Source organism: Kribbella sp. NBC_00382, from assembly GCF_036067295.1.
Taxonomy (GTDB): Bacteria; Actinomycetota; Actinomycetes; order Propionibacteriales; family Kribbellaceae; genus Kribbella.
The window spans coordinates 1,127,266-1,240,318 of record NZ_CP107954.1; the positions used below are offsets into that span (position 1 = coordinate 1,127,266).

The window sequence follows — 113,053 nt, forward strand, 5'->3', positions numbered from 1 at the left end:
GACGCGCCTCGGCAGGACCAGCAGTACTGGGTCGAGAAACTGCTGAAGGACCGGCCCACCTGGAAGCTCGACGCCGACACGCTCACCCTCACCCGCGGCGCCACCACTGTGGTGCTGCAGGATCGCAAGGTCGTCCAACCCGACAAGACGCTCGACGGGACCACTTGGAAGCTCGAAACGGTCGTCGACGGCGATACCGAGTGGCACATGGTGGGAGCGGAGAAGGCTCACCTGACGATCAGCGGTGAGCGCATCACCGGCTCGACCGGCTGCAACGACTTCGAGGGTCCGGTCGCCCGGAGCGCCGGCAAGCTCACCATCGGGGAGCTCGCCGTCACTCTGGTGGGCTGTACCGGTGACGTGGCCAAGCTCGAGCAAAGCGTCATCGCCGCGCTGCACGGGGACCTGACCTACAAGATCGAGGCCGACCGCCTGCAGCTTCGCACCGCAGGCGGCAAGGGCCTCGATCTCATCGCCGGCTGAGCCGTACGTCGAACGCCTTCATCGCCGGTTAAGGCGTACGTCGAAGGCCTGCACCTGGTTCTGCGCTGTCTCGAAGGAGACGAGCAGCCGCCCATCCGAGGCCAGCTTCGCTCTTTGCGCTCCGGTCAACGGGATGGACAGGTGCTTCACGCCACTCGTCAACTGCTGGCTGGTCTGCTTCACCACATGGCCGCTCATGTCTGGCGACCAGGGCGGATAGCCGCCGTCGGTGACAGCGCACGGCGTCAGGCCGTAGTCGGGCGCTGGGTCGGCGGCCGGTGAGCAGCTCGTTGTGTAGACGGGGATCGCGCCGATCAGTCCTGTCCACAGGAACAGCCTTGCCGTCCCTGGGGACTTGGCGAACGTGTAGACGTCCACCGAGTTGCGGCCGAGTTCGGCGTACAGGAGCTTGAGGTTGTCGGTCGGGACACGGCCGGAGATCGGTACGCCGGTACGCGCCGACTGGGCGATCGTCTGCGGCGACAGTGCCCCGTCGAGGTTGGGGTTGGACACGTTGGGCGGCGCCGGGGTCGTCGGGCGATCGGCTGGCGGGGTGTAGCCGGTCAGGGTCGCCTGACCCCAGCGGTATGGGTCGGACTGGACCGAGCCGAGTGCTGACCAGCCGGTGCGGGTGCTCATGTCGATGTGCCGCAGGGTCGTCGTACCGGCTGCTGAGGTGTCGTCGTTGTCGTACGGCGTGACGTTGAGCCCGAGTCTGGCCGGGTCGACGGCGGCCGGGAGGGCGGCTAGCGGGATCTTGACCTCGACGTCGTACCCGCCACCGGCGTACGCGTGCGGGGTGGTCGTCTCGTTGCTGCCGACCCACTTGGCCGTCGTCGCGACCTGGACGCCGGGCGCGTTGCCGATGCTGAGCGGGCCGGACGAGTAGCCCTGATGGTTGTCGGCGTCGCGCTCCCAGCACGGGCCGTTGGCGTTGCTGGGGTCGTTGGTGAACGGGAAGATGCCCAGTTTGAAGGTGTTGGCGGTGTCCTTGAGCACCTGGGACGCGTTGCCGCGGGGGTCGAGCAGGATCTCCACCGAGTCGGCCTGCCAGTGGCCGACGCACTCCTGCGGGGTCACCGCGTAGGACTGGTACTCGTCGCGGACGTGAACGAAGAAGTAGAGCGCGTCGTCGGACCAGGTGACCTGCGCGGTACTGCCGGCGCCGCAGTCGTTGGCGTCCGAGCAGGCGCCCTGCCAGACCCGGCCGATGTCGAGGGTCGGCCCGGCGTACTCACCAGGCGATGCGGTGCCGTCGACAACCGGTGCGGTCGCAGCCTGCGGGATGGCTGTCTTGGGGACGAGCGACAGCGTCAGCGTCTCGCTGCTCGAGTCGGTGACGATCGGAATCTGTACGTTCTGCGTTGCGGGCAAGGTCGTGTCGGTGTTGGTGAGCTGGAAGGTCACCGTGGTCTCCGCGCCGGCTGCGAGCGCTGTGTAGGACTTGGTCGTCGCGTCGGCGGTGAAGTTCGCCGGCAGAGTCAGCGCGACCGAGCCGCTCTGGGGCTGGCTCGACCAGTTGTGGACGACGACCGGCAGCGCGATCGTGCTGCCGACCGGCATCGACTGGACCGCCGCCGACCTCCCGAGTCTGGTGGCCTGGGGAGCGGTCTGGGCCAGCCATTGGTCGTACTCCTGCCAGTTCCCCCAGCGCTGGAAGCGGCCTTCGACCGGCGGCACGATCCGGACGACGTTGTCGGTGTAGCCGGTCTTCGCGCCGCTGGTGAAGAGGGCGGAGATCTTGAAGTTCTGGTTGACCGTCGCCGTGGTGCTGGGAGTGACGGTGAAGGTCAGGTCCTTGCTGCCGTGGATCTTGCCGGTTTGCTGCGGCGCGCTGACTGTCCAGCCCGTTGGGACCGTCAGTGCCGCTTGGCCCTTGGGTAGCGAGCCTTTGAGATGGAGGGTCGCCTGGAAGGGGTCGCCGGCCACGTTGAGGAATCGGGAGAACGTCAGGTACTCGAGCGTGCCCTTGGGCAGACCGCCCGGATCCTGTTTGGTCGCGCCGAAGAGGATGGCGTCGTCCTGACCGGCCGCGGGACTGCTGTTCGGCTGGAACGGTACGAACGACTGCGTCATCCCGAAGCGGGGGCAGGCCGGGACGGAGGTGCCCTTGTACATCACGCGACTCTGGGTGGGGTACGCCGCGCGGCCCTCGTCGGCTACCTGCTGCCAGCTTTTCGGCGTACCGGCGGGCTGGCCTTGGAGATTGCCGGCCGGCCATTTGTACGGGGAGTCGTAGCCGGTCCAGACGCCCGCGACCGGGTCCAGGCCGGTGGGGACGAAGCCGGTGGTGCAGTTGGCGGCCGTGGTGGTTCCGCCGGTGCCCGCGGTACTGCCGCCCGAGAAGACCTTCTTGACCTGCCAGGTGCTCAGGGCGTTCGGGCCTTTGAGCTGCTCAGGGAACTTGGTGGGGTCGGCCGCCGCGAGGACGCCTTCCCAGATCAGCCGGCCCGCCTGCTGGTGGTTGCCGTGGCCGGCTTGCAGGGTCGGGGTGAAGCCGATGTAGATCTCCGGCTGTGTCGTCCGGATCACCCGGGTGACGCGGCGCAGGGTCTCCTGCTCGTCCCAGAAATACTGGGTCAGCGGGGCGCTCTGGTTGTAGAAGAAGTCGACCCGGTCGAGGTTGAAGATGTCGACCGTGCCGGAGCGGTAGTGCGCGACGCGGTCCTCGTTCTCGCGGCGCAGGCCGAGGTCGGGGCCGAGCTCGTTGCCTGCGGAGTTCCCGCCGCCCTCGCCGCGGGTGACCATGATGATCCCGCACTTGGTGCCGTAGCGCTGATGCCAGACGCCGCACGGACCGATGATGCTCGTGTCGTCATCGGGATGGGCCCACTCCCCCATCACGTCGATCTTGGTCGCCTTGTCGGCGACGTAGGTGGCTTTGGTGGTGTCCTGCGCTTGTGCCTGAGTTTGGGCTCCGGTGGTGAGGAGCAGGACGGCGGCGAGCAGGGCGAGCGTGCGCTTCATGTGCGATCTCCTCGGGCGGTGGAGGCACTGGCACTTCTCGTCCTACCTGGCTATTTACTCTTCAAGCAAGACCTGGCGAGTCGCGTCTGCAACGTTGGCAGCAACTTGCATCGCCGTGACCGGACCACCGTTGGATGCGAGGTTGGCGGCAGCGGCGTGCAGATAGGCGCCTGCGGCAGCGGCATCGAGGGGGCTGAGCCCTCCGGCGAGGAGGGCGCCGGTGAGACCTGCCAGTACGTCGCCCGCGCCCGCGGTGGCGAGCCAGGCGCCGGCGTTGGTGTTGACCCTCGTCTGCCCATCGGGGGCAACCATCACGGTGGTCGAGCCCTTGAGCAGGACCGTCACATCGAACCGTTCGGCGGCCTGGCGGGCGTGCTTGAGGCGCTCGGCCTCGACCTGGTGGCGCTCGACGCCGAGCAGGCGAGCCAGTTCGCCGGCGTGCGGGGTGATGAGGACGTTCGTACGGTCGCCTGAGTCGTCGAGCGCCTTCAGTCCGTCTGCGTCGAGCAGGACGGGTTCCTCGGCGTCGAGGAGTTCGCGGATCTTGTCGATGTCGAGTTCGTCGCCTAGGCCGGAGCCAATCGCCCAGGCTTGGACCCGGCCTTCGCCGGCCACCACTTCCGGGTGTTGGGCGCGTACTGCCGCGGCGACGGTGTCGGGGCCGACGTATCGGAGCATGCCGATCGGGCCTGCGAGGGCGCCGGAGGTGGCGATGACCGCGGCGCCCGGGTACTGGGTGGAGCCCGCCATCAGGCCGAGAACGCCGCGCGAGTACTTGTCGGATTCGGCGGTCGGGGTCGGGTACAGGGCTCGGACGTCCGGGTCCTGGAGGGATTCGACCGCTGCGGGTGGCAGGTCGAGGCCGATCTCGACGAGGTGGACCGGGCCGCAAGCGGTGGCGGCGGGGTCGATCAGGTGGCAGATCTTGTGGGTGCCGAAGGTGACGGTGAGTGCTGCTTTGACGTGCTCTTCGGGAATCTCGCCGGTGTCGACGTCGACGCCCGACGGCATGTCGACGGCGATGATCGGGACTTGGTGCTCCTCGGCGACCTTCACCGCCGCCAGCGCTTCGGGTTTGAGCCCCGGTCTGCCACCGATCCCGACGATGCCATCGACAACCACGTCAGCCACGGCAATCGCCCGAGCCGCCGCTTCGCCCCCATCCGCCACCCGGCCGCCGGCTGCGAGCAGCGCGGCCAGCCCCTCGCGGTGGTACTTGTCCGACAGGAGTACTGCGCTGACTTTTGCGCCTCGACGGGCGAGGTGCGTACCGGCGTACAGGGCGTCTCCGCCGTTGTCGCCGCTGCCGATCAGGAGGACGATGCGGGCGCCGTAGGTGAACCCGATGAAGTTGCTGATGGCAACGGCAAGCCCCGTCGCGGCGCGCTGCATCAGCGTGCCGTCGGGGAGCTTCGCCATCAGCTCGGCCTCGGCGGCGCGGACCTGGTCGACAGTGTGGGCGCGGCGCATCTCAGCCCTCCAGGACAACGACCGCCGACGCGATGCCGGCGTCATGGCTCAGCGACAGATGCAGACTCTGTACGCCGAGCCGCGCGGCCTGCTCGGCGACCGTACCGGTGATCTCCAGCCACGGCCGGCCGGTCTCGTCGGTCCAGACCTCGGCGTCGTGCCACTGCATCCCGGCCGGCGCGCCGAGCGCCTTGGCGAGCGCCTCCTTGGCCGCGAACCGGGCCGCGAGCGAGGCCGGCGGCTTCTTCGCCTCCGCCTCGGTGAAGACGCGATCACGCAACATCGGGGTCCGTTCGAGCGTTTTCATGAACCGCTCGACGTCGACCACATCGATGCCCACGCCGACGATCATGGCGTCCCTGGTGTGACAACTGCCACACCCACAGTCTCGTTGCCGCACATGCCGGTCAGCGTATCCCCGCCAGGTGTGGGAAGAATGGGCCCCATGCTGCAGCCGTCGCGGGAGGTGACCCCGTACACCGAGCTGGACCGCACCGCCTGGTCCCAGCTGGCCGAGACGACCGAGTCGCCGCTGACGGTCGAGGAGGTCGAGCGGCTGCGCGGTCTCGGTGACGAGATCGACATCGACGAGGTCCGCGAGGTCTACCTGCCGCTGTCCCGGATCCTGTCACTCTACGTACGGCACGCCCGGGCGCTGCATACCGACACCGAGGCGTTCCTCGGCAAACCGGCCGCCACCCGGACGCCGTTCGTGATCGGCATCGGCGGCTCCGTTGCCGTCGGCAAGTCCACCACCGCCCGGCTGCTCCGCGAACTGCTCGCCCGCTGGCCCGAGCACCCCCGCGTCGCGCTCGTCACCACCGATGGCTTCCTCTGGCCGAACTCTGAGCTCGAGCGCCGCGGCCTGATGCTGCGCAAGGGCTTCCCCGAGTCGTACGACCGCAAGTCGCTGCTGCGCTTCGTCGTCGAGGTGAAGTCCGGCATGGACAACGTCGAGGCGCCGGTCTACTCCCACCTGCACTACGACCGGATGCAAGGCGTCCGCACCACCGTCGAGCAGCCCGACATCCTGCTGCTGGAAGGCCTCAACGTCCTCCAGCCCGCGCCCCGGCATGCGGACGGCAAGAGCGGTCTCGCGGTCAGCGACTTCTTCGACTTCTCCGTGTACGTCGACGCTGCCGCGGACGACATCCGGTCCTGGTACGTCCATCGGTTCCTGAAGCTGTGGGAGACGGCCTTCCGCAACCCCGAGTCGTACTTCGTCCGGTACGGCGAACTCAGCCGCGCCGAGGCGATCGCCAAGGCCGAGTCGCTGTGGGACGGCATCAACGGGCCCAACCTCCGCGAAAACATCCTGCCGACCCGGTCGCGAGCAACGTTGGTACTCCGGAAGGGTGCCGACCACGCAGTCCGCTGGGTCCGCCTCCGCAAACTCTGAGGTACTGAATCCCCCACGCGCCCGCCGTGCTCGCTCCTCCGTCGCTCTCACTCTGGGCGCTCCCGCCCACCCGTGGTCAACGCTCCTGCGTCGCGTGATTGCGACCACTGGAGTTGCCAGCGCATGTACCCGGCAACCGCGGTGGAGCCGCCCCACGCGGCCTCGCTTGCCCGCTCCTACGTCGCAGGCAGCTTCGCCCGCTCCCGCCCACCCCAGGTTGGCGCTCCTCCGTCGCGCGATGCGACCACTGGAGTGATCAGCGTGTGCACTCCACGGACCGTGGTGGGCCTGCAAGCAGGTCGGTCCTCAGCGCTCCGCCTGTGGCGCGGGCATCGGTTGATGTGTGCGGGAGGACAGGAAGTAGTCGCTGATCGACCGTCCACAGCCGACCGGCTGAGCGTGGCGCCTGCCAAGAATCAGCAGTACTTCCTGTCCTCCCGCACGCCATGTGGTTGATCTACAACCGTTTTGGCTGGTTGCTGGGTTGGGTACGGAGATCTCATGGAGTCTGCCGAGCCCCGTACCGATGACGATCCCTACAACATCTCGACGCGGGCAGCGCGGAGCACCGGAACGTTGGTCGTGCCCGTGTCGGTCGACGAGATGGTCCATGTGGTTGAGGACCTGTCCCAGATGCTCGACCAGCCGCGCCTGGTGAGCTTGTCCGCGACCGGTGCGGAGTTCAAGCGGGGGATGAGCGGCCGGACGTTCGGACTGCGGATCACGCTCACCTTCAGCCCTCTGGATGCCGGCCAGACGCAGGTCCGGGCCGCCTGCCGGCCGAAGCTCCCAACCACCTTGTGGGATTGGGGCCAAGGAGCAACCGACCTCACAGTTGTGCTGGCGGTAATCGACCAGCTGACCTCATCGGACCGACCTGGCCCGGAAGCACGGTGACCGCCCGCCTCCCGAGTTGCTGCTTAGCTTCAGCGGAGTCGCCGCAGACGCCTCAGCCGGCAACTCCACACAATCCGTTGGGCGAACTGCCCGGCTACTCCGGCGGTCGCACCGACGCACAGCTGGGCCGGAGCTGTGGAAGCTCCGGCCCAGCTGTTACAGGTGTTTCTGGAGTTACTCGCCGACCAGTTGGTCGTAGTGCGTGGTGAACGGTGCGGTGGTGACGCCGTTGAAGACGGCCGGGATCTTCCCGTACGCCGTCGACGCGGTGGCCGCGCCGTTGAACTTGCTGAAGGCGTACTGGTACGCCGAGTCGGTGTCGTGGTCGATGCCGACGATCAGCGAGCCGCCGCGGACGCCGCAGCCGTGAGCGGTCAGTGCCTCGTACGCCGCGAAGCCCGTCTTCCGGACCTGCTTGAGCACCGGCTTGGTGCTGGCGGCAACCGGGATGTGCACGGTGTAGAGCGCACCGGCGGTCGTCGTCATCAGGAGCGTGTCGTACGCCGGGGTCTCGCTGACCACGGTCAGTGCCTTGAACGACGCGAAGCCGGCGAAGTTGCCGAGCGACTTCACCGCGGTACCGACCTGCGAGTACCGGTAGAGCTTGCCGTTGGCGTTCAGTCCGTAGATGAACGAGTGCCGGGGCGCGGTGATGCTGTAGTTCGAGGTCGCGAGGGTCTTGAAGCTCCCCCAGCCACCACCGACCTTCGAGATTTTCGGCGTCACGACGCCGGTGTCCTCGTTGATGTAGGTCGTGTGCCGGTACAGGTTGCCGGCCTGAACGAAGACGCCGTAGTAGTACAACTGCGTAGCCGACGCGTTCTGCGCCAGGTACCAGCTACCAGACGCCTTGGCCCCGAAGAACTTGAAGTCTAGGAGCGGCTTGCTCTTCGGCGGCTTGGCCGCTACGACATCCACCACGCCCACCGTGCCTGCCGCGGTCACCCAGCCGACCGTGCTGAGACAGGGATCGCCCGCCGCCGCCGCAACTGCCGTACCCGAAACCGCGGTGGCAGCAAACAGACCGGTACCAGCCAACGCGACTGCAAGGCGCTGCAACTTCATCAACGAGTCCCCCTCAGGACAAAGTGTCCGGCGTCATTCGCCGGTGAGGTTGTCTTGGTACCAGGTGAAGGGGGCGTGGTTGAGGCCGTCCAGTACTGCGGGGACCTTGCCGTAGGAGGTGATCACGGTTGACTTGCCGGTGGCGTGGGCGAAGGCGTACTGGAAGCCGGTGTTGGTGTCGTGGTCTACGCCGATGACTAGGGTGCCGCCGCGGTTGCCGCAGGCCTGGACTGCCAGGGACTCGTACGCCGACCAGCCGGAGGCGCGGACGACCTTGACGACGGGTTTCGCGGAGGCCGTGATCGGGATCCGGATCGTGTAGAGCGCGCCGGCCTTGGTGGTCATCAGCAGGGTGTCGTAGGTCGCCGTCTCGCTGATCACGGCGAGCGTCTTGAACGACGCGAAGCCGCCGAAGTTGCCGAGCGCCTTGTAGGTGTAGACGGCGCCGTTCTTGGCGTACCGGTACAGCTTGCCGTTGGTGTTCAGGCCGTACAGGTACGAGTGCGCGGGCTTCGCGGCGTTGTAGTTCGACGTCGCGATGGCCTTGAAGCTGCCCCAGCCGGAACCGATCTTGACCGTGGTGGTCCGCGGGTTCTCGGCCTGGGTGGCGGGGAGGACGGTCGTGTGCCGGTACAGGTTGTCGCCTTGCAGGAACACGCCATAGGCGAAGTACTGCGTCCCTGAGGCGTTGGCCGCCGCGTACCAGGTCGCCGTATAGCGCGCCGCCAGGTTGAACGGCTCGAAGTTCGTCACCCGCGGCGGCTTGGCCGGGGTGACGTCGACCGTTCCCGTGACGTTGGTGGCCTCGGGGAAGACCAGCGACTGGACGCATTCGGCCTCGGCGGCTACCGACTTCTTCGAGTTCTCCGCCGACTGCTTGGCGTTGGCGGCCCGCTGGGCCCACGACGGCGTCGGGTCGTTCTGAGTGGTGGCGAGAGCCGGTCCGGAGGCGGCGGTGGCGGCGAGCATTCCGGCGCCGGCCACGGCGACTGCGAGGCGCTGCAGCTTCATTGAGGTCTTCCTCTCCAGGAAAAGCAGATCTGTCCCGGACACCCCCGAGATCGAACCGACGGTAACCTCGCCACCGCCCGACACGCGCGACTGTTGCATCTTCGTGCAATGGATTGCGGCCGGTTCGCGCGGCGGCCGCAACCGGGCCGTTACCTGGAGTAGCCACGCAGAGTCGGCAGGACGGCGGCAGCCACCAGTACGGCGGTGAGCGCGAAGGCCAGCGGATAGCCCGTACCTGACACCACGAACCCGAAGACGATGGCGCCGACGCCCCAGCCGCCGTCGTAGGCGAGGTTCCACAAGGCGCTCACCTGGCCGTAGCGGGTCTTGGGTGAGCGGTCGTACATGATCGCCAAGGTGAGGTTCTGGGCGGCGCCGAAGCCGGTCCCGAACAGCGCCGCGCCGGTGATGACAGCCGCGGGGTTGCCGACGAAGACGAGCAAGCCAGCGCCTAGCGCGGCGAAGGTGATTGCCGGCAGCAACAGCTTGACCGGGCCGACGCGGTCGCCGATCCGGCCGGCAAGCCAGCGGGCGCCGGGGGCGGCGATCGCCTGGATCAGCAAGGCGATCGCGACCACGAGGTGGTTGCCCGATGCCAGCGGCAGGAAGGTCACACTGATGCCTGCGGCAACAGTCACGGCGGCGAACACGAATGTCGGCATCAACAGCCCGCTCCCCCGCAACCCGCCCAGCACCTTCACATGCTGCTCTTCTCCGCCGGTACTACGTCCCGCCACGCCCGGCACCATCGCCAGCCCCGCCAGCCCCGCCAGCGACGCCACCGCGGCGAGTACGAACAACGCGTCGTACCCGATCACGTTGGTGAGGTAGACCCCCAACGGCAGCCCGATCACCGCGGGCAGCCCGACGACGACGCCGTAGACCCCCAGCGCCTCGCCTCGCCGGTGAGCCGGGGCCACGTCCGCGACTAGTGCGACCGCACCGACGACCATGATCGCCAGCCCGGCGCCGCGAACCACGCAGACGGCCAGCACCAGCGGGAGCGACGAGGTGAAGACCAGGGCGAGCGATGGCGCCCCCAGCAGCACGAGCCCCAGCGCGAGCGTTCCGCGGTACCCGAAGCGCCTCAGCATCCGCGGTACCAGCAGCTCCACAGCCACGGCCGCCAGCATCATCGCCCCGGTCGACAGGCCTGCACCGATTCCGCCGGCCCCGCTCGCTGCCAGGTAGAGCGGCACCACCGAGGTCAGCAGGTACATGCTCAGCCCCGACCCGAACACCATCACCAGCAGGCGCGCGAAGGCCGGCGTCACCAGCGATCCCGTCGCTGCGCCGACGATCGCCGGCTTCGTCGGCGGTAGCGGTTCGGTGGTGGGGAGCTCGCAAGTGGTCATGGATTCACCGTAGGAGCGGATCGGTCTGGTCTACAGATCCAGTTCTTACAGCGCAGGGAGGACCAATTGTCAGAGGTGGTCGTGGATCAGGGCGGAGAGGCGGTTCAGAGCCGCGTCGATCTGGGCGGGGGTCACCGAACTGCAGGAGAGGCGGAGGGCGTTGAGCGGGGCATCGCCGTCGTAGAAGTGGCTCATCGGCGTGAAGAGGACGCCGTACTCGTGGGCAGACTTCTCCAGCAGGGCGTCGGTAACCGGGAAGGGGACCGTCACGACGATGAAGAAGCCGCCCGACGGGACTGTCCAGGTGACCTCGCCGGAGGGGAAGCGAGCGGCCAGGCCGTCGGTGATGGCGCGGAGGTTGGCGGCGTAGATGTCGCGCTCGCGGAGGGTGGCGGTGATCAGGCTGCAGTCGTTCTGCAGGAGCTTGCCGCCGATCACAGCTTGCGCGACGGCTGAGGTGTTGACGGTGAGCATGCTCTTGATCTTGGAGAGTTCGTCGGCGAGCAGGCCGACCGTTCCGTCGGGAGCGGCGACCGTCTGGTCCGCGACCACGTAGCCAACGCGGGCGCCGGGCAGCGCGGTCTTGGCGAAGGAGCCGAGGTAGACCACCCGCCGGTCGGTGTCCAACGCCTTCAGGGTCGGCACTCGGTCGACGCCGGCGGCGGGGAACAGGCCGTAGGGGTTGTCTTCGAGTAGCAGGAGGTCTTCCTGGGCTGCGATCTCGAGCAGTTGTTGCCTCGTCTCCAGATCCAGGCTGAGGCCGGAGGGGTTGGCGAAGTCGGGCATCACGTAGCAGGCGCGTGGGCGGAGGCCGTCGGCTCGCGCTCGCTTGACGACGGCAACCAGGTCCTCGAGGTCGACTCCGCCGTTGCCACCGGCAACGGGGAGGACGGGGAGGTCGACGAGGCGGGCGGCGCCGGTGATTCCTACGTACGCCGGGGAGATGGCGAGCAGGACGTCGGCGGGGGTCGCGCGGAGGGCGCGGAGTACGAGGACCATCGCTTCCTGGCAGCCGACCGTCACGACGATCGCGTCCGGGTCGACGGTGATGCCCTCGTCGGCGGCGAGGTTGCGGGCGACCAGCGGGTGGATGATGCCCTTCGTACGGCCGTACTGGAAGATCGCCCGCCGCACGCCGGCCTCGTCGTAGCCGAGTTCGTCGCGCAGGTAGCCGGCGAAGGTGTCGAGGTAGGAGTGCAGGTCCTCGAGCGCGTAGAACTCCTCGTACGGGCGGCCCGCGGCGAGGGAGATCGCGTCGGGGTAGTGGTTGGCGATCTCGTTGAGGAAGTTCATCGAGTTCAGCGCGCGGTCGGTGAGCGAGCCGTGCAGGTCGGTGACATCCAGATCGGCCATCAGGCCCTCCCGGTGGTGAGTCGCGCGGCGGCGGCGACGTTCGCGCAACCGGCCAGCAGCATCGCGTCGGCCAGTTCTTTGCGCAGCAGGTCGAGCGCTTCTCCGCAGGCGTCGATGGCGAGGGCCCAGAGCAACGGTCGGCCGACCAGTACTCCGGAAGCGCCGAGCGCGAGTGCCCGTAGTACGTCGGTACCGCCCCGGATCCCGCTGTCCAGCAGCACGTCGCATTCCTTGCCTACAGCATCCACAATGGGCGGCAATGCGTTGATCGAGGCAACAGCACCGTCTAGTTGCCGACCGCCATGATTCGACACAACGATGCCGTCAGCCCCTATCTGCACTGCACGCACTGCGTCGCGTGGGTCGAGAATCCCCTTCAAAAGCAGGGGAAGTCTGGTCCGTGACCGCAGCCACTCGAGGTCCCGCCAGGACACCGCAGGCTCGAAGGCGGAGGCTGTATGAGCCGCAACAGCCGACAACCCCGGTACGCCGACGTGTGCCTCACTCCGCGCACCGACCAGGTTGGCCGCGACCACATCGCTCGGCAAGGCGAAGGCATTCCGCACATCCCTTAGCCGACGACCCATCACCGGCACATCCACCGTCACCATCAACGCGCCACACCCGGCTGCCTCGGCTCGGTCGACCAGCGACTCCACCACAGCCCGATCCCTCAACCAGTACAACTGAAACCAAGACGGCGCCGACTCCGCGATGTCCTCCAGTGGATAGCTGCTCAACGTACTGATCACATACGGAATCCCCGCCGCAGCAGCCGCCCGAGCCAGCAACAACTCCCCCTCCGGATGCACCAACCGCTGATAAGCCATCGGCGCCACCACCACAGGCATCCCAACCGCCCCACCCACCAACTTGCAGCTGAGATCCGCCTCAGCCACTCCACTGAGCACCCGGGGAGTCACCGTCACCGATTCCAAAGCCGACCGATTCAGCCGAAGAGTCGTCTCACTCCCACTTCCCCCGCTGACAAACTCCCTCACCGCGGCAGGCAGCACTTCGGCCGCGAGCCCCTCGAAGTCGTCGAGGCACAGCGCGGCCGCCCGCAAAGGTGCTTGTAGCTCAGGCATCTTCGAAGGTTTTGCGCAGCCAGGTGGCTGAGTCGGTGAGGGCTTGGCGGGCTGTGTCCAGGACGCCGGACATGGTGTAGAAGCCGTGGGTCATGCCGTCGTAGCGGGTTAGTTCGGTGGGGACGCCTGCGGCGTAGAGCTTTTCGGCGTAGTACTCGCCTTCGTCTCGTAGCGGGTCGAACTCGGCGGTGATGACTAGGGCCGGGGGTAGGCCGGCGTGGGATGGGGCCAGGAGGGGTGAGGCCAAGGGGTTTGTGCCGTCGGACTCGTTGGTGAGGTAGTGCTTCCAGTACCAGTTGACCGACGTGCGATTGAAGAGGTACGGGTCGTCGCCGGCGCGCATGGAAGCCGTGTCCGAGCCGTACAAGGTATTCGGGTAGATCAGGAGTTGGGCGGCCAGCGATGGGCCGGAATCCCTTGCCAGCAAGGTGGTTGCAGCGGCAAGGTTGCCGCCGGCACTGTCGCCGCCGACGGCGAGGCGGGCTACGTCGACACCGAGTTCAACAGCGTGGGCGGCGATCCATTGGGTCGCCCGGTGACAGTCGTGAACCGCGGCAGGGAAAGGATTCTCGGGCGCGAGGCGATACCCGACAGTGATGACTTGGCAAGGCACCAGGTTGGCCAGCTGTCGGCACACGCCGTCAGCGGTCTCGATGCTGCCGAGTGTCCACCCGCCGCCGAAGAAGTACACGAGCGTCGGCAACGGGCCCTCGCCAGCAGGACGGTAGATCCGCAACGTCAGGCCGGACTCCTCCATCACCAGATCCCGGACAGAGTGCACCGGCTCGAGACCACCACCACCCGCCTGGATGGAGGCGAGGTCGGCGGCACGCGCCTCGGCCAGCGTCTGCGTGTAGAGCTGCGGCACGTTGTCCGCTTCCCGCTTCGCGCGCATCTCCTCGACCTGAGGATCCAATGGCATGACAGTACCTCTCACGTAAGCGTTACGGGGATGGCCGCGAACCCACGCAGGAACTGGTGCGGGTTCCGGACCGGCGGCCGCGCGGACCGCAACGAGGGGAACCGTTCCAGCAGCCGGGGGAACGCGATCTGCGCCTCCATCCGGGCCAGCGAAGCGCCGAGACAGTAGTGCGGACCGGCGCCGAAGCTCAACGGCTTGAGGTTGGGCCGGTCGACGTCGAACAGATCCGGTTCCGGGAAGCGCTGCGAGTCCCGGTTGGCCGCACCGAGCATCACCAGCACGACCTCCTTGGGCGGCAGGACCGTACCGGCCAGCGAGGCGGCTTCCTCGGACCAGCGGGCGACGAACTGTACCGGCGCCTCGTACCGCAGTACCTCCTCGACGAAGGCCGCGGACCTTGCGGCCGGCCGCAACTCGGGGCGGTCGAGCAGCAACCACATGCCGTTGCCGATCAGGTGGATCGTCGTCACGAAGCTGGCGTTGAAGAGCACCAGCAGGTTGCAGATCAGGTCGTAGTCCGACACCTTGTGCAGGCCGGCGTCGATCGCCTCGACCAGTTGACTGATCAAGTCGTCAGTGGGCGCCTTGCGGCGCTCGGCGATGAGCGTCCGGTAGTAGTCGGACAGCTCGCGGGTCGCCTGATCGGCAGCCGCCAGAACCTCGTCGGTCTTACCGACCACGTCCAGGAAGTCGTTGATCCGCTCGACTCTCGGCCGGAACCAGGCCAGGTCGTCCTGCGGTATGCCGAGCAGCGCGGCGACCACACCGCTCGGCAACGGGTAGGCGAACTCCGTCATGAAGTCCGCCTCCCCGTCATGGTCGAACCGCTCGGCCAGCCGATCCATCAGACCGTCGACCAACTGGCCGACCGCCGGTTCCAGCTCGGCCACCCGGCGTGGTGTGAACACCTGGTGGAACAGGCGTCTGGCCTGCTGATGCCGGGCGCCGTTGCTGTACATCATCGAGTTGTTGAGCACCGCCAGGACCGGATGCTCCCGCCAGCCCACGCCGCCGAGCTCATCGCTGAACTCGTCGTCGGCGACCCGGAACCGCGGGTCCCGCAACAGCTGGTCGGCTGCTTGGTAGCCGGTGACCACCGCCGCATATCCGCCGCCGCCTTCCAGGAGGGAGACGGGACCGAGCTTGTGGAGTTCTGCGTAGTACCGGTACGGATCGTCCAGACCGGCTTCGCTGAAGAGTCCCTCGAGCACTTGATCGGCGGCGGTGGTCATCAGCAACTCACCGGACCAGCTGCAGCGGGATCGAGTCGGCCATCGCCTGGTAACCCACGTCGTTCATGTGGATGTGGTCGCCACCGTCGTACGCGGCCAGCAGCTTCTCGGGCGCGCTGGGGTCGCGGACGGCCTTGTCGAAGTCGATCACGCCGTCGAACTCGTGCTGGTTGCGCAGCCACTTGTTCACCGCGACCCGGGTGGTCTCCTTCTCCGGCGTCCAGCCGCCGGGCGTGGTGAACCCGCTGAACGGCGTGATGGTCGCGCCGATGCTGGTGATGCCCTTCTCGTGCAGCTGGCTGTTGATCTGCTGGAGCGCGGCGATGATCTGGTCCGAACTGGCACCGTTCATCCAGATGTCGTTCACGCCGAGCAGGGTGATGACGGTCCGGACGTCGGTCTGCGCGTAGACGTCCTCGTTCAGCCGGGCCAGCGCGTTCAGGCCGAGCTGCTGGATCCCGCTCGGAGCGCCGAAGATCGGGCCGTCGCTGTCCTCCAGCAGTCGGTTGCCGGCCTCGCCGACGTTCAGTACGCCGGGAGCATCGTGACGACGGTCGGCGACCAGCCGTTCGGCCAGCTGGTCGGGCCAGCGGTTGTTGGCGTTCGCCGTGCTGAGGTTGCCGTCCGAGATCGAGTCACCGAGCACGACGATCGAGCCGTCGGACTTCTCGGTCTTCACGTCCACCCCGGACAGGAACGTCCAGCAGCAGGCCCGGGTGGTGATGTACGGCGTACCGTCGGCCGCGTTCGTCAGGTCGCCGGGGCCGAAGTAGTTCTCCTGGTTCGTCGCAGCGTGCCAGGAGGTCGGGCCGGTGGCGGTCGGGTAGTAGACGCTGATCACCAGGGTGGCCAGGTCCGGCACCTTCAGGTTGACCGGGTCGCTGAGCAGCTCGGCGCCCTTGTTCATCACCGCGGTCGGCGAGCCGCCGTTGAAGGTCAGCGTGCGCTTGGACGCGACGTCGATGTCGGAGCCGATCGGCGTCGCGGTGTTGCCCTTCGCGACGGTCGCGGCACCGATGGTGATCGGCCGGTCGCCGTAGATGTTGGTGAAGCGGATCCGGACCTTGTCGCCCCCCACGGACGGCCGGACCACGTAGCGGGCGCTCTGGTTGTTGAGACCGGTGTTGGTGAAGCCGGCGCTCTCCGGCTTCACGATCCCGGTCGACCAGCTGCCCACCCACTCGGCCCGGTCGTGCCCACCGGACGTCTGGGCCACAGTCTGGGCCGACGATCCGGTGAAGACGAGAGCCGAGCCGGCGAGTGAAACGGCGGCCGCTAGAGCGGCCGATCTGACGGTACTGGGAATGCGCATGGAACAACCCCCCAATGGGTTGGCGCGCGACGGGTGGGAAATACCCTGCGCGAGTGGCGGTGACGGCAACTTAGTTCCGGATCGCTGACACGTCAACGGGCTCCTTGAATTGCTCGCTTGAATTCACCCGAAAGCTGGCCGCCGGCAATTTCTGGACGTACAGTCGCCCCGGATACCGAAAGGGTGGGGCGCCATGTCGGTCGATTTCGCGCTGGACAGAAACCTGGAGCAGTCCGGCTCCTATGTGGTGGCCGCGCTCCGGCTCTTCGCGCGGTACGGCGAGGCCGAGGCGATCGTCGCGGGCGGCCGCCGGCTGACGTTCGCGGAGCTGCGTACGCAGGTGCTCGACCTGGCCGCGACGCTGCAGGACCGCGGCGTCGGCCCGGGCACTGGCGTGCTCGTACTGGCCGGCAACACGATCGAGTTGCCCGCGCTCCAGCTCGCCCTGCACCTGGTCGGCGCCCGGACGATGTGGATCGCCCCGATCGCGGGCCGCCGGGAGATCGAGGCGTTCGCGCGGCTGTCCGAGGCTGACGTCTTCGTCTACGACGCCCGCACCAAGGCGGTACTGGGCGAGCGGCTGGCCGTCAGCCTCGCAGTACCGGTGCACTGCCTCGGCGCAGGCGGGTTAGGGCCAGACCTACTCACCAAGCCGGCGACCCAGTTCCAGCCGGAGTACGGCGATCTGACGCCCGCCACCTGCCTGCAGACGAGCGGGACCACCGGGGAGCCCAAGCTGGTGCACCACCGGCAGGCGTTCTACGAGCAGATCCTGACGCTGGCCGCCGACTACCTGGCCGCCGGGCTGCCCGTACTGCGGCACCTGTCGCACTCCCCGATGGCGTTCGCGAGCGGCCAGATCACCAGCTTCTTCAACCTGTTCATGGGCGGCGTGCTCTTCCTCGAGGACGACTGGGACGCAGGCCGCGCGCTCGCCACGATCGAGCGCGAGCAGATCAACTCGACGTACGTCTCACCGCCGCTGCTCTACCAACTGCTCGACCATCCGGACCTGCCTACGACCGACGTGAGCAGCCTGTTCATGCTCAACGTGGGAGCCGGCCCGGCCGCCCCCTCACGCTTGCGGCAGGCCATCAAGAGCTTCGGGCCGGTACTGCGGATCGTGTACGGCCTGAGCGAGGTCATCGTGGTGACGGCCCAGCCGGGGCTCACCGAGGACCCGGAGCATCCCGAGCGACTGCGGTCGAGCGGTACGCCGTACGGGGACGTGCAGGTGGAGGTCCGCGACGCTGCGGGCAACCGTGTAGCCCCAGGCCAGACGGGCGAGATCTACGCGACCAGCAGGCTCCGCTTCGCGGGGTACTGGGGGCGGCCGGACCTGACCGAGCAGGCCATCGTCGACGACTGGGTGCGGACCGGTGACCTGGGCTATCTCGACGCCGACGGGTACCTGTACGTCGTCGACCGCGTGCAGGACACCATCGTCACCGGGTCGAGCAACTGGAACGTGTACTGCCGCCCGATCGAGGACCTGCTCCAGTCGCATCCCGGGGTCCGCGCGGCGGCAGTGATCGGCGTACCGGACGAGGCGTTCGGGGAGGTGCCGCACGCGTACGTAGTCCGGTACGACGGGGCTGTGGTGACCGCTGCCGAGCTGCAGAAGCTGGTGCGCGACGAGTTCAACGAGATGTGGACGCCGCGAGAGATCGACTTCCTGGCCGAGCTGCCGCTGACCTCGGCGCACAAGGTCGACAAGGTGGCTCTGCGCGCCCAAGCCGCAAGTAGCCGAGGATGAGGCCGTCCCCGAAGACCTCGCTCGTCGCCCTGTTCACGGCCGACATCCTCTCCGCGCTCGGCACCCGGGTGTCCGCCGTCGCGATCCCGTGGCTGGTCCTGCTGAGCACCGGCAGCGCATCCAAGATGGGCGTGATCGCCGCCGCCGAGATGCTCCCCTACGCCCTGACCGGCGTGCTCGCGGCGCCGTTCGCCGACCGCTTCGGGCACCGCCGGACCTCGGTCGTCACCGACGTCGGCAGCGCGCTGGCGATGGTCGCAGTGATCCTGAGCCCCGGCTCGTCGTTCCTGCACCTCGCACTGCTGGTCGCCGCCGGCGGCGCGCTGCGCGGGATTGGCGACCGGGTCAAGCACGTGATGCTGCGGCCGCTGGCCGAGCAGTGCGGCGTCGGGATGCTCCGGGTCGCCTCGCTCTACGAAGGCCTCAGCCGGGGCGCCACGCTGGTCGGCGCCCCGCTGGGTGGTCTCCTGATCGCCCTGCTGGGCACCTACGGCGCACTCTGGGCCGACGCGATCTCCTTCGCCCTCTGCGGCCTCCTGGTGGCCACCCTGGTCGTGCTGCCCGTCGAAGAGTCGGCCGAGGCCGAGGCGCCCGTGAAGGAGCCGTACTGGACCGCTCTGCGGGGTGGCTTCAGCTTCCTGCGGGGTGACCAGGTGCTGATCGGGATGATGGTGATGACGTTCGCGATCAACGTCTTCAGCCAGGCCAGCGGCTCCGTCTTCACCCCGCTGTGGGTCGAGGAGGTGGTCGGGTCGCCGGTCGTGCTGGGCCTGCTGTTCGGCGGCTTCGCGGGCGGGGCGCTGCTCGGCAACGTGATCTTCACCGTCTACGCCGACCGGATCCCGCAGTACCGGGCGTTCCTGATCGGCGCCCTGGTCGGCGGCGCTCCCAGGCTGCTGACGATGGGACTGTCGGACCAGGTCTGGCTGGTCGTCTCGGTCAGCTTCCTGACCGGGATCGCGAACGCCTCGCTGAACCCGGTCATCGGCGCCACCCTCTACACCCGGGTACCACCGGCCCTGCAGACCCGGGTGTTCGGCCTGATGGGCGCACTCACCTTCGCCGGTATCCCCGTCGGCAGCCTGCTGGGCGGCTGGAGCGTGGCGTGGCTGGGCCTCCGCCCGGCGCTGCTCACGGCCGGTGGGCTCTTCCTGCTCGCCACCCTGATCCCTGTGATCCAGATGTACCGCCGGCCGTTGTCCATCCCGAAGTACGGCTCCCCTGCCCAACCCAAGACCGAGGAGGCCGCTTGATCGAGTCCGAGGACCCCTACTGTCTCCGTCCGGGCGAGAGCGCCGAGCTGCTCGCCGGGCACCCCTGGCGCCGCTTCGTCGTCCTGGGTGACAGCGTCGCCGAAGGCCTGTGCGAGCCGCTGGAGGGCTACAGCGACCTGCAGTGGGCCGACCGGCTGGCTGCAGAGCTGAGGGCCACAGCACCCGGCCTGGAGTACCTCAACCTAGGCGTGAGCGGCCTCCGGGCGCACGAGATCCAGGCGACCCAGCTGGCTCCTGCCCTGGCCTTCCGTCCGGACCTGGCCCTGGTGGTCGGCGGCGGCAACGACGCCTTCAGTGCCCGGTACGACGCCGCGCGGGTCGACGCCGCGCTGGAGGCGATGGTCACCGCGCTGCAGGAAGCCGGCGCGGAGGTGATCACGCTGGGCATGTTCGACGTGTCCGCGAGCCCGGCCATCGCCGACTGGCTGCGCCCGGGGCTGCACGAGCGGATGCGGCGGCTGTCCGAGCGGACCCGGCTCCTGGCCGAGCGGCTGGGCACCGTCCATGTCGAGCTGACCAACCACCCGCTGTCGACCGATCCGGGGCTTTACAGCGGCGACGGGCGGCACGGCAATGCGCGCAGCGACGCGGTCGCCACCGCAGTGACCCTGCGCATTCTTCAGAAGCATCTAGAAATGCACGTAAAATGACAATGCGGCAGCACGAATTGGCATTCTCAATTCGGCTCGGCCGAATTGCGGGCGGATCATGATCCGAAAACAACACTGTGAATCGCCGGGCCGGTGTCAAGGAAACCCGGAGACGGCCACCAAACCTTGGGAGGAGCACCGATGAACGACTCGCTCGGCCTGCTCGAGTTCTTCGCGATGAGCGACCTGGTCACGCCGATGGCGCTGCGCACCGCGGCCACCCTCCGGATCGCCGACCACCTCGCCGACGGTCCGCGCGACCTCAAGGACCTGGCGGTCGCGGCGGGCTGCGACGCCGATGCCCTGGGCCGGGTACTGCGCTACCTCGCTGCCCGTGGCGTCTTCGTCGCCCTCGACGACGACCGGTTCGAGCTGGGCGGGACGGCGCGCTGGCTGCTGGACGACGACCCGAGCGCGGCCCGCCGCTGGCTCGACCAGGACGGCTACGGCGCCACGATGGACCGGGCCCACCTCGACCTGCTCGGCATCGTCCAGCGCGGTGGACCGCTCCAGGCGGCCAACAAGACCAGCCTGGACGCGACGGCCGCCGCGTCGTACGACTCGCTGATGGCGGCCAACACCCGCAACGAGGCGCCGCTGCTGGTCCGGGCGATCGACTGGACCCGGTTCGAGCACGTGGTCGACGTCGGCGGTGGTACCGGGGTCCAGCTGGCCGCGATCCTGACCGCCTTCCCGCACCTGCGGGGCACGCTCGTCGAGCTTCCCGCCAGCCTCGAAGCCGCCGAGCGGTTGCTGGCCGACGCCGGGCTGAACGAACGCTGTGGCGTCGTCGCCGGCAACCTGTTCGAGCTGGAGCTGCCCGAGGCTGACGCCTTCCTGCTGCGGATGCTGGTGCACTCGTTCGAGGACGAGCAGGCCGTCGAGGCGCTGACCCGGTGCCGTCGCGCGCTCCGGCCGGGCGGCGCGATCTTCGTCGCGGAGGCGGCCGACACCCACCAGAAGGGGTTCACCACCCAGGACCTGATCGTCCTCGTGCTCGGCCATGGCCGGGAGCGCACGCTGGCGCAGTACGACGAACTCGCGAGCGCCGCGGGCCTGCGCCGGGTCGCGATCCACACCCCACCAGCCGGACCACGCGCCCTCGAGTACACCGCCTGAGATGGTCATCCGGCGCCCAGCAGTAGGGCGCCGGTGACGTGGACATTGCGCTTCAGGTTCAGGACCTCGCCCTCGCCCTGGCTGCCGATCCGCACGTAGCAGCCCGAGCCGCGCCGCCCGAAGGTGTACGGCCCGATCGAGAACGGCACCTCGGCCCGCTCGTGCTCACCGCTGGCCAGGTGGACGAAGTCCATCTCCATCCGGTCCGGCCGCGAGTAGTCCTGCACCAGATGCAGCCCGTCAGCCGCCCCACGCTCGATCAGCCCCTGCCACTCCTCAGCAGTCGCCTCGCGTCCGACCACCACTCCGGAGCCACCGAACTCATCGGTTGGCTTCAGCACAAGCTGCTCCCGCTCAGCGAGCACCGACGGCACCAGCGCCGGCGTGAGCAACCGCGTCCGCGGCAGGTGTGCCCGTACCAGCGCAGCATCGGCCTCCGGGAGGGAGTCGGCGTCCGCCCACAGCCACGCGAAGACGAGCTTGTTGCTGATCAGCCAGGAGGCCGCGGACGTGAACAGCTGCGCCGTACCGGCCTGAAGCGCACCCTTGATCGCCTGGAGCCCAACGGTCGGCGGCATCTCCGAGCAGACGAACAGCCGCAGGATCGTCTCGACCCGCCGGCCGCGCCCGACCAAGCAACCGTCAGCGTCGAGCGTCAGCCAGTCCACCGGCTGCACATCCATGTCGTAGCCGTTCTCCCGGCCACGCTCCACGAACGGCTGCAGCAACGCGACCAGCTTCTCCGGATCGTGCGACTCCGGGTACTCGCCATCCGTCCGGAACACCATCGTCAGCCGGGCCCCGTCGGGCAGATCGAGCGCCGAGCGGATCGCGGCGTACCGGCCGTCGACCGCGGACACCGGCGCCTCCACCGGTAGCAGCTCGGACACTCCAGAAGTACGGAAGAGCTCCAGGAAGCGCGTCGACACCTTCTCGGAGTCCCAGACGCTGCCGACATCGCTGCCCACGTTGAACTCGACGAACTTCGGCACCCCGTCGGTCAGCAGGATGTCCGGCCGCCCGGACACCGCCAGGTGATCACCGAGCGGCTCGGAGTCGTCCAGGAACTCGACCCGCCCCGCAGGGATCCCCAGCAACTCGCGCAGCTCACCCGCGGTACCGGCCCGGCGACGGCAGCACTCCAGCAGGAGCTGCAGCATCCGATCGCTCAACGTGTACAGCTCTTCCAGCCAGGGCTTGCTCATCAGCACCGGCCGCAACGGCTTCCACGTCTCGTTGTACGTCGCGATCTCGTCGAACACCGTCTGCCAGCCATCGGACCCAGCCGCCAGTACCGCCGCCCGCACCTCGTCGGACAAGTTGCCCCAAGCATCGAACCCAGGACGCCCCGCCCAGTCGAAATCGCTCACGTCGTCACCAGCAGCGGACCGGTCACATGGATGGCGCGCTTGAGGTTGAGCACCTCGCCGTGCTCGTGCGACCCGACCCGCAGGAAGCACCCGTAGGCCTTCCGACCGAACGTGTACGGCCCGACGGAGTACGGCACCTCGACCTGCAGTTCCTCGCCGGTCTCGATGTTCGTGAGGTCCATCGTCAACCGGTCCGGCCGCACGTAGTCCTGCAACAAGAACCCACCTCGGGTCAGAGCGTCCTCGAGCCCTTCCTTCCACACCCCCGGATCGGTCTCGTGCCCGACCAGTACGCCGGCGCCGCCGTACTCGTCAGCCGGCTTCAGCACCAGCGCCGCCTGCTGAGCAACGGCATCCTCAACCATCGTTGCCGTGAGCAGCCGGCTCCACGGCACGTGCTGCCGGACGAGCTCCTGGTCCGCGGGATCGAGCAGCTCGATGTCGTCCCACAGGTAGGTCAGCATGATCTTGTTCGCCAGCAGCCATCCCGCCGACGTCGTGAACAGCTTGGTCTTGCCCGAGTCGACAGCGGCCTGCAGCGCCGTCGTACCAGGGTCGTCCGGCATGTCCGTGCACACGAACAGGCGGAACACGGCCTCGACCTTGCGGCCCTGGGTGGCCAGGTCGCCGTCCTCATCGGTCTCCAGCCAGATCAGCGGCGACACGTCACCGTCGATCCCCAGCGCCGCCCCGCGCTCGACGTACGGGTCGAGCGAGCGGACGATCGCCTCGAGGTTGTCGCTGCCCGGGTACACGCCCTCGGTGCGCAGTACGGTCGTCAACCGGTCGCCCGGCTTGAGCCCGAGCAGGTCGATGATCGCCCGGTACCGGCCGTCGACCGGCAACGGCGGCTCTTGAACCCCGACCGGACCGTCGGCCCCCTCGAGGGTGGTCAGCCCGTGGTCGGAGAACGAGGTCAGGAACCGCTTCGACACCCGCTCGGTGTCCCAGACGCAACCGGCCTCGCTGCCGATGTTGAACTCGACGAACTTCGGCACCCCGTCGCTGATCAGGATGTCGGGCCGGCCGGACTGGATCAGGTGCTCGCCGAGCTCCTCCTCGTCGTCCAGGTAGCCGATCAGGCCGTCCGGCGTCCCGAGCAGCTTGCGCAGCTCCCCCGCCGTCTTCGCGCGCCGCATCCCGGTCTCCAGCAGCAGCTGGAGCAGGCGGTCCATCACCTCGCCGAGGGCGTCGTACGTGGCCTGGTGGATCATCACCGGCCGCAGCGGACGCCAGGACTTATTGAAGGTCAGGACACCGTTGAAGACCTTCTTCCAGTCCTCCGCCCCGGCCGCGAGCACCTTGTCCTTGGTTGCCTGTGGCAACTCTTCCCAGTAGTCGAAGGAAGTCGCCCGCCAGTCGAAGTCCATCAGTGCCCCTCCAGATTCACGAGCAGTAGGCCGCCGGTGAGCGCGCCTTGGGTCAGGTTGACGACGCCACCCGCACCGGGCGGCGAGAAGCGGGTGAAGCCACCGGCCGGCACCCGGTCGAACTGGTACGTCGAGACGCAGTACGAGACGTCCGCCTCGACCACCTCGCCCGACTCCGGCTTGAGGAACTGCATGGTCAGCGGATCCGCCTCGATCAGCTCCTGGATCAGATGCGGCCCCTCGGCCCCGTCGACGGCGGCCTGCCAGTCCTCCGGCGAGGTCAGCGGACCGATGAACACCCCGTGGCCGCCGTAGTCGTCGGTCGGCTTGAACACCAGCCGCTCGCGGTCGTCCAGCGTGCGTTGCCGCAGCTCGGGCCGGTACAGCCAGGTCCGCGGGATGTGTGCGCGGACGATCTCGGCATCTTCTTCCGGCAGTTCGCCGAGGTCGTCCCACAGCCAGGCGAAGATCGTCTTGTTGCTCAGCAACCAGACCGCGGACGGCAGGAACATCCGGAACGTGCCCGCCGCGTTCGCCGCCCTGAGAGCAGCCATCCCCGCGGTTCCCTCGTCGTACGTCGGCACGAACATCCGCCACACGGCATCGAGGATCCTGTCCCCCGCCAGCAGCCGGCCGTCCGCGTCCTGCTTGATCCACTCGAGCGGATAGACGATCAGGTCCACGCCCAACTCACGACCGCGATCGGCGAACGGCCGCAGCCGATTGATCATGTACTCCGCGTCGTCCGCGCGCGGGTAGCCACCACCGGCGGCGTAGACCATCCCGGTCGTCTTGCCCGGCCCGACATCCGCGCGGATCGCGTCGAACCGCCCGTCGATCGCCGACGACGGCGCTGCGGCACCCATCGCGGTGAACACCGGCTCGTCGCGATAGACCTCCATCCACCGCTTGATCACGCCGTCGGCGTCCAGTACCCCGCCCAGCGCGCTCTCGACGTTGCACTCGACCATCCGCGGCACCCCGCGCTCCAGCAGCAGGTCGGAGCGGATCGCATTGATCAGCCGCCCGGTCAACGGCTCACTGTCGTCCAGCAACTGGATCCGGTCCTCCGAAACCCCCAGTACCTTGCGCAGCTCACCCGCCGTCCGCGCCCGCCGCCGGCACGCGTCCAGCACCAGCTGCGACACCCGCTGCGTGATCCGGTTCATCTCGGCGAACCCGGCATGGGTCGCGACCGGCGAGCGGAGCGGGATCCAGTTCTGGTTCTGCAGCGCGACGTCGTCGTAGACCTGCTGCCAGTACTTGTGGCCGTAGGCAAGGAACTTCTCGCGGACGTGCTCCGGCAGCACCGGCCAGAGCTCGGCGGCCGATGGTCGATTGGTCACTTCGCATTCCTCCCCAGTACGCCGCGGATGGCCGCGACCAAGTCGTCTCGTCCTGGCTGGACAGCCCGGTCCAGCGCCAGCGCGAACGGCAGTACAGCCCCATCGGGCCGGGTCACCCGCCGCGGCGGAGCGTCCAGTTCGAAGCGCTCAGCCGCGACCGCCAGTACTTCCGCCCCGAACCCGCTCGTCCGGTTGGAGTCGTCGATGACCACCAGCCGCCGGGTCCGGGCAACCGATGCGGCCAGCCCCTCGACATCCAGCGGATAGACAGTGCGCGGATCGAACACTTCGATCGACGCCTCCCCCGCCAGCTCGTCGGCCACCGCGATCGCATCCTGCACAAGGTGGCCCAAGGCAACGACCGTGACGTCGGACCCCGCCCGTGCGACCCGCCCGACACCGAGCGGTACCGGCGCCAGAGTCGAGAAGTCGACATCGTCGCGGAACCCCAGCGCTCCGGACGGCGCGAACACGACCACCGGGTCGTCATCCCGGATTGCGGACAGCAACAACCCGTACGCGTCCGCCGGAGTCGCCGGTACAACCGTCTTCACCCCGACATGAGCGAACAAGCTGTAGGGATGATCGGAGTGCTGACCGGCCCACCCGGTTCGCGAGCCTGACCCTGGTACGACGTACGTCACCGGCACCTTGCACTGCCCACCGGACATCAGCGACAGCTTGTGCGCCTGGTTCGCGATCTGCTCGAAGACGAGGAAGAGCAGCGACGGGATCTGGAACTCGATCACCGGCCGCATCCCCGCCAGCGCCGCCCCGGTCGCGAAATTGGTGAAGGCCTGCTCCGACAACGGAGTGTCGAGCACCCGTTCCGGACCGAACCGGCCGAACAAGCCGGCGGTCAGGTTCGAGGCCGCGACCCGGACGTCCTCACCGAGCACGAACACGCGCTCATCGGCCTCGAGTTCGTCGCCCAACGCACGGTTGAGAGCCTTCAGGTAGGACAGTTTGGGCATCAGCTGAACACCTCCGGCGATGCGTAGAGATACTGCAGAGCCGCATCCGGGTCGGGGTGAGCGCTGCCGAGCGCGATTCCGGCCGCCGCGTCGAGCAGCGCCTCGATCTCGGTATCGACGGCCGCCCGGTCGTCCAAGGACAGGCGGGCGCCCTGGATCTCCACCGGATCCCGCGACCACCCGGCAGCGAGTTCCTCATTGGACCGATAGTTGAGCCGCGCCCGATGCTCGAACGTATGGTGCGCATCGAACCGGTACGTCGTGCACTCGAGGAAGGTCGGTCCCTTGCCGGCCCGCGCCCGCTCGACGGCAGCTGTCGTTGCCGCCAGCACCTTCTCCGGATCCTGCCCGTCGATCGTGAAGGCGGGCATGCCGAACGCCTTCGCCCGGCCGGTGATGCTGCCCGCGACCGCGGAGTCCACCGGCATCGTGGTGGCATAGCCGTTGTTCTCGCAGACGAACAGCACCGGTACGTTCCACAGCGCCGCCAGGTTGAATGCCTCTAGCAACATTCCCTCGTTGACCGCGCCGTCACCGAAGAAGGTGGCCGCCACCGTCGACTTGCCCAGCCTGCGTTGCGCCCAGGCCGCGCCGGTGGCGATCGACCCGGCCGCACCCACGATGGCGTTCGCCCCCAGGATGCCGAGGCTGAAGTCAGCCGCGTGCATCGAGCCGCCGCGGCCCTTGTTGAGCCCCGACTCCCGGCCCATCAGCTCGGCGAACATCCGGGCCGGGTTCACCCCCTTCGCCAGCACGTGCCCGTGCCCGCGATGCGTGCTGGTGATCAGGTCGTCCGCACGCAACGCGGCGCACACCCCGGCCGCGATCGCCTCCTGACCGACGTACGGGTGAATGCCGCCGACGATCTCGCCGGACCGGACGAACTCGATCGCGCGCTCCTCGAAGCGGCGGATCAGCCGCACGGTCCGGTAGAGATCGATGGAGGTCATTGAGTCAGCCCTTGATCGCGGCCAGGATGGCGTCCCAGAGGCGGGCGCGGGCGGCGAGCGCGGTGTTGATGGTGTCGGCGCAGGCGTCCCACTTCTCCTGGTCGTCGCCGCACAGGTCGGCGACCATCTGCATCGCCATCGGGGTGTGGAACTCACCGTCCACCTCGATGTGCCGCTCCAGGTAGTCGACGAAGGTGTTGAGCTTCTTCGACCGTTCGTTCACCGCGACCACCTGGGTGAACATGTCCGGGATCAGGTCCTCCCGGCCGAACGCGAACGCGGCCGCCTGGCAGTGCACCGGCGCGCTCTCGATGATGGTCCAGGTGGTACCGGCGAAGTCGATCGACGCCTGCGGTACGCCGGCCGCCGCGAGCGACTCGACCACCGGGGCGCCGTCGCGGAGCAGCGCGATCAGCTTGTCGATCGAGCTGGTGTCCGCGCCGGCCTCGTGCATGCCGTCGACGTACAGCTCGAAGTGGCTGATGAAGGCCGGCCGGCCGTCGTCGCCGCCCAGCTCGTCGCTCTCCTCGACCATCACGATGTCGTTGATCAGCCGGCGGCTGCTGCGGTGCTCGGTCGGGATCCACGGCACCGTGACGCAGGTGAGCTCGCGCTGCAGCGACTTCAGCAGCGACATGAAGTCCCAGACGGCGAAGACGTGGTGCTCCATGAAGGTGACCAGCGACTCGTGCGTGTCCAGGTTGGCGTAGAGCGGGTGCTGGACGACCTTGTCGCGGGCCTCGGAGACGGCCTTCTCCAGCTGCTCGATGCCGGGGTGGGTCTGACCCCAGTCGTAACGTGACATGTCCTTCTCCTTGGTTTAGCGGTCGGCCCAGAGCGTCGGGCAGAAGTCCGGGTCGGCGTAGTCGGGCTTGCCGTCCGGGGTCCGGCGGACCAGCGCGTCGTGGTTGTACGCCGCGAGGGTGCCGTCGGAGAGCGGGAACTCCCGGTAGGAGTTGCCGCCGTCCTGCAGGTGCAGCGAGATCGCCCGGCGCGGGCGGTCGCTGACGTTCGCACCGCTGCCGTGGTACGTCCGGCAGTGGTGGAAGTTCATGTGGCCGCGCGGAATGGTGATCGGCAGCTTGGCCACCTCGACCCCGTTGTACTGCGCGTTGTCGATCAGCATCTGGTCGAGCTGGGACTTGTCCCGGTCGGCGAAGTGGCGCACGACGGTGTCGTCGCTGCCGATCTCCTTCCACCGGTGGCTGCCGTCGACCATCGTGATCGTGCCCATCTCGGGCGGGCAGTCGTGGAACGGGATGAACGCGGTCAGCATCCGGTCCGAGGACGACGACGACCAGTAGTGCTTGTCGAAGTGCCAGGGCACGATGTTCGACGGCTCACCCTTGATCGGCGGCTTGTAGATCAGGGTGGACTGGAAGATCCGGATCTCGTCGACCTGCGCGAGCCTGGCCGCGACCGCGCCGATCAACGGTTTGGTCAGGATCTTCGCCAGCCCGTCATGCTCGTAGTGCACGTAGTCGTTGTGCCGCTGGACGTCACCCTTGGACGGATCCCAGTACGCGAGCTTCGGCGGCGCGACGGGGAGATTGCGGTCGCGTTCGCCGGCGTAGTACCGCTCGCTGGAGTCGACCAGCTCGTCGGTCTCGTCGTCGGTGAGCAGCTTCTTGGACAGGTACCAGCCGTGTTCCTGGTAGAAGGCCACATCCTCGTCGGATGGGAGCAGGTCGATCTCTTCTGCTGACAAGGTGAACTCGAGCGACCGGGGCGGTGGGGTGGGCGAGGAATTCAACACAGTCATACCTCGACCCCCTGCAGCTCGCGCTCCTTCGCTTCGTACAGCGCCTTGATGTTGCCGCTGCCGAACGTCATCGCGCCGCGCCGCTCGATGATCTCCAGGAACAAGGTCCGCCGGACGTGCATCGACTCGGTGAAGATCTGCAGCAGCTGACCCCAGTGGTCCTTGTCCACCAGGATGCCGAGCTCTTCCAGTTCCGCGATCGGCGTCTCGACCTCACCGACCCGCTCCGGCAGCGCCTTGTAGTACGCCGACGGCGAGGCGAGGAAGTTGACCCCGCGCTCCTTCAGCGTGCCGACCGCCTCGACGATGTCGCTGGTCCGCAAGGCGATGTGCTGCACACCGGCACCCGCGTGCCAGGTGAGGAAGTCGTTGATCTGCCCCGGCCGGCGGTTCGGGTCGGGCTCGATCAGCGTGAACGTCACGTGCTTCGACGGGCTCTGGACGACGGTCGACTCCATCCCCTGACCGGCCACCTCGATGTACTCGTCGAAGATCGGCAGGAAGCCGAAGACGTTCTCGTAGAACTCGACGGTCGGCTTCAGCTGGCCCGACGGCACACAGATCGCCAGGTGGTCGATCTCGCTGAACAGCTTCTCGTCCGGGCCCTTCGACGGCTCGGTGATCGTGAACGCGCCCGGCAGGAACTCCCGCCGCGGACCGTGCCGCTCGACCAGCCGGTGGATCACGTCGCCGAAGCCGGCCACCTCCGCGATCACCACGGTGGTCTCGTGCTCGTCGGAGTACGTCACCGGCTCTTTGACGGAAGCGGCGCCACGGCCGAGCAGCTCGGTGTAGGCGACCGAGGCGTTGTCCACCTCGATGCCCACCACGGCGACACCGTCACCGTGCCGCTGGACGTACTCGGCGGCGGGGTGGTCGGCGGCCAGCCCCGAGGTCAACACGATCTGTACGGCGCTCTCCCGCAGCAGCAGCGAGCGCTGGTCGGTCAACCCGGTCTCCGGGCCGCCCTGGCCGTGCACCTGCAAGCCGAACGCGTGCGTCAGGTAGAACGCCGCCTGCTTGGCGTCGCCCACGTACATCTCCACGTGGTCGATCCCGTAGATCTCCATCACAGTCCTCTCACCCTGTCTTCCCCTCTCACTTCTTTTGTGCTCGGAGGTCCGAACAGCAGGCTGACGTTCTGGCCGCCGAACCCGAACGAGTTCGACAGCGCGTACTCCGGACGCGCCTCGCGCGGCTCCTTGCGCACGTGATCCAGCGGACAGGCCGGATCGGGGTCGTCGAGGTTGTACGTCGGTGGCACCAGCCCGGTGCTGACCGCCATCGCACTGGCGGCCGCCTCGACGACTCCGGACGTGCCGAGCATGTGCCCGGTGAGCGCCTTGGTGGAGCTCACCGCTGGACCGGATCCCTTGAAAGCAAGGCCGATCGCCGTCGATTCGGCGACGTCACCGAGCTTCGTGCTGGTGCCGTGTGCGTTGACGTAGCCGACCTGCTCCGGGCTGATGTTGCCGCTGGCAAACGCCAGTCGCATGCACGCGGCTGCTCCTTGACCGTCGGGGCGCGGCGCTGTCGGGTGGTGGGCATCGGCGTTGACGCCGTAGCCCGCGACATCGGCGTACCCTCGCGCGCCGCGCCTGTCGGCGTGCTCGGCACTCTCGAGGACGAGCAGCGCAGCGCCTTCCGACAGTACGAACCCGTTCCTGCGCAGGTCGAACGGGCGACTGGCCTCAGTCGGGTCGTCCCAACCGCGGGCCAGTGCGCGGGCGTTGGCGAACGTCTCGGCGAACGTCGGGAACAGCGGCGCCTCGCTGGCCCCGCAGATCACCACATCCAGCTCACCGCTGCGGATCAACCGGACTCCGTCCGCGATCGCCTGCGCGCCGGAGGCACACGCCGTACCGACTGAAGAGGTGTAGCCGCGGATGCCGAACCGGATCGCCACCCGGGCGGCAGGCATGTTCGGCAGGATCCCGGTGAGCAGGTACGGACTGACCGCCGCGCGTCCACGCTCGGCCCTGGCCAGTACCTGCTTCTCCAGCGTCGCCATCCCGCCGACGCCGCCGATGATCACGCCGATCCGCTCAGCTGCAACGTTCTCGCCGACCACGAGCCCCGCATCGGCCAACGCCTCCTCGGCGGTCAGCTGCGCAAGGATGACCGTCCGGTCCATCACCTTGCCGTCGGGACCGCTCGCGATCGTCCCGGCGTCGAACTCCGGCAGAAACCCCGCCAGCTCCACCGAGTTCGCCACCGGGTGATCCACCGGCGGCCGGCTGATCCCCGACCGCCCATGCAACAAGGCCCCGAACACGTCGTCGACGCCCCGCCCAACCGGCGTCATCAGCCCCATGCCGGTGATCGTCACGGCGGTCATCGGCCGGCCCCCACAACACTCTGCTCCGCTAGGCGTTCGGTGCGAAGGGCAACCTTGCGGACCTTGCCGGTCACCGTCACCGGTACCTCGTCCTCGCCCACCACGTGGATCCGGCGGATCGTGCCGGCCACCTCTTCACCCACCGCGGCGAGGATCCGCTCGTCCCGTTCCCTGATCGGATCGGCATCGGCCGGGACCTCGAGCAGTACGTCGGTGAGGAACTGGCCGTTCTCCTGGACGATGATCACCGTGCAGTCCTGCACCTCGGGTAGCGCAGCGAGGATGCGCTCCTCGGACATCGAGGTGTAGAGCTGCGGGCCCTCGAAGCCCGCGACCGCATCAGGCACCCGGTCGAGGTGGAAGTAGTGGCCGGCCTCGTCGCGATAGACCAGATCACCCGTCAGGAACCAGCCGTTGAGCCGGAACTTGTAGGTGTTGACCGAGTCGTTCCAGTACCCCGGCGAGACCGTCGGCGACCGGAACCCGAGCAGCCCGACCTTGCCCGGCGGCAGCTCCTCACCGGCCGCGTCGAGCACCGTCGCCGAGGCAAACTGATAGGGCTTGCCGATGCAGCGGCCGTAGTGGTCGGAGTCGACCGTGTGGGTGATGTGGAACCCGTTGTGCCCCATCTCGCTCGACCCGAGACCGTCGACGAAGTGCGAGCCGCGGACCGTCACCCGCCCTTCCCGGGTCACCGTCTCACGGGTGCCGACGGCAACCAGTTTGCGGATGTGCGGCTCATGCGCGCAGTCTCCGGTGTTGAACCACATCCGCACCGAGTCGAGATCATGTGCGCCCAGGTCCTCCCGAGCCAGCCCGGCCCAGGTGACAGCGAATCCGTACACCCCGCGCGGCTTCCAGCGCTCGATCTGCGCCAGCACCGTCGACGCGTCCTGGGTCGACAGCAGCAGCATCTCGGCCCGGTTGCCGAGCACCTGGTTGACCATCAGGATCGTCGCGGTGTGCGGGATCGGCAGCGCGTTGAGGATGCGATCGGTCCCCTGCGACTGCGGCATCGTGAGCAGGTGCTTCAACGCGGCGTACAAGGTCTTGTGGGTATGCAGCACAGCCTTCGGCACTCCGGTCGTACCGGACGTGTGGGTGATCACGATCGGGTCGTCCTGGTGATGCCGGTACTGCGCCGGCGCCAGCGCCGGATCCCCGGTACCCAGGTCGCGCGGAGCCCCCAGGATCGGTGCCTCCTGCAACAACCCGCTGTGCGCCTCGTCCACCAGCACCCCGGTCACCCGCAAGCGCCGGATGTACTCCTCCGCGATCGACGGCGCCATCTTCCCGTTCAGCAACGCGGGAATCGCCCCGATCCGGGTCAGCGCGAGGAAGCTCAGCACGATGTCGGCGGCCTCGGTCGCCCAGATCGCCACCACGTCCCGTCGCCCGATCCCCCGCTCGTGCAACCACGCAGTACGCACCTGGACGCGCTCGTCGAGCTCACCGAGCGTCAGCGGATGCTCAGCCGGGAAGTCGTCGACAGCCGTGTCGAACGTCAGCCCCGGCCCATTCAGGTCGGCGCCGTGCGCGATCACGGTCGCCAGCACATTGCCCGCACCGATCGCCGGATCGGCTGCCAGTTGAGCTCTCAGACTCTTCATGAAGGTTCTCCCCCACTCACCAACAGGGCGACGGCGGTGTCGCCCTGACTTGCCTGTTCCACGAGCACGACCAGCACCTGGTCCGCGTCCCCGTCCGCGATCAGCAGCGCGGCCTGGTCGAAGCCGGCCTGCCGCGGATCACCCGGCGGATTGAGGCAGACGACCGGCCCGTGCAGTCCCCAGCGCGCGGCGACGTACCCGGCCACGCTGTTCGGGACCGACTGGAAGAAGTACAACGGCCCGACTCGCTTGCCATCGGCAACGAGTGACCGGACCTGCTCGGCCGACTCCCGGTCACCGGTTCGGCTGACCAGCACGATGCCGACCTTTTCCCCTTGTTTTGCAGCCACTTCGCCGTACAAAGACTGCAGGCAACGATCGGCGACGACGGCCACCAACGGGCTGAACGTCGACCCGATGAAGCCCGGCAACGCCGGCGGACCTGCCAGCGCGTCGTCACCCGGCTGCGGCCAGTGACTGTCCGTAACCACGCGGAGTTCGGGAATCTCGACCAGATCGCTCATCCAGCACGCACCAGCAAGGCCGTGTTGGCGCCCCCGAAGGCAGCATTCAGCGTCAGCCCGTACTGCGCTGTCGCAGGCCGCGGCGCATCGAGGATCAGGTCCAGCGGGCACATCGGATCGACCTCGGTGAACCCCGCATTGACCGGAAGCTTCCCCGCGCGCAACGCCAGTACCGTCATCACAAGCTCAAGCAGACCCGAAGCCTCCAGCGCGTGCCCATGCACCGACTTCGTCGAGCTGACCGGTACGTCCGTCGGAAACACCGACCGGATCGCGGCCGCCTCGGACGCGTCGCTGAAGATCGTCCCGGTGGCGTTCGCGTTGATGTAGCCGACAACGTCGGAAGGCAACTCCGCCTTGCGCAACGCAGCCTCGATCGCCGCCGCCAGTCCTTGCCCGTCCGGCGCGGGCTGGCAAGGGTGGTGCGCATCGCCGGCTCGTCCCCAGCCCGCGATCTCGGCCTGGCCATCTCCTCGTTGCAGGACGACCGCGACGACGGCGTCGCCGAGCAGGAGTCCTCTGCGATCGAGGCTGAACGGCCGGACCGTACTGTCGTCCGTCAACGCCCGGCCCGCGTCGAACAGGGCGAACTGGTCCGGCTCGACCAGATAGCCCGCCGCCACGACGATCCGCTCCGCATAGCCGTAGCGGATCAGCGCGGCCGCGTCGGCGACCGCAGTACTGGCTGAGACGCAGGCGCTGGTGTAGATCTTCGCGGCTCTGGTCGCCAGCCCGCGGACGCCGGAGCGACCGTGTACTGCGAGGAACAACGGCGTCGTCGCCCGCTGCGCCGGAGTCAACCCCGCGTCGGCGCAGGCGTCGATGACCGCGTCGAGCAGTTCTTCCTCCAGCGACCGGACGTCGACGGCCGTGGCCGCACGGGTCGCCCGGCGGTTCGAGGTGTCGAACCGCCGTACCTCACCGAAAGCTGACGCACCGGGAAGGGCCGCGGCCAGTTGCGCCTCGGCACCACGGCCGAGCGCGCTCAGGACGGAGAAGCCCGTGATGGAGACCTGGTCAGACATGACTCTTCAGCGCTTCCGCCAGCACGGTGACGGCGTCGTCGATCGTCCTGATCCGGTCCAGCTGGTCGTCGTCCAGCTCCAGGTCGTAGCGCTGCTCGACCTGGTGCACGAGCCAGGCCAGCTCCATCGAATCGATCCGTTCCCGGACCTCGCCAGGTTGGCGATCACCCAGCGCAGCCAGCCAGTCGACGATCTCGGCCCTACCGGGCGGGGGCTGAGCTGCAGGTTGGACCGAAGGCTGGGGAATGCTGCTCATCAGACCTGCTGCGCTACCCGGCCGGCCACCGCGGTGGTGAACTCGCCGACGGTCATCAGGGCCAGCTCCTCGGACTCGTCGTCGGAGAACCGGACGCCGAACTTGTCCTCGACCCGGACCGACAGGTCGGCCAGCGCGAGCGACTCCAGGTCGACACCGGCCGGGCCGAGCGTCGTCTCGTCGTCGATTCCCTCGACGTCGTAGTTCATGTCCTGCAGCTGCGCGATGACGAACTCGCGAACCTCTTCCCTCATCGGGATACCTTCTTCCTGTGATTCAGCGTCCGGGCACCGATCTGGCCCCCGTGCACGTCTGGCTGAAACCCGTCGAGCGCGACCAGCGATCCGCCGCTCACGCCCTGCTCCTCGACCTCGCCGGCACCCTGCTCACCAGCAGCAGCACCGGCACCGGCACCGGTATCGGCACCCCGGTACTGCGGCACGACGCCGCCGGTGCTCCCCACGTCGACCCGCTCGCGGTGAGCATCAGCCACAGCCAGCGCCTCGTCGCCGTCACCGCCGGACTGTCGGGCCCAGTCGGCATAGACCTCGAAGACCGCTACCCCCGACCCGTCAGCGCCCTCGCCCGCCGCTGGTTCACCCCGGCCGAGCTCGCCTGGATGCGGGTCCAGCCCGAAGAACTCGAGGCATTCCTGCACCTCTGGACTGCGAAGGAAGCGATAGGCAAGGCTCTCGGCACCGGCCTCCGGAGTGGTGGCTTGCGCCGCCCCATCCCACTTCCCGCGCCCGGTGAGGGCGGGGGTGGCCCGCTGGTTGGTGGGCTTGTTGCTTCCGCGGAGCACCTCGTCCTGGCGCACGTTCCGGTGGCGGCCGACGCGGTGGTTGCTGTTGTCGTGCCGGTCGGTACTCCGGCCATCGAGGTTCTTGAGCATCACGGCGCCGCTTTGCGGAGTACCGCGGTGTCGCGGACCAGCTTCCCGGTGGTTGTCCGGGGCAACTGAGCGAGGACCCGGACACTGCGGGGACGCTTGTACGACGCCAGCAGCTGGGCGAGATCGGCCTCGATCCGCGCCACGTCGCGTTGCTCGTTGAGCTGCACGTACGCCGTGATCGAACCGTCGTGGACAACGACGGCGGCCTCGATGCCGCGCAGCGTGTTCAGCGTGTACTCGACCTCGGTCAGGTCGACCTTCAGCCCACCGACCGACACCTGCGAATCCAGCCGCCCCTTGATCGAGACCAGGCCGGTCTCCGGGTCGATCACACCCGCATCCTTGGTGCGCAACCAGCCGTCGGCCCAGCGACTCGGATCCGACAACCCCAGGTACGGCGACTCCGGCCGACGGACGTGCAACTCCCCATCGACCGCCCGTACCTCGATCCCCGGTGCGGGCAGGATCGCCGGCCGATGCGCGCCGAACAGATCGGTGCCGATGACCCCGACCTCGGTCATCCCGTACATGTTGCCGAGCGGCACCCCGTACTTGTCCTCGAAAGCACCTGAGATCGCCTTCGGCACCAGCTCGCCACCGGTCGTCATCCGCTTGAACTGCGGCAACCGCGGCGGCTCGTTGACCGAGGCAAGCAACCCGATGTGGAACGGCACGCCGAGCACCGTCGCCGGACTCTTCCCGCTCGCGATCGCGGCGACGATGGCGTCGCCGGTCAGCCGCGCGGGCGGGACCAGTTCGACACCGGCGTGCAGGCAATACATCAGCCCGCCCACCAGACCGAGCACATGGACCATCGACGGCAGCAGGATCACCCGCTCACCCCGCAACGGAACACCGTCGATCCGGGTGTACCGGTGCACCTCTTCGATCAGGTCCTCGGCGGTCCGGCCGATCACCTTCGACGGCCCGGTCGAGCCCGAACTGAGCTGGACCACGGCGTGCGCGGTGTTGGCCGGGTGACCCGAATAGCTGGCCACGGCGGTCTCGACGTCGACGAACGTGCGCAAGCCGGCCGGGACCGCTCCGTCAGGCGACACCACCACCTGCGGGACCAGCCGCTCGACCGCCCGGCGGACCTCGTAGTCGGTCAGCCGGTGATCCAGCAGGATCGCCTGCCCACCGAGCCGCCAGACCGCCAGCAAATGCGTCACAAACGCCATTGACGGGGGTAACCGCAATGCGGCCGCCCCACCCGGGCGCAAACCCGATTCCGCCAATTCGGACTGCCGTTCCAGCACCAGCCGGCGCAGCATTCCACGATCAATTGGGGTAGGGAGTCTGAAACAGATGTCACTGGCCTCACCGGCCAGCAGCACCTCATCGACCCACTGGGCGCCCATAGTGGTTCCGGGCACCACGACAGTACCGTCCATGGTCATCCGAGCTCCGAGGTTGCCTTGAACACAAAGGATTCAGAGCACCAGAGCCCCCACCAAGGCTTGGCGATGACGTGACGATACGACAAGATCACGCACTCGGTCTACGGACCGAAAGTGACGGTTAGGATACCCTCGGCAACGTGTTCCAGATCGCTTTTCTTTCCGCCCCGAATGAGCGATGCTGCTCCGTTTTGCGAGCCCCGAAACTCAAACACTCCAACAGCAAGCAAACCGGACGAGGAGCATCGACCGGTTAGCTTTCACGTTCAATAACTCCCCTGCGAAGGGTTCCCCCCGGAGAATTCAAACTGTTGTTTTCCGTACTGTTCCAGAACGGCGGCAACCAAAATATTTCAGATTTTCCGCTGCCACTCCTCGGTCAGCTCGACCTCGCGGTAGCCGAGCCGCTCGTTGACCGCGTTCATCGCGGTGTTCTGCTCGGCGTTCCAGGTGTGCATCACGACCGGCGCGGTGTGCGTGCGCTGCAGTTCGAGATGGTTGCGGACCTTCAGCGCCAGCCCGAGCCGGTGCCCGCGATGGGCCGGCGCCACCAAGGTGCCCGACTGGAAGGCGTTGGCGGCGTCGTTGGCGGAGATGGTGAGCTCGGTCTGCCCGGCGAGCGTTCCGTCCGGCGCGATCGCGACGGTGACCCAGAAGCGGCGGCCCTGGGCCCGCGCCTGGCTCTCCCGGAACCGGATCCGGGCCGCGTCGTACACCTCGGCCTCGACCTCCAGCTCACCCATCGGCGCCTCGTCCAGGAAGGTGCCCTCGAGCTCGGCATACGCGTCGACCAGGTCGTCAGGGCAACGGTCCTGCCAGGTGACGAGGCGATAGTCACGATGGTGATCGGCCACCTCGGCCGCCAGTTCGTCCAGGAAGTTCTGCTCGAGCGGAAGGCGAAGGATCCGGTGCCGATCAGCGATCCCCACGGTCATACCGTGCGCCCGGACGAAGGCCTGGCCTGGCGTCTCGGTACCGAGCGGAGTGTGCACCATGGCATGCACGACCGTCCGCCCATGATGCGCGAGCCGCTCCTCGGCAACCTTCGCCAACGCAGTCCCGTACCCCTGGCGGCGATGATCCGGTACGACACCGAGGTCGACGGAGGCGAGGTTGATGTTGTCCTTCTGCGGCAGATCGATCTGCAGGAACCCGGCGACCTGACCACCCTCGTCCCGGGCGACCCAGAGCTCGCGATCGAAGTACGGCGATTCCAGAGTCACCGCCACCCGCATCTCCTCCAGCGACCACGGGACAGCAAACTCCCGGCCGGCCGTCGTCGCCTCCGCCATAGCGGCATGCCACGCGTCAAAGGCGGCCGGGTCGTGTGGGTCGATGCGCTCAGTAATCACCCTCCCGAGAGTAGGGAGCACTGGATCACCGAGCGAACGGTTTTACGCAGACGCGCTGAGCAGCCCGAGGGCGACGGCTACGCGGCCGCCTGCCTGGGAGAGGGCCCGGCGGGCCTCTGGGATCGGCGAGCCGGTCAGGAGGTGGACCAGGGCCGGTTTGAGCTCGCCATCGGCTTCGGCGAGCGCGGCGGCGCAGGCTTCGGGGTCGGCGCCGGTCGCTTCGCCGAGGATGCGGAGCATGCGGCCGCGGAGCTTCTGGTTGGTGGCGACCATGTCGACCATCAGGTTGGACCAGGTGCGGCCGAGTTTGATCATCAGCGTGGTCGAGAAGCTGTTCAGGATCAGCTTCTGGGCGGTACCGGCCTTCAGGCGGGTGGAGCCGGCGATGACCTCGGGGCCGGTGTCGGCGGCGATCACGATGTCGGCCAGCGGGGCCAGCGGAGCCGAGGGGTTCGACGTCACCAGGGCTGTGGTCGCGCCGACCGCTCGGGCGGCTTTCAGAGCGCCGGCGACGTACGGCGTACTGCCGGAGGCCGCGAGTCCGATGACGATGTCCCGGCCGGTGACCGAGGCAGCCTCGGCCGCTCCACCCTCCTCGGAGTCCTCGACGTTCTCGACCGCACGCAGCAGCGCCTCCATGCCACCGGCGTGGTGGGCCACCACCAGGTCGTCGGGGACGTGGAACGTGGGCAGGAGCTCGGCGGCGTCGAGGACCGCGAGTCGCCCGGACGTACCGGCGCCGAAGTAGTGCACTCGGCCGCCGTTGCGGACGGCCTCAACGGCAGCGTCCACTGCCCGCGCCAGCTCAGGGATCACCGCGGCGACTGCGCCGGCCACCCGGGCGTCCTCCGCGTTGACCATCCGGAGAATCTCGGTGGTGCCCACCGCATCGATCGCGAGCGTCCTGGGGTTGCGCTGCTCCGTGGGTGTGATCACAGAATCGATGTTAGTTTTCTACTGAAGGATTTTCAATTCTGTTGATCATTGACAGACGTCTTCAGGCGGTGACCGCGGACCGCAGTAGCCGTCTCCTCGAGCGCCTTGCGGGCGTCCGGCAGTACCGACTGTGCCACGCCGATGAACAAACAGTCGATCACCATCAGCTGGACGATCCGGCTGGACATCGCGCCGGAGCGATAAGTCGTCTCGCGCGCGGCCGTGGTGAGGACAAGATCGGCGGTCCGGGCCAGCGGCGACCGGGGAAAGTTGGTCACCGCGACCGTGGTGGCGCCGTGCTTGGCGGCCTCCTCGAGCGCCTCGACCACCTCGGCGGTCGTCCCGGTGTGGGAGATGCCGATTGCGACGTCTCCCTCACCGAGAAGCGCGGCGCTGGTCAGCGCGACGTGCACGTCCGACCAGGCGAACGCGACCCGGCGGATCCGGTGCAGCTTCTGCTGCAGGTCGAGCGCGACGAACGCGCTCGCGCCGGTCCCGTACAGGTCGACCCGCGGCGCCTTGGCGACCGCGGCGACGACCTTGCCCAGCGACTCGATGTCGAGCTGCTGCGCGGTCTCCCGGACCGCCTTCTCGTCCGCGAAGGCGACCTTGCCGACGACGTCCGCGAGCGAGTCACCGGGCTCGATGTCGCCGCCGACCTCGGGCCGGATGTTCTCCGTGGCCGACTGAGCCGCCAACTGCAGGCGGAGCTGCGGATAGCCGGGGACGCCGATCTGCTTGCAGAACCGGATGACCGTGGTCTCCGAGGTGGAGGCCACCTCGGCCAGTTCGGAGATCGTCATCGCCGCCACCCCGCCCGGGTCCGCGAGGACCGCGTTCGCCACCCGCTGCTCGGCCGGCGCCAGCGCGGGCATCACCGCGCGGACCCGGACCAGCAGCGGCCCCGTGGGTTCTGGAGAGGTAACTGAAGTCATGACGCCACCGTACGGCGATTAAGCACCGAGCGGGGTCACCGACGCGAAAGTCTCCAACCAGTTGCGACAAATGATTCAGGCGTTCGTTCACCGTCGAAAAGCACCGTGTGCCCCGAGGAGATCTTCACGCCGTCCACATAGACGCCCCGGCCCTGGTACAGCGGATCGGAGGTATAGCGCCAGCGCAGCGTCTGGTCGCCCGCGCCGAGGTCGGCGGTCACCTGGTGCCAGTGCCGGTCTCCCGAGCCGCTGATCGAGCCGTCGGTGTCGATGACGGTCCCCCGATCACGCACGGTGAAAGGCACCTTGGTCCAGGTCGTACCGTCGGCAGAGCTCTCCAGATACAGCAGATCCGAGTCCTCGGTGTCCACGAACAGGTCGAACGACACCTTCGCCCCGGCGGCCGGTACGGCGACCTTGGCCGCGAGCGTCGTCGTACTGGCGTCTGTCGTCCCGGAGAACCAGGCGTCCTTGCCATGCTGCGGCCCGACCCCCAGCGACAACGCCAGCCCCTGTACTACGGCCCTGCGGGCTGGGTTGTTACTCCCCCAGTTGCGACTCGGGTGCACCCGGTTGGTCAACAGGATCGCGAACGACCGCGAATCGAAGTCGATCACGATCGACGTCCCGGTGTAGCCGGTGTGCCCCGCCGTCCGCGGCCCCGACAGCCCGCCCATGTACCAGCGCTGGTTCAACTCGAAGCCGAGCCCGTGGTCGTTGCCCGGGAAGCCCTGGTTGAAGTTGGTGATCATCGCGGTGACCGAGTCCGTCTTCAGGATCCGCGCGCCGCGATAGCTACCGCCGTTGAGGAAGGTCTGCGCCAGCACGGCCAGATCGTCCGCGGTGGAGAAGACACCGGCATGCCCGGCGACGCCGTTGAGCGACCAGGCGTTCTCGTCGTGCACCGAACCCCAGACCATCCCGCGCGGCGGGGCCGTCTGGTACTCCGTGGCGGCGATCCGCGGCTTCTTCTTCTCGTCCGGGTTGTAGCCCGTATCGCGCATCTGCAGCGGCTTGGTGATGCCGTCCGCGACGAGCTTGTCGAGAGTCTTGCCGGTCACCCGGTGTGCGACCTCGCCGAGCGAGATCAGGTTCAGATCGCTGTAGAGGTAGGTGCCGCCGGGCGGGTTGACCAGCTTGGCGGTGAGCGCCTCGTTCAGCCGCAGCTCCGGCGTCGGCTGGTCCTTCCACAACGGCAGGAACGCGGGCAGCCCGGTCGTGTGGGTGAGCGCCTGCCGGACGGTGATCGCGGCCTTGCCGTTCTCCGCGAACTCCGGCACGTACGTCGCGATCGGGGTGTCCAGGCCGATCTTGCCCTTCTCGACCTGCTGCATCACGACGATCGAGGTGAACAGCTTGGAGACCGACGCCATGTCGAAGATGGTGTCGGTGCGCATCGGGATCTGCTGGTCGGCGGGCAGCTCGGTACCACTGCCGTCGGAGTACTTGAGTGCCATCCCGGTGGCGGTGCGGGTGACGACCTTGCCGTCGTGGCCGAGCAGCGTGACGGCACCGGCGTACAGGGGCTTGGTCGTGCCGGACGGTTGGGTCCAGCCGGCCACCTGGGCGAGCGCGGCGTCGATCGGCGCGGGATCGAGACCGGCCTTGGCGGGAGTCGAGTCGCGCAGCAGCGTCGACTTCGGCGCGTACCCGTCGTACGGGTGGTCGAAACGTCCGGACTTGTTGCCTGAAGCAACTGCAGGGCTGGCCATGGTGAGCATCAAGACAGACACTACCGCGATCGGCTTGACCAGTTTCACCGGTGATCCCCCTTGTAGAGCAGGTACTTCGCGCGGCGGGCGGTCCAGGCGTCGGTCTCGCTCTGCCAGGCGGCGATGACCGCCTCGGCGGTGGCTCCGCCGTCGACCATCGTGCGGTAGCGGTCCGAGCCGGTGAGCAGATCGATCCAGCGGCCGGGCGGGTTGTCACCAGTACGCCAGGCGAAGCCCGGGTACAGCTTCTTGGCCTCGACGATCATGTGCGTCGCCGCCACGATCGCCTCGACCCGGTCCGGATCGGTGATCTGGATCTGCACGCCGCCGCAGAGCACGTTGGCGTTCTTGGAGATGAACGGCGTGAAGTAGGCCTCGCGGAAGTCGATACCGGGGATGTTCTTGGCCTGCAGCGCCTGCGCCCACTTGTAGTCGATGTACGGCGCACCGATCAGCTCGAACGGCCGGGTGGTACCGCGCCCCTCGGACATGTTGGTCGCCTCGAACAGGCACGCGCCCGGGTAGAGCAACGCGGTGTCCGGGGTCGGCATGTTCGGGCTCGGCATCACCCAGGTCAGCCCGGTGTCGGCGTACAGCTGGTCGCGCTTCCAGCCCTTCACCTCGATCACCTGCAGCTCCTTGAGCCGCGCGCCGTTCGTGTCCAGCGGCAGGTACTCGGCGTTGAAGAGCCGGGCCAGCTCGCCGACCGTCATCCCGTGCTGCTGGATGATCTCCCGCTTGCCGACGCCCGACGTGAAGCCAGGCTTCAGCATCGGGCCACGCGCCGAGCCGCCGGTCGGGTTCGGCCGGTCCAGTACGACGAACTTCGCGCCGGTCTGGACGGCCGCGAGCATCGCCTCGTACATCGTCCAGATGTAGGTGTAGAACCGGGCCCCGACGTCCTGGATGTCGAAGACGACGGTCTCGACGCCGGCCTTGGTGTAGAGCGTGGCGAGTTTGGCCGCGGCCGCGCCGTACGCGTCGTAGACCATGATCCCGGTCCGCGGATCGACGTGATCACCCTCGGAACCGCCGGCCTGCGCGCTGCCGCGGAAGCCGTGCTCGGGGCCGAAGACGGCGACCACGTTGACCTTGCCGGACGCGTGCATGGTGTCGACGATGTGGTTGAGGTCGTCGAGGATGCCGGTCGGGTTGCTGATCACCCCGACCTTCTGCCCGGCCAAGGCCTTCCAGTTGTCCTTTGCCAGCGCTTGGGCTCCGGTCGTGACGCCCTTCTTCTTGGCAGGTTCCGCTGCGGCGGCTCCCTGGATGTCGATCAGCGGGGCGGCGGCGAGTGCTCCCGCACCGGCGAGCAGGCTGCGGCGCTTCATCGGTTCTCCTTTGGAAGTACGAGTCACCAGGACAGTCCGTGGCCGAACTTGTAGAGCGGGGTGGTGGGGTCGCCTGCGACGGGGATGTCGACCGGGAGCTTGCCGGTCGGGGCGATCTCGCCGTACAGGACCTTGGTCAGCGACTCCATCGAGACGGCCGCGTAGCCGTAGGTGGCCAGGTACGTCGGCGCCGCGGTGAAGTACGCGATGTCGTAGGGGTCGCGGACCGCCACGACGATCACCGTCTTGCCGGTGGCGAGCAGGTCATTGACGAGCTTCTGCTGCTTGGCCAGCTTGTCGGTGACCTTGGTGTCCCAGGCCTTCTGGGTGAGGACCACGGTGACGTCGTTGGCCTGCGCCTTGGTGACCGCGTCGGCGATGGCGGCGTCGGTCGGGGCCGCACCGGTCTGGGCAACGGTGGTGGTCGCACCTCGGGTGGTGAGGCTGTTGGCCAGCGCCTGGGTGGTGGTGACGCCCCAGCCGGTGACGAGGATCTTGCGCGGGTCCTTGGTCAACGGGAGCGTCTTGGTGTCGTTCTTCACCAGCGTGACGGACTTGTCGACGATCTTCTGGGCGGTCGCGAGGCTGGCCGGAGTACCGACCTTCGTTGCAATCTTCGCCGGGTCGACGAACGGCTGGAACAGGACGCCGTTCTTGAGCTTCATCAGCAGGACGCGCAGCACGCTCTCGTTGACCTGGCGCTCGCTGATCCGGCCCGACTTCACGGCGTCGACGACGGCCTTGAACTGGACGTCGGGGGCCGGCGGCAGGAGCAGCTGGTCGGCGCCGGCCTCGATCGCCCGGACGGCCACCTCGGCGTCGCCGTACTTGGCCCGTACCGCTGCCATCTCGAGCGCGTCGGTGATGACGAGACCCTTGAAGCCGAGCTCGTTACGCAGTACGCCGGTGAGGATCGGCTTGCTCAGCGTCGCGGGGTCGCCGGACGGGTCCAGGGACGGTACGACGATGTGCGCGGTCATGATCGAGTCGATGCCGGCCTTGATCGCGGCCTTGAAGGACGGCGCGTCGATCGTGTTCCACTGCTCGCGGGTGTGGTTGATCGTCGGCAGCGCGGTGTGGCTGTCGTCGACGGTGTCACCGTGGCCCGGGAAGTGCTTCGCGGTCGCCATGATGCCGGCGTCCTCTTGGTAGCCCTTGACCTGCGCGACCGTCATGTCCGAGACGAGCTTCGGGTCGCTCGAGAAGGAGCGGACGCCGATCACCGGGTTGAGCGCGTTGACGTTGACGTCGGCGACCGGGGCGTAGTCCTGACGGATGCCCATCGCCTTGAGTTCGCGTCCGGTGATACCGGCTGCTGTCCTGGCGTCCGCGGTGTTGCGGGTCGCACCGTGCGCCATGTTGCCGCCGAACTGGGTGGCGGGCGGGCCGATGCGGACGACGACGCCCTGCTCCTGGTCGGTGGCGATCGTCAGCGGGAGGCGCAGCCCGGTCTTGAGAGCCGCGGCCTGGAGCTGGTTGGAGTACGTCGCCAGCTGGGTCGGGCTGGTCACGTTGTCGCGGGCGTTGAAGTAGATCCAGCCACCCGGCTTGTACTTCGCCACCACCTCGGCAGGCGTCGCCACGCCGTACAGGGCTGTGTTGCGCGCATCCGGCTTGCTCGCGTCCGGCCCGTAGGCGAACAACACGAACATCTGCCCGATCTTGTCTTCCAGCGTCATCCCCTGCAGCGCCTTGGTGGCCACCTGGAGATTGCTGAGCGGCTCAGGCGGTGGAGCACTCACAGCACTGGCGGGCACCAGTGACCCGATGGTCACAACGGCGAGGCTGGCAACAGCGAAACGGCGCAAGGCGGACATAACCGACCCCTCAGGTAATTGAATTACAACCGTGCCCCCGCACGCGAAAGTTACCCACACGCCAAGCCAGGGTCAAGGGGAAACGTGTCCTCATCCAACACGCCCCGCACCCACCCGACAACCAACCGCACCGTTCAAGCGTTTGGTCCACCGCTGAAACAGTGTTCTTTGAGGTAGTGCGCCGTTTCAATACTTCTCCGGCAGCCCGACCACCCGCTCGGCCGACGGCCAGGAGCGCAGTACGTCGAGCAGCACCCCTGCCGGTACGGTCTCGATCGCCTCGGCGTGGGCGGCCGAGACGACATCGGCGATCCGGACCGGCGCGCCCGACGCCGACGAGCGGACCGCCGCCTCGACCATCGCGACACTGATCACGTTGGCGTGCACCTCCGTCTGCGGCGTACTGGAGGTACGCAACGCGTGCACGAACTCAGCCAGGGACCCGGCGATCTCTTCCGGCCCCGTGCCGATCTCGGCCGGCACGGCAGGCCCCGAGGCGTACTCGGCCACCGGTGCGGAGTCGCCGTCCCAGATCGCCGTGCCGTTCGCGGAACTCGCCCGCCAGCGACCGTTCCACGAGGTCTCCAGCCCCGGCGCGCACCAGCTTCCGGTGAAGACGAATCTGGCTCCCCCGTCGAAGCTGAAGACCGCGTCGGCAGCCGCGTGCCCGCTGAACCAGCTCCAGTCCGGGTTGTAGGAGTCGCAGTACACCGACAGCGGCTCGGACCCGATCAGCTTGCGGGCCAGGTCGAACTGATGGATCGCCATGTCGACCAGCAGCGGCTCGGCCATCTGCTCCCGGAAGCCGCCGAACCGTGGCGCCTTGAAGAACTCGCACGACAACGACCCGACCGGGCCGAGCCCGGCCAACTGCCGCCCGAAGGCCTCGCCGGTCCGGAAGTACCGGCGGGACTGCGAGACCATCAGCAACCTGCCGCTCGCCTCGGCGGCCGCGACCATCGTCAGGCATTCGCGGACCGACTCAGCCAGCGGCTTCTCGCACAGCACCGGCAGACCTCGCAGCAAGGCATCCACGCTGACCGCCGGATGGGCCGCCGGGACGGTCACGTCGATCACCGCCTCGGCGCCCGTCCGCTCGGCCAGCTCGGCGACCGACGCCGCCACCGGGACATCGGCGTACCCGTGCTCGTCGGCCGCCGCCCGGGCCAGCGCGACGTCGAGGTCGACCAGCCCGGCCAGGACGACGTCCGGGTTCTGTCCGATATTGCGCAGCCAGGCGCGACCCATGCCGCCGGCGCCGACCTGAAGGAGCCGCAGGGGTTCAGGCATCGGCACGCTCCTCATCGGACTCAGCCTCGATCGGCCCGGCGTACCCGTGGCCGTTGAAGAAGTCCCCGGTCTCGTACCGCAGCAGCGTCGGCAGCGCCCGCTCCGGCAGGTCGGTCCTGGCCCACTCGACCCCGTTGGCGATCACCTTGCGGACATCCTTGTGGTGGTACACCGGGTAGTCCTGGTCGCCGGGCGAGAAGAAGAAGATCTTGCCGTGGCCGCGGCGGAAGGTGCAGCCGGAACGGAACACCTCGCCACCGCTGAACGTGGACACGAAGACCAGCTCGTCCGGCACCGGGATGTCGAAGAACTCGCCGTACATCTCCTGCTGCTCGATCACGATCGGATGCGGCACGCCGCGGGCGATCGGGTGCGTCGGGTTGACCGTCCAGACCAGCTCGCGATCCCGCTCACTGCGCCAGCGCAGGGTGCAGGTGGTGCCCATCAGCTTGCCGAAGATCTTCGACCAGTGCGCGGAGTGCAGAACGAGCAGGCCCATCCCCGACAGGACGTGCTGGTACACCCGGTCGACCACCTTGTCGTCGACCTCACCGTGCGCGGCATGGCCCCACCAGACCAGTACGTCGGTGCCGGCCAGTACCTCCTCGGTCAGCCCGTGCTCGGGTTCGTCGAGGGTCGTCGTAGCGACCTCGACGGCGTCACCGAGATTCTCGGCGATGCCTTCCGCGATCGTGGTGTGCATGCCGTCGGGGTAGATCTCGGCGACGTGCGGCTCGACCTGCTCGTGCCGGTTCTCGCCCCAGACGAGTACGCGAAGCGTCATGTCAGTAGTCCTTGGTCGATGGGTCGGGTCATTTGACGGCGCCACCGATGGCGCCGGCGGCGATGTACTTCTGAGCGACGACCAGCAGCACGATCGCCGGGATCGCGGACAGTACGGCGGTCGCCATCACCGCGTTCCAGTTCTGTACCTGGGTACCCAGGTACTGGTAGATCCCGAGCGTGACCGGCCGCACGCGACCCTTGGTGGTCAGCGTGAGGGCGAAGAGGAAGTCGCTCCAGGAGAAGAGGAAGGTGAACAGTCCCGCGGTGATGAGGGAGTTCCTGCTGATCGGCAACACGATCGCGACGAACGCCCGGAAAAGCCCGGCTCCGTCCACCCGGGCCGCCTCCACCAGCGACGGCGGCAGCGAGAGCATGAACGAGCGCAGGATCAGGATCGCGAACGGGATCCCGCTGCTGCAGTTGGCCACGATCAGGCCGGGGATCGAGTTCAGCAGCCCGAGCCGCTCGTAGGCCGTGTAGAGCGCGTTGGCGATCACGATCCCCGGGATCATCTGGGAGACCAGGATCGCCAGCAGCCCGATCCCCACCCAGCGGGACCGGAACTGCGACAACGCATACGCACAGGGCGCCGAGATCAGCAGGCAAAGCACCACGGTGCCGCCCGCGATGAGCACGCTGGTGACCAGGTTGCGCCCCTGCTCGCTGAGCGCCCGCCGGTAGCCCTCGAAGGTCGGGTTCAGCGGCAGGAAGCCGGCCGTCAGGGTGTTGCCGGACGGCTGGAGCGAAGCGTTCACCATCCAGTAGACGGGGAACAGCATCATGGCCAGGATCAGTACGCCGATCGCGGTGTAGATCGCGCGACGAACAGCCGAGTCGGACATCGTCGTACCCCTCCTATTCGTCGACGGCACGGCGGGTGCCGCGCAGGTAGACGACCGCGAACAGCAGCGAGATCGCGATCAGGATGTTGCTCAGGGCCGCACCCTCGCCGAACTTGAAGTCGACGAACGACCGCTGGTACGACTGGGTCGCCAGCGTCTGGGTGGCATTGGCCGGCCCACCGCCGGTCAGGCCGAGGATGATGTCCAGCACCTTGATCGTGTAGACGACGCCGAGCACCAGCAGCACGCTGGCCACCGCTCGCAGGTTCGGCCAGGTGATGTAGCGGAACCCGCGCCAGCCGGTGGCGCCGTCCAGCTGTCCGGCCTCGTACAACTCCTGCGGGATGTCCGCGAGACCGGAGTACAGCAGGGTCACGTTGAACGGGATGCCGATCCAGATGTTCACCCCGATCACCGCGATCAGCGCCACCGACGGCGAGTTCAGCCACGGCACCGGATCGTTGATCAGGCCGAGCCCGGTCAGCGTGCGGTTCAGGATGCCGCTGTCCTGTTCGAGGATCGACCGCCAGGTCGCGCTGGAGACGATCAGCGGCAGCAGCCACGGCAGCAGGAGCAGCGACCGCAACAGATTGCTGAGCGGGAACCGGCGGCGGAAGAACAGCGCCAGCGCCAGACCGGCGGCGAACTGGAAGGCGATCGAGCCGATGGTGAACAACGCGGTGTTCACCATCGCCTGCGAGAAGAGCTGGTCGGTCACCACCGTCGTGTAGTTCCGCAGTCCGACCCAGGGCGCCTGCCCGGTGAAGAAGGTCCGCAGGGTGTAGTCCTGCAGGCTCATCATCAGGTTCTTCAGCACCGGGTACCCGAACAGCGCGAGCATCGCCAGCGCGGCAGGCGCCACGAAGAGGACCTTGGTCAGGTCCTCACCGCGACGGCGGCGTCCCCGGGAGCTCACCCGCCGGAGGCCTTGCTGAAAGCGTCCTGCGCCGTGGCCTTGCCGGTCAGCGCCAGCGCGATCGCCTGATAGATCACCTTGGCGGCGTCGGGCCACTTCTCACCGAGCTTGCCGGTCCGGGCCCGGGCGGTCTTGACCTGCTCGGCGAACGCCTTCATCGAGGGCACCTCCTTGGCGTACTGGTCGAGCAGCGCGGTCTTGGTCGGCAGGGTGAAGCGGGCCTTGGCCCAGGCCATCTCGTTCTCGTCGGAGTTGAGGCACTTCACGAAGTCGGCGGCCTTCTGCTGCTTGGCCTGGTCCTTGTTCAGCGGGACCGTCCAGGCCTCACCACCCAGCGGTGCGACCGGCGTCTGGTCCGGCTTGTTCAGCGGGAACGTGACCACGTCCCACTTGATGTTGGGGGTCTTCGCCAGCGCCGGGATCTGCCACGGGCCGTTCACCATCATCGCGGCCTTGCCGGCCGCGAACTGGTCCTTCGCGTCGCCCTGGGTCCAGTTGATCACGCTCTTCGACGCCGAGCCCGACTGCACCAGATCCACCCACAGCTGCAGCGCTTCCGCGACCTGCGGACTCTTCAGGTCCGTCTCGTCGCCACCGTTGGTCCACATCGCCGGCAGGAACTGCCACGAGCCTTCGTAGGTCGCGTTGGCGTTGAAGGCGATGCCGTACCGGCCGGGCTTGGTGAGCTTCTTGGCCGCGGCCTTCAGCTCGTCCCAGGTCTTCGGCGGCTGGACGCCGGCCTCCTGCAGCATCTGCGTGTTGTAGAACAACGCGATCGTGTTCGTCACCGGCGCCAGTCCGTAGAGCTTGCCCTGGTACGACGTCGCGTCGTTCATGCCCTGGATGACCCCGTCCCCGTTCAGGCCCATGTCGTTCAAGGGCGCGAGCGCGCCGGTCGCGGCGATCTGCTGGACGTCGGGGTTGTCCAGCATCAATACGTCGGGCAGCGTCTTCGACGAGGCCTGCTGCAGCACCTTCGCGATCAAGGTGTCACCAGGCACCGTCTCGCGCTGAATCGTGATGCCGAGCTTGCCCGCGCAGGAGTCGAGCCCCTTCTGCACGGCCGCCTTGTCCGGGTCGTTGTTGTAGTAGTCCAGCACCGAGAGGCTGCTGACGCTGCCGCCGGACGAGGACGGCGAACTGTTCCCGCTGTCGCCGCAGCCGGCGATGACGAGCGACAGAGCCGTCGTACCCGCCAGGGCCGCGGCGATCCGCTGCGTGATCATGACATTGCACTCCTTGGATGAGTCGGCGACAGCCACCGTCCCGGCGCTGGTCAAGCGCTTAACCCTGATCACGAAAGACCGGATCTTTGAAGGCGGGCGTCTCAGTTGTGGGATGGCTGGCAAAGCGGTTAACTAGCCGCGTAGTCAGGGACTATGTTCCCTACGTCACACCACTGTCAAGGGCCTGGGGCGGTCCTCGTGACAGGCTGGGCGGCAGACGAGAGCGGGGTGGAAACGGCCGATGGTGACCATGCGGGACGTGGCGAAGCGGGCGGGCGTGTCCATCGCCACCGTCTCCTTCGTGCTCAACGACACCAAGCCGGTGACGCCGGCGACCCGGGAGCGGATCGAGCTCGCGATGACGGAGCTGGGCTTCCGCCGCAACGTGGTCGCCCGCGCGCTGGCCAGCCGGCGTACCCGGATCATCGCGATGGCCTATCCGGCGCTGGACCACCGGTTCGGGTTCTCGGCGGCGGAGTTCTTCACCAGTGCGGCCGAAGTGGCGCGCAAGCAGGACTACCACCTGGTGCTCTGGCCGGTCGGGAACGACGGCGGCGAGCTCACCGAACTGGTCGGGCAGGCACTGGTCGACGGAGTCGTGCTGATGGAGGTCCAGCTCGAGGATCCACGGATCGCGGTGCTCCAGCGAACCAAGACACCGTTCGCGCTGATCGGCCGGACCACCGCCCTGGAAGGCCTGATCCACGTCGACATCGACTTCGACACCACGATCGAGGACGCGGTCGGCTACCTGCACGGCCTGGGGCACCGCCGGCTGGTACTGGTCTCCGGCGATCTGGCCGACCCGAGATTCCACACCTACGGACCGTACGTGCGATCCGAGGCCGCCTATCGCCGGGTCACGGCCGGGTACGGCATCGAGACCATCGTGCTGGAGTGCTCCGACTCGACCCGGACCGGCCGGGAGGCCGCGACCCGCCTGCTACGCGATCACCCGGAGACGACGGCCGTCCTGGTACTGAACGAGTACTCCGCCCTCGGGGTGATGTCCGGCCTGAACCGCCTCGGCCGCCGCATCCCGGACGAGATCTCGGTGCTCTCGCTGATGGCCCCCGACACGGCAGCCCTGTCGAACCCCGAGCTGACCATCATGCGCACCCCCGGCCCCGAACTCGGCCGCCTCGGCACCGAGGCCCTGATCCGCCAACTCGAGGGCGCCACCCCACTCCCCCCACCCCACCTCATCCCCGCCAAGCTGCACCTCGGCGAATCCACCGCGCCACCTCCGAAGGAGGCGAGCTAGGGCTCCTCCGTCACTTGAGCTTGAACTCGGGGATCTTGACGGTTTTGAGTGGTCGGCCGGAGGCGTTGTAGGCGGTGACGGTCGCGGCCCTGCGAGACTTGGGGTCGCCGTTGGCCCACCAGAGGGCGTACCAGCCGTTGGCGACGGTGAGGTCGTGGGTGGCTCCGTTGACTGCCTTGAAGTGGATGCGGGTGATCGCTGGATCGACCCGGCCGAAGTTGGTGTAGGTCCAGCCTGTGCAGTTCGACTTGCAGCCGATCTGGCCGCTGCCCTCGTACACGCCGACTCCCGACAGCGACATCAGGGGTTCGTTCTGTGCTGTGCGAATGCTCGGTGTGGAGGACTTCATCAGGGGCATGGCCTGGCCGGACAGCGGCAGGTCGCAGCTGGCGGCGCTGCGGCCGGTCGGCGATACGGCCAGCATTCTCAGCACCCGGCCGAGATCCGTAGCGCCCTGCTCCGTCGACACGACTCGCCACTTCGTCAGGTCGTGCCACAGCAGGACCGAGCAGCTGAGCAACTGACCGTCGGCGGTCCGCGGAGCCGGATCCGCCTTCACCTTCGCCAGCGCCGCGGCCGTCGGTTTCGAGTCGCCCGGGACGACGCACCCAGGGCCGAACATGTTCTTCTTCCCGGGCACCCGGCTCATCAGTCCCATCGTGGCGCGGTAGACGCTGGGATGAAACGTCGCCAGCGGCTGCACGCCGTACCGGATGGTGCAGCGGCGCTCTGCCTCTGCCCGAGTGATCTTCCCCAAAGCAGCCTCACCCTGCGGCACTCCGGGCATCGGGGTGAACAAGGCCGCTCCCGCTCCCGCGGCCGCCGGCTCGCGCTGAGCAGCGCCGATGTCCGGTACGAGTGCAGCGCCGACCGCGATGACCGCCACTCCGGCGGCCAGGCCGCTGGCGGAGGCGATTCTGCGCCGGCGACGGCCGCGACGGCCGCGCTGCAGCAAGCCGGTCACGTCGACCGGGGCCAGTGGATCTCCGTTCGCCAGGCGGTCAAGCTCGGCGCCGATCTCCGGGTCGTTCTGCATGTCCGTCTCCTTCACGAGAGCCGCCCGACCGAGCGGGTCCGGTTGATGGTGTGACGGAGGGTTTCGAGTGCGCGGGCGGCCTGGCTCTTCACCGTGCCCTGCGAGCAGTTGAGGATCTCGGCGGTCTGCTCGATCGAGAGATCCTCGTAGTACCGCAGCACGATGCAGGCCCGTTGGCGCGGCGCGAGCTGGAGCAGAGCCGACAGGACCTCGTCGCGCTCGGCGTAGGCGTCGGCCGTGTCGTCATTGCGCCCTCGCTCGGGTGGATTGTCGGTCGACACTTCCCGGCGCCAGGGGCGCCGACCGATGTCCAGGGCCGAGTTGATGACGGTCCGGCGGGCGTAAGCGAGGGGATTCCCGCTCCGATCCACCTTGGACCAGGCCAGGTACAGCCTGTACAACGCGTCCTGGACCACGTCATCGGCCCGATGCCAGTCCCCGCAAACCAGGTAAGCGGTCCGCCGCAACGCCGCACTGGACGCCTCGACGAACTCCACATAGTCCCGATCCCGATCAGGCATCGTGCCCTCCACTCTCCTCTGTCCCCCTTAGTACGGACTCGGACGGAGGTGGAGTTGCATCACTCGCCTGATTGGACGAACCCCCGCCGAGTCGATCGTTCGGCGGGGGTTCGGACGATGCTGGTGTCAGAGCTTGAGGGAGGTCTCGACGATGCCGGCGAGGTCGTGGGCTACCTCTTGGGCGGTGGCGGAGGACTCGGCTTCGACCATGACCCGGACGAGGGGTTCTGTGCCGGAAGGGCGCAGGAGGACTCGGCCGGTGTCGCCCAGGCGGGCGGTGGCTGCTGCTACGGCTGCCTGTACGTCGGTGTCGGTGCCGGCGCGGGTCTTGTCGACGTTCGGGACGTTGACGAGGACCTGCGGCAGGCGGGTCATCACCGCGGCCAGGTCGGCCAGGCTCTTGCCGGTCTGGGCGATCCGGGCGAGCAGCATGACGGCGGTCAGGGTGCCGTCGCCGGTGGTCGCGTGGTCGGACAGGATCACGTGGCCGGACTGTTCGCCGCCGAGCTTGTGCCCGCCGGCCTTCATCGCTTCCAGCACGTACCGGTCGCCGACCTTGGTCTGCTCGACCGCGATCCGCTCCCGGACCATCGCCTGGACGAACCCGAGGTTGCTCATCACGGTCGCCACGACGGTGTCGTTGGACAGCCGGCCCGAGTCGCGCATCGCCAGCGCGAGCACGGCCAGGATCTGGTCGCCGTCGACGAGTTCGCCGGCCGCGTCCACGGCCAGGCAGCGGTCGGCGTCGCCGTCGAGCGCGATGCCGAGGTCGGCGCCGTGCCCGATCACCTCACGGCGCAGACCCTCCATGTGGGTCGAACCGCAGTTGAGGTTGATGTTCAGTCCGTCGGGCGCGGCGGCGTACGTGATGACCTCTGCACCCAACCGGCGCAGGGCCTCCGGGGCGGTCAGCGAGGCCGCGCCGTTGGCGCAGTCGATGACCACCTTGACGCCGTCGAAGCGGTTGGGGGCCGAGCGAACGAGATGCGAGACATACGTCTCGAAGCCCTGTCCGTCGTCGAGCACCCGGCCGACAGCGGCACCCGTCGGGCGCTGCCACTCTTCGCCGGTACGGACCTCGATCGCGTCCTCGATGACGTCGTCGAGCTTGATCCCGCCCCGGGCCAGGAACTTGATCCCGTTGTCGGGCATCGGGTTGTGGCTGGCCGACAGCATGACTCCGAGGTCGGAGCCGGTCGAGCCGGTCAGATAGGCGACGGCCGGGGTCGGCAGCACGCCGAGCCGGACGACATCGACGCCGGCGGAGGCCAGACCGGCCACCACGGCTGCTTCCAGAAACTCGCCACTGGCCCGAGGATCCCGCCCCACAACGGCGCGTGGCCGGTGCCCTTCGAAGGCACCGGCCTCGCCGAGTACGTGAGCTGCCGCGACCGAGAGGTCGAGCGCCAGCTCCGCGGTGAGATCCACGTTCGCCAGGCCACGGACTCCGTCCGTGCCGAACAAACGCGACATCAGGTGATCAGCGCTTGCTGTACTGCGGAGCCTTACGGGCCTTCTTGAGGCCGGCCTTCTTCCGCTCCTTGATCCGCGCGTCACGGGAGAGCAGACCGGCCTTCTTCAGACCCGGACGGTTCGCCTCCTCGTCGGCCGCGTTCAGGCAGCGGGCGATGCCCAACTGCAGCGCACCGGCCTGGCCGGTGATGCCGCCGCCGTTGATCCGGGCGATGACGTCGTAGGAGCCCTCGAGGCCGGCGACCACGAACGGCTCGTTCACGTGCTGCTGGTGAACCTTGTTCGGGAAGTAGACGTCGATCGGCTTGCCGTTGACGGTGATGTTGCCGGAGCCCGGGATCAGCCGGACGCGCGCAACAGCTTCCTTGCGGCGGCCGGTGGCACCGGCCGGGTTGATCACCGCGACGCGACCGGACTCGGCGCGCTGCTCCGGGCTCGGGTTCGTCTCGGAGGTGTAGGCAACCGGGCCCTCGGTGTCGATGGGGACCTCGGTGTCGAGTTCTTCGGTCTCGGTGGTGATGTCGCTCACGCTGTGAATCCTCGTTTACCTGGCTCGGCGATCGCTACTACTGAGCGATCTGGGTGATCTCGAACGGCTTCGGCTGCTGAGCCGTGTGCGGGTGCTCCGGACCGGCGTAGACCTTCAGCTTGCCCAGCAGCTGACGGCTCAGACGGTTCTTCGGGAGCATGCCCCAGACAGCCTTCTCGACGGCCTTGCGAGGGTCCTTCTCGAGGATCTCGCCGACCGGCGTGGCCGTCAGACCACCCGGGTGACCCGAGTGGCGGTATGCCAGCTTGTCGGTCCGCTTGTTGCCCGACAGGGCGATCTTCGACGCGTTGACGACGACGACGAAGTCGCCACCGTCGACGTGCGGAGCGAACGTCGGCTTGTGCTTGCCACGCAGCAGGGTGGCGATCTGGACGGCGAGCCGACCGAGCACGACGTCGGTGGCGTCGATCACATGCCACTCACGGGTGACGTCAGCAGGTTTCGGGCTGTACGTGCGCACGGTCGTTGACCTTCGTTTCTCAGAGGTTGACAAAACTAGAACTGGTACGTCGGCGAGCGGCCCGCAATCACACCGGCGAGGACCAGGAACGCACAACAGCAGCCCAGAATACCGGCGCGGACGCCTCGGGGTCAAAGCGAGCCTGAGCCGGTCGGGGACCCCGGCTTGGAACCAACCCGGGACCGCACTAGTTTAGCGGTGAAGATTGCAGTCCGAATCGCGTCCCGCCGGCTGACATAACCCTCACTCACCAGGCGATGACGCCAGCTTCCGAAGAGGGCATCGTGACCGAACAGTCGCTCACCGTCCGGGACAACCGGACCGGCAAGGACTACGACCTTGCCATCACCGATGGCACCATCCGTGCCGCCGATCTCAAGCAGATCAGCGCAACCGACGGAGACGGTGGCCTGGCCACCTACGACCCCGGCTTCGTCAACACCGCCTCGACCCGCTCGTCCGTCACCTTCATCGACGGCGACAAAGGCATCCTCGAGTACCGCGGCTACCCGATCGAACAGCTCGCCGAGCAGTCGAACTACCTGGAGGTCGCGTACCTGCTGGTGAACGGTGCGCTGCCGGACAAGACGCAGTACGAGGCCTGGGTGCACGACGTGACGTATCACACGTTCGTGCACGAGAACCTGAAGACCTTCATGCAGGGCTTCCGGTACGACGCGCACCCGATGGGCATGCTGCTCGCCTCGGTGGGCGCGCTGTCCACGTTCTACCCGGAGTCGCGCGACATCTTCAACGAGGAGTCGCGGGCGCTGCAGATCCGCCGGCTGATCGCCAAGATGCCGACGCTGGGCGCGTTCTCCTTCCGGCACGCCCAGGGCAAGCCGTACGTCTACCCCGACAACGAGCTGAGCTACGCGGCCAACTTCTTGTCGATGCTGTTCAAGATGAGCGAGCCCAAGTACGCCGCCGACGACCGGCTGGTGCGCGCGCTGGAGATCCTGTTCATCCTGCACGCCGACCACGAGCAGAACGCCTCCACCAACGCGGTCCGGGCGATCGGCTCCACCCAGGTCGACCCGTACTCCGCGGTCACCGGCGGCATCGCGGCGCTCTACGGCCCGCTGCACGGCGGCGCCAACGAGGCGGTGCTGAAGATGCTGCGCCGGATCGGCTCGGTCGACAACGTGCCGTCGTTCATCGAGGGCGTGAAGGCCGGCGAAGAGCGGCTGATGGGCTTCGGCCACCGGGTCTACAAGAACTACGACCCGCGCGCCAAGATCATCAAGAAGGCCGCCGACGACGTGTTCGAGGTGACGGGCATCAACCCGCTGCTGAAGATCGCCGTCGAGCTGGAGAAGATCGCACTGGAGGACGAGTACTTCGTCTCCCGCAAGCTCTACCCGAACGTGGACTTCTACTCGGGCCTGATCTACGAGGCCCTGCAGTTCCCGCCGGAGATGTTCACCGTGCTGTTCGCCATCCCGCGTACCTCGGGCTGGCTGGCCCAGTGGTCGGAGTCGCTCACCGACACCGACCAGAAGATCGCCCGGCCGAAGCAGATCTACACCGGCGCCCGCGGCGTCCAGTACGTCCCGATGGGCGACCGCTGACCTGTTGAGCCGCCGCAAGTGGCCCCTCGACCTTCAAGTCGTGGGGCCATTTGTCGTCTCGAAGACCCTGCTGGTCCGGGCAAACTCAACACGGATCAGTTGGTCAAGCAGAGCTACGCTGGCGTAATCCCTAGAGATTCACGCAATTCGCTGTCGCGAAGTATTGGAACAAGTTCTGGCTGGAACGAGAAGAGTGAAAGCGCACTCGGCTCATGCGCCTGATGGAGCATTGCAGTGGCAACGTCGGCAAACGGCTGCTCGCGAATTAGATCAACGCAGAGGCGCATGCCGACCAGGTCAGCACGCCATTTATCATTCTGCCAGTTCTTGATCGCCATCGAGACAACCCCGAGCGCATGGCGACGCCCACGGGAGAGAACGGCTCTATTCAACTCGAAAACTTCTATAGTGCTCTCGCCACGCTTAGTCAGCGCGATATACTCTCCGGCAGCCAGCGCAAGATGGAGATGTTGACCTGGATCATCGATCACCGGATTCAACAGCAGCGGATCACCGTTCGCAGATATGGGGAACTGGTCACGCTTCATGTGACTGTTGCAGATTGAACAGGCCCAGAGATGATTGTTCCAGTCGTAGGTGCGCAATGGCGTGACACCCATGGGTTCGAAATGATCGATGTCTGCGCCCTCATTGTCCCCGCAGTACATGCACCGCCCTCTACCAGGCGCCATCTCAGCTAACGCCAACTTCAATGGCGGCCTAACGCGATTTCGCACCGTCGTATGCTTCCACAACGCCCTCGCCTTCAAGAGTTGCTTATCCGCGGCTGAGATTTCGGCGGTCAACTTGGCAAGATAATCTATCGTGTCGCCTGGGAGCGGGGTCCGCTGCAAGCGGATCACTGATGCGCCCTCGACTGACCCAGCAGACGAGCAGCGATCTCATCCGTCCGCGCAACAGGGGAGCTAATAAGACGACGGGAGAGGACCTCATACCGCTCTCGCTCCAGGGGATCGGCCTCCCCTCGAAGAACCCGCAACTCTAGCGCAACCAATTCCGAGCGATCCTGTTCGGCTCGATCCGAGTACAGGGTTTCCATACCGAACAATTCGGACAGTATCGCATCGTCTCCACTGCCATACACGACACGGTCGTAGACATCCGTAGAAACCACGCTCGGCGGACGATCCTCATCAACGCCAGGCAGGCTGATCAGACCGCCCGGGTCCGCAGACTGACATATATAGGGACTATGAGTAGTTACAATGAATTGTATAGCAGGAAAATGCTCGGTCAGCCATCCGCCGATTCTCTTTTGCCACGACACATGCAAGTGTGCATCTATCTCATCAATGATTACAACGCCGGGGTAATTCACCGTCGGGCGTCCGCTGGTGATATGCACTCCTAAAACACCATACGCGTCATACATCTGCTTAAGTATGTCGACCACCAAAGCAGCAACAGTCCGATAACCATCGCTCATCTCGCTGAGTGGATATCGGTGGCTGCCACTTGCAACCCATAGACCTTCAGAGTCGACAGACTGGACTTGGGCGCCATCGGGCAAAAGGCCGTCACCAAGGACCGCGAGAGCAGCAGACTTGAGCAAAGCAGCTCCCGGGCGATCCTCAAAATCGCGAAGGTGTTGCTCGATCAGCCAAGAAACCCCCTCTGCAAGCGAGGCATCTTCATGGAAGAGGCTGGCCAGTCTGGCGGTGGCTGGCCGCAGCATCAGTCGTTGAACGTCGTTCGAGCCACCGGCGAGACGTCGAAACGGTCCGTATCCAGCACAGAACCAACCAACGGGATTGTCGGCCCAGGGTCCACGTGCCCCCTTACTTCCGCTGGTCGGTGCCAACGACGGCTGGTCTGCCGCTCTACCGCCAGGACCGGGCTCGTTCGCTACCATCCACCGTAGGCCCGTCGAGAAGCGCTGGACCGGTCGCCTCCCCGTGCCCACGAAGCCGTCGATCGTTCCGTGAGTAAGGCGAACGGTGGAGCTGGCAAAGGGCTGGTCACGCGAGATCCAGGAACTGAAGTCGGTGACGAGACTACGAGCTGTCGCCGGACCAGCAACTGCGAGCGCGATCGCTCGTAGCAGAGTTGTCTTACCTGAGCCGTTTCGTCCCGCTAAGACGGTCCACCCAGGGTACGTCCCGTCCGGACGCACAAAACTGAGATCGACGCGGCGCTCCCCATGGAACGACTTGACGTCTTCCACTCGGATTCTGTCCAAGTACACCCTTGACCGCCATCCTCAGGCAACGAGCATCCGACAGTAAACCTTAGCCTCGGCAAGGTCTGGTGAGATGTATTGAAGGTATATCTCAGGTCAACCGGTCGGATGCGCCCCCAGATTGGAGGGCCCCGAGTTTTCTGTGTTAAGGAGCGGACAATGCAGCTGGCGATGCTGCAACGTTCCGAAATCTGGGTTGGGAACGGCCCCGATCCGGCTTGTCTGCCAGGGATCGGGGCCGTTTCTGCGCTTCTGGGAACTACGACGCACCCCGCGCCGCCGCCGGTTCCCGCAGTACTGCGACAAGTTCGTCCAGCCGGCCACGAGCGCGCGCCATCGCCACGTGGTCGACGTAGTCGCGCGATTCGACGATCTCGCCGTCGCGGACCCGTAGTACGAAGATGCAGGGCACCTTGAAGCTCTCACCCGTCGCGATCACCGTCCCGGCGTAGTCGAACTCGGCGACGATCACCTCCGGGTCCTGGGTCTGGTGGACCCGGATCGCGTCCGGCGTGAACCGCACCGCCTCCCCCACCCGCGGGCCGCGGCCGCTGAAGTGCTCGCGGAGCGCATCGCGCGTGAGCAACGGCGGCTCCCCGTACGGCGACATCGGGTGGCGGACGTCGGTCTGTTCGGCGTACAGGGCGGGCAGCGCGTCGAAGTCGCGATCGGCGACGCCGTGGACCAGGCGCAGGAAGACCTCTTCAGGAGTCATCTGGGTGTCCTCACAAAGGATTAAACGGAGTGGCAACTCCGAATATAGGGAGTAGCGACTCCGGTTACAACCCCAGGACGTTTCGGAGCGTCTCCTAGGCTGTCGCCCAGACCCACAGCGAGGAGCACGATGAGGCCATTGCGCGCGGATGCCCGGGACAACCGGGAGCGGATCCTGATCGCCGCCGAGGACGTCTTCGGCCGGTCGCCGAACGCCTCGACCGACGAGGTCGCCAAGCTCGCCGACGTGGGGATCGCCACAGTCTTCCGGCACTTCCCGACCAAGGTCGAACTACTGGAAGCGGTACTGACGCAACGGCTGGAGCGGCTGCGCGACCGCGCCCTCGAACTCGCCGGCGAAGACGACGCGGGCGCCGCGTTCTTCGGCTTCTTCAGCCAGGTGGTCGCCGAATCGGCATCGAAGCTGGCCATCTCGGAGGCACTCAGCGCTGCGGGGACCGTCGCCGGCGACGAGGCGAAGCAAGCCGGCCGAGGGATGCGCGACGCCTTCGGGACGCTGCTCGATCGGGCTCAGCAGGCAGGCGCCGTACGCCGAGATGCCGCCTTCCCCGAGGTCTACGCCCTACTGGTCGGCGCCTCCCGTGGTGCGACCGCGACCGGCCTCGAACCAGCAGCCCGCGACCGCATGCTCGACCTCCTGTACGACGGCCTGCGGGCCGGTGCCAAGCGGTGAAGCGTTGGCGATCGTGGACCCGCCGCCGTCGCGTACTCATCAGCCTCGCGCTGGCGTTCGTACTGCTCATCCCCTTGCCACTAAGCGCATTGGCGATCTCCCTGCGGATCGCCTACACCGGCGACGCCACGGCCCAGACGCGCGGCCGCGATGCCATCTGGCTCGGGCACGCCTGGGTCGACGGCCGCAAGACCGCCGCTGACATCACCGCCCTCGCGCAACAACTACAGGGCACCGGAATCCGCGACCTCTACGTCCACACCGGCCCCCTCGAACACGACGGATCGTTGCCATTGGCAAAGGTTTCTCCCAGGGCCCGGTGGTTCACCGACGCGATCCACCAGGCGATGCCGAAGCTCCGCGTCCAGGCCTGGCTCGGCGACGTCCTGCAGCCGGAGAAGAACCCCGGAATGGACCTCGACGACGCCGCCGTCCGCACCCGCGTGACCGAGACCTCCGAGCAGGTTCTCGCCCAGGGCTTCGATGGCATCCACTTCGACATGGAGCCCGTCCGCTCTGGCTCGCAAGGCTTCCTGAAGCTGCTCGACCAGGTGCACGCGATGACGTCGGCCCGCAAGGTACCGCTCTCGGTCGCCGCCGCGCAGCTCAACCCGGCGCCCGGGCTCAACGGCGTACTGGTCGGCGTCAGCGGCCAGAGCAAGTGGTGGACGAAGAAGTACTTCGGCGCCGTCGCGAGCCGGGTCGAGCAGATCGCGGTGATGTCCTACGACACCTGGACCCCGCTGGAATCCCTGTACGGCGGTTACGTCGCCCGGCAGACCGAGATGGCCCTGGAGGTCACCCCGGCCCACGTCGACCTGCTGATGGGCCTGCCTTTCTACTGGGAGGACAACTTCTCCCACCGAGGCTCCGCGGAGACGGTCCAAGCCGCCATCCGCGGCGCCCAACTAGGCCTCGGCTCTACCCACAAAGAGAACTTCGGCCTGGCCCTGTACGTCGACTTCGCCGCCACCCCCGACCACTGGGCCACCTACCGCGACATGTGGTGCGGCACGGACTAGCGAGCCCGTTGGACCCGCGCCTCGTCCCACACCGGTTCGGGCGCCTCGTACACGTTGCCGTCGCTGCCGAAGACCAGGTAGCGGTCGAAGCCGCGGGAGAACCAGCGGTCGTGGGTGACCGCCAGAACCGTTCCGTCGAAGGAATCCAGGCCCTCTTCGAGCGCTTCCGCGGACTCGACGTCGAGGTTGTCGGTCGGCTCGTCGAGCAGCAGCAAGGTCGCGCCGGACAGCTCCAGCAAGAGGATCTGGAACCGCGCCTGCTGACCACCCGACAACGAGTCGAAGCTCTGCTCGGCCGCGTGCGCCAGCTCGTACCGATCCAGCTTCCGCGAGGCGAGCTCCCGGCCCATCCCGTCACGGTGCTCGTCACCGCGATGCAGGATCTCCAGCAGCGTCCGGCCGGCCAGCTCGGGGTGTTCGTGCGTCTGCGCGAACCAGCCCGGCCGCACGCGCGCGCCCAGCTTGGCGCTGCCGGTGTGCGCGACCGACGGGATGATCATCTCGCCGACCGGCTGGTGCTCGATGTCGGGATCGGAGCCGCCGTTCGCGAGCAGCCGCAGGAAGTGTGACTTGCCCGAGCCGTTCGAGCCGAGGACGGCCACGCGTTCGCCGTACCAGACCTCGAGATCGAACGGCTTCATCAGCCCGGTCAGCTCCAGGCCCTCGCAGACGACGGCCCGCTTGCCGGTACGTCCGCCAGTGAGCCGCATGCTGACCTTCTGCTCGCGCGGGATCGCCTGCGGCGGGCCCGCCTCCTCGAACTTGGCCAGCCGGGTCTGCGCCGCCTTGTAGCGCGACGCGAGCCCGTCGTTGTAGGCCGCCTTCGTCTTGTACATCAGCACGAGTGCCTTGAGTTTGGCGTGCTCCTCGTCCCAGCGGCGGCGCAGCTCCTCCAGCCGCTCGAACCGGTGCTTGCGCGCCTCGTGGTACGTCTGGAAGCCACCGCCGTGTGTCCAGATACTGTTGCCTGCGGCACCCAATTCGACGGTGACGATCCGGGTCGCGGTGTTGGCCAGCAGCTCGCGGTCGTGGCTGATGTAGAGCACGGTCTTCTGAGTCGCCTTGAGCTGCTCCTCGAGCCAGCGCTTGGCCGGTACGTCGAGGTAGTTGTCCGGCTCGTCGAGCATCAGCACCTCGTCCGGCCCGCGCAGCAGCGCCTCGAGCACCAGCCGCTTCTGCTCGCCACCGGACAGCGTCTTCACCTCACGCCAGCGGCAGCTGTCGAACGGGATGCCGAGCGCGCTCATCGTGCAGACGTCCCAGAGCACCTCGGCGTCGTACCCGCCGACCTCGCCCCAGTCGGAGACCGCCTGGGCGTAGCGCAGCTGGGTCTTCTCGTCGTCGGCCTCCATCATCGCCAGCTCGGCCTGGTCGAGCTTGGCGGCGGCCGTCCGGATCCGCTCCGGCGCGACGCCGAGCAGCAGGTCGCGGACGGTCGTCTCGTCGCGTACCGAGCCGACGAACTGCCGCATCACGCCCAACCCACCGGACCGCGCGACGCTACCGCTGTGCGCCTTCAGGTCGCCCGCGATGATCTTGGTCAGCGTCGTCTTGCCCGACCCGTTGGCCCCGACCAGGGCGACCTTGGCCCCGTCCCCGACCCGGAACGTGATGTCGTCCAGCAACACCCGCCCGTCCGGCAACTCGAACCCGATCCCCGCAACCTCGACGTGACCCATACCCCCAGTCTGACGGCCCGCCCCAGCCGCCCGCGACCGGTTATCGTCTTCCCTGACCGAACAGGGAGAGCGATGAACGACAACCCGGCCGGCCACGAGGCCTTCCAGGCCGAGATGCGCCGGCTGCTGGCCGATCTCAAGGGCGCCGCCCCCGAGGTGATCGAGGCGGAGACCAGGCGGCTGCAGGCGATGGCCGAGCAGATCCAGGACGTCCGCGGCCGCGAGCGTGCCCGCTTCCGTGCCGGTTCCCTGCCCCGCCTGCTGGCCGGGCCGCCACCGGCAGCCAGCGAGCAGTTCCGTCAGGCACAGATCCTCTTCGCGCGGGCGATCGACGGCGACGGACCGGCCCATGCCCGGATCCCGCGACTCGAGCAGGCGATCGACCAGATCGGTGAGCTCGCCGCCCAGGCACCGGCCCGCGAGGCCGGCGCGATCCGCCGGCTCACCAGCCCGCTGATCCGGTTGATCGACCAGCTGGAGAGTTCCGCCGGATGAGCGCCGGACGGCTGATTCCCCGTGACAGCCCCGAGCACGCCTGGGTGAGCAGCATCGTCCGATCGGTGGAGAAGCTGACCGGGCGGCCGTCGCGCTGGAACGGCGACCTGTACGAAGAAACGCGACCGGAGGCGGCCGGCAGTGCCCTGGACGGCGGCGGGATGACCATCAACCCCACCAAGGTGCTTGCCCCGGCCGGCAAGGCCTACGGCGCAGGCCGGCAGCTCGACGAGGACGAGCTGGCCGAGGCACGAGACGCGGTGCTCACCGTGGTCCACGAAGCCAAGCACCTGAGCAATCCGCTCGGGGACGAGAACGCTCCCGGTGCCACCCCGGTCCACTCCGCCGACACCGTGGCGCTGGACGAAGGACTGACGGAGAACTGGGCGCACGAGAACGTCGACGACGTGATCCAGGACATCGGCATGGATCAGTACCAGCCGGAGCTTCTGAACACCGAGTCGATCGACTCGTACCCGGCCTACACGTCCGCGACCGACGAGCTGGTCCGCGGCACAGCGGACGTCACCGGCCTGTCCCAGAGCCAAGTGGTCGATGTACTGGAGCAGGCCGACCGGACCCAGCGCTGGGCGGCCCTGGCCGATCTGGTGATCGACGAGCGGCTGGCCGACGTGCTGCCGGAAGAGGACCGCGAGGCCGTCAGAACCCAACTGGTGCAGACGATGCGGCCACATCTCGGTGACGTGGTCGCGACTGAGGAGAGCGAGGTTCTCACCGATCTGGAGAAACGCATCGGCGGGCACCGGAACGCCGAGGACGCCGTGACGGGCTTGAGCACGACTACTGCTGGGCTTGAGGAGCAGTACCGGAACGCGGGCGCCCAGCCTCAGCAGTCCGCCGAGGTGGATCATCTGCGGAAGTTCTTGGGTGGAGCGCCGCCGCAGGCCGGCAGTTATCGGGGTGCTCAAGGCGATGGCGCAGTACCGGACAACGTGCGGGCATTGCGCGGGCGGCCTGAGCAGGGGCAGTCACCAGCCCGTTAGGTGGTCCAGGTAGATGCCGCCGGACGGGCGGACCGTGCCTGTCATGAAGAGTTTGAGCGGGGCCGCGAAGAGGCCGTAGCTGCGGGTGCCGGTGAAGAAGCCGGCCGAGGAGCAGCCGTCGTAGCCGACCCAGACCTCGCGGATACCGGTCGTGGTGTCGAAGCGCAGCACGATCGCTTCCTTCGGGCGGGCCGTCTCGGGCGTGCACTTGAAGACGGGCAGGCTCGGGTTGCGTTCCGGCAGGACCTTGATCGCGTCGACCACCTGCTGCGCGGTGGCCGCGCCGAAGTGGGCCGAGCCCAGCAGCATCTGAGCGCCGACGAGGCGGTAGCGGCAGGCCTGGAGCCCTAGAACCACGGTGGTGTCGAGGTCCAGCCCGGTCCCGGACGGCACTGCCTCGTGCGTGGGGGCCGCGAGGATCGCATGCTGTTCAGGACAAGCAGCAGCAGTCCCCTCGGTCGGAGCTTCCGGTGCGGCGGCCTTCGAGCCGCTGTCGGCCGCAGAACCAGCGCTGTCGGCGCTGGTAGAGACCGGTGACGGACCTCCGACGATCCCCCACACTCCCCCGATCGCCACGACGACCACTACCGCCGCGGCGGCCATCGTGAGCCGTTGCCGTCGCTGGTGGACCCGCCTGCGGGCCTCTTTCGCAAAGCCGGCGCTACGCAGGCCTTGCACGGTGTGGGCCTTGCTCTGGAAGGCGTCCGCGAGCTGCGGGCCGAGTTCGTGCTCATCCGGCTCAGGCATCCTCGGCTCCTTCCTTGCTCAGTGTGTCCTTCAGTACCGCTAGTGCTCGGTGGACGTGCGACCTGGCCGTGGCTTCCGCGCAGTGCAGTAGGTCCGCGATTTCGGCGTACGAGAGCTCCTCGTAGAAGCGGAGTACCACCGCGGCGCGCTGCTTGTCGGGCAAGGTCGAGCACAGCGCCCAGACGGCCTCTGCCTCGGCTCTGGAGCCTGCACCGTCAGGAGCGGCCGCAGCGGTCCTGGTGGGCTCCTCGACGGGGGCCTCCCGGCGGCGGAAGCGGCGCCACCAGGAGATGTGCGCGTTGACCACCATCCGCTTCACGTAGGCCTCGGGGTCGTCCGCCCGACTGACCCGGGCCCAGCGCGCACACGCCGTCGTCAGGGCGTCCTGAACCGCGTCCTCGGCCAGTGTCTTGTCACCGGTCAGGACGTACGCGAACCGCAGCAGCGCGTCCGCCTTCTCGGTCACCCAAAGTTCGAAGTCGATCGCACTGGATGGTGCCTCTGCTGTCGCCAAGGCTGCCTCCATACCCTCAGGACGGCGCTGGATCCTCGTTCGTTGCAGTCACCCGCAGCACTCTGAAGCTCTTCGCGCTGGCGATCCGCTCGCAGGGGTAGCCCTGCTCGGTCAGCCAGCGCTGCAGCGAGTCCGCACCGAGGTTCTTGCCGACGACGAACCATCCCACGCCACCGGGGGCAAGGCGGGCCAGCCAGTGCAGCAGCATCTTGTGCAGCTCGGGCTTGCCGATGTGGATCGCCGGGTTGGACCAGATCTGGTCGAACCGCACGTCCTCCGGTACGTCCTCCACCAGTGCCGGGTGGACCCGGTTGCTGACTCCAGCGGCCTTGGCGTTCTCGGCAGTGAGCTCCAGTGCCCGGGTATTCACGTCCACTGCCCAGACCTGCGCCTTGGGGTCCTCCACCGCCAGGGCACACGCGATGGGGCCGTAGCCGGTGCCCAGGTCCAGGTAGGTGCCGCCGGTGGTCGGTACAGGCGCCTCTCGCAGCAGGATGGAGGTACCGAGGTCGAGGCGGTCACGGGAGAAGACACCGCTCGACGTGGTGAAGGTGTACTCACGTCCCCAGATGCGGGCGCTGACAGTACGGCGTACGTCGGCTGAGGTGGGCTCTGCCGTGAAAAAGTGGTCAGCCACGCGTGTGCACCTCTCCCCTGACGTTGCGAGCCTCCACGGCCCGCGCTGCCAGCTGGTCGTCTTCTGGGTACCGCACTTCCTCCAGGGTGAGCCCATGGGCGGGCAGTACGGTCACTGCCGAGTCCCGGACCCGCGCTGCCAGCACGTTGGCCGGCCAGTCCAGGTCACGGCGTCCGTCGCCCACTGGGACAACTGACCCCACCAGGGCCCGCACCATCGAGTGGCAGAAGGCATCCGCGATCACTGTGGCCTCGACCAGGCCCGGCGCAGTACGACGCCAGCTGAACTCCTGCAGGGCACGGACGGTACTAGCCCCCTCCCGCCGCTTACAGAAGGCAGCGAAGTCGTGCTCGCCGAGGAGCCGGGCAGACGCCTCGTTCATCCGGTCCACGTCGAGCGGCTGGAGAACCCGCAGTACGTGGTTCCTGGTCAGCGGATCGCGGGCAGTGTTGTCGTCGCAGATCCGGTAGACGTACCGGCGCCACAGAGCCGAGAACCGGGCGTCGAACCCCTCAGGAGCCTCACTGCCGGCAGTCACCCACACGTCATCAGGCAGTACGCCGTTGAGCCGGTGGATCAGGTTCCGCGCGACCAGCCCCTCGGGCAGCCAGACATGGACGACCTGGCCTCTGGCATGGACGCCGGTGTCGGTCCGGCCGGCGCATGTCACCGATGGGAGCTCCGGCTGCCTCAGCACCGTGGCCAGCGCCTGCTCAAGCACCCCTTGTACGGTCCTGAGGCCCTCCTGACGGGCCCAGCCGTGGAATTCGGTGCCGTCATACCTAAGATCGATCCGCCAACGCACAGGGCAATCTAACGCAGCAGCGCCCCTCCACCCGAAACGGATGAAGGGGCGCTGCTGACGAACTGCTGAGGAGTTACTTGTCCTCGGCGGTCTCTCCGGCCTTGGTGAAGCCGGCGGCCTGAGCGGCCTCCTCGGTCTTGAACCAGACCTCGGCGACCGTCTGGTCGTACCACGGCGAGTCGGTGCCGTGGTACTTCATCGAGTCCTCGTTGCCCTTGATGTCGTAGCCCTCGGGAGCGGCGCCGCCGTCCAGCGGAGCCGCGGAGCCCTCGTACTTGCCCGCGACGACGTCCTGGACCTTCACGTCCTCGGCCGGGGTGTCCTCGACCTTGGCCTCGTCCTTGGCAGCCGCCTTCTTCGCGGTCGCCTTCTTGGCCGGAGCGGACTTCTTCGCCGCGGCCTTGGCCTTCGGCGAGTCGGCCAGCGCCTCGACCAGCTCGATCTTCACCATGGGGGCGTTGTCGCCCTTGCGGGGGCCGAGCTTGATGATCCGGGTGTAGCCGCCCGGACGGTCCGCGTAGCGCTCGCCGATCTCGGTGAACAGCACGTGCACGACGGACTTGTCGCGGATCCGCTTCATCACCTGACGACGCGAGTGCTGGTCACCGCGCTTGGCCTTGGTGATCATCGACTCGGCCAGCGGCTGCAGGCGCTTGGCCTTGGTGGCCGTGGTGGTGATCGCGCCGTGCTCGAACAGCGAGGTGGCCAGGTTGCTGAGGATCAGCTTCTGGTGCGCCGCGCTGCCGCCGAGGCGGGAGCCCTTGGTAGGGGTAGGCATCTGTCTTTACTCCAGAAATCTCAGGCCCGGGTACGGGCCTTGGGATGGGCCTTGCTAGCTCAGTACTGCTCGGTCTCGGCGAAGCTCTCGTCCTCGTCCTCAGCGTCGTCGCCGTACGCCTCAGCGGCGGCGCGCAGGTCGAAGCCGGGGGGCGAGTCCTTCAGCGACAGGCCCATCTCGGCCAGCTTCAGCTTGACCTCGTCGATCGACTTGGAGCCGAAGTTGCGGATGTCCAGCAGGTCCTGCTCGCTGCGCGAAATCAGTTCACCCACGGTGTGGATGCCCTCGCGCTTGAGGCAGTTGTACGACCGGACGGTCAGCTGCAGGTCCTCGACCGGCAGGGCCAGGTCGGCCGCCATCTGCTCGTCGACCGGCGACGGGCCGATGTCGATGCCCTCGGCCTCGACGTTCAGCTCACGGGCCAGGCCGAACAGCTCGACCAGCGTCTTACCGGCCGACGCGACGGCGTCGCGGGGCAGCATCGACGGCTTGGTCTCGACGTCCACGACGAGACGGTCGAAGTCGGTGCGCTGCTCGACACGGGTCGCCTCGACCTTGTACGTGACCTTGAGGACCGGGGAGTAGATCGAGTCGACCGGCATCCGGCCGATCTCGGCGTCCGCGGACTTGTTCTGGATCGCGGACACGTAGCCGCGGCCCCGCTCGACGACCAGCTCCATCTCGAGCCGGCCCTTCTCGTTCAGGGTGGCGATCTTCAGGTCCGGGTTGTGCACCTCGACACCGGCCGGCGGCGCGATGTCGGCGGCGGTCACGTCACCGGGGCCCTGCTTGCGCAGGTACATGGTGACGGGCTCGTCGTGCTCGGAGGAGACGACCAGGTCCTTGAGGTTCAGGATCAGCTGGGTGGCGTCTTCCTTCACCCCGGCGACGGTGGAGAACTCGTGCAGTACCCCGTCGACCTTGATGCTGGTGACGGCCGCGCCCGGGATGGACGACAGCAGGGTACGGCGGATGGAGTTGCCGAGGGTGTAGCCGAAGCCCGGCTCGAGCGGCTCGATCACGAACCGCGAGCGGTGCTCGTCGACGACCTCTTCGGCCAGGGTGGGACGCTGCGCAATAAGCACTGTGTGTTCTTCCTTCTAGATTTCCGCGACGACCACTATTTGAGGTCGCGAACCGAAGAACCGAAGACCCGCGCCGCCGGCGGCTGGAGAGCCACCGGCGGCGACGGAATCAGTTCTTCGAGTAGAGCTCGACGATCAGGTGCTCGGCGACCTGGGTGTCGATCTGCGCCCGGGTGGGCAGCTGGTGCACCAGGATCCGCAGCCGCTCGGGCAGCGCATCCAGCCAGGCCGGAACCACTCGCTCGGAGTGGGTCTCCCTGGCGATGATGAACGGGGTCATCTCGACCGACTTCGGCCGGACGTCGATCACGTCGTGCGCCGAAACGCGGTACGACGGGATGTTCACCTTGATGCCGTTCACGGTGAAGTGACCGTGTACGACGAGCTGACGGGCCTGACGACGGGTCCGGGCCAGGCCGGCGCGGTACACGACGTTGTCGAGACGCGACTCGAGGATGATCAGCAGGTTGTCACCGGTCTTACCAGGACGCCGCGAGGCCTCCTTGTAGTACAGGCTGAACTGCTTCTCGAGCACGCCGTAGGCGTAACGAGCCTTCTGCTTCTCACGAAGCTGGAGCAGGTACTCGCTCTCCTTGGGACGGCCGCGGCCGTGCATACCCGGGGGGTACGGACGACGCTCGAACGCCTTGTCGCCACCGACGAGGTCGACCCCGAGACGGCGCGACTTCTTGGTCATGGGTCCGGTGTAACGGGCCATTGTTAGCTACCTGCCTCTCTCTGGGATCAGACCCGGCGCCGCTTGGGAGGGCGGCAGCCGTTGTGTGCGGTCGGGGTGACGTCCTGGATGGTGCCGACCTCGAGGCCGACAGCACCGAGCGAACGGATCGCGGTCTCACGGCCGGAGCCGGGACCCTTGACGAAGACGTCGATCTTGCGCATGCCGTGCTCCATCGCGCGCCGGCCGGCAGCCTCGGCTGCCATCTGCGCGGCGAACGGGGTCGACTTGCGCGAGCCCTTGAAGCCGACGGTGCCCGCGGAGGCCCACGAGATGACCGCGCCGGTCGGGTCGGTGATCGTCACAATCGTGTTGTTGAACGTGCTCTTGATGTGCGCGTGGCCGGCGGCCACGTTCTTCTTCTCCTTGCGGCGCACCTTCTTCGCGCCGGCCGCCGTGCGGCTCTTGGGAGGCATAGGTCAGATACTCCTGGGGTGGTCGCGGAAAACGTCTACAGGCATCCGGGTCACTTCTTCTTCTTGCCGGCGATCGCCTTGCGACGACCCTTACGGCTGCGGGCGTTGGTCCGCGTGCGCTGACCACGCACCGGCAGGCCGCTGCGGTGCCGGCGACCCTGGTACGACCCGATCTCGATCTTGCGGCGGATGTCCGCGGTCACCTCACGACGGAGGTCACCTTCGATCTTGTAGTTGCCTTCGATCCAGTCCCGGAGCTTGACCAGTTCCTCGTCGCCCAGTTCGTGGACGCGCTTGTCACCGGAGATGCCGGTGGCTTCGAGCGTCTTCAGGGCGCGAGTACGACCTACACCGAAGATGTAGGTGAGAGCGACCTCGATGCGCTTGTCGCGCGGCAGGTCAACTCCTACGAGGCGTGCCATGTGGCGGTGTTCCTTTCGTCGGCAGAGGTGTGGTGGCGCGCTGCGTCCTTGCCCGCCTCGGTGAGTTTTTTGTCACCGGCAAGGCCCCGGCCTCTGTTCCGGGGGCAGCGCCCAGCTTGTTCCTGTGCTGGGCGAGCATGCGCGCTGTGGTGCGAAAGTGCCGTGTCCTGCTCGAGTAAGGCTGAAATCAGCCTTGCCGCTGCTTGTGCCGCGGGTTCTCGCAGATCACCATGACCCGGCCGTGACGGCGGATCACCTTGCACTTGTCGCAGATCTTCTTGACGCTCGGATTGACCTTCATCGAGCTTCTTTCTTCGACAGGTGGTGTGGTGGTTACTTGTACCGATAGACGATGCGACCCCGGGTGAGGTCGTACGGCGACAGCTCCACGACTACCCGGTCCTCGGGGAGGATCCGGATGTAGTGCTGCCTCATCTTGCCGCTGATGTGCGCGAGCACCTTGTGCCCGTTGGACAGCTCAACACGGAACATCGCGTTCGGCAGGGCCTCGACGATGGTGCCCTCGAGTTCGATTACTCCCTCTTTTTTGGGCATGTCCTCGCACTTCTGTAGACGACAACTGAATTGGGTACTACCGACCCGTACCGCCGTGGGCAGCACGAGAAGAGGCCACGAAGGGCCAAGGAAAGAGTTTACGCCACCCACCCACGAAAAACCCAATCGGGCCTCAGGACCGCCTAGCAGGGGCGGGAGGCCTCGATCTCGGTCAGGTGGTCCGCACCCCACTGATCGAGGGGCATCAACGCCACATTGAGCGATTCACCGAGCGTAGTAAGAGAGTACTCGACCTTCGGCGGAACCTGGTGGAACACCTCGCGATGGACGATGTTGCGGCTCTCCAGCTCCCGCAACTGCTGGATCAGCATCTTCTCGGTCACCCCGGCCACGTCCTTGCGCAGCTCCCCGAACCGCCGCGGCCCGTGGTGCAGCGCCCACAGGATGCGCGGCTTCCACTTCCCGCCGATCACGTCCGCCGCGGCGTCCAGCCCGCAGGTGTACGGCATCACCGCGGCCATCGTCCCATCCTTACCTTTTGGTGAGTACCTGACTATTTAGTAGGTACTTGTCGACTTTATAGCTTGGCGGCAAGCCTGGACCACATGAAGACTCCTGTCACCGTCCTCGGTCTCGGCGCGATGGGCACCGCCCTCGCCCGGACCTTCCTGGCCGCCGGCCACCCGACCACCGTCTGGAACCGCACCCCCGGCCGCTCCCCCGAGCTCGACGACCTGGGCGTCGCCCGGGCGAGGACAGCCGGCGACGCGATCACGTCGAGCCCGCTGGTTGTCGTCTGCCTGCTCGACGACGCGTCCGTCCGCAGTACCGTCGAGCCGGTCGCTCCCGAGTTGGCCCGGCGGACACTGGTCAACCTCACCAACGGCACACCCGAGCAGGCCCGTCGTACTGCCGACTGGGCGGCGCAGCAAGGCGCGCAGTACCCGGACGGCGGCATCATGGCCGTCCCCGCGATGATCGGCGGACCTGCCTCGTTCATCCTCTACAGCGGTTCGGTCGAGACGTTCGAACAGCATCGGGACGATCTCGCAGTATTGGGCAGGCCGACGTACGCAGGCAGTGACCCGGGGCTGGCCGCGTTGCAGGATCTGGCGTTGCTCAGTGCGATGTACGGAATGTTCGGCGGGGTCGCGCACGCACTCGCGATGGTCTCCAGCGAGAAGCTCTCACCGACCGCGTTCACCGACGTCCTGCTGGTCCCCTGGCTCACCGCCATGCTTGGCTCGGTCACCAGGATGGCCAAGGATCTCGAGTACGGCGCAGCCCCGGGCCAGGCCGGTTCCAACCTCGCCATGCAGGCCGGGGCGTTCGGCAACTTCATCGACGCGTCCGAGGCGCAGGGGGTCGATCCCCTGTTGTTGCGGCCGATCCGCAGCTTGCTCGATCGAGCCATCGTGGAGGGCCACGGCGATGAAGGCCTGGCAGTACTGGTGCGGCTACTCGCCAAGAACTAGAGGGATCCGGTGGTCAGCCACTGCTCGCCGGCTTGCCACACGTGCTCCGGCATCAGGTCGATGAGGTCGCAGGCTGCGTCGAGTTGCGCTAGCGCAGTACCGGTATCGCGGTAGGCGGGCAGGATGGCGACGAAGCGGCGGCCCTCGCAGCTGAAGCCGAAGGGCGGAACCTGGGCCAGCACCTCGGCCGCACGAGGATGCAGCGCCTCGGCGGCCAGATCCTCACGACCGTTGAACAGCTGGTACGAACCAGGCAGACCGTCGATCCGGAGCTTGATCGGCAGCAGGCTGGCCGCCGCGACCGGAGCGAGCTGGGCCGGCAGCACCTGCAACGGAGGCAGCGGCCGGTCGACGGCGAGGTCGAGAAAGTCGAACCCCAGTTGGCGCCGGCCGACCTTGTGCCGGAAGCGACCGGTCAGCAGCTCACGACCGCGATGCCGGCCGGCCGTGACGTCGAAGGCCTCGGCCGCGGGATCAGTACTGAACGGCGGGAACGGCCAGCGCTCAAGCAGTCTCGGGTCCGCCACGTCGACCTGCCAGCCCAGCTGCTCGGCCGCGTCCGCCCAAGTCCGCCGCAGCTTGCTGTCGGCCAGCCGCATCGCGAGCGTGAAGATCACCAGGACGAGGAACCAGGCCAGTACCAGCCAGCCGACCCAGCGTGGTTCGAGCAGCAGGCCGGCGATCGCCAGCGGGACCGCGATCGCGAACCAGAGTACGAAAACCAGCGCCGACCCCTGCCGCAGTTGCCACACCCAGTCCGGCCGCAGCCGGGAACGCCGGGTGTGCCTGCTGACCGGGGCCGCCGTCAACGTCGCTTTCCGAGCTGGCCGAGAACGATGAACGCCCACGGGATCAACAGCCAGACCGGCCAGAAGTTCGGCCAGTGCCCACCGTTGCCGATCCCGATCACGAACCAGATCACCACGTTCAGCAAGACGATGCCGCCGAAGCCGCCGCCCAGGGCGACCAGCGAGTTGCCCTGCTTGCCCTTGCGCTGCCGCTCCGGGAAGTCGCCGGGAGCCGGCGCGGGCGTCGCGTTCTGCACCACAGCAGGGGTCTGGTACGTCCGTACCGGCGGCAGATCACGGACCAGCGGTTCCAGCTCGCCGTACGTCTGCACGGCGTACAGCTGGTCGAGCCGCGAGCTGAACTCGGGCTGGTCCAGCCGGCCGTCGGCGAAGGCGTCCCGCAACCGGCCGGCGATCTTGTCGCGGTCGGCCTCGGTGAACCGCTGGTGTGGCTGGTACTGACTGGGCATGCCTCAAGTGTGCCTCAGCTCGGGAGCGCACGGCGTCCCCCGGCCGGTGGATGCCGGAGTCAACCGACGAGTGGATCGGCAGCGTCAGTCGGCGAGGGGGCCGAACGTGACGCCGAGCTCCTTGAGCTTGGCTTCGCCGCCGTCGAGGGCGGTCAGTACCCACGGCCCCTGCGGGGTCAGCGTGAAGGTGTGCTCGGTGTGCGCGGCGGCCAGGCTGTCGTCCGTGACGACCGTCCAGTCGTCCTCGAGCGTGTGGTTCTCCTGCTTGCCCAGCGTGAGCATCGGCTCGACCGCGAGCGCCAGGCCCTCGACCAGCTTGGGGCCCTTGCCGGCCTTGCCGTAGTTCGGCACGTTCGGCGGCTGGTGCATCGCCGTCCCGATCCCGTGCCCGACGAAGTCCTCGACGATCCCGTACTCCGAGTTGGCACGCACGTGGCTCTCGACAGCCGCCGAGATGTCGGTCAGCCGCCCACCGAGCTTGGCGGCGGCGAATCCACGCCACATCGACTCTTCGCAGATCCGGGCCAGCTCGAGCAGCTCCGGAGCGGTCTCGCCGACGCCGACCGTGATGGCCGCGTCGCCATGCCAGCCGTTGACGATCGCACCGCAGTCGATCGAGATGAGATCGCCGTCGGCCAGTACCCGGTCGCCCGGGATGCCGTGCACGATCTCGTCGTTCACCGACGCGCAGATCGAGCCGGTGAAGCCGTGGTAGCCCTTGAACGAAGGCGTCGCACCCGCCGAGCGGATGGCGTCCTCGGCGATCGCATCGAGCTCACCGGTGGTGATACCGGGCTTGACCTCGCCGCGGAGCAGTTCCAGCGTGCGGCCGACGACCAGGCCGGCCGCACGCATGGAGATGATCTGTTCGCGGGTCTTGATCTCGATCCCGCGGTCTTTGAAGATCACTGACTGCTCTTAACCTTCCAGCGTTTTCAGGGCGGTGAGCACACGCTCACTGACCTCGTCGATCTCACCGACACCGTCCACCTCGACCAGCAGACCGCGCTGGGCGTAGACCCGCAGCAGCGGCTTGGTCTCGGCGGTGTAGACCTCCTGGCGATGCCGGATGACATCCTCGGAGTCGTCGGTACGGCCGTCCACCTTGGCCCGGCGGAGCATCCGGTCGACCAGTACGTCGATGTCCGCGACCAGCGCGACCACCGCGTTCAGTTCGTGGCCGTGCTCGGCCAGGATGTCGTCCAGCGTGCCGACCTGCGGCAACGTCCGCGGGTACCCGTCGAGCAGGAAGCCCTCACCCGCGTCCGCCTCCGACAACCGGTCGCGCACCATTGCGTTGGTGACCTCGTCGGGGACGTAGTTGCCCGCGTCCATGTACCGCTTCGCCTCGAGACCCAGCGGGGTCTCGTCCTTCACGTTCGCGCGGAAGATGTCGCCGGTGGATACGGCCGGGATCCCGAGCCGGTCCGCAAGCACCTTTGCCTGCGTACCCTTACCCGCTCCGGGCGGACCCATCAGCAACATTCTCATCAGCGCAGGAACCCTTCGTAATTACGTTGCTGCAGCTGCGACTCGATCTGCTTCACCGTGTCCAGTCCGACGCCGACCATGATCAGGATCGAGGTACCGCCGAACGGGAAGTTCTGACTGGCGTTGAGCAGGACGAGGGCGACCAGCGGAATCATCGAGATGATCGCCAGGTAGATCGCGCCGGGCAACGTGATGCGGGACAGAACGTAGGAGAGGTACTCCTCGGTCGGCCGGCCCGCCCGGATCCCGGGGATGAAGCCGCCGTACTTCTTCATGTTGTCTGCAACTTCCTTCGGATTGAAGGTAATCGAGACGTAGAAGTACGTGAAGAAGATGATCAGGGCGACATACGTCACCATGTAGATCGGGTGATCACCCTTGACCAGGTTGCCCTGGATCCACTGGGCCCACGGTTTGTCCTGTCGGAACTGACTGACCAGGACCGGGAGATACAGCAGGCTCGAGGCGAAGATGACCGGGATGACGCCGGCCTGGTTCACCTTCAGCGGGATGTAGGTCGAGGTGCCGCCGAACATCTTCCGGCCGACCATCCGCTTGGCGTACTGCACCGGGATCCGGCGCTGCGCCTGCTCGATGAAGATGACCGCGGCCATGATCACCAGGCCGATCAGGATCACCACGACGAAGGTCGGGATGCCCTTGGCCTTGCGGATGCTCCACAGCTGAGTCGGGAAGGTGGCGACGATCTGGGTGAAGATCAGGATCGACATGCCGTTGCCGACACCGCGGTCCGTGATCAGCTCACCGAGCCACATCACCACGCCGGTACCGGCGGTCATCGTCAGCACCATCACGACGACCGGGAACCAGCCGTCCTTGTAGAGCAGGGGCTCACTGCAACCCTGGAACAGCCGGCCGGGGGTCCGGGCGAGCGCGACGAACGCGGTCGCCTGCAGGATCGCCAGGCCGACGGTCAGGAAGCGGGTGTACTGGGTGATCTTGGTCTGGCCCGCCTGGCCTTCCTTCTTCAGCGACTCCAGCCGCGGGATGACCACGGTGAGCAGCTGCAGAATGATGCTGGCGGTGATGTACGGCATGATGCCGAGCGCGAAGATCGCGAGCTGCAGCAGTGCCCCGCCGGAGAACAGGTTGATCAGGTTGTACAGGTTCGCGTTCGAGCCGTTTTTGCTGACGTCGATGCAGGTACGCAGCGACTGGACGTTGACGCCAGGCGCCGGCACGACGGAGCCGATCCGGAAGATCACGACGATGAAGAGCACGAACAAGATCTTCCGGCGCAGGTCCGGAGTCTTGAACGCGTTGGCAAAGGCGCCTAACACCCTGTCCTCCCACATGTTTTCCTTGCCCCGGGCAGGGCAGGGCACTAGCAAAGCAGCTGGGCAAGAGACGAACCAGGGCCCGTCCGAACTCCAGCGCACAATATACAAGCGCTGGCTCGCACGAGCCCTGGGTACTCACACCTCGGTAGTGGTTCCTCCGGCCGCCGTGATCTTCTCCTTGGCGGACTTCGAGAACTTGTGCACCGAAACTTGCAGAGCAACCGTGAGCTCGCCGTCGCCCAGCACCTTCACCGGGAGACTGTCACGGACCGCGCCCTTGGCGACCAGGTCGGCTACGCCGATCTCGCCACCTTCGGGAAACAGCTGTCCGAGCTTGTCCAGGTTAACGACCTGGAACTCCACTCGGTTCCTGCTCTTGAAGCCCTTCAGCTTCGGGAGCCGCATGTGCAACGGCATCTGGCCACCCTCGAAGTTCTCGGGGATGTTGTTACGGGCCTTGCTGCCCTTGGTACCGCGGCCGGCCGTCTTGCCCTTGGAACCCTCACCACGACCAACGCGGGTCTTGGCGGTCTTGGCTCCGGGCGCCGGACGCAGGTGATGAACCTTGAGCGCCATGTCAGTCAACCTCTTCGACGGTGATGAGGTGGCGAACCGCGCGGACCATCCCGCGAACCTCAGGCCGGTCTTCGTGGACGGCGGTGTCGCCGATCCGCTTGACGCCCAGGGTGCGCAGCGTGTCCCGCTGGTTCTGCTTGCCACCGATGCCGGAACGGGTCTGGGTCACCTTCAAGCGTGCCATCAGGAGATCCCCTCCGCCCGCGCCTTCAGCAGCGCCGCCGGGGCGACGTGCTCGACCGGCATGCCACGGCGCGCGGCCACGGCTTCCGGCGTCTCCAGGGACTGCAGCGCCGCAACGGTGGCGTGAACCACGTTGATGGCGTTGGAGGACCCCAGCGACTTGCTCAGGATGTCGTGGATCCCGGCGCACTCCAGTACTGCGCGCGCCGAACCACCCGCGATCACACCGGTACCGGGAGCGGCCGGACGCAGCAGCACTACGCCTGCGGCCTTCTCGCCCTGGACCGGGTGCGGGATGGTGCCCTGGATCCTCGGCACCTTGAAGAACGACTTCTTGGCCTCCTCGACACCCTTGGCGATCGCCGCGGGCACCTCCTTGGCCTTTCCGTAACCCACACCGACGGTGCCTTCACCGTCGCCGACGACCACGAGGGCGGTGAAGCTGAAGCGACGACCACCCTTCACGACCTTGGCGACACGGTTGATGGCTACCACGCGCTCGATGTAGGCGGTCTTGTCAGCTGCCGCACCACGACCACCGTCGCGGTTACGGCGCTCACCACCGGCGCCGCCTCCGCGACGCTGCTGGCCTCCGCTCATTTCGAACTACCTTCTTCCCTTTGTGTCGCCATGTCAGAAGCCGAGCCCGCCCTCACGGGCGGCGTCGGCCAGGGCCGCGATCCGGCCGTGGTACTTGTTCCCGGCGCGGTCGAAGACGACCTCGTCGATGCCAGCGGCCTTGGCGCGGTCGGCGATCAAACCGCCCACGGTCTTGGCCTTGTCCGTCTTGTTCGCCTCCGCACCGCGCAGGTCGGCCTCCATCGTGGAGGCCGAGACCAGCGTGACGCCGGCGACGTCGTCGATGACCTGAGCGAACAGGTGCTTCGACGACTTGCTGACCACCAGGCGCGGCCGGTCGGCCGTGCCGTTGACCTTCTTGCGGACGCGGATCTGGCGACGCAGCCGGGAAGAGGTCTTCTTGGCGGAGTGCTTGTTGTGACGCAATCCGATCGCCATTACTTACCAGCCTTTCCGACCTTGCGGCGCACCTGCTCGCCCGCGTACCGCACACCCTTGCCCTTGTAGGGCTCGGGCTTGCGCAGCTTGCGGATGTTGGCGGCTACTTCGCCGACCGACTGCTTGTCGATTCCCTGCACCGAGAACTTGGTCGGCGCCTCGACCACGAAGGTGATGCCCTCAGGGGCGTCGACCGTGATGGTGTGGCTGTAGCCGAGCGAGAACTCCAGCTGGGTCGGTCCCTTGGCCAGGACGCGGTACCCGACGCCGACGATCTCGAGCTTCTTCTCGTAGCCGTCCGTCACGCCGGTCACCAGGTTGGCGAGCAGCGTGCGGGACAGGCCGTGCAGTTCCTTGCTCTTGCGCTGGTCGTCCGGACGCTTGACGGCGAGCGTGCCGTCCTCGTCGCGGTCGACCACGATGGGCTCCGCAACAACGTGCGAGAGCTGACCCTTGGGGCCCTTCACAGTGACCGTCTGGCCGTCGATCGTGACGTCGACGCCGGACGGGACCGTGATCGGGAGCTTACCGATGCGAGACATGAGAGTGGTCCTCCTTCCGGTTCTTCGTCACCAGACGTAGGCGAGGACTTCCCCGCCAACGCCCTTGTTCTTGGCCTGCCGGTCGGTCAGGAGTCCCTGCGACGTCGAGATGATCGCGACGCCGAGGCCACCGAGCACCTTGGGCAGATTGGTCGACTTCGCGTACACCCGCAGGCCGGGCTTGCTGATCCGGCGAACGCCAGCGATCGAGCGCTCCCGGCTCGGGCCGAACTTCAGATCAACAACGAGCGTCTTGCCGACGGTGCCCTCTTTGGGCTCCTCCACCTGGTAGGAGGAGATGTAACCCTCCTGCTGGAGGATGTCGGCGATGCCCTGCTTGATCTTGCTGTACGGCATCTGGGTCGACTCGTGATACGCCTGATTGGCGTTGCGCAGACGAGTGAGCATGTCTGCGATCGGGTCGGTCATCGTCATGGCCTGGGGCCTCTTTCCCGCCGTGGTTTCGCCTCATGGCGACCTACGGTGACTAGATTTTGAATAGAAAGAACAGTGCTGGCAGTGCGGATGGTCACCAGCTGGACTTGGTGACACCGGGCAGCTCGCCCCGGTGCGCCATCTCGCGCAGGCAGATCCGGCACAGGCCGAACTTGCGGAAGACGGCCTTGGGCCGGCCGCAGCGCTGGCAGCGCGTGTAACCACGCACCGCGAACTTCGGCGTACGGGCCTGCTTGACCTTGAGTGCTGTCTTCGCCACGTCAGTTCTCCTTGAACGGGAAGCCGAGCTGCCGCAGCAGCGCGCGCCCCTCGTCGTCGTTCTTGGCGGTGGTCACCACGGTGATGTCCATTCCGCGAACCCGGTCGATCTTGTCCTGGTTGATCTCGTGGAACATCACCTGCTCGGTCAGACCGAAGGTGTAGTTGCCGTTGCCGTCGAACTGCTTGGGCGACAAGCCGCGGAAGTCGCGGATACGCGGCAGTGCGAGCGAGAGCAACCGGTCCAGGAACTCCCACATCCGGTCGCCGCGCAGCGTGACGTGCGCGCCGATCGGCATGCCCTCACGCAGCTTGAACTGCGCGATCGACTTGCGGGCCTTGGTCACCGACGGCTTCTGGCCGGTGATCGCGGCCAGGTCCTTGATCGCGCCGTCGATCAGCTTCGAGTCGCGAGCCGCCTCGCCGACACCCATGTTCACCACGATCTTGGTGAGCCCGGGCACCTGCATGACGTTCTCGAAGCTGAACTCCTCGTTCAGCTTCGCGACGATCTCTTCGCGGTACTTGGTCTTCAGCCGGGGCAACGTCTTCGCCTCGGGAGCTGCGGTGGTCATCAGATCTCCTCGCCGGTACGCCGCGAGATTCGAACGCTCCGGAAACCGGTGTACGTCGAGCCGTCGGGGCGCCGCTTCTGCACCTCGACGCGGTTGTAACCGACGCGGGTGGTCACCTTCTGCTTCTTGCCATCCTTCTCGACCTCGACCAGAAGCATCACGTTGGAGACGTGGATCGGGGCTTCCTGGGTGACGATGCCACCCGTGGTGCCGCCGCGCTGGGCCTGCTGCACCTTGGTGTGCTTCTTGACCCGGTTCACGCCTTCGACGATGACCTTTTCGGCCTCGGGCAGGACCGAGATGATCTTGCCCTCGAGGCCCTTGGACTTGCCGGCGATCACGCGGACGAGATCACCCTTCTTGACGTGCAGCGACCGCTGCACCTTCTGCTGGGGCTTACCTGACATCTCAGAGCACCTCCGGAGCAAGCGAGATGATCTTCATGAACTTCTTCTCGCGCAGCTCCCGGCCGACCGGCCCGAAGATGCGGGTGCCACGCGGTTCGCCGTCGGCCTTGAGGATCACGGCGGCGTTCTCGTCGAACCGGATGTAGGAGCCGTCCGGACGCCGGCGCTCCTTCACGGTGCGCACGATGACAGCCTTGACGACGTCGCCCTTCTTGACGCCGCCACCCGGGATCGCATCCTTGACGGTGGCGACGATCGTGTCACCGACACCGGCGTAGCGCCGACCGGAGCCACCGAGAACGCGGATGCACAAGATCTCCTTGGCACCCGTGTTGTCGGCGACCTTCAGTCGCGACTCCTGCTGGATCATCTGTTGATCTCCTGGTTGTCTCGCTGGTTCTCACGCTCGGTGAGCCTTGCGGAACGAATAATTTCGATTGGGTACTGCGAGGCGTTGCTGGTCACTTCGCCTTTTCGAGGATCTCCACGATGCGCCAGCGCTTGGTCGCCGACAGCGGCCGGGTCTCCATCAGGAGAACCCGGTCGCCGATCCCGGCGGCGTTCTGCTCATCGTGGGCCTTGAGCTTGCTGGTACGACGGATGACCTTGCCGTACAGCTTGTGCTTGACCCGGTCCTCGACCTCGACGGTGACGGTTTTATCCATCTTGTCGCTCAGCACCAGACCAACCCTGGTCTTGCGGGCGCTGCGCTTCGTGTCGGGGGTCGTGCTCACGGTCTCGTCCTTCGCTGCGTTCTCGGTCATGCCTTGCTCCCAGCCTTCTCGCTGTCGTCCGCGGTCTCTTCACTCTCGACCTCGGCGGCTGCCTCGGCCACGGGTGCGTCGACCTGCTCGGTGATACCGAGCGCACGCTCGGTCAGCACCGTGTAGATGCGGGCGATGTCCTTACGGACGGCCTTCAGCCGGCCGTGGGACTCCAGCTGACCCGTGGCAGCCTGGAAGCGGAGGTTGAACAGCTCCTCCTTGGCTTCACCGAGCTTCGTCAGAAGCTCGTCCTTCCCGAGGTTCCGCAGTTCGGCGGCAGTCAGGATAGCCATCAGTTCTCACCTGACTCTCGGCTGATGAAGCGGCACTTCATCGGCAACTTGTGAATCGCGCGGCGCATGGCCTCGCGAGCGACGTCCTCGTCGACACCGGACAGTTCGAACAGAACCCGTCCGGTCTTGACGTTCGCGATCCACCACTCGGGCGAACCCTTACCGGAACCCATCCGGGTCTCGGCCGGCTTCTTGGTCAGCGGGCGGTCCGGGTAGATGTTGATCCAGACCTTTCCGCCACGCTTGATGTGCCGGGTCATCGCGATACGAGCGGACTCGATCTGCCGGTTGGTGACGTAGTGGTTCTCCAGAGCCTGGATACCGAAGTCACCGAACGCCAGCGTGGTGCCGCCCTTGGCAGCGCCGGAGCGCTTCGGGTGGTGCTGCTTGCGGTGCTTGACCTTGCGGGGGATGAGCACGGTTCAGCTCTCCGTTCCGGTCGTCTCGGCCGGCTTCTCCGCAGCCGGAGCTGCATCGGCCTTCGGAGCCTCGTTGCGGGGGGCGCCACCGTCACGACGGCCACCACGGTCGCCACCACGGCCACCACGATCACCGCGGTCGCCACCGCCACCGTCACGGCGGGCCGGACGGCCACGCTGCTGGGTCGCGGCGCGAGCGGCAGCCTGGGCCTCGCGCTCGGCGCGGGTGCCGGCCAGGTCGCCCTTGTAGATCCAGACCTTCACGCCGATCCGGCCGAAGGTCGTACGGGCCTCGTAGAAGCCGTAGTCGATGTCAGCGCGCAGGGTGTGCAGCGGCACACGGCCTTCGCGGTAGAACTCCGACCGCGACATCTCAGCGCCACCCAGACGACCGGAGCACTGGATCCGGATGCCCAGGGCGCCGCCACGCATGGTGGTCTGCATCGCCTTGCGCATCGCGCGGCGGAACGCCACGCGGCCGGACAGCTGCTCGGCCACACCCTGGGCGACGAGCTGGGCGTCGACCTCGGCGTTCTTGACCTCGAGGATGTTCAGCTGCACCTGCTTGCCGGTGAGCTCCTCGAGGCTGCCCCGGATCCGGTCCGCCTCGGCGCCGCGGCGACCGATCACGATGCCCGGACGCGCGGTGTGGATGTCGACCCGAACCCGGTCACGGGTGCGCTCGATCTCCACGCGGGAGATGCCGGCGCGCTCCATGCCCTTGCTCAGCAGGCGACGGATCTTGACGTCCTCGCCCACGTAGTCCTTGTAGAGCTTGTCGGCGTACCAACGGCTCTTGTGGTCCGTGCTGATGCCGAGTCGGAACCCGTGCGGGTTAACCTTCTGGCCCACTATCGGGTCTCCTTCTTCTCAGCCTTTTTGGCGGTCGCCTTCTTGGCCGGCGCCTTCTTGGCAGTGGCCTTCTTGGCCGGCGCCTTCGTGGCGTCGTCAGTCTTGGCGTCGGCCTTCTTGGCCTCGGCCTTCTTGACCGGCGGCGCGACCTCGACCTTCGGGCCGACCACGATGGTGATGTGGCTGGTCCGCTTGTCGATCCGGGTGGCCCGGCCCTGTGCACGCGGGCGGTGACGCTTCAGCGTCGGTCCCTCGTCCACGAAGGCCTTCACCACGACCAGGTCGGTCCGGCTCAGGTGCTCGGTGCCCTCGGCGTTCGCCGCGGCGCTGTCGACGACCTTGTACACGGTCGCGGCAGCGGCCTGCGGGGCGAACTTCAGAGTGGCGAGTGCATCGTCGATGCCCATGCCGCGCACCAGGTCGACCACGCGGCGCGCCTTCATAGGCGTCACGCGGACGAAGCGCGCGACCGCGAAGGCCCCGGGCTCCTCGCCCAGCAGGCTCTCGCGACGGGCACTGACGGCCCTACGCTCTTGAACGCTCATGATGTTCGAATCTCTCCGTAGGTTGCTTGCGCGTAGTCACTGACCGAGGTCAGCGACGCCGTGCCTTGCGGTCGTCCTTCTCGTGACCCTTGAACGTCCGGGTCGGTGCGAACTCGCCGAGCTTGTGCCCGACCATCGCGTCGGTGACGAACACCGGGACGTGCTTGCGGCCGTCGTGCACCGCCAGCGTGTGGCCGATCATGTCCGGAATGATCATGGATCGGCGCGACCAGGTCTTGATCACGTTCTTGGTGCCCTTTTCGTTCTGCACCTCCACCTTCTTGAGCAGGTGGTGGTCGACGAACGGGCCCTTCTTCAGGCTGCGTGGCATTCTGTCCGGCTCCTATCAGCGCTTCTTGCCGGCCTTGCGGCGCCGGACGATCATGCGGTCGCTTTCCTTGCGGCCGCGGGTGCGGCCCTCAGGCTGGCCCCAAGGTGACACCGGGTGACGTCCACCGGACGTCTTACCCTCACCACCACCGTGCGGGTGGTCCACCGGGTTCATGGCGACACCGCGGACGGTCGGGCGCTTGCCCTTCCAGCGCATCCGGCCGGCCTTGCCCCAGTTGATGTTCGACTGCTCGCCGTTGCCGACCTCACCGAGGGTGGCGCGGCAGCGCACGTCGACCATCCGGACCTCGCCGGACGGCATCCGCAGGGTGGCCATCCGGCCCTCCTTGGCGACCAGCTGAACGCTGGCGCCGGCGGAACGGGCCATCTTGGCGCCGCCACCGGGCCGAAGCTCGACGGCGTGAATCGTGGAACCGACCGGGATGTTGCGCAGCGGCAGGTTGTTGCCGACCTTGATGTCCGCGGCGGGACCGTTCTCGATGATCGTGCCCTGCTCCAGCTTGGCCGGGGCGAGGATGTAGCGCTTCTCGCCGTCGACGTAGTGCAGCAGTGCGATCCGCGCGGTGCGGTTCGGGTCGTACTCGATCTCGGCAACCTTCGCCGGGACGCCGTCCTTGTCGTACCGCTTGAAGTCGATCAGGCGGTACGCCCGCTTGTGACCGCCACCGTGGTGCCGGGTGGTGATCTTGCCGGAGCTGTTCCGGCCGCCCTTCTTGGGCAGCGGACGCAGCAGCGACTTCTCGGGGGTCGAACGGGTGAGCTCGACGAAGTCGGCCACGCTCGAGCCACGACGGCCCGGCGTTGTCGGCTTGTATTTGCGGATACCCATTACGACTGGCCTCCGAAGATGTCGATGCGGTCGTCGCCGGCAAGGCTGACGATCGCTCGCTTGGTGTCGGGACGCTTGCCCCAGCCCGTACGGGTACGGCGGCGCTTGCCCTTGCGGTTGATCGTGTTGACGCTGGTCACGCGGACCTTGAACACCTTCTGGACCGCGAGCTTGATCTCGGTCTTGTTGGCGTCCGTAGCGACCTCGAACGTGTACTTCTGCTCGTCCAGCAGGCCGTAGCTCTTCTCGCTCACGACCGGCCGGAGCAGCACGTCCCGCGGGTCCTTGTTGACTCCGTGGCTCATGCTTCTACCTCCTGCTCGGCTTCGGTCGACGTCGCGACAGCCTTGACGGACTTGCCCTTCGGCGTACCGGCGACGAAGGTCTCCAGCGACTTGCTGGTGAAGATGATCGCGTCGTTGCACAGCACGTCGTACGCGTTCAGCTGGTCGGCCGCGATCAGGTGCACGGTCGGCACGTTGCGCAGGCTCAGCAGCGAGACGTCGTCATCGCGCTCGACGACCACGAGCACCTTGAGGAACTCGGTCACCTCGGCGAGGACGGCCTTCGCGGCCTTCGTCGAGGGCACGTCGCCGTCGACGAACTGGTCGACCACGTGCACGCGGCCTTCACGGGCCCGGTCGGAGAGCGCTCCGCGCAGGGCGGCGGCGATCATCTTCTTCGGGGTCCGCTGGCTGTAGTCACGCGGCGTGGGGCCGTGGACGACGCCACCACCGGTGAACTGCGGCGCGCGGGTCGAGCCCTGACGGGCGCGGCCGGTGCCCTTCTGGCGGTACGGCTTGGCGCCACCACCGGACACCTCCCCACGGCGCTTGACCTTGTGGGTGCCCTGACGGGCGGCGGCCAGCTGGGCCACGACGACCTGGTGGATCAACGGAATGTTGACCTGGACGTCGAACAGCTCGGCGGGGAGCTCCGCGGAGCCCTTCTTGCTGACCTTGTCGCCCTTCACGACGACGACGTCAACGGTGCTCATTTGGTAGCTCCCTTCGCGGCGTTGCGGATCAGCACAAGGCCGCCCTTGGGACCGGGGACAGCGCCCTTGACCAGGATCAGGCCGCGCTCGGCATCGATCGCGTGGACCGTGATGTTCTGCGTGGTGACCTGCTCGTGACCCATCCGGCCCGACATCTTCATTCCCTTGAAGACGCGGCCGGGGGTCGCGCAGCCGCCGATGGATCCCGGCGAACGGTGCTTCTTGTGCACACCGTGGGTGGCGCGGAGGCCGTGGAAGCCGTGCCGCTTCATCACACCGGCGAAGCCCTTGCCCTTGCTGGTGGCGGACACGTCGACGATCTCGCCGGCGGCGAACGCCTCGGCCTTGATCTCCTGGCCGAGCGTGTACTCGCTGGCGTCAGCGGTGCGCAGCTCGAGCAGGTGGCGGCGAGGAGTCACGCCGGCCTTCTCGAAGTGGCCGCGCATCGGCGAGGTCACCTTGCGGGGGTCGATGTCGCCGAACGCGATCTGCACGCCGTCGTAGCCGTGGCTGGCCGAGGTACGAACCTCGGTCACCACGCACGGGCCGGCCTGGATCACGGTGACGGGGACGACTCGGTTGTTCTCGTCCCAGGTCTGGGTCATGCCGAGCTTGGTGCCCAGCAGACCTCGCGTGTTCTTGGTTTTGCTCATTGGCTGTTCGCGTCCCTCAGAGCTTGATCTCGATGTCGACACCGGCCGGCAGGTCGAGACGCATCAGCGAGTCGACGGTCTTCGGCGTGGGGTCGATGATGTCGATGAGCCGCTTGTGGGTGCGCATCTCGAAGTGCTCGCGGCTGTCCTTGTACTTGTGCGGCGAGCGGATGACGCAGAACACGTTCTTTTCCGTCGGCAACGGCACCGGGCCAGCAACCTTCGCACCAGTACGCGTCACCGTGTCGACGATCTTGCGCGCCGAACTGTCGATGACCTCGTGGTCGTAGGCCTTCAGCCGGATGCGGATCTTTTGTCCCGCCATCGCTTCGCTACGTCCTTCTCTTCGTCTTCGTCTTTGTCGCTCCGACCCCCGCGGTCGGGTGTGTCGCGGACGCGGCACGCGCGTCACCACACACTTTCGACCCTGGGATGGAGATCGGGGCCCGGTCTCGGACCGGAACCTCGGCATGGTCTCCGGTCCGGCGCACCAGCCAGAAAACCTCTCTGGGGCGCGCCCCGGCAACCTCGCCTGAGCAACCTGAATATTGTGCCAGAGATCGGCATCGGAATGCCAATCGAGGTGGCTCCAGGCTCGAGCTGTGCTGCTGATCACGGGACCGTTCCGGAGTCACCGACCCCGACTTGCCCCGATCTCGCACAGCTCTCGCCTAAAGCAGAGGTCCGCGAGGGCTCGAACTGCGAGCCCTCGCGGACCTCATGAAATCACTTGAGGATCTTGGTGACCCGGCCGGCGCCGACGGTGCGGCCACCTTCACGGATCGCGAACTTCAGGCCCTCTTCCATGGCGATCGGCTGGATCAGCTCGACCGACATGTCGGTGTTGTCGCCCGGCATGACCATCTCGGTGCCCTCGGGCAGCGTGACGACGCCGGTGACGTCCGTGGTGCGGAAGTAGAACTGGGGCCGGTAGTTCTGGAAGAACGGCGTGTGACGGCCGCCCTCCTCCTTCGACAGGATGTAGACCGACGCGTCGAAGTTGGTGTGCGGGGTCGTGGTGCCCGGCTTGATGACGACCATGCCGCGCTCCACGTCTTCGCGCTTGGTGCCACGAAGCAGCAGACCGACGTTCTCGCCGGCTTCACCGGTGTCGAGCAGCTTGCGGAACATCTCGATGCCGGTGACCGTGGTGGTCTGCTTCTCGGCACGGATGCCGATCAGGTCGACGGTCTCGTTGACCTTGACCACGCCACGCTCGATCCGGCCGGTGATGACGGTGCCGCGACCCGTGATGGTGAAGACATCCTCCACCGGCATCAGGAACGGCTTGTCGATCTCGCGAACCGGCTGCGGGATGTAGGCGTCGACCGCATCCATCAGCTTCAGGATCGACTCACCCCACTTCTCGTCACCCTGCAGGGCCGGGTGGGCGGCAACGTGCACGACCGGCGCGTTGTCACCGTCGAACTCCTGCTCGGAGAGCAGCTCGCGAACCTCGAGCTCGACGAGCTCCAGGATCTCCTCGTCGTCGACCATGTCGCACTTGTTCAGCGCGACGACCATCGCCGGCACGCCGACCTGACGGGCGAGCAGCACGTGCTCACGCGTCTGGGGCATCGGGCCGTCGGTGGCCGCGACGACCAGGATCGCACCGTCCATCTGGGCCGCACCGGTGATCATGTTCTTGATGTAGTCCGCGTGCCCGGGGCAGTCGACGTGGGCGTAGTGCCGGGCTTCGGTCTGGTACTCGACGTGCGCGATGGAGATGGTGATACCGCGCTGACGCTCTTCCGGCGCCTTGTCGATCTGATCGAAGGCCGACGCCTCGTTGAGGGTCGGGTACTTGTCGTGCAGCACCTTGGTGATCGCCGCGGTAAGAGTGGTCTTACCGTGGTCGATGTGACCGATGGTGCCGATGTTGACGTGCGGCTTAGTCCGCTCGAACTTCGCCTTAGCCACTGGGGCCCTCCTGGAAAATGTTGACTTACGCCGTACGCCGACGCGCTGTGGGTTGGTTGGTCCGGGGCGAGATTACTCGCCGCGGGCCTTCTTGATGATCTCTTCCGCCACGTTCTTCGGAACCTCGGCGTAGGAATCGAACTGCATCGAGTACGACGCGCGGCCCTGGGTCTTCGACCGCAGGTCCCCGACATACCCGAACATCTCGGACAACGGCACCGAGGCCTTGATGGCCCGGCTGCCACCGGGGCCTTCGTCCATGGACTGGATCTGGCCGCGGCGTGAGTTGAGGTCGCCGATCACTTCACCCATGTAGTCCTCGGGCGTGATGACCTCGACCGCGAACATCGGCTCGAGAATGACCGGCTGGGCGCGGCGGGCCGCGTCCTTGAAGGCCATCGAACCGGCGATCTTGAAGGCCAGCTCGGACGAGTCGACGTCGTGGTAGGCGCCGTCGGTCAGGGTGACCTTGACGTCCACCATCGGGTAGCCGGCCAGGACGCCGAACTCCATGGCTTCCTGGGCGCCCTCGTCCACCGACGGGATGTACTCCCGGGGGATACGGCCACCGGTGACGGCGTTGACGAACTCGTAACCGCCCTCGCCACCCGCCTCGACCGCGGTCGGCTCGATGCTGATGATCACACGCGCGAACTGACCCGAACCACCGGTCTGCTTCTTGTGCGTGTAGTCGACCTTCTCGACCTTCTTCTTGATGGTCTCGCGGTAGGCGACCTGGGGCTTGCCGACGTTGGCCTCGACGCGGAACTCGCGCTTCATCCGGTCGACCAGCACCTCGAGGTGCAGCTCGCCCATACCGGCGATGATCGTCTGGCCTGTGTCCTCGTCGGTCCGGACCTGGAAGGTCGGGTCCTCGTCGGCCAGGCGCTGGATCGCGACGCCGAGCTTCTCCTGGTCTGCCTTCGACTTCGGCTCGATGGCGACCGAGATGACCGGCGCCGGGAACGTCATCGACTCGAGCAGGACCGGCTTGGCCGGGTCGCACAGCGTCTCACCGGTGGTGGTGTCCTTCAGACCCATCACGGCGACGATGTGGCCGGCGCCGACCGACGCGATCTCCTCACGCTTGTTCGCGTGCATGCGGTAGATCTTGCCGATCCGCTCCTTGCGGCCCTTGGTCGGGTTCAGCACCTGGGTGCCGGTCTCGAGCTTGCCCGAGTAGACCCGGATGAAGGTCAGCTTGCCCAGGTGCGGGTCGGCCGCGATCTTGAAGGCCAGCGCCGAGAAGGGCTCGCTGTCGTCCGGCTTGCGCAGCACGACCTCGCTGCCGTCCTTGATGTCGTGACCCTCGATGTCGGGGACGTCGAGCGGGCTCGGCAGGAAGGCGTTGATCGCGTCGAGCAGGGGCTGGACGCCCTTGTTCTTGAACGCGGTACCGGTCAGCACGGGGGTCAGCTTGGAGGCGATCGTGGCGCGGCGAATGCCGGCCATGACCTGCTCCTGGGTGGGCTCTTCGCCCTCCAGGTACATCTCCATGATCTCGTCGTCGGCCTCGGCCAGCGTCTCGATCAGCTTGTCGTGCCACTCCGCGGCGAGCTCGGTGTGGGTCGCCGGGATCTCCTCGACGGTGTAGTCCTCACCCATCGTGGTCTCGCCACGCCAGGTCAGCGCGCGCATGCCGACCAGGTCGACGACGCCGATGAAGTCGGACTCGGAGCCGATCGGCAGCTGCAGCACCAGCGGCACCGCGGCCAGCCGGTCGACGATCATGTCGACGCAGCGCATGAACTCGGCGCCGGTGCGGTCCAGCTTGTTGACGAAGCAGATCCGCGGTACGCCGTACCGGTCCGCCTGGCGCCACACGGTCTCGGACTGCGGCTCGACACCGGCGACACCGTCGAACACCGCGACGGCGCCGTCGAGGACGCGCAGCGAGCGCTCCACCTCGACGGTGAAGTCGACGTGCCCGGGGGTGTCGATGATGTTGATGGTGTGGTCTTTCCAGGTGCAGGTCGTCGCGGCGGACGTGATGGTGATGCCGCGCTCCTGCTCCTGCTCCATCCAGTCCATCGTGGCGGCGCCGTCGTGGACCTCACCGATCTTGTACGTGATACCGGTGTAGAACAGGATCCGCTCGGTCGTCGTCGTCTTGCCGGCGTCGATGTGGGCCATGATGCCGATGTTGCGCACCATGCTCAGGTCGGTGGTGATTTGTACGGCCACCTCGGTGGTCTACCTCTCGCTTCTGTCTAGCTTCAAAAGAGTGAACGCTCAGGGCCCGGAGCGGGCCCCGGGTCACCAGCGGTAGTGGGCGAAAGCCTTGTTGGCGTCGGCCATCTTGTGCGTGTCCTCGCGGCGCTTGACCGCGGCACCCAGACCGTTCGACGCGTCCAGGATCTCGTTCATCAGGCGCTCGGACATCGTCTTCTCGCGGCGGGCCCGGGAGTACGACGTGAGCCAGCGCAGGGCGAGCGTGGTCGAGCGACCGGGCTTGACCTCGATCGGCACCTGGTAGGTGGCTCCACCGACTCGGCGGCTCTTCACCTCGATGCTGGGCTTCACGTTGTCCAGGGCGCGCTTGAGCGTGATGACCGGGTCGGTGCCCGTCTTCGTCCGCGTGCCCTCGAGGGCCGTGTAGACGATGCTCTGCGCGATCTGCTTCTTGCCGTCCACCAGGATCTTCGAGATCAACTGGGTGACGAGCGGCGAACTGTAGACCGGGTCGATGATGACCGGCCGCTTGGGTGCGGGACCCTTGCGGGGCATTAGCTCTTCTCCTTCTTCGCGCCGTACCGGCTGCGAGCCTGCTTCCGGTTCTTCACACCCTGGGTGTCGAGCGAACCGCGGATGATCTTGTACCGGACACCCGGGAGGTCCTTCACACGACCACCACGCACGAGCACGATCGAGTGCTCCTGCAGGTTGTGGCCGACGCCGGGAATGTAGGCGGTGACCTCGATGCCGCTGGTGAGGCGAACACGAGCGACCTTGCGAAGCGCCGAGTTCGGCTTCTTCGGTGTGGTCGTGTAGACGCGCGTGCACACACCACGACGCTGAGGGGAACCCTTCAGGGCCGGCGTCTTGTTCTTGGACACCTTGTCCTGGCGGCCCTTGCGGACCAACTGCTGGATGGTGGGCACCGCGTAGGTCTCTTTCTGTCGTCCGGTCGGTTGCTGCGCACCTGACCCCCGCGGTCGGGTGTGTCGCGAGGGCACGGACACGCCGGAGTCATAAACTTTCTGACTGTCGGCAGAAGTCCCGTGCCACGCGCTGACCCGAAAAGTACGAGGGGCACGCATGACGGCCCAGGATGACCCGGGCACGATCGTTAAGACTAGCGGCTGCCTCAAGCACGGTCAAAACAGATCACCGCGCTGTGCAGAGGCGCAGCCGCACTGCCAGTCTACCGGATCCCTGACGGCACTCTCGCCGCGGTAGGACCGGGCCATTCGGTTTCCTTATGTCTGATCGGCGTAAACATCGGCCGGAGCCGGTTCCGGGGCGCGGAGATTGCGGCATAGTCACGCCCGTCGGGTGTAACGACCTGATAACGGGGATCTGTCGCAACCACCGCTGTCGCCTGGAGAAGAGCACGTGGAACACGGTCCCGCCCCCTCGAACCGTCCCCGCCTCACCGCGGACGAGCAGCCGCCGCCAGGTCCGCCCGCCCCACGGACCATGTCGCCGGTGGCCCGCCGGGCGGCCATAGGTGCCGTCGCAGGCACCCTGGCCGCCGGCGGGTTGGCTGCGGAGATCGTCAGCCGCCCGGACACCCTCCGGAACCGCGTCCTGGCTTCGGCCCGCGCTGAGGACCCGACCGGTACTACGGTCGCCGCCCGCGCCCGGGTCGCCCAGCAGCCCAGCCTTGCCAGCGACGGCGAGGACCGCGACTCCAGCTTCGTTGCAGGTAAGGGCTCCAAGGCCACCGGGCAGACCGGCAAGCCCACCGAGTACGCCGGCTACGCGGCCGCCGCCAAGGCCGGTCGCGCCTCCCCCGGGCTGCTGACCAGTAAGAGTGGTCCGCTGACCGATGCGCAGGCCAAGCGGCATTTGCTCAATCGCGTGACGTTCGGGCCGCGGCCTGCCGACGTACAGAGTCTTGAACGGCTCGGGATCGACAAGTGGCTGGCGGCTCAGTTGTCGCCGACGGCCAAGGATGCGGCCGGCGACAAGGTCTGGCGTGCTGTTCCGTTGGCAGGTGCGGATCCGGCGACTGTCCGGCGGTCGATTCCTGAGTATTCGTGGGAAGCGATGTTCCATACGGGGATCGCGACGCTCGGGCGGCAGGTCTTCGGGAGCAGGCAGCTGTACGAGGTCGTGGTGGATGTCTTCGCCAACCACCTGCACGTCGCGACGCCGTCGGACCGGGGCTGGGACGTCGCGCCGCAGTACGCGGTGTCGGTGATCCGGCGACATGCCTTTGGGCGGTACAGCGATATGTTGCACGCCGCTATGCGGCATCCGGCGATGCTGCGGTTCCTCGACAACGACGCCTCGACGCGCGACAGCGTCAACGAGAACCTCGGTCGTGAGCTGCTGGAGCTGCACACGGTTGGAGTGTCGTCCGGCTATACAGAGAAGGATGTGCGCGCCAGTGCTTATGTACTGAGCGGTCGCGGCGCTACCAAGGACGGCGTCTTCGAGTACGTCGCTGACAAGCACAAGACCGGCCGGGTGAAGGTTCTCGGCTGGTCTGCGGCCAACAGCTCGGGCAAGGGCGGTCTGGCCGCCGGCGATCGCTACCTCGACTACCTGGCCAAGCACCCGGCAACTGCGAAGACGATCGCGCGCAAACTCGTTGTACGGTTCGTAGGCGACTCTCCCCCGGCCGAGCTGGTCGACCGGCTGGCGCAGATCTACCTGCGCAACAACACGGCCATCCTGCCGATGCTGACCGCACTGTTCCGCAGCAGCGAGTTCTGGAACTCCCTTGGCAGCAAGACGAAGCGGCCACTGGAAGACGTCGTGAGCAGCGCGCGAGCACTCGACCTGCCGTTCGGACCGGCCACGCCCAAGGGCCTGGAGGCCGTCTACTGGGAGCTCAACAACCTCGGCCATGCACCGCTGGCCTGGCCCTCCCCCAACGGCTACCCCGACGTTGCCCCGGCCTGGGCGTCTGCCGGCCAGATGCTCGAGCGCTGGTCGATGCACCGCGCGATGACGTACGGCTGGTGGGAGGGGATGAAGCAGGCGAAGCTGCCGGCCGCCCTGCAACCTCGTAAGGGCGATACCTACCGGCAGTGGTTCGACCGGCTGGGTGAGCGCCTCCTCGGGCAGCAGCTCGACACCAGGCAGCGCGCGGCGCTGTCGACGTTTGTCGGCGCCAAGGCCACCTCCCGGGTCGACCGGGGACGGATGGAGTGGCAGGCAGGGCACGTCGTCGCCCTGGTCCTCGACTCCCCACAGTTCCTTGCTCGGTGAAGGAGTACTGACGCATGAGAGAGACATTCGCCTCACTGCACCCCGACTGCCCGGACTGGCGTCGGCTGGGTCCGACGCCGGCTGATGCCGCTCTGCGGGCCAGCGCTGCGGCAGTAGCGGCCGATGCGGAGGACAGAGAGTCGCAGTGGAGCAAGGGGTTCACCCGGCGCCGGTTGCTGGCGGGGGGTCTGGGAGTAGGCGTCGCTGCGATGACTACTCAGCTGGTGACTACCCGGGTTTCCTGGGCCGAGCCTGGTGCTGCGACGGGTGGCACGTTGATCGTGGTGTTCCTGCGCGGTGGCATGGACGGGCTGTCGGTGCTGGTACCGGCTGATGATCCGGAGCTGCTCAAGGCTCGCCCGTCCATCGCAGTACGGGCCGCTTCGCTGCTCAACGTGCAGCGTGGGTTCGGCATGCACCCGGCGCTTGCTCCCCTGCTCCCGATGATGACGACGGGGTGGCTGGCCGCGGTACCGGCTGTCTCTACTCCGGATCTGACTCGCAGCCACTTCCAGGCGCAGGACTGTCTGGAGCGTGGTGGGGCCGCTAGATCCTCCGTACAGTCCGGTTGGCTCGACAGAGTCCTACAGGAGCTAGGGCCCGGTACTACGTTCCGCGGGCTGGGGATCGGCACTCGGATGAGCCGGTCGCTGCTGGGAGACTCCAACCCGATCATGCTCAGCTCGCTGAAGGACTTCACAGTCAAGGGCATCGACGGGGTCGCACCGCAGACGCTGGCGGCGCTGAAGACGCTCTACACCGGGATTGACCATCCGCTGAGTGTGCAAGGGCTTGATGCCTTGAAGGCTTCGGGTCAGGCGCAGACCTACGCCAAGCAGCAGGAGAAGCCGGCGAAGGAGCGGGGCTATCCGGATGGCGAGTTCGGAGCGGCCTTGGCGACGCTGGCGCAGTTGATCAAGGCCAAGGCCGGAGTACGGGTGGCCACGGTCGACCTGGGTGGCTGGGACATGCACACGGATCTCGGCACGGTCGACGGCGGCGACATGACCAACTCGCTGAAGACGGTCGCGACCGCGCTGGCTGCCTTTGTCGCTGAGCTCGGGCCCGACCTGGACAATACGACGGTGGTCACCATGAGCGAGTTCGGCCGGCGGGTCGGGCAGAACGCCAACAGCGGTACGGATCATGGGCACGGTGGGGTGGCGCTGGTTCTCGGTGGTGGCGTCAAGGGCGGGGTGCATGGGAAGTGGGAGGGGTTGGCGCCCGGCGTACTGGATCAGGGTGATGTGCCGGGCACCAATGACTACCGCGATGTGCTCTCGGAGGTCGTGATGCGACGGCTGGGGCTCAGTGAGGCTCAGGCCGGCAAGGTCTTCCCAGGCTGGAAGCCGTCGCCGCTCGGCATCATGGCCTGAACACTTCGAGCGCACTGCGTCCGGTGGGTCGCAGTGCGCTCGAACTACTTCAGGCTGCTTTTCAGCTGATGAAGCGGACTTCGGTGATCAGGCCGTCCTGTACTTGGTACAGCGCGACGGTCGGGGTCTGGCCGATGATCGTCTGCTCGACCACCCAGTCGCCGACCAGCATCCGCTGAATCAGTTCACGCTTGCACTCGCCCGCCTCGAACTGCGGCCGGTAGTGCTCACGCAGGGAACGCCGTCCGCGCATGACCGGTCCGTCGGCGAACTGGAGCAGCGCCGTCGGCGAGTACAGCGCCAGGAACGCCTCCAGGTCGTGCGCCTCGAACGCCGCATGCTCCCGCGCCACCACCCGCGAAGCAGCAGTCTCCGCAGGCACCGGAGTCGGAGCCGAGCTCGGCGTCGGGGCCGGAGCGGGGGTCGCGGACGGGCTCGGGGTGGTGATGGTCGCCTGCGTGGTGATGGTGGTCTCCGATGCTCTCTGCTGGCTGGCGGGCACAGCAGGCTGCTCGGCCACACCGACCGACGAACGGGGTGCCGCGGTCCGCGCGGCCGGCGCGGTTGCGGTGGTTGGGGTCTTCGTGGGTTGGGGAGCCGGGATCGTGGCGCTGGGGATCGGGAGTTGGCTGGGTGCGGTGGGGTCTTCGCCCAGGTGGGCGATGGCCCAGTCGAGGGCCTTGGTCACCGCGGCGCGGGACTCTTCGCTGTGGTCGAGCATGTCGAAGCCGTGTTGCCCTTTCGGTACGTCGATGATGTCCAGCGCGGCGCCACCGGCGGAGACGAACTCCGCCACCGGTCGGGCAAGCTCTTCGCGCTCGCGCCCGACCCGGGTCAGCAGCACCGGCAGGTCTTTGTGTTTGCCGATCACTTCGGCGGCGGAAACCAGTTCGTCGACACCGGGCGGCGTGGCGAGCAAGGGATAGGTCAGAGCGACGGCGTGGAGCCAGTCGGGGCGGCTGTCCAGCCACTCCCCCGCCAGCAGTCCGGCGCCGGAGAAGAACCACAGCACGACGCGCTCCGGGTCCACCTGCGGATCGGCCCGCAGGACGCCGACAGCGGCCTCTACGTCGTCCGCGGCGGTCGCCAGCTGGTCGAGTCCGTGGATCAGGCTGTGGTTGGCCAGGACGGCCACCTGGCCGCGCTGCGCGATGGCCGTGGCATATCCCTGGTACACCGGCCAGTCCCGCGGCGACACCTCGAGATGCGCGGGTCCGGGACCACCGTGGACCAACAGGATCGCGCCGGTGCGAGCGGTCCCGGCAGGCCGGTAGAAGTCGAGCTCGCCGACCCGGTCGACCCGGTGCTCCGCACCCTGCGCGACGTCCAGCACAAACGGTTGCAGGTACGCCGGGAGGTCCGTCATACGCGTCATCTTCGCGCATCCCGCCGACACAGGCACGCCGACCCCTCGCAACACTCCGCAGCCAGTTGACCACCCTCGGCGTGTCGCCCGGCCGGCCCGCTCCACAACCCCTGCGGGCACAACGATCTGGCCCCGTTTCCCCTTGTTGCTAAGGGCAACGAGAGCGCCGAACGAGGTGGAAACGCCGCGAGGGCGGCACCCCCGGAATGGGAGTGCCGCCCTCGGCAGGTACTACGGACTTCAGTTCTGGTACGAGCCCAGGTCGAAGTCGTCGAGCGGGACCGACTGCCCGGCGGACGGGCCGAAGTCGTAGTCGTACGACTCGTAGCCGACCATCGAGTACATCGCGGCCTTCGCCTCCTCGGTGGGCTCCACCCGGATGTTGCGGTAACGGTCCATGCCGGTACCCGCCGGGATCAGCTTTCCGATGATGACGTTCTCCTTCAGACCGACCAGCGAGTCGGACTTGCCGTGGATCGCGGCCTCGGTCAGGACCCGGGTCGTCTCCTGGAAGGAGGCGGCCGACAGCCACGACTCGGTCGCGAGCGACGCCTTGGTGATACCCATCAGCACGGGACGACCGGAGGCCGGCGTACCGCCCTCGGCCACGACCCGACGGTTCTCGGCCTCGAACATCAGCCGGTCCGCCAGCTCACCCGGCAGCAGGTTCGCCTCGCCGGACTCGATCACCGTGACCCGGCGCAGCATCTGCCGGACGATGATCTCGATGTGCTTGTCGTGAATGGCCACACCCTGCGACCGGTACACCTCCTGGACCTCGTCCACCAGGTGCTCCTGCGCCTTGCGGATACCCAGGATGCGCAGAACTTCCTGCGGGTCCGGGGTGCCCTGCGTCAGCTGCTGGCCGACCTCGACGTGCTGACCGTCCTCGATCAGCAGGCGAGCCCGCTTCGACACCGGGTAGGCGACCTCCTCGGAACCGTCGTCCGGGGTGAGCACCAGCTTCCGGGTCTTGTCGGTGTCCTCGATCGCGATCCGGCCGGCAGCTTCACCGATCGGCGCCTTGCCCTTGGGCTGACGGGCCTCGAAGAGCTCGACAACACGCGGCAGACCGTGGGTGATGTCATCACCCGCGACACCACCGGTGTGGAAGGTACGCATGGTCAGCTGCGTACCCGGCTCACCGATGGACTGCGCCGCGATGATGCCGACGGCCTCACCGATGTCGACCGGCTTGCCGGTCGCCAGCGAACGGCCGTAGCACTTCGCGCAGGTACCGGTCTTGGCGTCACAGGTCAGCACGGAGCGGACCTTGACCGTCTCGACCCCAGCTGCCACCAGAGCGGCGATGGACACGTCGCCCAGGTCGCTGCCGGCGCTCAGTACCAGGTTGCCCTTGGCGTCGAACGTGTCCGTCGCCAACGTACGGGCGTACGCGCTCGTCTCGACGTTCTCGGCGTGGACGACCTTGCCGTCCGGCCCCGCCTCGCCGATCTGCTTGGGCAGACCGCGCTCGGTGCCACAGTCCTCCTCGCGGATGATGACGTCCTGCGACACGTCCACCAGACGACGGGTGAGGTACCCGGAGTCGGCGGTCCGCAGCGCGGTGTCGGCAAGACCCTTACGAGCACCGTGGGTGGCGATGAAGTACTCGACCACCGACAGGCCCTCGCGGAAGTTGGACTTGATCGGCCGGGCGATGATCTCGCCCTTCGGGTTGGCCACCAGACCACGCATACCGGCGATCTGCCGGATCTGCATCATGTTGCCTCGCGCACCGGAGTGCACCATCATCCAGATCGGGTTGGCCTTGGCGAAGTTCTCCTCCATGGCCTTACCGACCTCGGCGTTGGCGCCGGTCCAGATCTCGATCAGTTCCTGCCGCCGCTCGGACGAGGTGATCAGACCCCGCTCGAACTGCTTCTGGACCTTCTCGGCCTGGGCCTCGTAGCGAGCCATGATCTCCGGCTTGCTCGGCGGCGTGCTGAAGTCGTCGATCGACACCGTGACACCGGAGCGGGTGGCCCAGCGGAAACCGAGGTCCTTCAGCGCGTCCAGGCAGTTCGCCACCTGGACCTTGGAGTACCGCTCGGCCAGATCGTTGACGATCGAGCCCAGCTGCTTCTTGCCGACCTCGGTGTCCACGAAGGTGTAGTCGCTCGGCAGCGCCTCGTTGAACAGGGCGCGACCCAGCGTGGTCTCCAGCGAGAACCCACCGTTCGGACGCTCGGTCGAGTCGGCCGGCGCGCCGGCCTGGTCGAGCCGGAGCGTGATCTTGGCCTGCAGCGACAGCTCCTTGCGGTCGAAGGCCATCAGGGCCTCCGCCATCGAGCTGAACGCCCGGCCCTCGCCGAGTTCGCCTTCCTTCAGCATGGTCAGGAAGTAGATGCCGATGATCATGTCCTGGGTCGGCATCGTGACCGGACGGCCGTCAGCAGGCTTCAGGATGTTGTTCGTCGACAGCATCAGGATCCGGGCCTCGGCCTGCGCCTCGGCCGACAGCGGCAGGTGCACCGCCATCTGGTCACCGTCGAAGTCCGCGTTGAACGCGGAGCAGACGAGCGGGTGGATCTGGATCGCCTTGCCCTCGATCAGCTGCGGCTCGAACGCCTGGATCCCCAGTCGGTGCAGGGTAGGCGCGCGGTTCAGCAGTACCGGGTGCTCGGTGATGACCTCTTCCAGCACGTCCCAGACCTGGGCGCGCTGACGCTCGACCATCCGCTTGGCGGACTTGATGTTCTGCGCGTGGTTGAGGTCGACCAGCCGCTTCATCACGAACGGCTTGAACAGCTCCAGCGCCATCGCCTTCGGCAGACCGCACTGGTGCAGCTTCAGCTGCGGGCCGACGACGATGACCGAACGGCCGGAGTAGTCGACTCGCTTGCCCAGCAGGTTCTGACGGAAACGACCCTGCTTGCCCTTGAGCATGTCGGACAGCGACTTCAGCGGCCGGTTGCCCGGGCCGGTGACCGGACGTCCACGACGGCCGTTGTCGAACAGTGCGTCGACGGCCTCCTGGAGCATCCGCTTCTCGTTGTTGACGATGATCTCGGGAGCACCGAGGTCAAGCAGTCGCTTGAGCCGGTTGTTCCGGTTGATCACCCGGCGGTACAGGTCGTTCAGGTCGGAGGTGGCGAACCGGCCACCGTCGAGCTGAACCATCGGCCGCAGGTCCGGCGGGATCACCGGGACGCAGTCGAGCACCATGCCCATCGGGCTGTTGTTGGTGGCCAGGAACGCGGTGACGACCTTGAGCCGCTTCAGGGCGCGGGTCTTGCGCTGGCCCTTGCCGGTCTTGATCGTCTCGCGCAGGCTGTCCGCCTCGGCCTTGAGGTCGAAGGTCTCCAGGCGCCGCTGAATCGCGGCCGCGCCCATCGCACCCTCGAAGTACTTGCCGAACCGCTCCTTCATGGCGCGGTACAGGATCTCGTCGCCCTCCAGGTCCTGGACCTTGAGGTTCTTGAACCTGCTCCACACCTCGTCGAGGCGGTCGATCTCGCGCTGCGCACGGTCGCGCAGCTGCTTGACCTCACGCTCGGCGCCTTCCTTCACCTTGCGGCGAACGTCGGCCTTCGCGCCCTCGGCCTCGAGCTGGGCGAGGTCCTCCTCGAGCTTCTTCATCCGGGTCTCGATGTCGTTGTCGCGCCGGCCCTCGAGCTGCTTGCGCTCGACATCGGTCCGGCCCTCCAACGACGAGAGGTCGCGGTGCCGCGCCTCGTCGTCGACGTCGGTGATCATGTACGCCGCGAAGTAGATGACCTTCTCGAGGTCCTTCGGGGCGAGGTCGAGCAGGTAGCCGAGTCGCGACGGGACACCCTTGAAGTACCAGATGTGGGTGACCGGCGCGGCCAGCTCGATGTGGCCCATCCGTTCGCGGCGCACCTTGGAACGGGTGACCTCTACGCCACACCGCTCACAGATGATGCCCTTGAAGCGGACACGCTTGTACTTACCGCAGTAGCACTCCCAGTCCCGGGTGGGACCGAAGATCTTCTCGCAGAACAGACCGTCACGCTCAGGCTTGAGCGTCCGGTAGTTGATCGTCTCGGGCTTCTTGACCTCGCCGTGCGACCACTGGCGGATCTCATCCGCGGTCGCCAGGCCGATCCGAAGCTCGTCGAAGAAGTTCACGTCGAGCACGATGTGTTATCTCCCGATTGTAAAAATGGTCTGAGTGAGTTGACTGTTGATCGAAAGCGGCAACCCGCTCAGACCTCCTCGACGCTGTTCGGCTCACGCCGGGACAGGTCGATTCCCAGTTCCTCCGCCGCGCGGAAGACATCCTCTTCGCTGTCGCGCATCTCGACCCGGCTTCCGTCGGACGAGAGCACCTCAACGTTCAGACAAAGGGACTGCATTTCCTTGACGAGAACCTTGAACGACTCCGGGATACCCGGCTCCGGGATGTTCTCGCCCTTGACGATCGCTTCGTACACCTTGACGCGACCGACCACGTCGTCGGACTTGATCGTGAGCAGCTCCTGCAGCGCGAAGGCGGCACCGTAGGCCTCGAGGGCCCACACCTCCATCTCGCCGAACCGCTGACCACCGAACTGCGCCTTACCACCCAGCGGCTGCTGCGTGATCATCGAGTACGGACCGGTCGAGCGGGCGTGGATCTTGTCGTCCACCAGGTGGTGCAGCTTCAGCATGTACATGTAGCCGACGCCGACCGGCTGCGGGAAAGGCTCACCCGAGCGGCCGTCGAACAGGTTGGCCTTGCCGGTGCTGTTGACCATCCGGTCGCCGTCGCGGTTGGGCAGGGTCGAGCCGAGCAGGCCGGTGACCTCTTCCTCACGCGCGCCGTCGAAGACGGGGGTGGCGACGTTCGTGAACGGCTCGGCTTCGCCGGCGCCGATCTTGATCAGTCGCTGGGCCCACTCTTCGGGGCTGTCCGGGTCGACCTTCCAGCCACGGCTGGCAACCCAGCCGAGGTGGGTCTCGAGCACCTGACCGACGTTCATCCGGCCGGGCACGCCCAGCGGGTTCAGGATGATGTCGACCTGGGTGCCGTCCTCCATGAACGGCATGTCCTCGACCGGCAGGATCTTCGAGATGACGCCCTTGTTGCCGTGGCGTCCGGCGAGCTTGTCGCCGACGGAGATCTTGCGCTTCTGCGCGACGTACACGCGGACCAGCTGGTTCACGCCCGGCGGCAGCTCGTCGCCGTTGTCGCGGTCGAAGACGCGGACCCCGATGACGGTTCCGTTCTCACCGTGCGGCACCTTCAGCGAGGTGTCGCGCACCTCGCGCGCCTTCTCACCGAAGATCGCCCGGAGCAGCCGCTCCTCCGGGGTCAGCTCGGTCTCACCCTTGGGCGTGACCTTGCCGACCAGGATGTCACCGGTGGTGACCTCCGCGCCGATCCGGATGATGCCCCGCTCGTCCAGGTCCGCCAGCATCTCGTCGCTGACGTTCGGGATGTCGCGGGTGATCTCCTCCGGGCCGAGCTTGGTGTCGCGGGCGTCGACCTCGTGCTCCTCGATGTGGATCGAGGTCAGCAGGTCCTGCTGCACGACGCGCTGCGACAGGATGATCGCGTCTTCGTAGTTGTGACCCTCCCACGGCATGAACGCCACGAGCAGGTTCCGGCCGAGAGCCATCTCGCCCTCGTCGGTGCACGGACCGTCGGCCAGCGGCGAACCGATCTCGACCCGCTGCCCGGCGTCGACCAGCGGGCGCTGGTTGATGCAGGTGCCCTGGTTCGAGCGGCGGAACTTCTGCAGCCGGTACGTCTGGTACGTGCCGTCGTCGGCGGCGACCTCGATCAGATCGGCCGAGACCTCCTTGATGACGCCGGCCTTCTCCGACACCAGCACATCGCCGGCGTCGACCGCTCCACGGAACTCCATGCCGGTACCGACCAGGGGGGCGTCCGCGGTGATCAGCGGAACGGCCTGGCGCTGCATGTTGGAGCCCATCAGGGCGCGGTTGGCGTCGTCGTGCTCGAGGAACGGGATCATCGCCGTCGCGACCGACACCATCTGGCGCGGCGAGACGTCCATGTAGTCCACGTCGTCGACCAGCACGAGCTCGACCTCACCGTGGCGCCGGCGAACCAGCACCCGGTCCTCGGCGAACACGTCGTCGTCGGTCAGTGCCGCGTTGGCCTGAGCGATGACGAACCGGTCCTCCTCGTCCGCGGTCAGGTAGTCGACCTGGTCGGTGACCCGGCCGTCGACGACCTTGCGGTACGGCGTCTCGACGAAGCCGAACGGGTTCACCCGGCCGTACGTCGCGAGCGAGCCGATCAGACCGATGTTCGGGCCTTCCGGGGTCTCGATCGGGCACATCCGGCCGTAGTGGGACGGGTGCACGTCGCGGACCTCGAAGCCGGCCCGCTCACGCGACAGACCACCCGGGCCAAGGGCCGACAGGCGGCGCTTGTGGGTGAGCCCTGCGATCGGGTTCGTCTGGTCCATGAACTGCGACAGCTGCGAGGTTCCGAAGAACTCCTTCAGCGCCGCGACCACCGGGCGGATGTTGATCAGGGTCTGCGGCGTGATCGCCTCGACGTCCTGGGTCGTCATCCGCTCGCGGACCACCCGCTCCATCCGGGCCAGGCCGGTGCGGAGCTGGTTCTGGATCAGCTCGCCGACCGTGCGCAGACGGCGGTTGCCGAAGTGGTCGATGTCGTCCTCTTCGACGACGATCTCGCCCTGCGGCGCGGTCAGCTCGGTCTTGCCCTCGTGCAGCGCCACCAGGTACTTGATCGTGGCGACGATGTCGTTGATCGTCAGCACCGCGGTGTCGTGCGTCTCGTCCCGGCCGAGCTTCTTGTTGATCTTGTACCGGCCGACCTTGGCCAGGTCGTAGCGCTTGCCGTTGAAGTAGTAGTTGTCCAGCAGCGCCTGGGCAGCCTCACGCGTCGGCGGTTCGCCGGGGCGCAGCTTGCGGTAGATGTCGAGCAGCGCGTCGTCCTGGCCGGACGTGTGGTCCTTCTCCAGGGTGAGCCGGATCGACTCGTACTCGCCGAACTCCTCGAGGATCTGCGCGTCGGTCCAGCCGAGCGCCTTGAGCAGCACGGTGACGTTCTGCTTGCGCTTGCGGTCCAGCCGCACGCCCACCATGTCGCGCTTGTCGACCTCGAACTCCAGCCACGCACCGCGCGACGGGATGATCTTGGCGGTGAAGATGTCCTTGTCCGAGGTCTTGTCCGGCGTGCGCTCGAAGTACACACCGGGCGAGCGGACCAACTGGGACACGACGACACGCTCGGTGCCGTTGATCACGAACGTGCCCTTGCGCGTCATCAACGGGAAGTCACCCATGAAGACGGTCTGGCTCTTGATCTCGCCGGTCTCGTTGTTCATGAACTCGGCGGTGACGAACAGTGGCGCCGAGTAGGTGACGTCACGCTCCTTGCACTCGTCGACCGTGTTCTTCGGGGGCTCGAACCGGTGGTCGCGGAACGACAGCGACATGGTGCCGCTGAAGTCCTCGATCGGAGAGATCTCCTCGAAGATCTCCTCGAGACCGGACGGGGAGGACAGATCTGTCCGTCCCTCCGCCTCGGCGGCGGCCACCCTGGCCTGCCAGGTTTCGTTTCCGACCAGCCAGTCGAAACTGTCCACCTGCAACGCAAGAAGATCCGGAACCTCGAGAGGCTCGGAGATCTTTGCGAAGGAGATGCGACGGGGTGCGCCGGAAACATTGGTAATACTGTCGGACTGGGGGTTGCGCGAGGCGACCAAGGGGCGTCCTTCCACGGGCTCGCAAAGTAACTTCGAAGCGGCACTTCGGTGCTGGGAGCGCATGCCAAACGACCCTCGTCAAGTTCTGAGGATGAACAAGGGTGCGGTTAAAGGCAGCGCAAAGCAATAGGCTACCCGATCTGGGCAAGTCTGTCCAATGGGGTCCGACACTATGCCGTCGGACCACCCACTCCGTCAAGAATCGACCCGGGTTCTCCAGCAGGTAACCAGCCTGCGAGCCGCCCGGACGACCTCTCCGGAGTCACCTAGAGACTACAGTCCGGCGATCTCCTGGACCAGCCATTGGCCACCGTTTCGGACCATCGTGAATCTCGTCCGGTTCAGATCGACCCGGGGACTACCCTTCGTGATCGTGCTGGTGGTCGTCTGGTTGACGAAGATGATCAGCGTGACCCGGTTCGCGTCGCCGTCGCGGACGCCGACCTCGCGGACCTCGGCGCGCACGGTGGCCTTGGTCTTGGTGGCCAGCTCGCCGGCCACCTTGGCGGTGGCGTCGAACTGCCCGGCGAACTCCGGCGTCATCGTCGCCCGCGCCGCCGCGAAGCTCTTGTCGAGCGTGCGGTAGTCGTAACTCAGGGCCGTCTCAGCAGCTTTCCGGCCTGCCGCAGCCGCCTGATCCCGGGCATCCTCGGCCTCTTTACCCTTCCAGGCCTTCACCCCGAGGATCCCGGTCAGCGCCAAGATCAGCACCAGCAGCACCCCCAGCGCGGCTGACAGCACCACAGCCGTCCGCGACCGCTCCACACTCGCCGCGTCTTCGGCCTTAACAGAAGACCTTTCGTCACTGAGTGTGACTGAAGGCTTGTCCTGAGGGCGCTTCGCTGGAGGGGTTTCAGCCTTTGGTGTGGGCTGAGTCACTGGTTTGATTGGGCTTGTTTGGGGGTTGACTTCGGGGGTGGTTTCGGGGCGGCGGCTGCGGCCGGCGATTCGGCGGGGCATCAGCCGACCACCTGGAAGTCGGCGGTGAGCCAGCGGTCCTTCTCGCGGACCAGGTCGAGCTTGATCCGGTACCGGCGTTCGACCCCGTCCTTGGACGCGGTGTTCGTCACGACGGCGTTCACGATCACCAGCACCTGGGCCGAGTCCTTGTCGTTCGACACCACCGCGGCCTCCTTCACGTCGCCCTTGGAGGTCGCCTTGTTCGCCACCACCTCGGTCTTGACCGAGTCGGAGCCCGACTTGAACTCCTCCTTGAACTGCCCGGTGGAGTCGTCCAGCACCCGCTTCGCGTCCGCGTCCCAGCTCGAGTAGTCGTACGTCGTGAAGTCCAGCGCCAACTGCCGGGCCGCCTTCATCGCGCCCTCGCGCTCACTCTTGCGAGCGTCCTGGCCACGCAACGCGACGACGGACAGCGTCGCACCGACGAGTGCGACCAGCAGGAGCACACTCAGCGCCCACGCCAGGATCATCGGGCCTCTCCGGGCGGCGGTCGTAGAGCTCACTTGCCGGTCACCGGTCCGAGGATGAGGGCCTTCCACGAGTCCTTACCGAGCATTTCTTCCTGTCCTCCGGTCGAGCCGAGTACCAGCGACGGCATCCCACCGGTACCACCGGCAGCGCCCGTGGCCGGGTCGTACCCGACGCCGTACCCGATCCGGTTGGCGTCGGACGACCGCGTCGACGGCGTCGGCTTGTTCTGCGATCCGCGGACGTCGATGCCCGACCCCGGCGACGCGGTACAGCCCGCCTTGGTGTTGGCGGCCTTGCTGGTCGTGTCCTGCGGAACGCGCTTGTCCGTTCCGTTGTACCCGGCCCGGCAAGCGGGCGGGCTGAAGCCCAGTACCAGGCCGAAGTGCGCGTCGTAGTGACCCGTCCCCGGGTCCTTGGCCGGTACGACGTACCCGCCCATCGCCACCGCCGGGTAGACCACCAGCAGCTGCTCAACGGAGTCCAGCCGGACCGCGGTCAGCTCGCTCACCGTCAGCAAGTTACCCAGCAGCACCGCGATGTCGGCCTTGTTCTCCTGGATCAGCGCGGTCAGCTGGGTCGACGCGGCCGAGCCGTTGTCGATCACTGCCCGCAGGCTGGCGTCCGAGCTGACCAGGGTGTCGGACAGCAGCGCCAGGTTCTTCGCCCAGGTCTTGATCGCGTCGCCGCTGGCCACCTGGGTGGCTAGCACGGTGTTGCCGTCGTTGATCAGCTTGATCGTCTGCAGGATGTTCGCGTCGGCGTCGCTGATCAGCGCGCCGGAGCTGTCGATGATCTTCTGCAGGTCGCTGCCCCGGCCGCGGAGCGCGTCGCCGAGCTCCTTGACGGTGGTCTTCAGGCTGTTCTTGTCGACCGAGTTCACCAGCTGGTCCAGGTTCAGCAGCAGCTCGGTGGTGTCGATCGGCAGGGCCGTGTTCTCCCGGCTGATCCTCGAGTTGTCCTGCAGGTACGGCCCGGTGTCGCGGCGCGGCTGCAGGTCGACGTACTGCTCGCCGATCGCGGACCGGTTGGCGACCACCGCGAGCAGGTCGTTCGGGATCTTGGTCTTCTTGTCGATGTCGAGGTTGACCTCGACGCCGTCGGACAGCAGCTTCAGCTCGCCGACCCGGCCGACCGGCTGGCCGCGGTACGTCACCTCGGCGCCGGAGAAGATGCCGCCGGACTCGGCGAAGCTGGCGCGGACCGTGTAGTCCTGGTCGAACAGCAACTTGTCGACCTGCGCGTACTTGGCGCCGACGTAGGCGATGCCGACCATCGTGATCAGCAGGAACACCATCAGCTGGATCCGGACCGTTCTGGTGATCACTTGGCCACCCCCGGCATCAGGACCTTCGCCAGCTCCGGATCGAACCCGGACCGGTTGAGCTTCGGCGTACAGACCGGCAGCCCGAGGATCGTGACGCAGGTGGTGCCCGCGGCGGTCGGGATCGGCAGCGACGGCAGGCCGCCGGCCGTCGGCTTGCCGGTCGGGAACTTCGGCGGGTTGTGCACCGGCAGGCTGATCTCGGCGGTCGGCAGGGTCAGGCCGACGGTCGGCAGGTTGAGCCCGAGCAGACCCTTCAGCGCCTTCTGGGTGTTCACGTCGAGGGTGATGTTCAGGTTGGTGAAGTCACCCTTGACCGCGCCGGCCGCGGCGTCCGGGAACGGGTAGGTGAGCAGCAGCTCGAGCGACTTCGGCAGGTTCTCACCGGCCTCGGCGAGCTTGGTCAGCAGCGGGTAGAGCGACTGCAGGTTGGCGACCAGGTCCTTCTGGGACTCGGTGATCACCCGGGTCGCGGTGTTGCCCAGCGACGCCAGCGCCTGCAGCGTCTTGACCAGCGCGGCGCGCTGCTTGTCCAGGGTGGCGATCGACTTGGGCAGCGAGTCGATCGCGGTCGCGATCGTCGTCTTCTGCGCGTTCAGCTGTTTGGCCAGCTGGTCGACGGCGGTGATGGCGGTGACGATCTTCTGCTTGTTCTGGTCGAGCGTGCCGACGAAGGTGTTCAGCTGGGTCAGCACGCTGCGGATGGCCGGCTCGTTCCCGGTCAGGGCCTTGTTCAGCTCCTGGGTGATGATCTGCAGCTGGGCCACGCCGCCGCCGTTGAGCAGCAGCGAGAGCGCCGACAGGACCTCTTCGACCTCGACGTTGCTGGTCGTCCGGGACAGCGGGATCAGCTCGCCGTTCTCGAGCTTGCCGCGTGGCTTCTCGGATCCGGACGGCTGCTCCAGCGAGACGAACTTCTCGCCCAGCAGGCTGGTCTGGCGGATCGTCGCGCGGGCATTGTCGGGCAGGTCCAGGCTCTTCGGCAGCTTGACCCGGACCTTGGCGACGTAGCCTTCCAGCCAGACCTTCTCGACCGTGCCGACGGTGACGTCGTCCACCTTGACCGACGACTTCGGCACCAGGTCCAGTACGTCGGTGAACTCCACGGTCACCGTGTACGACGGACCCTTGATCTTGGCGCCACCCGGCAACGGCAGGGAGTACACGCTGAAGTCGCACCCGGACAGCACGGTCGCCATCGCGACGACGCCCGCTACTACCGCAGTACTGCGAAGCCGCCTCATCGCGCACCCCCAGGGACCAGGCCGCCGAGTGTGTCGTCGACCGGGTCCGGGCTGGGCAGCTTGGGCTGCGGGGCCGGTGCCCACGGAGTACCGGCTGGGCCGCCCGAGCCGGTGATGGCGCTCAGCAGCGGGAGCTTCGGCAGCGCGTTGAAGATCGGCTTGAGGGCCGAGCAGGTCGACAGCGGCTGGTTGGCCTGGATCAGTAGCGAGCAGATGAAGGTCGCCGGATCGTCCAGCTGGGCCAGGTTAATCCGCTGGTCCAGCGTGCCGAACTGCGGGTTGTAGACCCGGGCCAGGTTGCCCAGGCCGAGTGGCGCGGTGTCCATGATCTCGGCGAGCGCGGTCTTCTCCTTGACCAGGATCTGGGAGACGTCGGTGGCGCCGGAGATGGTGGTCTTCAGCAGCGAACGGTTGTCCTTGACGAAGTTCGCGACCTCGCCGAGCGCCGCCGCCAGCGTGGACAGCGCGGCCGAGAGGTCCTGGCGTTCACCGGCCAGCGTGGTCGAGACGGCCGCGAAGTTCGTGTTGAACTGCTTCACCAGGCCGTCGTTCGCGGCCAGCGCGGAGACGAAGGTCTGCAGCTGCCGGATCGTGCTGAACAGGCTCTTGGAGTTGCCCGACAGCGTCTGGGTCAGGGTCGAAACGTCGGTGATGGTCTGGTTGAGCTTCTTGCCCTGGCCGTTCAGGTTGGCCGCGGACACGTCGAGCAGCCGCGACAGCGCGCCCTGGTCGTTGGCGCCCTTCGGGCCGAGCGCGACGGACAGGTCGTTCAGGCTCTGGTAGATCTGGTCGAGCTCGAGCGGCACGGCCGTCCGGTCCAGCGGGATCGACGCGCCGTCGGCCATCACGGCGCCCTTGGAGTACGCCGGGGTGAGCTGGATGTAGCGGTCCGCGACGATCGACGGCGACGCGATCACCGCCTTGGCGTCGGCCGGCACCTTGTGCTTGGCCTCCCACCAGAACTTCACCCGGACCGCGCGCCCGGCCGGTGTCACGCTCTCGATCTCGCCGACCTTGATGCCGAGGATCCGGACGTCGGAGCCCGGGTAGACGCTGACCGCGCGCGGGAAGTACGCCGTCGCCGACACCCGCTTGGGGTGCGGCCAGAACGAGATCACGCTGACGGCGAGGATCACCACGACGACACCGAACGCGATCATCCGGGACAAGGATGCGACCTTCATCGGCCCGCACCTCCCGTCAGCCCGCTCAGAATCGGCGGCAGCCCGGGGATCGGGATCTGCGGCAACGGGATCTCCGGTACCGGCACCAGGTTCTGCACATACGTGTCGAACCACGGCCCGGTACCGAGCGTGTTGGTGAAGACCCGCGCGTACGGCGCGAGCCCCTTGATGCTGGCGTCCAGCGCGTTCTGGTTCTTCAGCAAGGTCGCCAGGACCGCGTTCACCTTGGTCAGCGTCGGGCCCAGGTCCTTGCGGTTCTCCTTGACCAGCGCGCTGATCTGAGCGGCCAGCTTCTGCGTCGATACGAGCAGCTCGTGGATCAGCGCGCGCCGGGCCTGCACTGCCTGGAACACGGTGTTGCCGTCCTTCATCAGCTTGATCAGCTGCTGGTTGCGGTCGGCAAGGACCTTGGTGACCACGTCGGAGTGCTGCAGCAACAGCTTCAGCTGCTCGTCGCGCTTGGCGACGTTGCGGGACAGCCGGGACAGCCCGGTCAGCGAGGCCTGAACCTCTTCCGGGGTGTTCTTGAAGGTCGACGACAGGGTGTCGAGCGCCTTCGCGAGCTGCCCGGTGTCGATCCGCTCGGTGGTGTTGGCCAGATCGGTGAACGCGTCGACCACGTCGTACGCCGAGATGGTGCGGGCCAGCGGGATCTCCGACCCCTCCTTGAGCTCGCCCGAACCCTCCGGGTCCAGCTTCAGGTACTTCTGCCCGAGCAGCGTCTTGATCTTCATCTCGGCGCCGGTCTTGTCGCCCAGCTTCACGCCCTTGTCGACGACGAAGTCGACCCGGACGTGGGTGCCCTCGAGCTCGACCTTGCGGACCTGGCCGACGCGGACCCCGGCGACCCGGATCTCGTCGTTCGGCTTCAGCCCACCGGCCTCGGAGAACTGTGCGGAGTACTTCGTCCCGCCACCGATCAGCGGCAGGTCCTGTGCCTTGAACGCGGCCAGCATGATCAGCCCGATCACGGTCAGGCCGATCACCCCGATGGTGACCTGGTTCTGTTCCCTGAACGGCTTCACTTCGCGCACCTCGCGGAGTTGACGTCATGGCTGATCGGGATCCGGGTGCCCAGCGGCAGCGTGACGTTGCCGTCGAAGCCGCACAGGTAGAAGTTGAACCAGGACCCGTACGACGCGGTCCGGGTCAGCGTCTCGAGCTTGCCGGGCATGTTCTGCAGCGTCTTGACCCAGATCCCCTGGGTGTCGTCGAGCGTGGTCGAGACCTCGCGCAGCCGGTCGAGGTCCGCCTTGAGCGGCACCCGGGTCTGCTGCAGCAGGCCGGCCGTCTTGGTGTTCAGCGAGTTGATCGAGCCGAGTGAGCCGAGGATCGGATTGATGTCCTGGCTCAGCCCGGTGATGAACTGCTGCAGGTTGACCAGCAGTTGGGAGAAGTTCGCCTGCCGCTGCGAGACGATCTGCAAGGTGGAGGTCAGGTTGGTGATCAGGTCGCCGATCACCTCGTCGGAATCGGCCAGCGTCGTGGTCAGCGAGGCGGTCCGGGCTAGCAGGCTCTCGATCGTGCCGCCCTCACCCTGCAGCACCTTGATCACCTCGAACGCGAACTGGTTCACGTCCTTCGGGGTCAGCGCGGTGAACAACGGCTTGAACCCGTTGAACAGCACCGACAGGTCCAGCGCGGGCGCCGTCCGGTCCTTGTCGATGATCCCGTTCTTCTTCATCCGGGTGCCGCCGCCGACGCCCTCGGTCAGCGCGATGTAGCGGTTGCCGACCAGGTTCCGGTAGCGCATCGTCGCGTGCGTGGTGGTGTCGAGAACCTGGTCGGAGTCGACGCTGAAGCTGACCATCGCCAGCTTGTCCTGGTAGATCGCGATCTTGTCGACCTGCCCGACCCGCACGCCGGCGATCCGGATGTCGTCGCCCTTGTTCAGCCCGACCACGTCCGTGAAAACAGCCCGGTACTTCGTGGTCGCGTTGAAACTGATGTTGCCGATCGTCACGGCCAGCAACGCCGTCGCGATCGTGGTCACCACGACGAAGATCGCCAGCCGCACGGTGTCGAGCGAAGTCTTCTTGTCCAGGAGTTTCATTTGAGGTTCACCTGCCCACCGCGCATCAACGGGCCGATCATCAGGGTGGTCAGATCCGGTACTTCGGACGCCGGGATGCCCATCGCGGGGCCGGCGACGGCGTCGATCACCTTCTGCTCGGCCGGCGTACCGGCGCCGCCGGTGTCGCTGGCGAAGCCGGGCATCGCGCGGTTGAGCTGCAGGTTGACCGGGAAGCGGGTCTCCTTGCCGTGGTCACCGATCACGCCGTCCACCCCGGTCACGTACGGCGCCGGGTTGTCCTGCGTGTACGGGCCGGGCTTCTCCCCCGGTACCGAGTAGTTGCGGCCGACGCAGGTCGGGCCGCGGTGGTCGCCGAAGACCGGCGTCTCGTTCGGCTGGTACGGCGTGGGCTGGTTGGTGATCAGCTCCAGGTTGATGTGCAGCCGGCCGTCGCGGAACGTGTCGCTCAGGGTCGGGATGGTGTCCGTCATCACCTTGAGGAAGCAGGGGAACTCCGGCGAGTACCGCTCCAGCAGGTCCAGTACCGGCTTGCTCACCTCGCCTAGCCGGATCACCCGGTCCTCGTTCTCCTTGAGGAAGGCATTGCCGGTGGTCGACAGCGTCTGCACGTCGGTGAAGAACGTCTGCAACTGCTTCTCCTTCTCCACCACCGTGTTGCCGGTGACGGTCAGGTTGCGCAGCGCGCGGGCCAGGTCGGGCGTGACGTCGCCGTAGATCTTCGACACCTGGGTCAGCTTGGTCAGCGCCGCGATCAGGTTCGGCACGTTCGGGTTGAGCTTCTTCAGGTACCCGTCGAGCTGGGTGAGGGTGTCGGCGATCTCGCTGCCGCGACCCTCCAGGGCCGTCGCCAGCGTGTTCAGCGTCGCGTCCAGGTCGGCGGGGTCGACGGCTTGCAGCAGGGGCAGCGCGTCGTTCAGCACCTTCTCGATCTCGATGCCGACCGCGGTCTTGTCCCGGGCGATGGTGTCGCCGGCCTTGATCGCGCGGCCTTCGGGGCCGGGCGGTGGTACCAGGGCCACGTACTTCTCGCCGAACAGCGTCTTGGGCAGGATCCGCGCGCTGACCTGGCTGGAGATCTCCTTGACCGCGTCCGGCTTCAACGACAGGTTCACGGTGGCGAAGTCGCCGTCGGTGGAGACGCTCCGGACCTCGCCGACGATGATGCCGCGCAGCTTCACGTCCGCGTGCCGGTTGAGCTGCAGGCCGATGTGGCTGGTCTGCAGCTTCACGTCGACGGTGGCGGTG

Annotated in this window: 116 protein-coding genes and 1 pseudogene (2 of these 117 running past the window's edge); 17 read left to right on the plus strand and 100 right to left on the minus strand. The window is 67.2% G+C overall.

Features of this window, described 5'->3' with window-relative positions; all coding sequences use genetic code 11:
* Positions 1-483, plus strand: partial view of an META domain-containing protein gene (locus tag OHA70_RS05530; RefSeq protein ID WP_328329239.1) — the 3' portion only. It extends 336 nt beyond the left edge of the window; the window shows 483 of its 819 coding nt (coding positions 337-819); the start codon falls outside the window, past its left edge; its stop codon occupies positions 481-483.
* A gap of 18 nt (positions 484-501) precedes the next feature.
* On the opposite strand, the gene OHA70_RS05535 is transcribed toward OHA70_RS05530, so the two are convergent.
* Genes OHA70_RS05535 through OHA70_RS05545 form a run of 3 tightly spaced genes read right to left on the minus strand, consistent with a single transcriptional unit; the run spans position 502 to position 5,272 of the window.
* On the minus strand, positions 502-3,450 hold the full coding sequence (locus tag OHA70_RS05535) for a sugar-binding protein (RefSeq protein ID WP_328329241.1): 2,949 nt from the start codon (positions 3,448-3,450) through the stop codon (positions 502-504).
* A gap of 54 nt (positions 3,451-3,504) precedes the next feature.
* A complete protein-coding gene (locus OHA70_RS05540; protein WP_328329243.1) occupies positions 3,505-4,920 on the minus strand; it encodes an NAD(P)H-hydrate dehydratase in 1,416 nt (471 codons plus the stop codon).
* Between the two features lies 1 nt (position 4,921).
* Positions 4,922-5,272, minus strand: a complete 351-nt coding sequence (locus tag OHA70_RS05545) for a holo-ACP synthase (protein WP_328329245.1) — start codon at positions 5,270-5,272, stop codon at positions 4,922-4,924.
* A gap of 93 nt (positions 5,273-5,365) precedes the next feature.
* On the opposite strand from OHA70_RS05545, the gene coaA reads away from it, so the two are divergent.
* Both coaA and OHA70_RS05555 read left to right on the plus strand, forming a co-directional pair.
* Positions 5,366-6,319: a type I pantothenate kinase gene (coaA, locus tag OHA70_RS05550; protein ID WP_328329247.1), complete on the plus strand. Its 954-nt coding sequence runs from the start codon at positions 5,366-5,368 to the stop codon at positions 6,317-6,319.
* 501 nt (positions 6,320-6,820) lie between these two features.
* The gene (locus OHA70_RS05555; protein ID WP_328329249.1) at positions 6,821-7,216 is read left to right on the plus strand and encodes a hypothetical protein; all 396 of its coding nucleotides are present in this window, start codon (positions 6,821-6,823) and stop codon (positions 7,214-7,216) included.
* Between the two features lie 174 nt (positions 7,217-7,390).
* Here OHA70_RS05555 and OHA70_RS05560 read toward each other — a convergent pair whose 3' ends face one another.
* The 8 genes from OHA70_RS05560 to OHA70_RS05595 all read right to left on the minus strand — a co-directional run bounded on the left by OHA70_RS05560 (position 7,391) and on the right by OHA70_RS05595 (position 16,554).
* Entirely contained in the window at positions 7,391-8,281 is an 891-nt protein-coding gene (locus OHA70_RS05560) for a hypothetical protein (protein ID WP_328329251.1), read from the minus strand.
* A 33-nt stretch (positions 8,282-8,314) separates the two neighbouring features.
* Positions 8,315-9,292: a hypothetical protein gene (locus OHA70_RS05565; RefSeq protein ID WP_328329253.1), complete on the minus strand. Its 978-nt coding sequence runs from the start codon at positions 9,290-9,292 to the stop codon at positions 8,315-8,317.
* 149 nt (positions 9,293-9,441) lie between these two features.
* On the minus strand, positions 9,442-10,647 hold the full coding sequence (locus OHA70_RS05570; protein WP_328329255.1) for an MFS transporter: 1,206 nt from the start codon (positions 10,645-10,647) through the stop codon (positions 9,442-9,444).
* 69 nt (positions 10,648-10,716) lie between these two features.
* Positions 10,717-12,000: an aminotransferase-like domain-containing protein gene (locus OHA70_RS05575; protein WP_328329257.1), complete on the minus strand. Its 1,284-nt coding sequence runs from the start codon at positions 11,998-12,000 to the stop codon at positions 10,717-10,719.
* Positions 12,000-13,088 carry an alpha-hydroxy acid oxidase gene (locus OHA70_RS05580; protein WP_328329259.1) on the minus strand — a complete coding sequence of 363 codons (1,089 nt, stop codon included), beginning with the start codon at positions 13,086-13,088 and terminating at the stop codon, positions 12,000-12,002. Before OHA70_RS05580 ends, OHA70_RS05575 begins: the two co-directional genes overlap by 1 nt.
* Positions 13,081-14,010 carry an alpha/beta hydrolase gene (locus tag OHA70_RS05585; RefSeq protein ID WP_328329261.1) on the minus strand — a complete coding sequence of 310 codons (930 nt, stop codon included), beginning with the start codon at positions 14,008-14,010 and terminating at the stop codon, positions 13,081-13,083. The genes OHA70_RS05580 and OHA70_RS05585 overlap by 8 nt, the downstream gene beginning before the upstream one ends.
* Before the next feature lie 11 nt (positions 14,011-14,021).
* A complete protein-coding gene (locus OHA70_RS05590) occupies positions 14,022-15,242 on the minus strand; it encodes a cytochrome P450 (protein ID WP_328329263.1) in 1,221 nt (406 codons plus the stop codon).
* Positions 15,243-15,249: 7 nt separating this feature from the next.
* On the minus strand, positions 15,250-16,554 hold the full coding sequence (locus OHA70_RS05595; RefSeq protein ID WP_328329265.1) for an SGNH/GDSL hydrolase family protein: 1,305 nt from the start codon (positions 16,552-16,554) through the stop codon (positions 15,250-15,252).
* Positions 16,555-16,747: 193 nt separating this feature from the next.
* Here OHA70_RS05595 and OHA70_RS05600 point away from each other — a divergent pair, with 193 nt between their 5' ends.
* The 4 genes from OHA70_RS05600 (at position 16,748) to OHA70_RS05615 (ending at position 21,353) form a co-directional block, all read left to right on the plus strand.
* A complete protein-coding gene (locus tag OHA70_RS05600; protein WP_328329267.1) occupies positions 16,748-18,310 on the plus strand; it encodes a class I adenylate-forming enzyme family protein in 1,563 nt (520 codons plus the stop codon).
* Positions 18,307-19,563, plus strand: coding sequence for an MFS transporter (locus OHA70_RS05605; RefSeq protein ID WP_328329269.1), 1,257 nt, complete (start codon positions 18,307-18,309; stop codon positions 19,561-19,563). Before OHA70_RS05600 ends, OHA70_RS05605 begins: the two co-directional genes overlap by 4 nt.
* Entirely contained in the window at positions 19,560-20,234 is a 675-nt protein-coding gene (locus OHA70_RS05610) for an SGNH/GDSL hydrolase family protein (protein ID WP_328329271.1), read from the plus strand. The genes OHA70_RS05605 and OHA70_RS05610 overlap by 4 nt, the downstream gene beginning before the upstream one ends.
* A gap of 141 nt (positions 20,235-20,375) precedes the next feature.
* Positions 20,376-21,353, plus strand: coding sequence for a methyltransferase (locus tag OHA70_RS05615; protein WP_328329273.1), 978 nt, complete (start codon positions 20,376-20,378; stop codon positions 21,351-21,353).
* Between the two features lie 5 nt (positions 21,354-21,358).
* Here the strand turns inward: OHA70_RS05615 and OHA70_RS05620 are convergent, their stop codons facing one another.
* Genes OHA70_RS05620 through OHA70_RS05685 form a run of 14 tightly spaced genes read right to left on the minus strand, consistent with a single transcriptional unit; the run spans position 21,359 to position 35,132 of the window.
* The gene (locus OHA70_RS05620) at positions 21,359-22,723 is read right to left on the minus strand and encodes a hypothetical protein (protein ID WP_328329275.1); all 1,365 of its coding nucleotides are present in this window, start codon (positions 22,721-22,723) and stop codon (positions 21,359-21,361) included.
* Complete coding sequence (locus OHA70_RS05625; protein ID WP_328329277.1) at positions 22,720-24,093, minus strand: hypothetical protein; 1,374 nt, start codon at positions 24,091-24,093, stop codon at positions 22,720-22,722. The genes OHA70_RS05620 and OHA70_RS05625 overlap by 4 nt, the downstream gene beginning before the upstream one ends.
* The gene (locus tag OHA70_RS05630) at positions 24,093-25,439 is read right to left on the minus strand and encodes a hypothetical protein (protein ID WP_328329279.1); all 1,347 of its coding nucleotides are present in this window, start codon (positions 25,437-25,439) and stop codon (positions 24,093-24,095) included. Before OHA70_RS05630 ends, OHA70_RS05625 begins: the two co-directional genes overlap by 1 nt.
* Positions 25,436-26,413 carry an alpha-ketoacid dehydrogenase subunit beta gene (locus OHA70_RS05635; protein ID WP_328329281.1) on the minus strand — a complete coding sequence of 326 codons (978 nt, stop codon included), beginning with the start codon at positions 26,411-26,413 and terminating at the stop codon, positions 25,436-25,438. Before OHA70_RS05635 ends, OHA70_RS05630 begins: the two co-directional genes overlap by 4 nt.
* Complete coding sequence (locus OHA70_RS05640; RefSeq protein WP_328329283.1) at positions 26,413-27,363, minus strand: thiamine pyrophosphate-dependent dehydrogenase E1 component subunit alpha; 951 nt, start codon at positions 27,361-27,363, stop codon at positions 26,413-26,415. The genes OHA70_RS05635 and OHA70_RS05640 overlap by 1 nt, the downstream gene beginning before the upstream one ends.
* 4 nt (positions 27,364-27,367) lie before the next feature.
* Positions 27,368-28,168, minus strand: a complete 801-nt coding sequence (locus tag OHA70_RS05645; RefSeq protein ID WP_328329285.1) for a DUF3050 domain-containing protein — start codon at positions 28,166-28,168, stop codon at positions 27,368-27,370.
* 15 nt (positions 28,169-28,183) lie between these two features.
* Positions 28,184-29,125 (minus strand): phytanoyl-CoA dioxygenase family protein, encoded by a 942-nt coding sequence (locus OHA70_RS05650; RefSeq protein WP_328329287.1) that lies wholly within the window; start codon positions 29,123-29,125, stop codon positions 28,184-28,186.
* Entirely contained in the window at positions 29,122-30,195 is a 1,074-nt protein-coding gene (hppD, locus tag OHA70_RS05655) for a 4-hydroxyphenylpyruvate dioxygenase (protein ID WP_328329289.1), read from the minus strand. Before hppD ends, OHA70_RS05650 begins: the two co-directional genes overlap by 4 nt.
* Positions 30,195-31,463 (minus strand): beta-ketoacyl-[acyl-carrier-protein] synthase family protein, encoded by a 1,269-nt coding sequence (locus OHA70_RS05660; protein ID WP_328329291.1) that lies wholly within the window; start codon positions 31,461-31,463, stop codon positions 30,195-30,197. Before OHA70_RS05660 ends, hppD begins: the two co-directional genes overlap by 1 nt.
* Complete coding sequence (locus OHA70_RS05665; protein WP_328329293.1) at positions 31,460-33,073, minus strand: class I adenylate-forming enzyme family protein; 1,614 nt, start codon at positions 33,071-33,073, stop codon at positions 31,460-31,462. The genes OHA70_RS05660 and OHA70_RS05665 overlap by 4 nt, the downstream gene beginning before the upstream one ends.
* Positions 33,070-33,597 (minus strand): beta-ketoacyl synthase chain length factor, encoded by a 528-nt coding sequence (locus tag OHA70_RS05670; RefSeq protein WP_328329295.1) that lies wholly within the window; start codon positions 33,595-33,597, stop codon positions 33,070-33,072. Before OHA70_RS05670 ends, OHA70_RS05665 begins: the two co-directional genes overlap by 4 nt.
* A complete protein-coding gene (locus OHA70_RS05675) occupies positions 33,594-34,622 on the minus strand; it encodes a beta-ketoacyl synthase N-terminal-like domain-containing protein (protein ID WP_328329297.1) in 1,029 nt (342 codons plus the stop codon). The genes OHA70_RS05670 and OHA70_RS05675 overlap by 4 nt, the downstream gene beginning before the upstream one ends.
* Positions 34,615-34,878, minus strand: a complete 264-nt coding sequence (locus OHA70_RS05680) for an acyl carrier protein (RefSeq protein ID WP_328329299.1) — start codon at positions 34,876-34,878, stop codon at positions 34,615-34,617. Before OHA70_RS05680 ends, OHA70_RS05675 begins: the two co-directional genes overlap by 8 nt.
* Entirely contained in the window at positions 34,878-35,132 is a 255-nt protein-coding gene (locus OHA70_RS05685; RefSeq protein ID WP_328329300.1) for an acyl carrier protein, read from the minus strand. The genes OHA70_RS05680 and OHA70_RS05685 overlap by 1 nt, the downstream gene beginning before the upstream one ends.
* Before the next feature lie 17 nt (positions 35,133-35,149).
* On the opposite strand from OHA70_RS05685, the gene OHA70_RS05690 reads away from it, so the two are divergent.
* Entirely contained in the window at positions 35,150-35,839 is a 690-nt protein-coding gene (locus OHA70_RS05690) for a 4'-phosphopantetheinyl transferase family protein (RefSeq protein ID WP_328329302.1), read from the plus strand.
* On the opposite strand, the gene OHA70_RS05695 is transcribed toward OHA70_RS05690, so the two are convergent.
* The 12 genes from OHA70_RS05695 to OHA70_RS05750 form a co-directional block, all read right to left on the minus strand.
* Positions 35,770-37,170 carry a class I adenylate-forming enzyme family protein gene (locus tag OHA70_RS05695; RefSeq protein WP_328329304.1) on the minus strand — a complete coding sequence of 467 codons (1,401 nt, stop codon included), beginning with the start codon at positions 37,168-37,170 and terminating at the stop codon, positions 35,770-35,772. The genes OHA70_RS05690 and OHA70_RS05695 overlap by 70 nt on opposite strands.
* Before the next feature lie 353 nt (positions 37,171-37,523).
* Complete coding sequence (locus OHA70_RS05700) at positions 37,524-38,522, minus strand: GNAT family N-acetyltransferase (protein ID WP_328329306.1); 999 nt, start codon at positions 38,520-38,522, stop codon at positions 37,524-37,526.
* A 42-nt stretch (positions 38,523-38,564) separates the two neighbouring features.
* A complete protein-coding gene (gene murQ / locus OHA70_RS05705) occupies positions 38,565-39,458 on the minus strand; it encodes an N-acetylmuramic acid 6-phosphate etherase (protein WP_328329308.1) in 894 nt (297 codons plus the stop codon).
* Between the two features lie 32 nt (positions 39,459-39,490).
* Positions 39,491-40,393 (minus strand): MurR/RpiR family transcriptional regulator, encoded by a 903-nt coding sequence (locus tag OHA70_RS05710; RefSeq protein ID WP_328329310.1) that lies wholly within the window; start codon positions 40,391-40,393, stop codon positions 39,491-39,493.
* Positions 40,394-40,428: 35 nt separating this feature from the next.
* Entirely contained in the window at positions 40,429-42,114 is a 1,686-nt protein-coding gene (locus OHA70_RS05715) for a serine hydrolase domain-containing protein (protein ID WP_328329311.1), read from the minus strand.
* Positions 42,115-42,149: 35 nt separating this feature from the next.
* Complete coding sequence (locus OHA70_RS05720; protein WP_328329313.1) at positions 42,150-43,436, minus strand: exo-beta-N-acetylmuramidase NamZ family protein; 1,287 nt, start codon at positions 43,434-43,436, stop codon at positions 42,150-42,152.
* Positions 43,437-43,459: 23 nt separating this feature from the next.
* Complete coding sequence (locus OHA70_RS05725) at positions 43,460-45,211, minus strand: glycoside hydrolase family 3 protein (protein WP_328329315.1); 1,752 nt, start codon at positions 45,209-45,211, stop codon at positions 43,460-43,462.
* A 228-nt stretch (positions 45,212-45,439) separates the two neighbouring features.
* Positions 45,440-46,543, minus strand: a complete 1,104-nt coding sequence (locus tag OHA70_RS05730; protein WP_328329317.1) for a Gfo/Idh/MocA family protein — start codon at positions 46,541-46,543, stop codon at positions 45,440-45,442.
* Positions 46,536-47,327: a ThuA domain-containing protein gene (locus OHA70_RS05735; protein WP_328329319.1), complete on the minus strand. Its 792-nt coding sequence runs from the start codon at positions 47,325-47,327 to the stop codon at positions 46,536-46,538. Before OHA70_RS05735 ends, OHA70_RS05730 begins: the two co-directional genes overlap by 8 nt.
* Before the next feature lie 28 nt (positions 47,328-47,355).
* Positions 47,356-48,171 carry a carbohydrate ABC transporter permease gene (locus OHA70_RS05740; RefSeq protein ID WP_328329320.1) on the minus strand — a complete coding sequence of 272 codons (816 nt, stop codon included), beginning with the start codon at positions 48,169-48,171 and terminating at the stop codon, positions 47,356-47,358.
* Between the two features lie 13 nt (positions 48,172-48,184).
* A complete protein-coding gene (locus OHA70_RS05745; RefSeq protein ID WP_328329322.1) occupies positions 48,185-49,087 on the minus strand; it encodes a carbohydrate ABC transporter permease in 903 nt (300 codons plus the stop codon).
* Positions 49,084-50,313, minus strand: coding sequence for an ABC transporter substrate-binding protein (locus tag OHA70_RS05750; RefSeq protein ID WP_328329324.1), 1,230 nt, complete (start codon positions 50,311-50,313; stop codon positions 49,084-49,086). Before OHA70_RS05750 ends, OHA70_RS05745 begins: the two co-directional genes overlap by 4 nt.
* 250 nt (positions 50,314-50,563) lie before the next feature.
* On the opposite strand from OHA70_RS05750, the gene OHA70_RS05755 reads away from it, so the two are divergent.
* Positions 50,564-51,577 carry a LacI family DNA-binding transcriptional regulator gene (locus tag OHA70_RS05755; protein ID WP_328335035.1) on the plus strand — a complete coding sequence of 338 codons (1,014 nt, stop codon included), beginning with the start codon at positions 50,564-50,566 and terminating at the stop codon, positions 51,575-51,577.
* Positions 51,578-51,587: 10 nt separating this feature from the next.
* On the opposite strand, the gene OHA70_RS05760 is transcribed toward OHA70_RS05755, so the two are convergent.
* The 5 genes from OHA70_RS05760 to rplM form a co-directional block, all read right to left on the minus strand.
* Positions 51,588-52,613 (minus strand): hypothetical protein, encoded by a 1,026-nt coding sequence (locus OHA70_RS05760; RefSeq protein ID WP_328329326.1) that lies wholly within the window; start codon positions 52,611-52,613, stop codon positions 51,588-51,590.
* A gap of 11 nt (positions 52,614-52,624) precedes the next feature.
* Positions 52,625-53,134 (minus strand): SigE family RNA polymerase sigma factor, encoded by a 510-nt coding sequence (locus OHA70_RS05765; RefSeq protein ID WP_328329328.1) that lies wholly within the window; start codon positions 53,132-53,134, stop codon positions 52,625-52,627.
* 126 nt (positions 53,135-53,260) lie between these two features.
* Positions 53,261-54,607, minus strand: coding sequence for a phosphoglucosamine mutase (glmM, locus tag OHA70_RS05770; protein WP_328329330.1), 1,347 nt, complete (start codon positions 54,605-54,607; stop codon positions 53,261-53,263).
* A gap of 7 nt (positions 54,608-54,614) precedes the next feature.
* Positions 54,615-55,136 (minus strand): 30S ribosomal protein S9, encoded by a 522-nt coding sequence (gene rpsI, locus OHA70_RS05775; protein ID WP_328329332.1) that lies wholly within the window; start codon positions 55,134-55,136, stop codon positions 54,615-54,617.
* 37 nt (positions 55,137-55,173) lie between these two features.
* A complete protein-coding gene (gene rplM, locus OHA70_RS05780) occupies positions 55,174-55,617 on the minus strand; it encodes a 50S ribosomal protein L13 (RefSeq protein WP_328329334.1) in 444 nt (147 codons plus the stop codon).
* Between the two features lie 284 nt (positions 55,618-55,901).
* Between rplM and OHA70_RS05785 the strand changes: the two genes are divergently transcribed.
* Positions 55,902-57,188, plus strand: coding sequence for a citrate synthase (locus OHA70_RS05785; RefSeq protein WP_328329336.1), 1,287 nt, complete (start codon positions 55,902-55,904; stop codon positions 57,186-57,188).
* 113 nt (positions 57,189-57,301) lie between these two features.
* Here the strand turns inward: OHA70_RS05785 and OHA70_RS05790 are convergent, their stop codons facing one another.
* From OHA70_RS05790 to OHA70_RS05800, 4 genes and pseudogenes are all read right to left on the minus strand, one after another.
* Positions 57,302-57,994, minus strand: coding sequence for a hypothetical protein (locus tag OHA70_RS05790; protein WP_328329338.1), 693 nt, complete (start codon positions 57,992-57,994; stop codon positions 57,302-57,304).
* A 53-nt stretch (positions 57,995-58,047) separates the two neighbouring features.
* Positions 58,048-58,884 (minus strand): AAA family ATPase, encoded by an 837-nt coding sequence (locus OHA70_RS05795; RefSeq protein WP_328329340.1) that lies wholly within the window; start codon positions 58,882-58,884, stop codon positions 58,048-58,050.
* Positions 58,885-59,223: 339 nt separating this feature from the next.
* Positions 59,224-59,394 (minus strand): annotated as a pseudogene (locus OHA70_RS39760) (AAA family ATPase); the annotation flags it as partial.
* Between the two features lie 253 nt (positions 59,395-59,647).
* Entirely contained in the window at positions 59,648-60,103 is a 456-nt protein-coding gene (locus OHA70_RS05800) for a nuclear transport factor 2 family protein (RefSeq protein WP_328329342.1), read from the minus strand.
* A 129-nt stretch (positions 60,104-60,232) separates the two neighbouring features.
* Between OHA70_RS05800 and OHA70_RS05805 the strand changes: the two genes are divergently transcribed.
* A complete protein-coding gene (locus tag OHA70_RS05805) occupies positions 60,233-60,796 on the plus strand; it encodes a TetR/AcrR family transcriptional regulator (RefSeq protein WP_328329344.1) in 564 nt (187 codons plus the stop codon).
* A complete protein-coding gene (locus tag OHA70_RS05810; RefSeq protein WP_328329346.1) occupies positions 60,793-61,818 on the plus strand; it encodes a hypothetical protein in 1,026 nt (341 codons plus the stop codon). Before OHA70_RS05805 ends, OHA70_RS05810 begins: the two co-directional genes overlap by 4 nt.
* On the opposite strand, the gene OHA70_RS05815 is transcribed toward OHA70_RS05810, so the two are convergent.
* Positions 61,815-63,497 carry an ABC-F family ATP-binding cassette domain-containing protein gene (locus OHA70_RS05815; protein WP_328329348.1) on the minus strand — a complete coding sequence of 561 codons (1,683 nt, stop codon included), beginning with the start codon at positions 63,495-63,497 and terminating at the stop codon, positions 61,815-61,817. The genes OHA70_RS05810 and OHA70_RS05815 overlap by 4 nt on opposite strands.
* A 72-nt stretch (positions 63,498-63,569) precedes the next feature.
* On the opposite strand from OHA70_RS05815, the gene OHA70_RS05820 reads away from it, so the two are divergent.
* Entirely contained in the window at positions 63,570-63,992 is a 423-nt protein-coding gene (locus OHA70_RS05820) for a hypothetical protein (RefSeq protein ID WP_328329350.1), read from the plus strand.
* On the plus strand, positions 63,989-64,996 hold the full coding sequence (locus tag OHA70_RS05825) for a hypothetical protein (protein WP_328329352.1): 1,008 nt from the start codon (positions 63,989-63,991) through the stop codon (positions 64,994-64,996). The genes OHA70_RS05820 and OHA70_RS05825 overlap by 4 nt, the downstream gene beginning before the upstream one ends.
* Here the strand turns inward: OHA70_RS05825 and OHA70_RS05830 are convergent.
* The 12 genes from OHA70_RS05830 to OHA70_RS05890 all read right to left on the minus strand — a co-directional run bounded on the left by OHA70_RS05830 (position 64,982) and on the right by OHA70_RS05890 (position 72,173).
* Complete coding sequence (locus OHA70_RS05830; protein ID WP_328329354.1) at positions 64,982-65,743, minus strand: hypothetical protein; 762 nt, start codon at positions 65,741-65,743, stop codon at positions 64,982-64,984. The genes OHA70_RS05825 and OHA70_RS05830 overlap by 15 nt on opposite strands.
* Positions 65,736-66,257, minus strand: coding sequence for a SigE family RNA polymerase sigma factor (locus OHA70_RS05835; protein ID WP_328329356.1), 522 nt, complete (start codon positions 66,255-66,257; stop codon positions 65,736-65,738). Before OHA70_RS05835 ends, OHA70_RS05830 begins: the two co-directional genes overlap by 8 nt.
* Before the next feature lie 16 nt (positions 66,258-66,273).
* Positions 66,274-66,894, minus strand: a complete 621-nt coding sequence (locus OHA70_RS05840; protein WP_328329358.1) for a class I SAM-dependent methyltransferase — start codon at positions 66,892-66,894, stop codon at positions 66,274-66,276.
* The gene (gene truA, locus OHA70_RS05845) at positions 66,887-67,699 is read right to left on the minus strand and encodes a tRNA pseudouridine(38-40) synthase TruA (RefSeq protein ID WP_328329360.1); all 813 of its coding nucleotides are present in this window, start codon (positions 67,697-67,699) and stop codon (positions 66,887-66,889) included. The genes OHA70_RS05840 and truA overlap by 8 nt, the downstream gene beginning before the upstream one ends.
* A gap of 73 nt (positions 67,700-67,772) precedes the next feature.
* On the minus strand, positions 67,773-68,477 hold the full coding sequence (rplQ, locus tag OHA70_RS39765; protein WP_442913869.1) for a 50S ribosomal protein L17, sunset domain variant: 705 nt from the start codon (positions 68,475-68,477) through the stop codon (positions 67,773-67,775).
* A 59-nt stretch (positions 68,478-68,536) separates the two neighbouring features.
* Complete coding sequence (locus OHA70_RS05860) at positions 68,537-69,562, minus strand: DNA-directed RNA polymerase subunit alpha (protein WP_112243143.1); 1,026 nt, start codon at positions 69,560-69,562, stop codon at positions 68,537-68,539.
* A gap of 109 nt (positions 69,563-69,671) precedes the next feature.
* Positions 69,672-70,280, minus strand: a complete 609-nt coding sequence (rpsD, locus tag OHA70_RS05865) for a 30S ribosomal protein S4 (protein WP_328329366.1) — start codon at positions 70,278-70,280, stop codon at positions 69,672-69,674.
* Positions 70,281-70,306: 26 nt separating this feature from the next.
* Entirely contained in the window at positions 70,307-70,714 is a 408-nt protein-coding gene (gene rpsK, locus OHA70_RS05870) for a 30S ribosomal protein S11 (RefSeq protein ID WP_012923659.1), read from the minus strand.
* A gap of 50 nt (positions 70,715-70,764) precedes the next feature.
* Positions 70,765-71,136 carry a 30S ribosomal protein S13 gene (gene rpsM / locus OHA70_RS05875; RefSeq protein WP_012923660.1) on the minus strand — a complete coding sequence of 124 codons (372 nt, stop codon included), beginning with the start codon at positions 71,134-71,136 and terminating at the stop codon, positions 70,765-70,767.
* A gap of 187 nt (positions 71,137-71,323) precedes the next feature.
* Positions 71,324-71,437, minus strand: a complete 114-nt coding sequence (gene rpmJ, locus OHA70_RS05880) for a 50S ribosomal protein L36 (protein ID WP_008361054.1) — start codon at positions 71,435-71,437, stop codon at positions 71,324-71,326.
* Between the two features lie 32 nt (positions 71,438-71,469).
* Positions 71,470-71,691, minus strand: coding sequence for a translation initiation factor IF-1 (infA, locus tag OHA70_RS05885; protein WP_012923661.1), 222 nt, complete (start codon positions 71,689-71,691; stop codon positions 71,470-71,472).
* 143 nt (positions 71,692-71,834) lie between these two features.
* Positions 71,835-72,173: a winged helix-turn-helix transcriptional regulator gene (locus OHA70_RS05890; protein WP_328329370.1), complete on the minus strand. Its 339-nt coding sequence runs from the start codon at positions 72,171-72,173 to the stop codon at positions 71,835-71,837.
* An 84-nt stretch (positions 72,174-72,257) separates the two neighbouring features.
* Here OHA70_RS05890 and OHA70_RS05895 point away from each other — a divergent pair, with 84 nt between their 5' ends.
* A complete protein-coding gene (locus tag OHA70_RS05895) occupies positions 72,258-73,127 on the plus strand; it encodes an NAD(P)-dependent oxidoreductase (protein ID WP_328329372.1) in 870 nt (289 codons plus the stop codon).
* On the opposite strand, the gene OHA70_RS05900 is transcribed toward OHA70_RS05895, so the two are convergent.
* The 30 genes from OHA70_RS05900 to rpsL all read right to left on the minus strand — a co-directional run bounded on the left by OHA70_RS05900 (position 73,124) and on the right by rpsL (position 91,915).
* The gene (locus OHA70_RS05900) at positions 73,124-73,936 is read right to left on the minus strand and encodes a hypothetical protein (protein WP_328329374.1); all 813 of its coding nucleotides are present in this window, start codon (positions 73,934-73,936) and stop codon (positions 73,124-73,126) included. The genes OHA70_RS05895 and OHA70_RS05900 overlap by 4 nt on opposite strands.
* Complete coding sequence (locus OHA70_RS05905) at positions 73,933-74,385, minus strand: DUF1707 SHOCT-like domain-containing protein (RefSeq protein WP_328329376.1); 453 nt, start codon at positions 74,383-74,385, stop codon at positions 73,933-73,935. The genes OHA70_RS05900 and OHA70_RS05905 overlap by 4 nt, the downstream gene beginning before the upstream one ends.
* 84 nt (positions 74,386-74,469) lie before the next feature.
* Positions 74,470-75,294 (minus strand): type I methionyl aminopeptidase, encoded by an 825-nt coding sequence (map, locus tag OHA70_RS05910; RefSeq protein WP_328329378.1) that lies wholly within the window; start codon positions 75,292-75,294, stop codon positions 74,470-74,472.
* Between the two features lie 9 nt (positions 75,295-75,303).
* A complete protein-coding gene (locus OHA70_RS05915; RefSeq protein WP_328329380.1) occupies positions 75,304-75,876 on the minus strand; it encodes an adenylate kinase in 573 nt (190 codons plus the stop codon).
* A complete protein-coding gene (gene secY, locus OHA70_RS05920) occupies positions 75,876-77,177 on the minus strand; it encodes a preprotein translocase subunit SecY (RefSeq protein WP_328329382.1) in 1,302 nt (433 codons plus the stop codon). The genes OHA70_RS05915 and secY overlap by 1 nt, the downstream gene beginning before the upstream one ends.
* A gap of 135 nt (positions 77,178-77,312) precedes the next feature.
* Entirely contained in the window at positions 77,313-77,753 is a 441-nt protein-coding gene (rplO, locus tag OHA70_RS05925) for a 50S ribosomal protein L15 (protein WP_328329384.1), read from the minus strand.
* 1 nt (position 77,754) lies between these two features.
* On the minus strand, positions 77,755-77,937 hold the full coding sequence (rpmD, locus tag OHA70_RS05930; protein WP_328329386.1) for a 50S ribosomal protein L30: 183 nt from the start codon (positions 77,935-77,937) through the stop codon (positions 77,755-77,757).
* Entirely contained in the window at positions 77,937-78,536 is a 600-nt protein-coding gene (gene rpsE / locus OHA70_RS05935) for a 30S ribosomal protein S5 (RefSeq protein ID WP_328329388.1), read from the minus strand. The genes rpmD and rpsE overlap by 1 nt, the downstream gene beginning before the upstream one ends.
* A gap of 33 nt (positions 78,537-78,569) precedes the next feature.
* Positions 78,570-78,953: a 50S ribosomal protein L18 gene (gene rplR, locus OHA70_RS05940; protein WP_020388094.1), complete on the minus strand. Its 384-nt coding sequence runs from the start codon at positions 78,951-78,953 to the stop codon at positions 78,570-78,572.
* On the minus strand, positions 78,953-79,495 hold the full coding sequence (rplF, locus tag OHA70_RS05945; protein WP_328329392.1) for a 50S ribosomal protein L6: 543 nt from the start codon (positions 79,493-79,495) through the stop codon (positions 78,953-78,955). The genes rplR and rplF overlap by 1 nt, the downstream gene beginning before the upstream one ends.
* A 27-nt stretch (positions 79,496-79,522) precedes the next feature.
* On the minus strand, positions 79,523-79,930 hold the full coding sequence (rpsH, locus tag OHA70_RS05950) for a 30S ribosomal protein S8 (protein WP_164598719.1): 408 nt from the start codon (positions 79,928-79,930) through the stop codon (positions 79,523-79,525).
* Between the two features lie 94 nt (positions 79,931-80,024).
* Positions 80,025-80,210, minus strand: a complete 186-nt coding sequence (locus OHA70_RS05955; RefSeq protein ID WP_132167346.1) for a type Z 30S ribosomal protein S14 — start codon at positions 80,208-80,210, stop codon at positions 80,025-80,027.
* Position 80,211: 1 nt separating this feature from the next.
* Positions 80,212-80,784 (minus strand): 50S ribosomal protein L5, encoded by a 573-nt coding sequence (gene rplE, locus OHA70_RS05960; protein WP_270136191.1) that lies wholly within the window; start codon positions 80,782-80,784, stop codon positions 80,212-80,214.
* Positions 80,784-81,191: a 50S ribosomal protein L24 gene (gene rplX / locus OHA70_RS05965; protein WP_328329403.1), complete on the minus strand. Its 408-nt coding sequence runs from the start codon at positions 81,189-81,191 to the stop codon at positions 80,784-80,786. The genes rplE and rplX overlap by 1 nt, the downstream gene beginning before the upstream one ends.
* Position 81,192: 1 nt before the next feature.
* Positions 81,193-81,561 carry a 50S ribosomal protein L14 gene (gene rplN / locus OHA70_RS05970; RefSeq protein ID WP_020388099.1) on the minus strand — a complete coding sequence of 123 codons (369 nt, stop codon included), beginning with the start codon at positions 81,559-81,561 and terminating at the stop codon, positions 81,193-81,195.
* Between the two features lie 91 nt (positions 81,562-81,652).
* Complete coding sequence (gene rpsQ / locus OHA70_RS05975; protein ID WP_328329406.1) at positions 81,653-81,955, minus strand: 30S ribosomal protein S17; 303 nt, start codon at positions 81,953-81,955, stop codon at positions 81,653-81,655.
* The gene (gene rpmC / locus OHA70_RS05980; RefSeq protein ID WP_328329408.1) at positions 81,952-82,248 is read right to left on the minus strand and encodes a 50S ribosomal protein L29; all 297 of its coding nucleotides are present in this window, start codon (positions 82,246-82,248) and stop codon (positions 81,952-81,954) included. The genes rpsQ and rpmC overlap by 4 nt, the downstream gene beginning before the upstream one ends.
* Positions 82,248-82,667 carry a 50S ribosomal protein L16 gene (rplP, locus tag OHA70_RS05985; RefSeq protein WP_270136187.1) on the minus strand — a complete coding sequence of 140 codons (420 nt, stop codon included), beginning with the start codon at positions 82,665-82,667 and terminating at the stop codon, positions 82,248-82,250. Before rplP ends, rpmC begins: the two co-directional genes overlap by 1 nt.
* 3 nt (positions 82,668-82,670) lie before the next feature.
* Positions 82,671-83,519, minus strand: a complete 849-nt coding sequence (gene rpsC, locus OHA70_RS05990) for a 30S ribosomal protein S3 (RefSeq protein WP_328329410.1) — start codon at positions 83,517-83,519, stop codon at positions 82,671-82,673.
* Positions 83,519-84,064, minus strand: coding sequence for a 50S ribosomal protein L22 (gene rplV, locus OHA70_RS05995; RefSeq protein ID WP_442913870.1), 546 nt, complete (start codon positions 84,062-84,064; stop codon positions 83,519-83,521). The genes rpsC and rplV overlap by 1 nt, the downstream gene beginning before the upstream one ends.
* Positions 84,065-84,113: 49 nt before the next feature.
* Positions 84,114-84,395, minus strand: coding sequence for a 30S ribosomal protein S19 (gene rpsS, locus OHA70_RS06000; protein ID WP_020388105.1), 282 nt, complete (start codon positions 84,393-84,395; stop codon positions 84,114-84,116).
* A 15-nt stretch (positions 84,396-84,410) separates the two neighbouring features.
* Positions 84,411-85,244: a 50S ribosomal protein L2 gene (rplB, locus tag OHA70_RS06005; RefSeq protein WP_328329412.1), complete on the minus strand. Its 834-nt coding sequence runs from the start codon at positions 85,242-85,244 to the stop codon at positions 84,411-84,413.
* Positions 85,244-85,549, minus strand: a complete 306-nt coding sequence (rplW, locus tag OHA70_RS06010; protein ID WP_328329414.1) for a 50S ribosomal protein L23 — start codon at positions 85,547-85,549, stop codon at positions 85,244-85,246. Before rplW ends, rplB begins: the two co-directional genes overlap by 1 nt.
* Complete coding sequence (rplD, locus tag OHA70_RS06015; RefSeq protein WP_328329416.1) at positions 85,546-86,241, minus strand: 50S ribosomal protein L4; 696 nt, start codon at positions 86,239-86,241, stop codon at positions 85,546-85,548. The genes rplW and rplD overlap by 4 nt, the downstream gene beginning before the upstream one ends.
* Entirely contained in the window at positions 86,238-86,894 is a 657-nt protein-coding gene (gene rplC / locus OHA70_RS06020) for a 50S ribosomal protein L3 (protein WP_328329418.1), read from the minus strand. The genes rplD and rplC overlap by 4 nt, the downstream gene beginning before the upstream one ends.
* Before the next feature lie 16 nt (positions 86,895-86,910).
* Positions 86,911-87,219 (minus strand): 30S ribosomal protein S10, encoded by a 309-nt coding sequence (rpsJ, locus tag OHA70_RS06025; RefSeq protein WP_012923688.1) that lies wholly within the window; start codon positions 87,217-87,219, stop codon positions 86,911-86,913.
* A 401-nt stretch (positions 87,220-87,620) separates the two neighbouring features.
* Entirely contained in the window at positions 87,621-88,814 is a 1,194-nt protein-coding gene (gene tuf, locus OHA70_RS06030; RefSeq protein ID WP_328329420.1) for an elongation factor Tu, read from the minus strand.
* Positions 88,815-88,886: 72 nt separating this feature from the next.
* Positions 88,887-90,968 (minus strand): elongation factor G, encoded by a 2,082-nt coding sequence (gene fusA, locus OHA70_RS06035; protein ID WP_442913900.1) that lies wholly within the window; start codon positions 90,966-90,968, stop codon positions 88,887-88,889.
* Between the two features lie 102 nt (positions 90,969-91,070).
* On the minus strand, positions 91,071-91,541 hold the full coding sequence (gene rpsG, locus OHA70_RS06040) for a 30S ribosomal protein S7 (RefSeq protein WP_328329424.1): 471 nt from the start codon (positions 91,539-91,541) through the stop codon (positions 91,071-91,073).
* Positions 91,541-91,915 (minus strand): 30S ribosomal protein S12, encoded by a 375-nt coding sequence (rpsL, locus tag OHA70_RS06045; protein WP_012923692.1) that lies wholly within the window; start codon positions 91,913-91,915, stop codon positions 91,541-91,543. Before rpsL ends, rpsG begins: the two co-directional genes overlap by 1 nt.
* A gap of 547 nt (positions 91,916-92,462) precedes the next feature.
* On the opposite strand from rpsL, the gene OHA70_RS06050 reads away from it, so the two are divergent.
* Together OHA70_RS06050 and OHA70_RS06055 are read left to right on the plus strand one after the other, a co-directional pair.
* Positions 92,463-94,196 carry a DUF1800 domain-containing protein gene (locus OHA70_RS06050; protein WP_328329426.1) on the plus strand — a complete coding sequence of 578 codons (1,734 nt, stop codon included), beginning with the start codon at positions 92,463-92,465 and terminating at the stop codon, positions 94,194-94,196.
* A gap of 14 nt (positions 94,197-94,210) precedes the next feature.
* The gene (locus tag OHA70_RS06055) at positions 94,211-95,572 is read left to right on the plus strand and encodes a DUF1501 domain-containing protein (protein ID WP_328329428.1); all 1,362 of its coding nucleotides are present in this window, start codon (positions 94,211-94,213) and stop codon (positions 95,570-95,572) included.
* A 61-nt stretch (positions 95,573-95,633) separates the two neighbouring features.
* Here OHA70_RS06055 and OHA70_RS06060 read toward each other — a convergent pair whose 3' ends face one another.
* The 11 genes from OHA70_RS06060 to OHA70_RS06110 form a co-directional block, all read right to left on the minus strand.
* The gene (locus OHA70_RS06060; RefSeq protein WP_328329430.1) at positions 95,634-96,938 is read right to left on the minus strand and encodes a nuclear transport factor 2 family protein; all 1,305 of its coding nucleotides are present in this window, start codon (positions 96,936-96,938) and stop codon (positions 95,634-95,636) included.
* Positions 96,939-97,178: 240 nt separating this feature from the next.
* Positions 97,179-101,039 carry a DNA-directed RNA polymerase subunit beta' gene (locus OHA70_RS06065; RefSeq protein ID WP_328329432.1) on the minus strand — a complete coding sequence of 1,287 codons (3,861 nt, stop codon included), beginning with the start codon at positions 101,037-101,039 and terminating at the stop codon, positions 97,179-97,181.
* 68 nt (positions 101,040-101,107) lie between these two features.
* Positions 101,108-104,593: a DNA-directed RNA polymerase subunit beta gene (rpoB, locus tag OHA70_RS06070; protein WP_328335036.1), complete on the minus strand. Its 3,486-nt coding sequence runs from the start codon at positions 104,591-104,593 to the stop codon at positions 101,108-101,110.
* 273 nt (positions 104,594-104,866) lie between these two features.
* A complete protein-coding gene (locus OHA70_RS06075) occupies positions 104,867-105,358 on the minus strand; it encodes a hypothetical protein (protein ID WP_328329434.1) in 492 nt (163 codons plus the stop codon).
* 194 nt (positions 105,359-105,552) lie between these two features.
* Entirely contained in the window at positions 105,553-106,056 is a 504-nt protein-coding gene (locus OHA70_RS06080; protein ID WP_328329436.1) for a hypothetical protein, read from the minus strand.
* A complete protein-coding gene (locus tag OHA70_RS06085) occupies positions 106,053-107,348 on the minus strand; it encodes an MlaD family protein (RefSeq protein ID WP_328329438.1) in 1,296 nt (431 codons plus the stop codon). The genes OHA70_RS06080 and OHA70_RS06085 overlap by 4 nt, the downstream gene beginning before the upstream one ends.
* Entirely contained in the window at positions 107,345-108,589 is a 1,245-nt protein-coding gene (locus OHA70_RS06090) for an MCE family protein (RefSeq protein ID WP_328329440.1), read from the minus strand. The genes OHA70_RS06085 and OHA70_RS06090 overlap by 4 nt, the downstream gene beginning before the upstream one ends.
* Complete coding sequence (locus OHA70_RS06095) at positions 108,586-109,773, minus strand: MCE family protein (RefSeq protein ID WP_328329442.1); 1,188 nt, start codon at positions 109,771-109,773, stop codon at positions 108,586-108,588. Before OHA70_RS06095 ends, OHA70_RS06090 begins: the two co-directional genes overlap by 4 nt.
* On the minus strand, positions 109,770-110,798 hold the full coding sequence (locus OHA70_RS06100; RefSeq protein ID WP_328329444.1) for an MCE family protein: 1,029 nt from the start codon (positions 110,796-110,798) through the stop codon (positions 109,770-109,772). Before OHA70_RS06100 ends, OHA70_RS06095 begins: the two co-directional genes overlap by 4 nt.
* Positions 110,795-111,826, minus strand: coding sequence for an MCE family protein (locus OHA70_RS06105; RefSeq protein WP_328329446.1), 1,032 nt, complete (start codon positions 111,824-111,826; stop codon positions 110,795-110,797). The genes OHA70_RS06100 and OHA70_RS06105 overlap by 4 nt, the downstream gene beginning before the upstream one ends.
* On the minus strand, positions 111,823-113,053 hold the 3' portion of the coding sequence (locus OHA70_RS06110) for an MCE family protein (RefSeq protein ID WP_328329448.1). The gene runs 86 nt beyond the window's last position; the window shows 1,231 of its 1,317 coding nt (coding positions 87-1,317); the start codon falls outside the window, past its right edge; it ends in the stop codon at positions 111,823-111,825. The genes OHA70_RS06105 and OHA70_RS06110 overlap by 4 nt, the downstream gene beginning before the upstream one ends.

Coding starts and splice junctions, on each gene's coding strand:
- OHA70_RS05545 (WP_328329245.1), bottom strand. CDS start 5,272: ATGATCGTCGGCGTGGGCATCGATGTGGTCGACGTCGAGCGGTTCATG.
- rplN (WP_020388099.1), bottom strand. CDS start 81,561: ATGATCCAGCAGGAGTCGCGACTGAAGGTCGCCGACAACACGGGTGCC.
- OHA70_RS05625 (WP_328329277.1), bottom strand. CDS start 24,093: ATGGACTTCGACTGGCGGGCGACTTCCTTCGACTACTGGGAAGAGTTG.
- rpmD (WP_328329386.1), bottom strand. CDS start 77,937: ATGGCACGCTTGAAGGTGACCCAGACCCGTTCCGGCATCGGTGGCAAG.
- OHA70_RS05650 (WP_328329287.1), bottom strand. CDS start 29,125: ATGACTGTGTTGAATTCCTCGCCCACCCCACCGCCCCGGTCGCTCGAG.
- OHA70_RS06105 (WP_328329446.1), bottom strand. CDS start 111,826: ATGAAACTCCTGGACAAGAAGACTTCGCTCGACACCGTGCGGCTGGCG.
- rpsH (WP_164598719.1), bottom strand. CDS start 79,930: ATGACGATGACCGACCCGATCGCAGACATGCTCACTCGTCTGCGCAAC.
- OHA70_RS05820 (WP_328329350.1), top strand. CDS start 63,570: ATGAACGACAACCCGGCCGGCCACGAGGCCTTCCAGGCCGAGATGCGC.
- OHA70_RS05695 (WP_328329304.1), bottom strand. CDS start 37,170: ATGACCATGGACGGTACTGTCGTGGTGCCCGGAACCACTATGGGCGCC.
- OHA70_RS05615 (WP_328329273.1), top strand. CDS start 20,376: ATGAACGACTCGCTCGGCCTGCTCGAGTTCTTCGCGATGAGCGACCTG.
- rpsG (WP_328329424.1), bottom strand. CDS start 91,541: ATGCCCCGCAAGGGTCCCGCACCCAAGCGGCCGGTCATCATCGACCCG.
- OHA70_RS05640 (WP_328329283.1), bottom strand. CDS start 27,363: ATGACCTCCATCGATCTCTACCGGACCGTGCGGCTGATCCGCCGCTTC.
- rpmC (WP_328329408.1), bottom strand. CDS start 82,248: ATGGCTATCCTGACTGCCGCCGAACTGCGGAACCTCGGGAAGGACGAG.
- rplR (WP_020388094.1), bottom strand. CDS start 78,953: ATGGCGATCGGATTGCGTCACAACAAGCACTCCGCCAAGAAGACCTCT.
- rplE (WP_270136191.1), bottom strand. CDS start 80,784: ATGACCACCGCAGCTCCCGAGGCGAAGACGTTGCCCCGGCTGAAGACC.
- rpsE (WP_328329388.1), bottom strand. CDS start 78,536: ATGAGCGGAGGCCAGCAGCGTCGCGGAGGCGGCGCCGGTGGTGAGCGC.
- infA (WP_012923661.1), bottom strand. CDS start 71,691: ATGCCCAAAAAAGAGGGAGTAATCGAACTCGAGGGCACCATCGTCGAG.
- OHA70_RS05755 (WP_328335035.1), top strand. CDS start 50,564: ATGCGGGACGTGGCGAAGCGGGCGGGCGTGTCCATCGCCACCGTCTCC.
- rplX (WP_328329403.1), bottom strand. CDS start 81,191: ATGTCAGGTAAGCCCCAGCAGAAGGTGCAGCGGTCGCTGCACGTCAAG.
- OHA70_RS05585 (WP_328329261.1), bottom strand. CDS start 14,010: ATGCCATTGGATCCTCAGGTCGAGGAGATGCGCGCGAAGCGGGAAGCG.
- OHA70_RS05890 (WP_328329370.1), bottom strand. CDS start 72,173: ATGGCCGCGGTGATGCCGTACACCTGCGGGCTGGACGCCGCGGCGGAC.
- OHA70_RS05670 (WP_328329295.1), bottom strand. CDS start 33,597: ATGAGCGATCTGGTCGAGATTCCCGAACTCCGCGTGGTTACGGACAGT.
- rplV (WP_442913870.1), bottom strand. CDS start 84,064: ATGAGCGTTCAAGAGCGTAGGGCCGTCAGTGCCCGTCGCGAGAGCCTG.
- OHA70_RS06095 (WP_328329442.1), bottom strand. CDS start 109,773: ATGAAGGTCGCATCCTTGTCCCGGATGATCGCGTTCGGTGTCGTCGTG.
- OHA70_RS05660 (WP_328329291.1), bottom strand. CDS start 31,463: ATGACCGCCGTGACGATCACCGGCATGGGGCTGATGACGCCGGTTGGG.
- OHA70_RS05795 (WP_328329340.1), bottom strand. CDS start 58,884: ATGCTGCGGCCAGCCACCGCCAGACTGGCCAGCCTCTTCCATGAAGAT.
- hppD (WP_328329289.1), bottom strand. CDS start 30,195: ATGGAGATCTACGGGATCGACCACGTGGAGATGTACGTGGGCGACGCC.
- OHA70_RS05565 (WP_328329253.1), bottom strand. CDS start 9,292: ATGAAGCTGCAGCGCCTCGCAGTCGCCGTGGCCGGCGCCGGAATGCTC.
- coaA (WP_328329247.1), top strand. CDS start 5,366: ATGCTGCAGCCGTCGCGGGAGGTGACCCCGTACACCGAGCTGGACCGC.
- rplB (WP_328329412.1), bottom strand. CDS start 85,244: ATGGGTATCCGCAAATACAAGCCGACAACGCCGGGCCGTCGTGGCTCG.
- rplQ (WP_442913869.1), bottom strand. CDS start 68,477: ATGCCTACCCCTACCAAGGGCTCCCGCCTCGGCGGCAGCGCGGCGCAC.
- rplO (WP_328329384.1), bottom strand. CDS start 77,753: ATGGCGCTCAAGGTTCATCACCTGCGTCCGGCGCCCGGAGCCAAGACC.
- OHA70_RS05830 (WP_328329354.1), bottom strand. CDS start 65,743: ATGCCTGAGCCGGATGAGCACGAACTCGGCCCGCAGCTCGCGGACGCC.
- OHA70_RS05685 (WP_328329300.1), bottom strand. CDS start 35,132: ATGAGGGAAGAGGTTCGCGAGTTCGTCATCGCGCAGCTGCAGGACATG.
- OHA70_RS05605 (WP_328329269.1), top strand. CDS start 18,307: ATGAGGCCGTCCCCGAAGACCTCGCTCGTCGCCCTGTTCACGGCCGAC.
- OHA70_RS05540 (WP_328329243.1), bottom strand. CDS start 4,920: ATGCGCCGCGCCCACACTGTCGACCAGGTCCGCGCCGCCGAGGCCGAG.
- rplW (WP_328329414.1), bottom strand. CDS start 85,549: ATGAGCCACGGAGTCAACAAGGACCCGCGGGACGTGCTGCTCCGGCCG.
- rpsM (WP_012923660.1), bottom strand. CDS start 71,136: ATGGCACGCCTCGTAGGAGTTGACCTGCCGCGCGACAAGCGCATCGAG.
- rpmJ (WP_008361054.1), bottom strand. CDS start 71,437: ATGAAGGTCAATCCGAGCGTCAAGAAGATCTGCGACAAGTGCAAGGTG.
- OHA70_RS05560 (WP_328329251.1), bottom strand. CDS start 8,281: ATGAAGTTGCAGCGCCTTGCAGTCGCGTTGGCTGGTACCGGTCTGTTT.
- OHA70_RS05575 (WP_328329257.1), bottom strand. CDS start 12,000: ATGGCCGATCTGGATGTCACCGACCTGCACGGCTCGCTCACCGACCGC.
- glmM (WP_328329330.1), bottom strand. CDS start 54,607: ATGTCGCGTTTGTTCGGCACGGACGGAGTCCGTGGCCTGGCGAACGTG.
- rplC (WP_328329418.1), bottom strand. CDS start 86,894: ATGAGCAAAACCAAGAACACGCGAGGTCTGCTGGGCACCAAGCTCGGC.
- rpsJ (WP_012923688.1), bottom strand. CDS start 87,219: ATGGCGGGACAAAAGATCCGCATCCGGCTGAAGGCCTACGACCACGAG.
- OHA70_RS05675 (WP_328329297.1), bottom strand. CDS start 34,622: ATGTCTGACCAGGTCTCCATCACGGGCTTCTCCGTCCTGAGCGCGCTC.
- OHA70_RS05635 (WP_328329281.1), bottom strand. CDS start 26,413: ATGCCCAAACTGTCCTACCTGAAGGCTCTCAACCGTGCGTTGGGCGAC.
- OHA70_RS05555 (WP_328329249.1), top strand. CDS start 6,821: ATGGAGTCTGCCGAGCCCCGTACCGATGACGATCCCTACAACATCTCG.
- OHA70_RS05715 (WP_328329311.1), bottom strand. CDS start 42,114: ATGCTCACCATGGCCAGCCCTGCAGTTGCTTCAGGCAACAAGTCCGGA.
- OHA70_RS05915 (WP_328329380.1), bottom strand. CDS start 75,876: ATGAGAATGTTGCTGATGGGTCCGCCCGGAGCGGGTAAGGGTACGCAG.
- OHA70_RS05570 (WP_328329255.1), bottom strand. CDS start 10,647: ATGACCACTTGCGAGCTCCCCACCACCGAACCGCTACCGCCGACGAAG.
- OHA70_RS05720 (WP_328329313.1), bottom strand. CDS start 43,436: ATGAAGCGCCGCAGCCTGCTCGCCGGTGCGGGAGCACTCGCCGCCGCC.
- rpsS (WP_020388105.1), bottom strand. CDS start 84,395: ATGCCACGCAGCCTGAAGAAGGGCCCGTTCGTCGACCACCACCTGCTC.
- OHA70_RS05535 (WP_328329241.1), bottom strand. CDS start 3,450: ATGAAGCGCACGCTCGCCCTGCTCGCCGCCGTCCTGCTCCTCACCACC.
- OHA70_RS05710 (WP_328329310.1), bottom strand. CDS start 40,393: ATGACTTCAGTTACCTCTCCAGAACCCACGGGGCCGCTGCTGGTCCGG.
- OHA70_RS05665 (WP_328329293.1), bottom strand. CDS start 33,073: ATGAAGAGTCTGAGAGCTCAACTGGCAGCCGATCCGGCGATCGGTGCG.
- OHA70_RS06090 (WP_328329440.1), bottom strand. CDS start 108,589: ATGAGGCGGCTTCGCAGTACTGCGGTAGTAGCGGGCGTCGTCGCGATG.
- OHA70_RS05595 (WP_328329265.1), bottom strand. CDS start 16,554: ATGCGCATTCCCAGTACCGTCAGATCGGCCGCTCTAGCGGCCGCCGTT.
- OHA70_RS05735 (WP_328329319.1), bottom strand. CDS start 47,327: ATGACGCTTCGCGTACTCGTCTGGGGCGAGAACCGGCACGAGCAGGTC.
- OHA70_RS05680 (WP_328329299.1), bottom strand. CDS start 34,878: ATGAGCAGCATTCCCCAGCCTTCGGTCCAACCTGCAGCTCAGCCCCCG.
- OHA70_RS06055 (WP_328329428.1), top strand. CDS start 94,211: ATGAGAGAGACATTCGCCTCACTGCACCCCGACTGCCCGGACTGGCGT.
- OHA70_RS05765 (WP_328329328.1), bottom strand. CDS start 53,134: ATGCCTGATCGGGATCGGGACTATGTGGAGTTCGTCGAGGCGTCCAGT.
- OHA70_RS05805 (WP_328329344.1), top strand. CDS start 60,233: ATGAGGCCATTGCGCGCGGATGCCCGGGACAACCGGGAGCGGATCCTG.
- OHA70_RS05600 (WP_328329267.1), top strand. CDS start 16,748: ATGTCGGTCGATTTCGCGCTGGACAGAAACCTGGAGCAGTCCGGCTCC.
- OHA70_RS06060 (WP_328329430.1), bottom strand. CDS start 96,938: ATGACGGACCTCCCGGCGTACCTGCAACCGTTTGTGCTGGACGTCGCG.
- OHA70_RS05730 (WP_328329317.1), bottom strand. CDS start 46,543: ATGCCTGAACCCCTGCGGCTCCTTCAGGTCGGCGCCGGCGGCATGGGT.
- OHA70_RS05740 (WP_328329320.1), bottom strand. CDS start 48,171: ATGTCCGACTCGGCTGTTCGTCGCGCGATCTACACCGCGATCGGCGTA.
- rplD (WP_328329416.1), bottom strand. CDS start 86,241: ATGAGCACCGTTGACGTCGTCGTCGTGAAGGGCGACAAGGTCAGCAAG.
- rpsQ (WP_328329406.1), bottom strand. CDS start 81,955: ATGACCGAGAACGCAGCGAAGGACGAGACCGTGAGCACGACCCCCGAC.
- OHA70_RS05760 (WP_328329326.1), bottom strand. CDS start 52,613: ATGCAGAACGACCCGGAGATCGGCGCCGAGCTTGACCGCCTGGCGAAC.
- OHA70_RS05590 (WP_328329263.1), bottom strand. CDS start 15,242: ATGACCACCGCCGCCGATCAAGTGCTCGAGGGACTCTTCAGCGAAGCC.
- OHA70_RS05905 (WP_328329376.1), bottom strand. CDS start 74,385: ATGCCCAGTCAGTACCAGCCACACCAGCGGTTCACCGAGGCCGACCGC.
- fusA (WP_442913900.1), bottom strand. CDS start 90,968: ATGGTGCGCAACATCGGCATCATGGCCCACATCGACGCCGGCAAGACG.
- OHA70_RS05645 (WP_328329285.1), bottom strand. CDS start 28,168: ATGTCACGTTACGACTGGGGTCAGACCCACCCCGGCATCGAGCAGCTG.
- OHA70_RS05895 (WP_328329372.1), top strand. CDS start 72,258: ATGAAGACTCCTGTCACCGTCCTCGGTCTCGGCGCGATGGGCACCGCC.
- OHA70_RS05750 (WP_328329324.1), bottom strand. CDS start 50,313: ATGATCACGCAGCGGATCGCCGCGGCCCTGGCGGGTACGACGGCTCTG.
- OHA70_RS05815 (WP_328329348.1), bottom strand. CDS start 63,497: ATGGGTCACGTCGAGGTTGCGGGGATCGGGTTCGAGTTGCCGGACGGG.
- rpsD (WP_328329366.1), bottom strand. CDS start 70,280: ATGGCCCGTTACACCGGACCCATGACCAAGAAGTCGCGCCGTCTCGGG.
- OHA70_RS05800 (WP_328329342.1), bottom strand. CDS start 60,103: ATGACTCCTGAAGAGGTCTTCCTGCGCCTGGTCCACGGCGTCGCCGAT.
- OHA70_RS05580 (WP_328329259.1), bottom strand. CDS start 13,088: ATGCCTGAGCTACAAGCACCTTTGCGGGCGGCCGCGCTGTGCCTCGAC.
- rpsK (WP_012923659.1), bottom strand. CDS start 70,714: ATGCCTCCCAAGAGCCGCACGGCGGCCGGCGCGAAGAAGGTGCGCCGC.
- rplF (WP_328329392.1), bottom strand. CDS start 79,495: ATGTCTCGCATCGGTAAGCTCCCGATCACGGTCCCGTCCGGCGTCGAC.
- OHA70_RS05825 (WP_328329352.1), top strand. CDS start 63,989: ATGAGCGCCGGACGGCTGATTCCCCGTGACAGCCCCGAGCACGCCTGG.